Here is a 112874-nt window from a genome sequence, read left to right as displayed (position 1 = left end):
ATGTAGCTTTGGCGGCCTCAAGCGGGCAGGGGGGCGAAAGCTGAAATGACGGGAGGCATGGCCGGGGTTTCCTTTGGCTTCGGCCGACTTCCGGCATTCCCTGACGGCGTGCATCGCGGAGGTTGCCGGTGTCCGGCAGGCTCGTTCCGCGCGCAGGCATGTTTAGGCTTTCGTTAAGAAATTTGGCCCTTTCCACGAAACGAGATTGACCCGTCATGAGTCGCATCTAGAGTTACGGCCACGTTTGCGCTGGCCTCGAGGCGAGAGGGGTGGCGCGGAATGCCCGTGCGCCGCCTGGACCTGCGATGACCACGCTCACGCTCAATCTCACGTCGACGCTTCAAGGAACGCTCACCAGTGGAACGCCGAATGGCGTCTGGGCCTACGCGGTCTATTTCGACACGAGCGGCGCGGCGCATTTCACGGATCTGGTGGAAAACGGAGCGCTTCAGGGCGGGACCGGCACATTCAGCATCGACCTGCCTCAGATGGGAGGCGGTAAGGTCTATTTTCTGATCCAGAGCCAGGATGCCGGGAACAGCAACGACCTTTCCTCGCTCATCACCTCGGAAGCCGACATCAGCTGGCAAAACGCGGCGAGCTGGAATTTCCGTTACGACAGTTTCGAGTTCTCCCTGCTGAACAGCAGCGGGGATGCCGGCAACCTCACCTCGGTGAACGGCTTCGGCCTGCCGATGCAGGTGAGCGTCGCCTATCCGGTGAGCGGCAACGCCACCCAGAGCGTCAGCTATGCCGTCAGCGGCGCGGAGATGTTCTCGAAGCTCGGGGCGGCTGCAAGCGGCGTTCTCTATACCTATACGGACCCCGCCGGCGCGCTCCATGGTGATGACCGCATGGCCATCGCTCCGGCCACGTCCGTGGTGAGCGGAGCGACCGCCTTCCAGGCCTCGGACTGGAACGCCTATGTCCAGAGCCTTGAGGTGGCGAACCCGGGCATCACCATCTCCGGCTTCTTCAATGGTGCGCCGGACGGGAACAACGTCTATCACAACGCCGCTTACTACGCTTACACGCTGAGCTGGGACGCCACCCACCAGAATATCGACGGCACCACCGGCACCTTCTGGCTTTCTCCGACCGCGGACAGTCAGGTCAAGGGCTACATCCAGATCTCGCCGGCACAACTCGCCAACAGCATTTATTCGACCCTTGGCGATGCCTACGTCTATTCTAGCCCGGATGCGCAGACGCCTTATACCATCCTGCATTCCGGCTCCGAGGCGATGAACACCGGCGCCAACAATCAGTGGGGAACGGTCTTTACCCAGTTTCTTACTGGATTTTCCGCCGGCTATTATAATGTTGAAGGTGCGTCGCCGAATAGCGCGGTCACGACGCCGGTCAATCTCAACACCAACATCAATTGGGATCCCACCTACGCTTTCGGTCGCTCCCTGGCAGGGGGCGGAACCCCGCTGTATATGGATCATTATTCTGAAGTTTTCTTCCTGAATTCAAATTCATATGGATCGAATTATTCCGACAATCTGATGAGCCACTACAGCCAGGGCGGGCCCCTGGTGTCGCTTTATGACGGCTCCGGCAATGTCGGGAACATCAATCTCACCATCTATGGCGATAGCGAGACGCCCAGCGGCTACACCACGCCGAGCATCGCGAACTATATTTCAGGGGCGACGTTCTCCCCCGTGGTGGCGAACACCAACGGCCTGAACATCGCCCTTTCTTTCGCCAATCAGACCATGGTGCTGGACGAGACGGAAGCGAGCATCACCTTCCGCTTCCAGACCGCGACCGGCGTGTGGTCGGAGGTGGAACTCTCGGCTGCGAACAACACCGTGAACGGCTCGCTCTGGGATGTGTGGACCATCACGCAGAACGGTGACGGCACCTATTCAGCGAGCGCGGCCGGCGCCGACAAGCCGGCCGGCACGGTGGTGATCAACAACATGCCGACGCCGGCATCTGGAACCGCATGGTACCAGCTGGTGGTGCATGATGTGAACGATCCCACCGGCACCGCCGCCTCGGCCAAGACCTACAATCTCTATACCACCACCACCGAGACGGGGAGCGGCGCGCAGTTCGTGAACCCCGACAGCAGCGCCGGCGCCCTGGCGGTGGACGGCCTCGCGCTTATCGGCGTTCCCACCGGCGAGGGCGCGACCCTGCCGACCTTCTCGCTCTCCTTCCTCTACAGCGGCACGTCCACGGTCGATCCCTCGCTGCTGACCACGAATGTCTCCTCCTCGCTGCTGCAGGGCGCGGCGCAGCCCTCGTCTCCCCTGGTCGGAGACATGTCCACGGGGGTGTTCTCGCTATTGAGCGGCCAGAACACCACGACGAACGTTTCCGCGACCGCCACCGCCTCCGGGGTGCTGGCCTTCGGGTGGACCGGCGAGAATCCCGCCTTCTGGTGGTCCTCGTCGGACAACTCGGCGCACGGCGGCCCGCCGCCCATCGCGAGCTACACCAACAAGATCGGCGCCGAGAACATCGCGCGCATCTTCATTTCCGGCACCGGCGGCTCGAATATCGCCCCCGTCAACGCGACCGCGGATATCGACGGCCAATGGGTGACGCCCAACGTGCAACTGGGGAACGGCACCTACACCGTCACCATGCAGGAGTTCCTGGCGGGAGACAGCAGCTACGCCAATCCGCTGACGCCCCTTTCCAGCACGCTCACTCTCAACGTGGCCCTGCCTTCCCTGGGGCTCGGCGCTAGCGGGGGGAACGCGCTGGTTCTCGACAATTCGAGCCACCCGGACGCGCAGGGCAATTGGATCCGCTTCCAGGCCGCCGGCGGTCAATCCGCACTGCCGAATGATGCGACGCTGCTGCTCTACGCCACCGATGCCTCCGGCAACCTTGTGGCCCGCGATGGCCACACGGGTGCCGATGTCACCCTCACCGATGCGACGCTCGGCAAGATCGGCTCCATCTACAGCGATGCCGGCGCGAATTTGCTGGACGGCGTGCAGCAGGTCTACCTGGGCAACGGGCTGCAGCTCCATTTCGCGGTGCTGAGCGGCTCCGGCGCCATCAATATGTCTCCCGACGTGCAGGTGAGCGCGGGCGCCTCCGGTGCTGCCTCGGTCTCGATCGGGGGCTTCTCGCTCACGGCGGAGACCGACAACAACCTCTCCCTCGCCGCGCAGCTCGCGGGCACCCAGAGGGCGACCGATCAGCCGCTGCTTTATCTCAACCACGGGGAGGCGATGACCCTCGACATCACCGGGAGCGGCGCCAACACCAACACCCTCGGCTTCGTGCACGTGAACGTGGATCCCGCCGGCAACTGGAGTGTCGGCGGCGTGGCCTATGGCGACACGACGGAGTTCCGCGCGGCGCTGGTGGCCAACCTCGACAGCGGCGTCACCGTCGTGCGCGGCGGCAACAATTCGTTCGAGACCAATTGGACCGTCCAGGGCAGTGATGGCTATTACGCGCCCGTGCTCCTGACTCAGAATGGCGACGTTCTGTTCATCGGGGACAGCAACCCTGGCGGGTATGAATATATCCGCATGTACGGCGAGAACACCTTCGCCTTCGAGGACCTCACCTACGCGCAGCACTCGGACTTCGACTACAACGACATGGTGATGAAGATCACGCCGAGTGGTCTCGTCTAGCGCCGGCGCCTCGTACGGGCTTTCGGGGCCGCTCAGAGGAGCGGCCTCAGCAACAGGTCCGCGCCCAGCGCCAGCAGGCAGGCCAGGAAGCCGCGCCGGAAAGCCCGTGGGCTGAGGACGCGTCGCAGGGCCTGGCCGGCCCACATTCCGGCCAGCGCGGGGAGCACCGCGAGCGCCGACGGGGCGAGGTGTTCCAGGGGAAAGGCGCCGCGCAGCCCGAGGCCCAGGGCCAGGGCGAGGGTGGAGACGGTGAACGACAGCCCCAGCGCCTGCACGAGGTCGTCCTTTTCAAGGGCCAGCGCCTGCAGATAAGGCACCGCGGGCAGGACGAACACGCCGGTGGCGCCAGCCACGAGGCCCGTCAGCAAACCTATGAGCGGCGACAGCCACGGCTCGGCCCGGCGGGGCACATGGAGCTGGCGCGCGAGGAGCGTATAGGCGGAATAGGCGATCAGCGCCGCGCCGAGGGCGGCGGAGGCCGTTCCGGCGCGGGCCTCCGCGAGCCAGGACGACCCCAGCAGCGTTCCGAGAATGATTGTCGCCATCATCGGCCACAGCCGGCGCAGAAGCGGACGCAGCGCGGGGCCCGCGGAAAGCTGCCAGACGTTGGTGATGAACGAGGGCACGATCAGCAGGCTCGCGGCTGCGAGCGGCGAGATCAGGGCGCCGAGGATGCCCATCGCCATGGTCGGCAGGCCCATGCCGGTGATGCCCTTGACGATGCCGGCGGCGAAGAAGGTTCCGGCGACCGCCGGGATGAGGGATATCGGGAGTTCCATCATGTCTCCTGTCTAGGCGCGCGCTGGCGGGGGACAATGCGGATATTCCGCCATTTGCCTTCGGCTGGCCCGAAGGCTGATGAGCCGCTATGCTGCTCTCATGCGGTTCGATCTCACGGATTTGCGCCTGTTCCTCGCCGTGGTGGAGGCCGGCAGCATCACGCACGGCGCGGCGGAGGCGGGCCTCTCGCTGCCCGCCGCGAGCGAGCGGCTGCGCGAGATGGAGGCCGCGGGTGAGGTCTTGCTGCTCACGCGCGGCCGGCGGGGCGTGGCGCCCACGGCGGCGGGCGAGGCACTCGCCCACCATGCGCGCGCGGTGCTCGACCAGATGGCGCGCCTGCGCGGGGAGCTTGGGGAATATGCCAGGGGCCTGCGCGCCACCATCCGCCTGCTGGCCAACACCGCCTCCGTCACGGAGCTGCTGCCGGAGCGCCTCGCGCCCTGGCTGGCCGCGCACCCGCAGGCGGATGTGGAGCTGAAGGAGCGGCAAAGCGGGGAGATCGCGCGGAGCATCGCCGCCGGGCATGCGGAGATCGGCATTCTCTCCGATGCCGTGGAGGCGCGCGGGCTCGATCTGCGCCCCTTCGCCGTGGACCGCCTGGTGGTGGTGACGGCGCGCGCTCATCCGCAGGCGGAGCAGGCGCGCACGGGGTTTGTCGATCTGCTGGATCAGCACTTCATCGGCCTCTCCGGCGGTGCGCTGCAGGACCATCTGGACATGCAGGCCGCGCGTCTCGGCCGCCGGCTCAAGATGCGGGTGAAAGTGCGTACCTTCGAGGGCATCTGCCGGATGGCCGGCGCGGGTGTGGGAATCGGCATCGTGCCGGAGACGGCGGCGCGCCGCTGCCGGCGCACCGCGCAGGTTGCGGTTCTCGGGCTCAGCGACGCCTGGGCAACGCGCAAGCTGTCCGTATGCGTACGTGAGGACGGCGATCTTTCGGCGCCGGCCCGCGGCCTGTTTCGGCATCTGGCGGCGGGGCCGGTGGCTGGCGGGCGTGAGGGCGGCGGCGCGGGGCTTCGGTGAATCGACGGGATGTCCTATCTCTGGAGCGGACCTTCGCGATGACAGGATGATCGCCGATGCGCAAGACAGTTCAGCTTCCCGGCGGCGAGGCCGTCGGCGCCCTGGGGCAGGGCACCTGGTACATGGGCGAGCGGGCTGACCAGCGTGCCGCCGAGGTCGCGGCCCTGCGCGCGGGGCTCGACCTCGGCATCGATCTCATCGACACCGCCGAGATGTATGGCGAGGGCGGCGCGGAGGAGGTGGTGGGCGAGGCCATCACCGGCCGGCGGAACGGCGTGTTCCTGGTGAGCAAGGTGTATCCGCACAACGCGAGCCGCGCGGGTGTCGTGGCGGCTTGTGAGCGCAGCCTGAGGCGCCTGCGCACCGACCGCATCGATCTCTATCTCCTGCACTGGCGCGGCGAGCACCCGCTGGAAGAGACCATCGCCGGCTTCGAGGCATTGCAGCATGCAGGCAAAATCCGCCACTGGGGCGTGAGCAATTTCGACGTGGCCGACATGGAGGAGCTGCGCACAGCGGGCGGCGGCGCCTGCGCGGCCAATCAGGTTCTCTACAATCCCAGCCGGCGCGGGCCGGAGTTCGATCTCCTGCCCTGGCTGTCGGACGCCGGCATCCCGGCCATGGCCTACAGCCCCATCGAGCAGGGGCGCCTGCCGCGCGAGGGCGCGCTCGGCCGGATCGCCCGCAAGCACGGCGTGGACCCCTTCCAGGTCGCCCTTGCCTGGGTGATGCGGCGGCCGGATGTCATCGCCATTCCCAAGGCGACCCGCATCGCCCATGTGGAGGCGAACGCCCGCGCGCGCGACATCGTGCTCGACGCGGAAGATCTCGCCGAGATCGACCGCGACTTCCCCCCGCCTGCCCGCAAGGCGGAGCTGGAGATGATCTGACGCCCGTGTGGCGCCCCGCTGCGCTCAGGGCGCGCGGGCGCCGCGCATGATGAGCCGGCTGCCGCGGAACTCGAAGGCTTCGAGGCGGGACAGGAAGGTCATGCCCAGCAGAGAGCTGCGGAGCGCGCCGGCGGGGGAGACCAGCGCCGGCACCCGCCGCTCCACGATGCCGCCCACGATGATGTTGTCGATCAGCACCGAGGCGGCCTTCACCCGGCCGTTGGCGGTGTCCACCGGCACGTCGTAGGTGAGAAACTCGATGGGCAGGCCGGCGGCGCGAGCCGCCTCCTGCGTCAGCACCACCGAAGAAGCGCCGGTGTCCACCAGCATGGCGGTGCTCGCGCCATTCACGCTCGCGGAGACGGAGAAGTCGCCGCCGGCGCTGCGCTCGATCTCCACCGTCACCTCGCCGCTGCTCCGCACCGTCAGGGCGTGGCCCGGCATGAGCTGGGACATGAGGCGCTGGCCGAAGGCGCTCAGCGGCTCGCGATAAGTGTAGACCCCGCCCAGCAGCACCGCCACCAGCAGCCAGAACATGGCCGCGAGCACCGCCTCGGCAAACCCGCCGTGGAAGCGCGACAGCAGGCCCCAGCCGATCCAGATGCCGATGGAGCCGAGCGCCACCAGGGCGCCGAACTGGTCGAGCCCCAGGCCCGCCACCTCGCCCTGGTCGTGATGGGCCACCAGCACCACCAGGCCGATGAGGAGGATGACCAGGAGAACCCAGAGCAGGCGGTCGCTGCGATTGGCCATGGCGGCTCCCATTCTCGGCACGCCGTCACCGCGGCGGTGCGGGCGCGGCGCGTGCAGGCTCCCTGTGTGAGCTGCTCCGGCCCTGGAAGAGAGGGAAGACCAGGAGGCGTTCCCGTTCAAGCGGCGGGCGAGGTCCGTGCACAGCCGGCGCGCGGCTGCCCTCAGCCCCGCGCGAAGAGGAGCACCGCCAGGAGAAAGGCGATCTCGCAGGCCTGCTGGGTCGCGCCCGCCACGTCCCCGGTCTGCCCACCCAACAGCCGGGCCGAGAGCCAGCCCAGTGCGGCGAGCGCAAGCAACGGTGCGATGAGACCGGCGAAAGCCGCGCCTACACCGAACGCGGGCACCAGGACCACGACGACCACCAGCGCCGCGACCAGCCCGCAGGTGAGCGCGGCTTTCGGTGTGGGTTGCCCCACGGAAGCGGATGCGCCGTCTGCGCGTGCGGAGGGCAGGGCGCGCAGAAGCAGAATGCCGGCAGCGCGTGAGGCCGCCGCGGCCGCCGCGAACGCGAGGGCCGCCCGTAGCGCGCCACTGGTCTCGATCAGCGCCAGCAGGGCGCCCACGCGCAGCATCAACGCCAGGACGAGCGCCGTGGCACCGAAGGAGCCGACCCGGCTGTCGCGCATGATGGCGAGGCGGTGCGCGCGGTCGCGCCCGCCGCCGAAACCGTCCGCGGTGTCCGCGAGGCCGTCCTCCTGCAAAGCGCCGGAGATCAGCACAAGCACCGTCACCGCAAGGGTAGCGACGAGATAGGGCGGCAGGCGCAGGCCCGTGGCGGCCAGCAGCACCAGCCCGCCGATGGCGCCGAGCACCAGCCCCGCCAGGGGCACGGCATAGGCCAGCCGGTTCATGTCGGGGGCCGCGTGGGGCGCGGCGCCCCATTCCGGCAGCGGCAGGCGCGAGTAGAAGCGCAGCGCGGCGACGAGATCCTCTGCGATCGGCTTCAACGCCATCTGCGGGCCACATCCTTGGATGGGGGCGGGGCAGGGGCGCCGCCCGGAACAGGGGGAATGTGGGAGCCTGATTTGGCCTTCGGGTCAAGGCCCGGCCACCACCTGTGTCGAATCTGCAACGTGACCGGAAATCCGTGCAAAGCCGCGCTGACGCAGGGGCGGCTTAAGTCCGCATTTACGCCTGGGGCCTCTAATGGGCGACAGTTCTGTTGCGTGCGAGTACGGTCACATGCGTAATTTCAGCGAGACCAAGGGGCGCCGCGTCGTCGCGCGACTGGCCGTGATCGGGCTCATGTCCGGTACTGTTGCCGGTTGCAGTTCGGATTCGACGCGCTTCGCCGGCTTGCCTGACTTCAATTTCGGCAACACCCAGCCTCAGGGCGCCGCTCCGGACGTCACGGGTTCCCTGCGTCCGGCACCCACCGGACGGGTGGATTCGGCGGCGCTGCCGCCCCCCGCGCCGGCGGGCATGCCCAATTCCTACGCGGCCTCGGCTCCGGCTCAGCCTTACGGCGCCGAGGGCTACGCCACCGGCGGCAGCTATGTGGCGCCGGGCTATACGCCGCCGTCCGCTCCCGCGGCGCCGCGCGTGGCCGGCGGTACCCATGTGGTGCAGGGTGGCGAAACGCTCGCTTCGGTGGCGCGCCTCTACAATGTGACGCCGGCGGCTCTCGGCGCCGCCAACAATATCGCTCCGGGCATGACGGTGCGCACGGGCCAGTCCCTCGTGATCCCGGCGGGTGCCGCCGCCGCCACGGTGGCGCGTGCGCCGGTGCCCGCGGCTCCGGCCGGCGGCACGCTCGGAACCATGCCGGCACCGGCGCCGGTCGTGGCCTCCGCGCGTCCTGTCCCGCCGGCCGCCGCTGCCAAGTCGGCTCCGGCTCCGACCCTCGTGGCAGCGGCTCCGGTGCCCTCCACGATGGCGCCGATGAAGACCGCTGCCGCCGCCCCCGCGCCGGCCGTGCCTGCGCCGGCCAAGGCGGTTGCCGCAGTCGCCGAGCCGAAGATCGAGACCGCCGCCAAGGTGACCGCCGTGGCGGATGCCGGGGCCGATGATGCGCCTCGCGCCGCCGGCAGCGGCCCGCAGTTCCGCGCCCCGGTGCGCGGGCGGGTGGTTTCCTCCTTCGGTCCGAAGCCGGGCGGCGCCCGCAACGACGGCGTGAATTTCGCCGTTCCGGAGGGCACCTCCGTGCGTGCCGCCGAGGATGGCGTGGTGGCCTATGCCGGCAACGAGCTGAAGGGCTACGGCAACCTCGTGCTCATCAAGCACGCCGACGGCTACGTGACGGCCTATGCCCACGCCAGCGAGCTGGACGTCAAGCGCGGTGATACCGTGCGGCGCGGCCAGATCATCGCCAAGGCAGGCCAGAGCGGCAGCGTGCAGAGCCCCCAGCTTCACTTTGAGATCCGCAAGGGTTCGACAGCGGTCGATCCGGCGCGATACGTGGCCGGGCTCTGAGCCGGTCCGCAACAGAACCACCTCGGCCGGGCTCGTCCCGGCCTTTTTATTTGGGGCTCCCTCGCCTTGACGGGCGGCGAGGCCGCTTATAGGGGCAGATCATGTCGTCACGGGCCTTCATCGCCGGCTGCGCCGGCCTTCGCCTCTCCCCTGAGGAGCGGCGCTTCTTTTCCTCGGCCGCGCCCTGGGGCTTCATTCTGTTCGCCCGCAACGTGGATAGCCCGGACCAGGTGCGCACCCTGGTGGCCGAGATGCGGGACGCCGCCGGATGGGCGGCCCCGGTGCTGATCGACCAGGAGGGCGGGCGCGTGCAGCGCCTGAGGCCCCCGCACTGGGCGGAATATCCCCCCGCGGAGGCGTTCGGCGCGCTCTACCTGCGTGCGCCGGCGGTGGCGCTGGAGGCCACGCGGCTGAACTCGCGCGCCATCGCGGCGGATCTTTCCGACCTCGGGATCGACGTGGACTGCCTGCCGGTGGTGGACCTGCGGCATCCGGATGGGCACGGCATCATCGGCAACCGGGCCTACGGTACGGAGCCGGGGGCGGTAGCGGCTCTCGCCCGCGCGGCGGCGGACGGTCTGCTGGATGGCGGCGTGCTGCCGGTGCTGAAGCACATTCCCGGCCACGGGCGCGCCCCGGTGGACAGCCACGAGCGCCTGCCGGTCGTCCACGCTCCGCGCGCGGAGCTTGAAGGCGCGGACTTCGCCGCCTTCCGTGCGCTCAGGGATATCCCCCTGGGTATGACCGCCCACGTGGTCTACGCGGACATCGACGCCGCGCGGCCCGCCACCACCTCGCCGGTGGTGATGACGGAGGTGATCCGCGGCACCATCGGCTTTGAGGGCGCGCTCATGAGCGATGATCTTTCCATGGGCGCCCTCGCCGGAACGCTGGAGCAGCGCGCGGTCGATGCCGCCGCCGCCGGCTGCGACCTGCTGCTGCACTGCAACGGCAAGATGGAGGAGATGGTGGAGGTGGCCGCGGCCGCGCCCGTGCTTCAGGGGCAGGCGGCGGAGCGCGCCGGACGGGCGCTCGCCCTGCGCCGGCCGGGTGTGCTCCACGATGCGGTCGCGCTGCGGGCCGAGGTGGCCCGGCTGATCGCCGCCGCCTGATATGGCGGCGGACGACTTCCCCGAAGGCGGCGATGAACGCCCCGAGGCCGGGGAAGACGGCTTCGTGGTCGATCTCGACGGCTTCGAGGGGCCGCTCGATCTTCTGCTGGCGCTGGCGCGCACGCAAAAGGTGGACCTGACGCGTATTTCCATCCTTGCCCTCGCGAACCAGTATCTGGCCTTCATCGAGGAGGCCCGGCGCGGACGGCTGGAGCTGGCGGCGGACTATCTGGTGATGGCGGCCTGGCTCGCCTACCTCAAGTCGCGCCTGCTCCTGCCCGCGCCGCCGCAGGAGGAAGGGCCGAGCGCGGAGGAGCTCGCGGCGGCGTTCGCCCGGCGCCTCAGGCACCTGGAGCGCATCCGCAAGGCGGCCGAGCAACTGATGGCACGCCCGCGGATGGACCGTGACATGTTCGCCCGTGCCGAGCCCGACCCCGCCGACATGCCCCGCCGGCCGGTCGCCTACACGGCGACGCTTTATGATCTCCTTTCCGCCTACGCCCGCCAGCGACAGACCCAGGTGCTTTCTACAGTCACGCTGAAGATGCGGGCGGTGTGGTCCCTGGCCGAGGCGCGCGAGCGGCTTGAGCGGCTGCTGGGCCGGGAACTCCTCTCCGACTGGATGCGGCTCGACGAGTTCCTGGTAGAATACCTTACCCGGCCGGATCAGCGGGCGACGGCCCTCGCCTCCAGCTTTTCCGCGACCCTGGAGATGGTGCGGGAGGGGCTTATCGACATCCGGCAGGAGCGGCCGTTCGCGCCCCTGTGGCTGCGCGCCAGGGACGGTGTGGGGCGGCCGGGCGGAACGCGGGAGAACGAAGGGGACGCATGAAGAAGCCCGCGCCGCGCATCGACCTCTTCGACGTGCGCCCCGACGACGAGCGCGCGGCCGCCTTCGTGCGGGACCTGAGGGTGATCGAGGCGATGCTGTTCACGTCTTCGGCACCGCTGGATGCGCGCGCCCTGCGCCCGCGCCTTTCGGGGGGGGCTGACCTCGATGCGCTGATGGAGGCCCTTTCGGGCGACTACGCGCGGCGCGGGGTGAACCTCGCGAAGGTGGCGGGCGGCTGGATGCTCCGCACGGCGCCGGACCTCGCGCCCGAGCTGGCCGATCTCGCGCCGGAACAGCGCAGGCTGTCGCGGGCGGCGGTGGAGGTGCTGGCGATCATTGCCTACCACCAGCCGGTGACGCGCGCGGAGATCGAGGAAATTCGCGGGGTCTCCACCTCCAAGGGCACGCTGGACGTGCTGCTGGAGACCGGCTGGATCAGGCTGCGCGGCCGGCGCAAGGCGCCCGGCCGCCCGGTGACTTACGGCACCACGCCCGCCTTCCTGGTCCAGTTCGGCCTCGATGCGGTCTCCGACCTGCCGGGCATGGACGAGCTGAAGGGCGCCGGGCTGCTCGACGGGCGCATCCCCGGCGGCTTCGCCATCCCCCTGCCATCGGACGATCCGGACCTGAGGGAGGACGAGGAGCCGCTGGAGCCGGAGCCGCTCGATTTCACCCTGTCGCCGCCGCCCTCCGACGAGGAGTGAGCGGCTTCGGCCTGTGGATGCCGGGGGCCTCCTTGTTTTCGCCGCGGGCGGGGCCTAGTGTCGGCGCCCGAGTACCCCGAGGCCGTCGCCGCCGGGGTCTTTGACCTTTCGGAGGATGACCGGAATGGGTTCGATGAGCATCTGGCACTGGATCGTGGTGCTGGCCGTGGTGCTCCTGTTGTTCGGCCGGGGCAAGATCTCCGACCTCATGGGTGACGTGGCGAAGGGCATCAAGTCCTTCAAGAAGGGCATGGCCGAGGACGACGAGCCGGCGAAGCCGGCGGCTTCCGAGGCGCCGCGCCCGCTGCCCGGCCAGACCACCAGCGCCACCGCCGAGGGTGAGAAGAAGGCCGTCTGACGGCCTCTTCCCACCATCCGCTTTGAGAAGGGCGGCCGCGCGGCCGCGGGCGTGAGGCGTTCATGTTCGAGATCGGCTGGTCCGAGCTGATGCTGATCGGCATTGTGGCGCTGATCGTCATCGGCCCCAAGGAGCTGCCTTCGGTGCTGCGCACCGTAGGGCGCACCGTGGGGAAGCTGCGCCGCATGGCCGGCGAATTCCAGGGGCAGTTCCAGGAGGCCCTGCGCGAGGCGGATATCGCCGAGATGCGCAAGGAAATCTCCGACGTCACCGACACCGCCCGCTCCTCGTTCACGAGCGTCGGCGCCGGGCAGGCCTTCGATCCGCTGAAGTCCATCCGCGACGAGATCCGCGCCACCGTGGAGAGTGCCGCCACGCCCAAGGCGGAGGCTCCTGCCACTCCGGTGGTGCCTGCGGCAGGCGAGGGGGCGACGCCGGTCGATGCTCTGATCCCGCCGCCGCCTGACGAACCGCTTCCGCCGCCCGTCTTCCCCATCGAGAGCGCGCCGGCCCCGGCGCTGCCGGCGTCCTCCGCACAGAACGCCGCGCCCGGACAGGCGCAGGCGCCCACGACGAGCCAGCAATGAGCGACGAGGACGATATCGAGGCGTCGAAGGCCCCGTTGATCGAGCACCTGATCGAGCTGCGCGCGCGGCTCATCAAGTCGCTCGTCGGGTTCCTGGTGGCGTTCTTCGTGTGCTTCACCTTCGCCAAGCAGATCTACAATATCCTGCTTTGGCCCTATGAGTTCGCCTCAGGCTTCGCGCCGGGCATCAAGCTCATCTACACCGCGCCGCAGGAATTCCTCTTCACCCAGATCAAGCTCGGCATGTTCGGTGCGGCCTTCCTGTCGTTTCCGCTGGTGGCCGCGCAGGTCTATGCGTTCGTCGCGCCGGGGCTCTACAAGCACGAGAAGGCCGCGTTCCGGCCCTATCTCATCGCTACCCCCATCTGCTTCCTCATCGGCGCGGCATTCGTCTATTTCATCGCCATGCCGCTGGCGATGACCTACTTCCTGAACATGCAGCAGGCGGGCGGCGACGGGCGCGCGGAAATCTCACTGCTGCCGCGGGTCTCCGAATATCTCTCGCTCATCACCACGCTGATCCTGGCGTTCGGCATCTGCTTCCAGCTTCCCGTCATCCTCACTTTGCTCGCCCGCATCGGCGTGGTCACACAGGACATGCTGCGGAAGGCGCGGCGCTATGCCATCGTCGGCGTGTTCATCCTCGCCGCGGTGCTCACGCCGCCGGATGTGATCTCGCAGCTCTCCCTTGCCCTGCCGACGCTGCTTCTCTACGAGGTGTCCGTCTATCTGGTGGGCGCCGTCGAGAAGCGGCGGGCGGCGGACGAGGCGGCGCGCGACGCGGCCGATTCCGCAGCCGGCTGAGTCGGGCGGGCGTCCTCCCCATCTTCGGAATTTTCCAGGAGCGCGACGGGTCGGCCCGCTGCGTCACGGCCGGGTTGGCCCGGCCATCCATGAGAGCGGCGCCAAGGGGTGGCGCGGCGTGGGTATCCGGTTTCGGGCCGGGTGTGATGGCAGTCACGGGGCCGAGGCGTGCGTGCTCTCCCCGCCGCGGAGCCTCGCCATGCACGACATCAAGTGGATTCGGGAACAGCCGGAGGGCCTCGTGGGCGCCCTCGCCCGGCGCGGCGGCGACACGCAGGAGGCGCGCCTCGCCGCCGACCTGCTGGTGAAGAAGCTCATCGGCCTCGATGAGCAGCGCCGCACCGCCCTCACCGGGCTGGAGGCGCTGCTGGCGCGGCGCAATGCCGCGTCCAAGGAGATCGGCCAGGCCAAGGCGCAGAAGGACGAGCCCCGCGCCCAGGCGCTCATGGCCGAGGTGGCCAGGATCAAGGAGGATGTGCCGGCGCTCGAGGCCGAGGTGAAGGCCGTGGAGCAGGAGCTCGAAGGCGAGCTCGCGGCCATCCCCAACGCGCCCCAGCCGGATGTGCCCCTCGGCAAGGACGAGCACGAGAATGTGGAGCGCCATCGTCATGGTGCCCCGCGCGGCTATGCCTTCACGCCGAAGCAGCACTTCGAGGTGGGCGAGGCCCTGGGCCAGATGGATTTCGAAACCGCCGCCAAGCTTTCCGGCGCGCGCTTCGTGGTCAACAAGGGCCCGCTGGCGCGGATGGAGCGCGCGCTCGGCCAGTTCTTCCTCGACACCCACACCGGCGAGCACGGCTACACGGAAGTGAACCCGCCCATCCTGGTGCGGGACGAGGCCATGTACGGCACCGCCCAGCTTCCGAAGTTCGAGGACGACCAGTTCTCCACCACCCGCGCCGCGGACTTCGCGGCCGCCATCGCTGACGCGCAGGCCGCCGCCGCCCAGGAGATCGCCGCGCTCCTCGCCTCCGGCCTCGATGCCCCGAGCGCGCTCGACCGGGTGAACCTTGCGGCCCACATCCGCAAGGTGCAGGTGGCGAACCGCCTGTGGCTGGTGCCCACCGCCGAGGTGCCGCTGACCAATCTGGTGCGCGAGAGCATCCTGGCTGAGGAAGAGCTGCCGCTGCGCCTGACCGCGCTCACCCCCTGCTTCCGCGCCGAGGCGGGCGCGGCCGGGCGCGACACCCGCGGCATGATCCGCCAGCACCAGTTCAGCAAGGTGGAGCTGGTCTCCGTCACTGCGCCCGAGAAATCGGGCGAGGAGCACGAGCGCATGCTCGCCTGCGCCGAGGCGGTGCTGCAGAAGCTGGACCTGCATTATCGCGTGGTGACGCTCTGCACCGGTGACATGGGCTTCGGCTCGCGCAAGACCTACGACATCGAGGTGTGGCTGCCGGGGCAGGGGGCGTTCCGCGAGATTTCCTCCTGCTCGGTGTGCGGCGATTTCCAGGCGCGGCGCATGAATGCCCGCTACCGTCCGGCGGATGGCAAGGACGGCAAGGCCGCCCCGCGCTTCGTGCACACGCTGAACGGCTCGGGCGTCGCTGTGGGCCGCGCCCTGGTGGCGGTGCTGGAAACCTACCAGCAGGAAAACGGCGCCGTGGCGGTGCCGGATGCGCTCGCCCCCTACATGGGCGGGCTGAAGCTGATCGAGAAGCTGAAGTAGGGAACGAGCGGCCCTCCCTCTCCACGGCAGGGAGAGGGAGGGGAGGCAGCGGCGGAGCGAGGCGAATTCATGCGTATCCTGGTGACCAACGACGACGGCATCCACGCCCCCGGCCTCGATGCCTGCGCCCGCATCGCGCGCACCTTCTCCGATGACGTGTGGGTGGTGGCACCGGAGTTCGACCAGTCGGGCGTCGCCCATTCCCTGTCGCTCTCGGACCCGCTGCGCCTGCGGCAGATCGAGGAGCGCCGCTTCGCCGTGAAGGGCACGCCCACCGACTGCGTCATCATGGCGGTGCGGCACATCCTGGCCGACAGGCCGCCGGACCTCGTGCTCTCGGGCATCAACCGGGGCCAGAACATCGCCGAGGACGTGAGCTATTCCGGCACAGTGGCGGGCGCCATCGAGGGCACCATCCTCGGCATTCCCTCCGTCGCGCTGTCGCAGGCGTTCGGCATCAAGAGCCGGGAGAACCCCAGCTACATCACCGCCGAGACGCATGGGCCCAGGATCATCCGCACGCTGCTGGAGGAGGGGATTCCGCCCGGCATCGTCATGAACGTGAATTTCCCCGACCGCGCGCCGGAGGAAATCACGGGCATCGCCGCCACCGCCCAGGGCAAGCGCGACCAGAAGCTCATGCGCATCGAGGCGCGGCGCGACGGGCGCAACAACCCTTATTACTGGATCGCATTCGAGCGCCGCATCTTCGAGACCGCGCCGGGCTCGGACCTCAGGGCGCTGGACGAAGGCCGCATCTCGGTGACCCCGCTGCGCCTGGACATGACCGATGAGCCGCTGATGACGCGGCTCGCCCTGTTGTTCGAGGGCAAGTGAGCGTCGAGGGCAAGTGAGCGTCGAGGGCGCGAAGGCGGGCGCGGCATCGCCGCTGGCCAAGGCCCGGCCATTGCCTCTATAAGCGGCGGCGCAAGACAGCGGACGCATCTTCCGGGGTGCGGCCGGTCGCGTCGTTTCATCCCGAGAGGTTTCGTCATGTCGGGCACCCAGCGTTCCAGCGCCGATCTCGATCCGCGCCGCCGGCGCCTCCTTTATCGCGCCTGGCACCGGGGCATGCGCGAGATGGACCTCATCATGGGCAAGTTCGCCGATGCCGAGATCGCCAGCTTCTCTGACGCCGAGCTCGATGATTTCGAGGCGCTCATCGACGCCCAGGACCACGACATGTTCTCGTGGATTTCCGAGACGAATCCCGTGCCGGCCGAATACGACACGCCGCTGTTCGCCCGCATGAAGGCGTTCCATGTGGAAGGGCGCGGCCTGCCCGAATAGGCTCCGCGCCCTCTCGTTCGTTCACGTGCACCCGTTCTGCTGGAGTTTCCTGAAGTGAAGCGTCCCCGCCTGCTCGCCGATGCGCTGGTGCAAGGCCGGCCCCTGACCCTTTCCCGCGTCGCGGAGGGTATGGAAGGCCTGGTGGTGGGTGATCTCGCCCGCGCCGTTGCAGCGGAGAAGAACGCGCCGTGGCCGAGCCTCACGGTGGTCTGCCGCGACGGCCAGCGCATGGCGGCGCTGGAGCGGGGCCTCGCCTTCTTCGCGCCGGAACTGGACGTCCACAGCTTCCCCTCCTGGGATTGCCTGCCCTACGATCGCGCCTCGCCCAACGCCTCCATCGTGGCGCGGCGCATGGCGACGCTCGCGCGCCTCGCCCGCGTGAAGGGCGGCAATGCGAGCGTGCTCCTCACCACGGTGAATGCCACCGTGCAGAGGGTGCCGGCCAAGGCGCTGGTGGCGGCCCAGTCGCTCTCCGCGGCGCCGGGCAATGCCATCGCCCTCGACGGCATCGTGGAATGGGCCGAGCAGAACGGCTTCCTGCGTACCCCCACCGTGCGCGACACCGGTGAATATGCGGTGCGCGGCGGGCTCATCGACCTTTATCCGCCGGGCCTCGACGCGCCCATCCGCCTCGACTTCTTCGGCGATACGCTGGAGAGCATCCGCGCGTTCGATCCTGAAACCCAGCGCACCACCGGGCAGTTGCGCTCCCTGGACCTCGTGCCCATGGCTGAGTTCCAGCTCACCACCGCCACCATGAAGCGCTTCCGCATGGCCTATGTGGCGGAGTTCGGCGCGGCGCAGAAGGGCGACACGCTCTACGAGGCCGTGAGCGAGGGCCGCCGCCACGCCGGCATGGAGCATTGGCTGCCGCTGTTCCATGAGCACATGGACACGCTGTTCGATTACGTCGCGGCGAGCCCCGTGGTGCTCGATCCGCTGGTGGAGGAAGCGGCCGGCGAGCGCATCGCGCAGATCGGCGACTATTACGCCGCCCGCAAGGAGGCGCTGGAATTGCCGTCCGGCGGCTCCATCTACAATCCGCTGCCCACCAACCGTCTCTATCTCACGGGTCCGGAATGGACCGCCCGCATCGGCGCCGCGCGGCTCGCGCATCTGTCGCCGTTCGCGGTGCCGGAGGGGGCCGCGAAGGGCGAGGTGATCGACGTGGGCGGCGTGAAGGGCCGCTCCTTCGCCGCCGAGCGCGCGGACCCCGAGGGCAATGTCTTCGACGCCGCCGTCGCCCATGTGCGGGAGCTGCAGAAGGACAAGAAGGTCATCCTCGCCGGCTGGTCGGAAGGCTCGCGCGAGCGGCTCGGCACGGTGCTGGCGGACCACGACCTCACCGGCGCGGCGTCCATCTCCCGCTTCGAGAGCCTCGCCGCGCTGCCCAAGACGCAGGCCGCGCTTGCCGTTTACGGCGTGGAGGCGGGCTTCGAGACGCCGGATTTCGCCCTCATCGGCGAGCAGGACATCCTGGGCGACCGCCTGGTGCGCCCCAAGCGGAAAGCCCGAAAGCCCCAGGATGTCATCTCCGAGCTGACGGCGCTGACGCCCGGCGATCTCGTGGTTCACGTGGACTACGGCATCGGCCGCTTCGTGGGGTTGCAGACGGTGGACACCGCCGGCACCAGCCACGATTACCTGGAAATCCACTATGCCGAGAGCGCCAAGCTGCTCCTGCCGGTGGAGAACCTGGAGCTGCTGAGCCGCTACGGCTCCGAGGAGACGGAAGCCCAGCTCGACCGGTTGGGCGGCGGCGCCTGGCAGGCCCGCAAGGCGCGGATGAAGAAGCGCATCCGCGAGATGGCTGCCCAGCTCATCAAGATCGCGGCCCAGCGCCAGCTCGGCGAGGCGCCGAAGCTCACCGTCGCCACCGGGGTCTATGACGAGTTCCGCGCCCGCTTCCCCTATGAGGAGACCGACGACCAGGAAGCCGCTATCGATGCGGTGATCGACGATCTCGGCTCCGGCCACCCCATGGACCGGCTGGTGTGCGGCGACGTGGGCTTCGGCAAGACCGAGGTGGCGCTGCGCGCGGCCTTCGTGGCGTCGCTCTCGGGCAAGCAGGTGGCGGTGGTGGTGCCCACGACCCTGCTGGCGCGCCAGCACTTCAAGACCTTCTCCGAGCGCTTCAAGGGCCTGCCCGTGAACATCGCCCAGGCCTCCCGCATGGTCACGGGCAAGGCGCTGACGGCAGTGAAGAAGGGCCTCTCCGACGGCACGGTGGACATCGTGGTGGGCACCCACGCCCTGCTCGGCAAAGCCATCCAGTTCAAGGACCTGGGCCTCGTCATCGTGGACGAGGAGCAGCATTTCGGCGTCGGCCACAAGGAGCGGCTGAAGCAGCTGCGGGCCGAGGTGCATGTGCTGACCCTGACCGCGACCCCCATTCCGCGCACGCTCCAGCTCGCCATGACGGGGGTGCGCGAACTCTCCATCATCGCGACGCCGCCGGTGGACCGGCTCGCGGTGCGTACCTTCGTGACGCCGTTCGATCCGCTGATCGTGCGCGAGGCGCTGCTGCGCGAGCGTTATCGCGGCGGCCAGAGCTTCTATGTGGTGCCGCGCATCGAAAACCTTGCGGAAGTGCAGGAGTTCCTTTCCACCTCGGTGCCCGAGGTGAAGGTGGCGGTGGCCCATGGCCAGATGGCGGCCGGCGCCCTTGAAGACATCATGACCGCCTTCTACGACGGGCAGTATGATGTTCTGCTTTCCACCACCATCGTGGAATCCGGCCTCGATGTGCCCAATGCCAACACGCTCATCGTGCATCGGGCGGACATGTTCGGCCTCGCCCAGCTCTACCAGCTCCGCGGCCGTGTGGGGCGCGCCAAGGCGCGGGCCTATGCCATCTTCACGGTGCCGGCTGCGCGGGCGGTGACGGCGCAGGCCGATCGGCGGCTCAAGGTGCTGCAATCTCTGGAGACGCTCGGCGCGGGCTTCCAGCTCGCGAGCCACGACCTCGACATCCGCGGCGCCGGCAACCTGCTCGGCGACGAGCAGTCGGGCCACATCAAGGAAGTGGGCTACGAGCTGTACCAGGAGATGCTCCACGAGGCGATCGCCCACATCAAGGCGGGCATCACCGATTACGTGGACGACAAGTGGTCGCCCAACATCACCATCGGCACGCCGGTGCTCATTCCCGAGGACTATGTGGCGGACCTGCACGTGCGGCTCGCGCTTTACCGGCGGCTGGCCGACCTGCAGGAGGACCAGGAGATCGACGGCTTCGGCGCCGAGCTCACGGACCGCTTCGGCTCGGCGCCCGCCGAGGTGGGGCACCTGCTCCAGCTCGCCAAGATCAAGGCGCTGGCCCGCGCGGCCAATGTGGAGAAGGTGGACGCCGGGCCCAAGGGCGTGGTGCTCGGCTTCCGCGGAAACGAGTTCGCGGACCCCTCCGGCCTCGTGAAGCTGATCGCGCAGGAAGGCGCGCAGGCCAAGGTGCGGCCGGACTTCAAGGTGGTGTTCCTGCGTGAGTGGCCGAGCGCGGAAGCGCGGCTGAAGGGCACGCTGGCGGTGCTCAAGAAGCTCGCCGCCCTGGCGCAGAAGAAAGGCCTGTAGGGGTAGGGCGCCGCGGCGCGGTTCAGCCAACCGCGAAGGGGCGCCCTGCCTGTGCCTTACATGGCGGCTTCGGCCAGGGGGCGCGTCGCTGCTTCGGCGGGGCCGTCGAGGCGGCAGCGGGGCTTTACGCGATATCCATGCACCAACGAAAAGCGCCGGTCCGCCCTTTGATGGAGCCGGCCGGCGCTGCTTGCTCGGGGGCCGGGACGGAAGGTCCACCGGCCCTTGGGGGCTCACTTCTTGCCGTCGACGCCCAGCACGCCACCGACGGTGCCGCCCACGGCACCCACGGCACCGCCCACGACCGCGCCCACGGGGCCCGCCGCTTTTTCGCCGGCCTTCACGCCCTGCTGCGCGCCTTCGCCGGCGCCCTTGACGCCGCCGACCACGCCACCGGCCACGCCGCCGCCGACCGCGCCCACGGTGCCGCCCACCGCGCCGCCCACGGGACCCGCCGCCTTGTCGCCGGTCGCCACGCCCTGGTTCGCGCCCTGCTGGGCCCCCTGGACGACGCCCTGCGCCGAAGCCGTGCCGGAGGCCAGGGCCAGAGCCAAGAGCGCGGCTCCTGCTGCAATGCTCGTCTTCATGGCTGATCCTTTCCCGTTCCTCGTTTCGGGCGCCTGGGCACCAGTGGCGATCTCACGCCGACGGGAGAGGCGCTCCGTGGCGGCTCATTGATCTACCGCCCGACGATACACATAGCCCCGCTTGTCCCCAGCCGCCACCTCACACCAGGACTTGCAGGAAAAAACGGTCACCTTGGTGCCGGCTTCCAGGGTGGCGAGCACGGACGCGCCGCGTTGCGGAGCGGAGCGCAGGTTGATGGCCGTGGTGATGCGCCCGCTTTTGCCGGCTGTGACACTCTCTCCGTCCTGCGTGGAAGCCTCGGCCTTCGCGCTATCGGCCGAAGCGCTCGCTTCCGGAACGGGATCGTCGGCCGCGTCGGCATCGGCCTTGTCCGCCGCGGGTGGCTCAAGGAAGGCGGGGCGGTTGAAATCCGCGGGGGTCGGGGCGGGCGCAGCCGGCGCCGGCTCCACGGCTTCAGTCACCGCCGCAGCGGCCGCCGGGGCGGATGCCACCGGAGCCGCCGCCGTGGTGGGAATGATCCCGGCTGCTGCCGGCGTGCCGGCGGAAGGCAACTCCGCCGCTTCCTCGGAGCGTCCGAGGCCGAGCCCGTGAAGCAGGAAGAACCCGCCCAGCACGAAAGCGGCCACCGCGCAGGAGACGAGGAGCGCGCGCAGCATGACGCCGCGGTCGATCTTGGTGCTGCTGCGGCGCCTCGTCCGGCCGGGCCCTTGGCCGATCCGCGGACGCACCGCCTGCACCGGGGTGGAGCGACGCTGGGGGGAGCTGGATTGGGGGGGCACGGGAATCCGTTCGGATGCAGGCGCTTCGGAAGCACGTCGAGGGTCGGCCATCACTCCCCTCCTCGGTCGCGGGCGCATGGGCTGTGCCGGCTACCGGGTGATGTTCGCTCAAGCCCGCGAGCCTGTGCGAATGAAGGATCTACCTTGGGCATCCATTGCGGCCGATCTGTGCCGGAGGGCGGTGCCATGGTGCGCGTCATGCGCGCATGGTCAACGGCCCGGCACGCGCCACCATGTCTCGGCCAGGGTGCCATAGAGGGAGGCGCGCTCGGGCCGCGCGATGCGGGTCCAGCGGGCAAGCCATTGGCCCGGCGTGTGGAAGAGGGGGACGCCGTAGGCGCCGGAGATGAGCGCCCGGTCGAGAGCCCGCGCGGCCGCGATGTAATCCTCCTCCTCGCGGGCGGCGATGAGGGCCGCGATCGCGGCATCGATCGCCGGATTCTTCGCGCCCATGTAGTTGCGCGTGCCGGGCGTGTCGGCGGCGGCCGAGCCGAAGTAGAAGGCCTGCTCGTTGCCCGGCGAGAGGGACTGGCCCCAGATGAAGGGCACCATGTCGAACTCATAGGCGTTGCGGCGCGCATCGAACTGCACCGCGTCCACGAAGCGCACGTTGGCGGTGATGCCGGCACGCTTGAGCTGGGCGGCGTAGGCGAGGGCGAGGCGTTCCTGATCGCGGGTGGCGACCATGATCTCAAAGGCGAAGGCGGCACCTTCGGCATTCACCAACACCCCCTGGCGCAGCTGCCAGCCCGCTCCGCCGAGCAGGGCGAGCGCCGCCCGCAGCCGCTCGCGGTCGCGCCCGGTGCCGTCCGAGACCGGAGGGCGATAGGTTCCGGCGAGGACATTTGGAACCACGGCTTCCGGATAGGGCGCGAGGATGGCCTCCTCCCGCGCGTCGGCGGGGTGGCCGAGGGCGGACAGCTCGGAGCCCTGGAAGAAGCTCGCCGTGCGCTGGAACAGGCCGTGATAGAAATTGCGGTCAAGCCACTCGAAATCGAACAGCTCGATGAGCGCCTGCCGCACCCTCTTGTCCGCGAAAAGCGGCCGGCGGGTGTTGAACACCAGCGCCGAATAGGGCTTCGGCGTACCGGTGGGGATCAGCTCCTTCACCACCTCGCCGGCGCGGGCGGCGGGAAAGTCGTAGCCGGTCTCCCAGCGGGCGGGATCGCCCTCGAAGCGAGCGTCGATCAGCCCCTTCTTGAATGCCTCGAACTCGGTGTTCGCATCGCGGAAATAGGTGAAGCGCAGCTCGTCGAAATTGTAGAGCCCCCGGTTCACGGGAAGGTTGAGGCCCCAGTAGCGGGGATCGCGCACCAGCGTTACGGCGGCGCCCGCATCCACGGCACCCACGGTGTAGGGCCCGGAGCCGACCGGGGGCGTGAGGCTCGTCTCCTCGAAGTGGGTGGGGTCGGTGCTGCCGCGCGCCAGCACGGGCATGAGGCCCATGATGAGGGGCAGCTCGCGGTCCGGCCCCGCGAAGGTGAAGCGCACGGTGCGGATGTCGCGCGCCTCCGCCCTGGCGATCTTTCCATAATAAAGGCGATGGTTCGGCCGCCCCATGTCCCGCAGCAGGGCGAAGGAGAACAGCACGTCATCGGCCGTCACCGGCGCGCCGTTGGAGAAGCGGGCGCGCGGGTCGAGCGTGAACTCCACATAGGTGCGCTCGGCATCCGTAGAGAGAGCGCGCGCCAGCAGCGGGTAGAGCGTGAAGGGCTCGTCGAAGGAGCGCGCCATCAGCGGCTCGACCACGTAATTGCGGATGAAGCCGGGTGCGGAGCCCTTCACGATGAAGGGGTTCAGGCTGTCGAACGTGCCAAGCTGGGAGAGCGTGAGCCGCCCGCCCTTGGGGGCGTCCGGGTTGGCATAGGGCAGGGCCTTGAAGTCGGGCGGCAGGTCCGGCGTCCCGCGCATGGCGATGGCTGGCATCTGCACCGGGGCGGGCGGCGCCTGATTCTCCTGTGCCGCGGCATGGCCGGGCGCGAGCCAGAGCGCAAGGCAGGCCACCACGAATGCCGCTGCGGTCCTGTTCTGCGTCGATTCGCGTGCCATGGCCTCTCCTCTTGCGGGTTTCTGCGTGCTCGCGGCTTGTTTCCGTTGAGGTCGGTCGTGTATTGGCCTTATTCGTCGGCAAGGTAGCACGCAAAGTCGAGCCCAGCAGGCACAGTTCGGGGCCCGCCACCATCTTGCCTCAATTGGCCCGGAGAGAGCGCGGGTCATGAAGCAGGTGCGGGCCAGCCGTCGTGCGCAAAGGCGGACGATCGGCAGGCAGCACAGGAAAGGCCACAATGACCAAGACCCATTCCATCGCGCGGCTCACGGCGGGTGTCGCCGCAACGCTGCTCTCCGTGGCGTTGGCCGGCCCGGCGTTCTCCCAGGCGCAGCCCGCGAAGCCCGCTGCCCCCGCTCAGTCCGCCCAGCCCGCGCCGGGTGGCGCGGCTGCAGAGCCGGAAGTGAAGTTCTCCGCCTCTCCGTGGCAGAAGATCTGCCAGGAGAACCCGGAGAACAAGAAGCAGGTCTGCGTGCTCACCCAGATCCTGGGTGTCGAGAACCAGGCCATCGCCAAGATCGACATCGTGGAGATGAAGGACGAGGCGAAGAAGCGGCTCAACGTTTCCGTGCCGCTCGGCATGCGCCTGCAGCCCGGCATGCGCCTGACCCTCGACAAGGACCCGGTTTCGGTTCCCTTCGTCATCTGCAACCCGATCCAGGGTGGCGGCGCCACCTGCATCGGCGACGTGGAAGTGGACGCGAGCTTCATCGCCAAGCTGAAGAAGGCCAACGCGGTCTATCTGCAGATGGTGAACGGCGTCGGCCGCACCCTCAGCCTGCCGGTCTCCAATGCCGACTTCGGCAAGACCTATGATGGCCCTGGCGTCGACGCCAAGGTCGCCATGGAGCAGGAGCGCAAGCGCATGGAAGAAGCGCGCGTGAAGGCCCAGGCCCAGGAAGAGCAGAACAAGGCCGCTCTGCTGAAGAAGGGCCAGGAGCTGGAGAAGGCCAACGCCCAGGCCCCGGCCGGCAAGTGACCCTTCGGGGCCCCGTCCCAGCGCTGTGCGCGGGAGGGGCCCTGCGGTTCGCGAACGACCTAAACGTGCGGCACGCCTTCCGGAAGGGGCGTGCCGTTTGCGTTTTGAGGGTGAGTTGCAGTGTCCGCGCCGAACTGGCGATAGGGGCGGGACGAGGACTGCCGCAGGCGCCAGCCAAGGCGCTCGACGCGGCCCTTGTGGGGCTTCTCACAAGGAGGTCGTGGCGGGACAAATCCCGGAGGAGCCGGAGCCGGCTCGACATCTCGCTCCAGCAACCAGACGCCGGCGACCAGCCCTGACAGCGGCACCGCGCCGGCCGCAAGCGGAAGGCCAAACCTGCCGGGCGACCTACGCCATTAACTTCGGGCGCTCGAACACCGCCCCGAGCCGCCCAAGCCGATGTCAGTTCAGCAGCCGGGGAAGCACCCGCCAGCGGCCGTCCGCGTCCTCCAGCAGCATCTCGTTGACGCGCGGGTGGCGCAGCGGCTCGTCGGAACCGTCGAGCTCCAGATTCTGCTCCGAGACATAGGCCACGTATTCGCTGTCCGCATTCTCGGCGAACAGGTGGTAGAAAGGCTGGTCCTTGTCCGGACGAATGTCCTCGGGGATCGAGAGCCACCATTCATCGGTATTGTCGAATACGGGGTCCACGTCGAACACCACGCCCCGGAAGGGGAAGTGCTTGTGACGCACCACCTCGCCGATCCGGAACTTCGCCATCCGCATCTGCGGGGCCTCGACGTCCGCCGCGACCTCCACCGGCGGGGGCAGAGCCCCCACCATCTCCACAGTGCCAACGGCGGAGGGAGAGCGCGTCTTCTCCTGAGTGCTCATCTTCCGCCTCCTCATGCTTTGCCGGATTATCTCACAAACCGTAAGCCTTGCCCATTTCCGGGTCCTTGGCCGCGACGATCCGGGCGAGATCGACGATCACCTTGGCCTGCTTCCAAGTGGCGTCGTCCTGCATCTTGCCGTCGATCATCACGGCGCCGGTGCCGTCCGGCATGGCTTCCACGATCTTGAGCGCGAACGCCACCTCACCCGGATCGGGCGAGAACACGCGCTTGGCGATGTCGATCTGGGTCGGGTGCAGAGACCAGGCGCCCACGCAGCCCTGGAGGAAGGCGTTGCGGAACTGGCTCTCGCAGGCCGCGAGATCGGAGAAGTCACCGAACGGGCCGTAGAAGGGCTTGATGCCGTTGGCGGCACAGGCATCCACCATCTTGGCGATGGTGTAGTGCCACAGGTCCTGCTGGTAGCCCACGCGCGGCTTGTCGCCGTCGGCATCGGCCAGCACCTTGTAGTCCGGATGGCCGCCGCCCACGCGGGTGGTCTTCATGGCGCGGGAGGCCGCGAGATCGGCCGGGCCGAGGCTCATGCCATGCATGCGCGGAGAGGCGGCCGCGATCTCCTCCACGTTCTTCACGCCCTCGGCCGTCTCCAGGATGGCGTGGATGAGGATGGGCTTGCGCACCGCGTGCTTGGCTTCGAGCTGCGCCAGGAGCTGGTCGAGGTAGTGGATGTCCCACGCCCCCTCCACTTTCGGCAGCATGATGACATCGAGCTTGTTGCCGATGGCCGAGACGATCTCGACGATATCGTCGAGCACCCAGGGGCTGTTGAGGCAGTTGATGCGGGTCCACAGGCCGGTGGAGCCGAAATCGGTGGCCTGGGCCATCTCGATGAAGCCCTTGCGCGCGGCTTCCTTCGCGTCGCTCGGGATGGCGTCCTCGAGGTTGCCGAGCACGACATCGACCTGCCTGGCGATGTCCGGCACCTTGGCGCGCATCTTTTCCAGGTGCGGCGGCACGAAGTGGATCATGCGCTCCAGACGCACCGGCAGCTCACGGTAGGGCGCGGGCGCGCCGATGGCGAGCGGCTTGAAGAACTGACGCGGAAGCTTCATCTCATCCCCCTGGCGCCGGACGGAGGGATGGCTCCCCCACTGGCCGGACGCATTTCGAGCGGCACTGCACCATAGCTTGCACCGCTCCGCAACGCCGCTCACGCCGCGGCCGGCGGTCTTGCCCACAGTAGGCGGGTTTTCCCGGCTCAGCCCACCTTGCGGAGGGTGAAGGTCAGCCGCCCCGCGTCCACCACCCGGCCCTCAAGAACGGCGCCGGTCTCCTGGGCCACGTGCGGAATGTCGATCACCGCCATGGGGTCCGTGCAGGTCACCACCAGCCGGGCCCCCGGCGGCAGCGCCGCGAGGGCCTTGCGCGTTTTCAGTGCCGGCAGCGGGCATTTCAACCCCATCAGGTCCAGCGCCACCGGTTCGCCCTCGGGCGCCGGCCTGCGCAGGCGGATCATCGCGCCTGGTCCTTCAGCCGCGCGAGGCTTTCATCGCGGCCGAGCACGGCGAGCACGTCGAAGACGGGGGGAGAAGTGGTCTTGCCGGTGAGGGCGGCGCGCAGGGGCTGCGCCACCGCGCCGAGCTTGACGCCCGCCTGCTCGGCATAGGCCCGCACCACCGCCTCGGTGGCGGCCGCGCTCCACTCGGCGGCCTCCAGCAGCGGCACGAGACGGCCGAGGTGCGCGCGGCCCTCCTCGGTGAGCAGGGCGCCCGCCTTCTCCTCCATGGGCAGCGGGCGCTCGGCGAAGATGAACTCGGCGTTGTCGAGCAGCTCCACCAGCGTCTTCGCGCGCTCCTTCAGGCCCGGCATGGCAGCCGCGAGCTGGGCGCGGCGCTCCGGCGTCATGCGGGCGAGGCGGCGGGCGGCGTCCGGCAGGTGCGGCACCAGCGCCTCGACCGCGGCGAGCAGCTCGGCTTCGGAGGAGGCGCGCATATACTGGCCGTTGAGGCTCTCCAGCTTCTGGAAATCGAACCGGGCGGCGGAGCGGCCCACCTTGTCGAGGTCGAAGTAGCGGACCATCTCCTCGGTGGAGAACACTTCCTGGTCGCCGTGGCTCCAGCCCAGGCGCACCAGATAGTTGCGCAGCGCCGCCGGCAGGTAGCCCATGTCGCGGTAGGCATCCACGCCGAGCGCGCCGTGGCGCTTGGAGAGCTTGGCGCCGTCCGGCCCGTGGATGAGCGGGATATGCGCCATGCGCGGCACCTCCCAGCCGAGCGCGCGGTAGATCTGGGTCTGGCGGGCGGCGTTGGTCAGGTGGTCGTCGCCGCGGATGATGTTGGTCACGCCCATGTCGTGGTCGTCCACCACCACCGCGAGCATATAGGTGGGCGTGCCGTCCGAGCGCAGCAGCACGAGGTCGTCCAGGTCCTTGTTGGGGAAGGTGACGGTGCCCTGCACCATGTCCTCGATCACCGTCTCGCCCTCGCGCGGGGCCTTCAGGCGGATGACGGGGGCGCGGTCCTTCGGCGCCTCGGAAGGATCGCGGTCGCGCCAGCGGCCATCGTAGCGCGGCGGGCGGCCCTCGTTGCGGGCGAGCTCTCGCATCTCCTCCAGCTCCTCGGCGGAGGCATAGCAGCGATAGGCGTTGCCCTGCGCCAGCATGTCCTCCACCGCCTGGCGGTGCCGCTCGGCGCGGGCGAACTGGTAGATGGGGTCTCCGTCCCAGGTGATGCCGAGCCAGGAAAGCCCTTCCAGGATGGCGTCGATGGCCTCCTTGGTGGAGCGCTGGCGGTCGGTGTCCTCGATGCGCAGCAGCATCCGGCCGCCCTTGGCCTTGGCGTAAAGCCAGTTGAACAGCGCCGTGCGGGCGCCGCCGATATGCAGGAAGCCGGTGGGGGAGGGGGCGAAGCGGGTGACGATTTCGGACATGGCGCACTCGAACCTGGGGCAGCCGCCGTCCGGTCGCGCCCCATGGGGCGCGGGCGGCGGAAACGGGCAGGGCGCGCCGCAGGCTCCGCGACGAGACTGACATGGCGCGCGCGAGGCGCCCGTGTAGCATAGGCGCACCGCACAAGGAACACGGGCGCGAGGCGGGCGGATCAATGCAGGCGAGGCCGGGGAAAAGCGATGGTGGAGAAGGCGGCCTGCCGCCTCGCGCCCCCGCGCGCGCCCTCGCCGTGCCCATGGGTGCGCGCGCCGCCGGAGTGCGTGTCGCGCCGCTGTGGCATGCCCTTGTCGCGCGGCTCCGTGCCGATCTCGCGGCCGAGGCCGAATCCGGCCGCATCGTCCTGTGGCTTCCGGTGGCCTTCACCGCCGGCATCCTCGCCTATTTCGGAGCGGCCCACGAGCCGTCGCTCACCGCCGCCGCGGCGTTGACGCTCGCGCTGGCCGCCGGGACATGGGCCGCGCGGCGGCAGGCCGTGCTCTGCGGCATCCTCGCCGGCTTGTGTGCCTTCGCCGCCGGGTTTTCGGCCGGCTGCGTGCGCACCACTCTCGTGATGCACGAGGCGCTGGCAAGCCCGCCGGCTTTCCCGGTTCGGCTTTCCGGTTACGTGGAGCGCGTGGAACGGCGGGTCGGCAGCGATCGCATCCTGCTGCGGCTCGATCCGGGACCGGTCCGTGGTATTGACGGCACGCCGCGCCTGGTGCGCCTGTCGCTGAAGCGCGGCGCCGCGCCGGAGGTGGGCGCGCACATCACGCAGCTCACCCGCCTGCTGCTGCCTCTTGGTCCGGCCATGGCCGGGGCGCACGATTTCGGTCGCGGAACATGGTTCCAGGGCATCGACGCCGTGGGCTTCGGCCTCGGGCCGCCGAAGCTCACCCCGGCGCCGGCGGAAGTCCCCTTGCGGGTCCGGCTCTCGGCGCTGGTGGGCGACGTCCGCGCGGCCCTCGGCGCGCGCATCCGCGCGGTGCTCCACGGCACTCCGGCGGAGATCGCCGTGGCGCTGGTGGCCGGTGACCGCTCTGCGATTCTCCCCCAGGTGGAGGAGAGCATGCGCGTGTCGGGCCTCACGCACATCCTCTCCATCTCGGGCCTCCACATGGCGCTGGTGGCCGGCACCCTGTTCGCGCTGGCGCGCGGTGCGCTCGCACTGGTGCCGGCCCTGGCGCTGGGCTGGCCTATCAAGGCCACGGCGGCGCTGCTCGCGATCAGCGGCAGCGCCTTCTATCTCGTACTCTCGGGAAACGACGTGCCGGCGCAGCGCTCGTTCGTAATGACGGGGCTGGTGCTGGCGGGCGTCCTCGCCGGGCGAAGGGCGCTCACCTTGAGGACCATCGCCACGGCTGCGGTCGTGGTGCTGGGCCTCACGCCCGAGGCGGCGCTGGATCCGGGGCCGCAGATGTCCTTCGCCGCCACGCTGGCGCTGGTGGCCGCCTATGAGCGGTTGCAGCCGCTGCGCGCCCTGCCGCGGCCGGAGGGCCTGCCGGCGCGCATCCTCATGCTTCCTCTCGCATTCATCGCCGGCACCGTGGTGACGGCGCTGGTGGCCGGCTTCGCGAGCGGGCCCTATGGCGCCTTCCACTTCCAGCGCTTCGCGCCCTACGGTGTGCTCGCCAATCTCGTCGCGATGCCGGCGGTGTCGCTGCTCGTCATGCCCTTCGGCCTTCTCGGCGTGCTGCTCATGCCGTTCGGATGGGACGGGCTCGCGTGGCCGGTGATGGGGATCGGCATCGAGATCATGGTGGCGGTGTCCGATTGGGTGGCGGCGCTGCCCGGCGCCGATACGCGAATCTACACCGTGAATACGGCTGCCCTCCTCTGGTTCACCGTGGCGCTGCTCGCGCTCTGCCTGCTGCGGGGGCTGCCGAGCCTCCTTGCGGTGCCAGCGCTGGCGGTTGCGATCCTGGTGTCGGGCGCACCACGTCCACCGGATATCCTGGTGGCGCCAAACGCCGCAGCCGTGGCCGTGCGCGGCCCCGACGGGCACCTGTCGGTCATCGGTGCCAAGGGCCAGAAAATGATGGTGGAGCAGTGGCTCGCGCGGGAGGGTGCGCGGCGCGCCGTAAGCGGGGTCGCCCTCGAAGCCGGATTCACCTGCGATCCCCTGGGCTGCGTGGCCCCTCTGCCGGGTGGCGGCACCCTCGCAGTCTCGCGCAAGGCCGAGGGCCTGGCGGCGGATTGCCTGAACGCGAAGATCATCGTGACGCAGGAGACGCCGCCCCGCGGCTGCCCGGCCCGCGTGCTGACACCGAAGGAGCTGGAGCGCACCGGTACGCTCGCCTTCTTTCTGGAGCGCGGCGCCCTGCGCGAGCAGCCCGCCCGCGATCCGGCCATCCGCCGGCCCTGGATGCCGCTACCGCCGGCTCCTCTCCGAAAGCCGGAAGGGGCGGGTCCGGGCTCAGAGGTCGAGGACGCCGCCAGCGAGTGAGGCATCTCCCACGCTTTGGCTATGCGTCATGCACCTCCGCGAGCCTCAGCCCGCCTTTGCATTCCATCCGGCCACACCGCTGCATAAGGCCGGAAGCACGCCCATGAACGCATGGGGGTTCCGAACTCAATACCGCCGCATGAGCCCTATGAGCCGGCCCTGGATGCGCACGCGGTCCGGCCCGAAGATGCGTGTTTCATAAGCGGGATTCGCGGCTTCCAACGCGATGGAGGCCCCCTTCTTGCGTAGGCGCTTCAAGGTGGCCTCTTCCTCGTCCACCAGCGCCACCACGATGTCGCCCGTGTCCGCGCTGTCGCACTTGCGGATCAGCACCGTGTCGCCGTCCAGGATGCCGGCCTCGATCATGCTGTCGCCGCGCACCTCCAAGGCGAAGTGCTCGCCCTGGCCCAGCATTTCCGGCGGCACGTTCAAGGTGGCGCTGCGGCTCTGAATCGCGGAGATGGGCGTTCCAGCCGCGATGCGCCCCATGACCGGCACCACGACGCTGTGGCCGGTTTCCTCCTCGTCTTCAGCGACCGGGCGTACCTTGCCGAGGCTCCCCTCGATGACGGAGGGGGAGAAGCCGCGCCCGCCACTGCGCTGCGTGGCGAGGCCGGGGGCGACGCTCTCCGGCAGCCGCACCACCTCCAGCGCACGTGCCCGGTTAGGCAGGCGACGGATGAAGCCACGCTCCTCCAAGGCCGTGATGAGACGGTGGATGCCGGACTTGGAGCGCAGGTCCAGTGCCTCCTTCATCTCGTCGAAGGAGGGCGGAACACCGGTCTCCTTCAGCCGCTCATGGATGAAGCGAAGCAGGTCGTATTGCTTGCGCGTCAGCATCTCACCCCCCGTTCCCGGTGCTGCCGGCCATCCACGGCGCTGATTCTCCACCCTCCAGGAGGAAGGAGATCGCGTGCGGCAGCGTCGCAAAGAATGCGAAACAAATCATGAACAGCTTCTATCTGTTCCTTTTGTGTTCCGCAAGGGTGAAGATGGAATTAACGGTAGCCTAATCGTGGAACGGAATGATCTCGCATGGATCTCCCGCCTTGGCGGCTGCGGCGAAAGGCGCGCGCACCAGCAGGCAGTCGGCGGCGGAGAGTATGCTCAGCATGGCGCTGTCCTGTGAGGTGGCCGGCGTCACGCGCACGGAGCCGTCGGCATCACGCTCCATATGGGCGCGCATGAAATCGCGCCTCTGGTCGTTGGTGGGCACGTCCACGGCGAGGCGCGCCGGCGCGGTGCGCACCCCGGCGGCGGCATCGCCCTGCAGGGCGCGGACCAGCGGCTCGAGGAACAGCAGCGCGCAGACGTGGGAAGATACCGGATTGCCGGGCAGGCCGAGCACGCGCACGGCGCCACGGCTGCCGTACATCAGCGGCTTGCCGGGCCGCAGCGCGATCTTGTGCACGTAGAGATCCACGCCCTCGGCGCGCAGGGCCGGCGCCATGAGGTCATGGTCCCCCACGGAGGCGCCGCCGGACGACACCACGAGATCGAAGGCGCCGCTGAGCGCGCGGGCGACGATGGCGCGAATGTCGGCAAGGTCGTCGCCCACGAGGCCGAGATCGGTCACCTCGGCTCCGGCCTGAGTGGCAAGGGCGGCGAGCCCGAAGGCGTTGGAGACCACGATCTCACCCGGCGCGCCGGTGCCGCGGCCTGGAAGCACCAGCTCGTCGCCGGTCTGGATGAGTGCGACGCGCGGCCGGCGCGCCACCGGCAGGAAGGCATGGTCCATGGCGGCGGCGAGCATGATGTCGCGGCTGGTGAGGCGCCGGCCGGCCGTGAGGCCCGGCGCGCCCTCCAGGAAATCGCAGCCGCGCTTGCGCACGTTGCGCAGGGCGGCGGTGGCGGCCGTGGTGGTCACGCGGTCACCCTCGCGCGTGGTGTTCTCCTGGATCACCACCGTGTCGGCACCCTCGGGCACGACCGCGCCGGTGAAGATACGCACGGCCTCGCGGGCACCCACGCCGCCCTCGAAGGGACGGCCGGCGGCCGATTCGCCGATGACGGTGAGGGACGCGGGCGTCTGCGCGATGTCGGCGGCGCGCACGGCGTAGCCGTCCATGGCCGACATGTCGGCCGGCGGCTGCGTGCGGCGGGCGATGAGATCCGCGGCCAGGACACGGCCGGCGGCCACCTCCACCGGCACCTCCTCCACTCCCAGGGGGGTGACCTCATGGGTCACGCGGCTCATGGCCTCCTCAACGCTCATCAGCGCCATGGCGCGCTTCCTCTTTTCTGCATGGGCGGGTTCAGCCTTCAGCCTGCCACAGGCCGCTGCGGCCGCCGGATTTCTCCAACAGCCGCATGCCTTCGATGCGCATGCCGCGATCCACGGCCTTGGCCATGTCATAGACGGTGAGGCAGGCGACCGACACGGCGGTGAGCGCCTCCATCTCCACGCCGGTCTGGCCGGAGGTCTTCACCCGCGCGGTGATGACGAGGCCGGGCAGGGCGGGATCGGGCGCGATCTCCACCTCGACCTTCGAGAGCATCAGCGGATGGCAGAGGGGAACCAGCTCGTGGGTGCGCTTGGCGGCCATGATGCCGGCGATGCGGGCGACACCCATCACGTCGCCTTTCTTCGCATTGCCGGCGAGAATCATGTCGAGCGTGGCGGCGGCCATGGCGACGCGTCCCTCGGCCACGGCCTCGCGGGCGGTGACCGCCTTTTCGGACACGTCCACCATGCGCGCCGCGCCCTGGTCGTCGAGATGCGTCAGGCTCGCCATCGGGGCGCCGCTCTCCGGAATCGCTTTCGGTTGCGGAAAGATGGCGCCGGCGGCCGGGCGTGTCCACCTCTCGCGCGCCGGAAGGCTCCTCCCTCGGCGGGAGGAGCCTGGCCGTGTCTCAGCGCAGGCGGGTCCAGGTCTGCGTCTTGCAGAGCGGCGCCATCACGCAGCCCTTCAGCTTCAGCGTGTTGTCGCCGTCGAGGACGATGGTGCCGGAATAGGTCTTGCCGTCCTCGGCATTGTAGATGCTGCCGCCGGTCCATTCGGTGGGACCGCCGGAGAAGCCGGTGAGGATGGTGACGCCCTTCAGCGCGCGACCGCGCAGGCTGGTGTCGCTGTTGTGCACATCCTTAAGGGTGGGGTCCGCCTTCAGCCCCTCGGAGGCGACGAGGCGACCGCAGAGGCTCGCCCCGCACTTGGAGATCTCCACCTGGCCGCCGCGCGTGGGCGTCTGCCACAGGCCCGTGGGGTCGGCGGCGAGCGCCGGAAGGGAAACGAGGCAGGCGGCGCCCAGCACGGCCGCGGCAAGAGCTGATTTCATCACGATCCTCCCATATGCGCCGGCCTCTTCAGGGGCCGGTGCGCACATTAAGGCCGAAAGTGACGTATAGGGCAAGCTCAGGACGCAAGCAGCAGGGATGTGGCGCTTGCGACATCATTCTGGCGCATGAGACTTTCGCCCACCAGGATCGAGCGGATGCCCACCTTGGCGAGCCGCGCCACGTCGGCAGCCGTGAAGATGCCGCTCTCGCCGATGACCAGCCGGTCCTCCGGCACCTGCGGCGCGAGGCGCTCGCAGGTGGCGAGGGTGGTCTCGAAGGTGCGCAGGTCGCGATTGTTGATGCCGATCAGGCGGCTCGGGAGCTTGAGCGCGCGCTCAAGCTCGTCGTCGTCGTGCACCTCGAAGATGGCGTCCATGCCGTAGGCGACGGATGCGGCGGCGAGGTCGCCGGCCAGGGCATCGTCCACCCCGGCCATGATGATGAGGATGCAGTCCGCGCCCCAGGCGCGGGCCTCCGCCACCTGATAGGTGTCGTACATGAAATCCTTGCGCAGCACCGGCAGCTTCACCGCCGCGCGCGCGGTCTTCAGAAATTCCGGCGCCCCCTGGAAGGAGGGCGTGTCGGTGAGCACGGAGAGGCAGGTGGCGCCGCCGCGCTCATAGGCGCGGGCGAGGGCGGGCGGATCGAAATCCGGGCGGATCAGGCCTTTGGAGGGGCTCGCCTTCTTGATCTCGGCAATGAGCGCGGTCTGCCCGTCCGCGATGGCGCGGGCGAGGGCTTCGGCGAACGGGCGCACGCGCGGCGCCGCCTTGGCCGCGGCCTCGATCTCGGCCAGCGGATGGGCGCGCTTCGCCGCGGCGATTTCCTCGCGCTTGTAGGTCTCGATGCGGGTGAGGATGTTGCTCATCACACCGCCTCCGACACATGAGCGGAAATCGCGACGAGCTGTTCCAGCTTCGCCTTCGCCGCGCCGGAATCGAGGCTCGCGCTCGCCATCTCCACGCCTTCGCGCAGGTCCTTGACGCGGCCGGCCACCACCAGGGTGGCGGCGGCATTGAAGAGGGCCACGTCGCGATAGGCGTTGCGGGCACCGTCCAGCACGGCGGTGAGGGCGGCCGCGTTCATCTTGGCGTCGCCGCCCTTCAGGGCTTCGGCGGGCGCGCGGGCAAGGCCCACGTCTTCCGGCGTCACCTGGAAGGTGTGGATGCGTCCGTCTTCCAGCACCGCGATGTCGGTGGTGCCGGAGATGGTGATCTCGTCAAGGCCATCGGAGCCGTGCACCACGAAGGCGCGCTCGGAGCCGAGCGTCTTGAGCACCTCGGCCAGCGGCACAATCCAGGACTTGGCGAACACGCCCACCATCTGGCGCGTCACGCCGGCCGGATTGGAGAGCGGGCCGATGAGATTGAAGATGGTGCGGGTACCAAGCTCCACGCGGGTGGGGCCCACATGCTTCATGGCCGGATGGTGCGAGGGCGCGAACATGAAGCCGATGCCGGCTTCCGCAAGGCAGCGGGAGATGCCCGCGGGCGTGAGATCGATGCGCACGCCGAGCGCGGCCAGCACGTCCGCGGCGCCGGACTTGGAGGAGAGCGCGCGGTTGCCGTGCTTGGCCACCGGCACGCCCGCGCCGGCCACGATGAAGGAGGCGCAGGTGGAGATGTTGTAGGAGCCGGAAGCATCGCCGCCCGTGCCCACCACGTCCACGGCGCCTGCGGGCGCGGAGACGGGCAGCATCTTCGCCCGCATCACCGAGACCGCGCCGGCGATCTCATCCACCGTCTCGCCGCGCACGCGCAGGCCCATGAGCAGCGCGCCCATCTGCGAGGGGGTGGCCTCGCCGGACATCATCTTGTCGAACACGATCGCCGCTTCGTCGCGGGTGAGGCTGGCGCCGGTGGCGACCTTGCCGAGCAGCGGCTTGAACTCGTCCGTCATGTCTGGTCCTCAGCCTTTGGCCGGTGTCGCGTTGGCTTTGGCCGCGTTGAAGGCGGTCGCGATCTCCAGGAAGTTGCGCAGGAGCGCGTGGCCGTTCTCCGAAGCGATGCTCTCAGGATGGAACTGGACGCCGTGGATGGGGAAGGTCTTGTGGGCGAGGCCCATGATGAGCCCGTCCGCCGTGTGGGCGGTCACCTCCAGGGTGTCGGGCAGGGTGTCGCGCTTCACGATCAGCGAATGGTAGCGCGTGGCCTGGAAGGAGTGGTTGAGGCCGCGGAACACGCTCCTGCCCTCGTGCAGGATCTCTGAGAGCTTGCCGTGCATGGGGGTCGGCGCGCGCACCACGTCGCCGCCGAACACCTGGCCGATGGCCTGATGGCCCAGGCACACCCCGAACATGGGCACGCTCGCCCCCGCCTCAGCGATGAGATCGCAGCAGATGCCGGCTTCCGAGGGCGTGCAGGGGCCGGGCGACAGCACGATGGCCTCCGGCTTCTCGGCCAGCACATCGGCGATGGAGACGGCGTCGTTGCGATGAACGGTGACGGTGGCGCCGAGCTCACCCAGATAGTGCACGAGATTGTAGGTGAAGCTGTCGTAATTATCGATCAGCGTGACGGCAGTCATGATGGCTCCCTGGCGGCCCAGGCCCGATGCGTCGGGAAATTGCGGCCGGTTAAAGCGATCCGGGCGGATGGGGTCAAGCGAAGGCGGCAAGCCCGCTCAGCGCGCGCCGCACCATCGGGCGGACGCCTGACCAGCGCCGGACGCAGGCGGCGGGAGCCGTCCACTGCAGAGTTCGAACGAGAAAGGCATCACGGTCATAGGTCGTCCCATCGCGCCATGGCCGGTGGGCCACGGTGCGGTTCCGCGCGGAAGATTACGCCGCGGGTGCGGCCAAGGGAAGCGCGCCGTGGCGGCCCGGCGATCCCGCCTCAAAGAAGAACGGCCGGGACGAGCCCGGCCGTTTGCATCTCAAGTGGTGAAGCCCTCACAGCATGGCGGGCAGCACGCGATCCGGCGGGCGGTGGCCATCCATGAAGGTCTTGATGTTCACGATGACCTTCTCGCCCATGTCGATGCGCCCTTCGAGAGTGGCCGAGCCGAGGTGCGGCAGCAGCACCACCTTGCCCTGCCGGGCGAGGCGCACGAGCTTGGGGTTCACCGCCGGCTCCTGCTCGAACACATCGAGGCCGGCGCCCGCCAGCTCTCCGGCCTCCAGGAGGCGGGTGAGGGCGTTCTCGTCGATCACCTCGCCGCGCGCGGTGTTCACCACGTAGGCGTCGTTCTTCAGCAGCTTCAAGCGGCGCGCCGAGAGCAGGTGATAGGTGGCCGGCGTGTGCGGGCAGTTCACCGAGATGATATCCATGCGGGCCAGCATCTGGTCCAGGCTGTCCCAATAGGTGGCGTCCAGCATCTCCTCGATGCCGGAGGGCAGCCGGTGGCGGTTGTGGTAGTGGATCTGCAGGCCGAAGGCCTTGGCGCGCCGCGCCACCGCCTGGCCGATGCGGCCCATGCCGATGATGCCGAGGCGCTTGCCCCAGATGCGCCGGCCGAGCATCCACGTGGGCGACCAGCCCGGCCACTCGTCCTTCTCGGAGATCATCACCTGCGCGCCCTCGGCAAGCCGCCGCGGCACGGCGAGGATGAGCGCCATGGTCATGTCGGCGGTGTCCTCGGTGAGGACGCCGGGGGTGTTGGTGACGGTGATGCCGCGGTTGAGCGCGCTCGCCACGTCGATGTGGTCGACGCCGTTCGAGAAAGAGGCGATCAGCCGCAGGTTCTCACCCGCCTGCGAGAGTAGAGCGGAATCGATCCGGTCGGTGACGGTGGGAACCAGCACGTCGGCTGTCTTCACCGCCTCGATCAGCGCCGCCTGGTCCATGGGCGTATCGTCCACGTTCAGGCGGGCGTCGAACAGCTCCCGCATGCGGGTCTCGACCGATTCGGGCAACTTGCGGGTGACGACGACCAGCGGTTTGCGGCGCACGATGGGCACTTCCCGTTCCCCATTTCTTAACCGTTCTCGTTCCGTCTATCAGACAGGCGGGGAAACACAAGGCGTCCGGCGTGGCGCGCGCTTGACGATATCCCCGCGCGGGCGCACTGCCTCTGCCCCGAAACCCCGACTGCGAAAGGACCGGCCGATGCTGTCGATGGCGCGAGCGCTTCCCTCGAAAGCCCCCCTGCGGAACCTTGTGGCCCTGGCTGTGGCCGCCATGGTGACGCTCGGCGCGGCAGGGACGGCAGGCGCCGCCGAGGATGGCACCTCGGGCCTGCCGGTGCCGCGCTTCGTCTCGCTGAAGGCGGACAAGGTGAACGTGCGCAACGGGCCCAACAAGGACCAGGACGTCGCCTGGGTGTTCTCCCGCGCCGGCCTGCCGGTGGAGGTGACCGCCGAGTTCGAGACCTGGCGGCGCATCCGCGATGCCGACGGGGCCGAAGGGTGGGTCTACCACTCCATGCTCTCGCTGCGCCGCACCGCCCTGGTGGCGCCCTGGCTCAAGAACGAGACCGTGGTGCTGCGCGCCGAACCGAACGCCGACGCCAAGGTGGTGGCGCGCCTGGAGCCCGGCGTGCTCGGCACGGTGAAGAAGTGCGACGGCAAGTTCTGCCGCCTCGTGGGCGAGGGCTTCGACGGCTACGTGCAGCAATCCCAGCTGTTCGGTGTCTACCCCGACGAGAAGGTCGAGTAGGGCGCGCGCCGATTCGAAGCGCACGAGGCGATTTGCCTGTTTCGCCGCGCCCCTGAAACGCTCTAGCCTCACGGAGGCTGCTGCGGGGGCAGGGAATGGGCACGATCGAGCGCTTCTTCAGGCTGAAGGAGAACGGAACCTCCGTCTCTGTCGAGGTGACGGCGGGCCTCACCACGTTTCTCACCATGAGCTACATCATCGTGGTGAACCCGCAGATCCTCGCGGCAGCGGGCATCGACCAGGGAGCAGCCTTCGTCGCCACCTGCCTTGCGGCGGCGCTGGGTAGCCTCGCCATGGGGCTCATCGCCAACTATCCCATCGCGCTCGCGCCGGGCATGGGCATCAATGCCTATTTCGCCTTCACCGTGGTGGGCGCCCTGGGCGTGCCGTGGCAGACGGCGCTGGGCGCGGTCTTCCTTTCGGGGTGCCTCTTCCTCGCGATCAGCCTGCTGCGCATCCGCGAGTGGCTGGTGAATTCCATTCCCTTCTCCCTGAAGCTCGGCATCGGCGCGGGCATTGGCCTGTTCCTCGGCCTTCTGGGGCTGCACGGCATGGGCGTGGTGGTGGCCAAGCCCGCGACGCTGGTGGGGCTCGGATCGATCGGAACACCCTCCACCTTGTTCGCATGCCTGGGCTTCGTGCTCATGGCGGGGCTCGCGGCGCGGCGGGTGCCGGGCGCCATCCTGGTCGCCATCGGCGTCATCACGCTTGCCGCGGTTCCGCTGGGGCTCGTGACCTTTCACGGCGTGGTGGCGCCGCCGCCCCCACTTTCGCCCACCCTCCTGCAACTCGATATCGCGGGGGCGCTGAAGCTCTCCCTCGTGTCGGTGGTGCTGGCCTTTTTCCTGGTGGACCTGCTGGATAACATGGGCACCCTCATCGCCACCCTGCACCGGGCCGGGCTGATGCGGGCCGATGGCACGGTGCCTCGCCTCGGGCGGGTGCTGCTGGCGGATTCGGGCGGCGCCATCGTCAGCAGCCTTTTGGGCACCTCGCCCACGGTGTCCTACATCGAGAGCGCATCCGGCATTGCGGCGGGCGGGCGCACGGGCTTGGCGGCGGTGACGGCCGCGGGGCTGTTTGCGCTCAGCCTCCTGTGCGCGCCACTGGCATTGGCGGTTCCCGCTTTCGCGACGGCACCGGCGCTGCTGTTCGTCGCCTGCTCCATGCTCGGCGCGCTGCGTGACCTCGAATGGGGGGATGCGACAGAGGCGCTGCCGGCGGCGGTGACGGCGCTGGGAATCGTCTTCACCTTCTCCATCGCGACCGGAATTGGCCTGGGCTTCATCGCCTATGTCGGTGTGAAGCTCATTGCCGGGCGCTGGCGCGACATTGGAGGCGCGGTCTGGCTGATCGCCACGGCCTCGGCGCTCATGCTGGCCATTGAATGATCGAGGGGCGCCCCGAGCCCCTCGCGACCTGGCCGCCCTCAGCTGAGCTCGATGCGCTGCGTCTTGGTGCCGTCCTCGGAATAGACGGTCTTGATGGCGACCCCGCTGCCGTCGTGGCTCCACACCGCGCCGGTCGACCCGTTGGGCAGGGTGACCACGATGGTGAACTGGCCGAAGCTGAAGGAGCCGTCCGAGTTCCGGGTATAAATCGTCCCCGTCACGTTGCGGGTGCGCTGCAGCTCCGAAAGCCCGTCGGCGACGGCGCCCGGAGCGTTGGCGATGACTGAATGGGCGTTCTTGATCTCGTTGGTCACGGCTGCGATGACCCGGCTGAGATAGGCCACCATCTGATCGTCGCCGGCAGAACTGAGCTGCGACTGATAGCCTTCCAGCTGCTGCTGCAGGGAGGGCAGGCTCCGTAGGCTCTGGTTGTAGGTAATCATCGCGCTGATGAGCATGTCCTCGCTCGCGACGGCGAGTTTCCGCGATCGCGTCGGGCCGGATGATGACGCGCTGTCGAGGCCGCCGGAGAACTTCGATTCGCCGACCTCGGGAATGCCGGAGGTCTTCTCCGCCTGGCCCGTTTCAGAGGCGCCTGCAATCCAGGCGTTGGTGGCGAGGCTCGTGCCGCGCATCCAGGCCGCGCTGGCCTTGGCCGCAATCTGGTCGCCGAGAGTCTGAAGGGCGTCGGTCGCCGCGTCTGCCGCGGCGGTCGTAAGGTCCGGTGCCGCTTGACGCGCGGAAATGAGGCTCATGGAAGCATCGACACTCGTCACCATGCGCCCCTCCAAGGAGGCCGGGGAGCCACAGGGCACTTCATGTGCGCGTGGGTCCGAAAACCAGTGCCGACCTCATGTCGGCAGACGAAAATGCGAGCACTATTTTGCAACGAAGTGGTACTTTACCACAGCTTCGCGCGTGTCCACAGCCTGGATTGTTCCGAAAGTCAAGATTTTCACGGCTTTCAGGGCCACTTCCGGCTCCCGGCGGCGGCTGGGAGGGGGCCTGCGGGGCGCGCGGGCCTTCCCTCGCGCCCCGTGTTCGTGTAGATGACCCGGCAACTGGCGTGCCCGGCCCTTCGGCCGTGGCGCGAACATGATGGATTCCATGCAAACGGTTCTGATCGTCATTCACCTGCTGGTGGTGCTTGCTCTCATCGGCGTCGTGCTGATCCAGCGCTCCGAGGGCGGCGGGCTCGGCATCGGGGGCGGTGGCGGAGGTGGCGGCTTCTTCACCGCCCGTGGCACCGCCAACGTGCTGACGCGCGCGACGGCCATCCTGGCGCTGCTGTTCTTCATCACTTCGCTCGCGCTCACCATCGTCGCGGGCTGGGGGCGCGGTCCGCGTTCCATCCTGGCTCCGGCGGGCCAGACCCAGAGCGCTCCGGGAGTTCCGCAGAGCGGCGGCAGCATTCTCGATCAGATTCGCCCGCAGGGCGGTGCTGGCGGGGAGGCTCCGGCCCCCGCGACGACGCCGGCTCCCGCCGCGCCGACGGGTCCGCAGGTTCCGCAGTCTCATTGAGTGTGTCGCCGCGGCCATTCCGCGGCGCCGTTCCTTCTTCACGGGCGAGGCGAGGCCGGATACGGCTTCGCCCTCGCCGAACCGCGTTTGCACGAGGTAAGGTCGAAGCCCATGGCGCGCTATATCTTCATCACCGGCGGCGTCGTGTCTTCCCTGGGTAAGGGGCTCGCCTCCGCAGCCCTCGGCGCGTTGCTCCAGGCGCGCGGCTACACGGTGCGGCTGCGCAAGCTCGACCCGTATCTGAACGTCGATCCGGGCACCATGAGCCCGTACCAGCACGGCGAGGTGTTCGTCACCGACGACGGCGCCGAGACGGACCTCGACCTCGGCCACTACGAGCGCTTCACCGGCCACCCCGCCACCAGGCAGGACAACATCACCACCGGCCGCATCTATCAGGACATCCTGACCAAGGAGCGCCGCGGCGACTATCTGGGCGCCACCATCCAGGTGATTCCCCACGTCACCAACGCCATCAAGGACTTCGTCCTCGAAGGCAACGAGGGCTTCGATTTCGTTCTGGTGGAGATCGGCGGCACCGTCGGCGACATCGAGGGCCTGCCCTTCTTCGAGGCCACCCGCCAGCTCAAGAACGAGCTGCCGCGCGGCCACGCCATCTTCATCCACCTCACCCTGCTGCCCTACATTCCCTCGGCGGGCGAGGTGAAGACCAAGCCCACCCAGCACTCTGTGAAGGAGCTGCGCTCCATCGGCATCCAGCCGGACATCCTGCTGTGCCGCACGGACCGCGAGATCCCGCGCGAGGAGCGGCGCAAGCTTTCGCTGTTCTGCAATGTGCGCGAGAGCGCGGTGATCGAGGCGCGGGATGTGGACAACATCTATGCCGTGCCCTCGGCCTACCACGCGGAGGGACTCGACAAGGAGGTGCTGGCCGCCTTCAACATCGAGCCGGCGCCCGCGCCGAACTTGAAGCGCTGGACCGATATCGAGAAGCGCGTGCGCAACCCCGAGGGCGAGGTCACCATCGCCATCGTGGGCAAGTACACGGGGCTGAAGGACGCCTACAAGTCGCTCATCGAGGCGCTGGCCCACGGCGGCATTGCCAATCAGGTGAAGGTGAACCTCGACTGGATCGAGAGCGAGACCTTCGAGCGCGAGGACCCCACGCCCTTCCTGGAGCATGTGCACGGCATTCTGGTGCCCGGCGGCTTCGGCCAGCGCGGCGCAGAAGGCAAGATTCGCGCGGCCCAGTTCGCGCGTGAGCGGCAGGTGCCCTATCTCGGCATCTGCTTCGGCATGCAGATGGCGGTGATCGAGGCGGCGCGGAACCTCGCCGGCATCGAGAAGGCCAATTCCACCGAATTCGGCCCCACGCCCGAGCCGGTGGTGGGTCTGCTCACGGAGTGGCTGAGGGGCAACGAGCTCCAGCGGCGCACGGAAGCGGGAGACCTCGGGGGCACCATGCGCCTCGGCGCCTATGCGGCCCACCTCGAGCCCGGCAGCAAGGCCGAATCGATCTACGGCAAGCGCAACATCTTCGAGCGCCACCGCCATCGCTACGAGGTGAACACCGCCTATCGCGAGCGGCTGGAGCAGTACGGCCTGAAATTCTCCGGCATGTCGCCGGATGGTCTGCTGCCGGAGATCGTGGAGCACCAGAATCACCGCTGGTTCGTGGGCGTGCAGTTCCATCCGGAGCTGAAGTCGCGGCCGTTCGAGCCGCACCCTCTGTTCGCCTCCTTCATCGGTGCCGCTATCGAGCAGAGCCGCCTCGTCTGAGGACGGGGTGGCGCAGGCCGTTGGCGCATGGGCGAATCTCGCTCGGCGTGACGGTGCGTCAAGGGTAAGGTGATGGCATCATGATGCCGTCACCTTTGGTGCGGCGCCGCATTTTCATTTCCCAAACAGCATCTCCAGCCGCTAAGCTCGGGGCAGGAAGGCATGCGCTGATGCGCAGGGGCACGGTCACGGGCCGTCGTCCGCCTTTCGGCCGCGCCGGTGGCGCGCGCAGCGGCGCGCGTGGGCATGGACCGTTCGCGGCCTTCGCGGGCAATGCGCCCGACGCCTTGAAACCTGCGTTCGCGGTTCGACCTCCCGTCTCCAGCCCGGTCGTGCGCCTAAGGAACCCGGACGCCTTCAATACAGGAGATGCCATGCGACGCGGCCTCGATCACGTGGTTCACCTCGTTCGTGACATCGATGCGGCAGGCGAGACCTATGACCTGCTCGGCTTTACCGTCGGCGCGCGGAACGTGCACCCCTGGGGCACGGAGAACCGCATCGTCCAGACCCCCGGCTTCTTCATCGAGCTCCTGCAGATCACCGATCCCCAGAAGATCCCGGCGCCGGAGCCGGGCCGTTTCTCCTTTGGTGCCTTCAATGCCGATTTTCTCGCCACCTGCGGCGAGGGTCTCCCCATGGTGGTCTTCGAGGGATCGGACGCCCAGGCGGAGAAAGAGGTGCTCGATCTGGCGGGTTTCGGAGGATTCGATGTGCTCGATTTCTCCCGAAAGGCCCGGCGTCAGGATGGGCAGGAGGTGGAGGTGAGCTTCTCCCTCGCCTTTGCCCAGGACCCCGCCTCGCCGCACTTTTCGGCGTTCACCTGCACGCAGCACCACCCCGAGAACTTCTGGTCGGCGGATCTTCAGCGCCACGCCAACATGGTTTCCGGCCTGAAGGGCGTGGTGCTGGTGGCGGATACGCCGGCCGAGCACCGGCGCTTTCTCGAAACCCTGGCCGACGTGCCGCTGCTCCGGGCGCTCGATGACTGGCTCGTGGCCCAGACCCCGCGCGGTGAGATCGACGTGATGAGCCGCGCTCTTTTCACCGAGCGCTATGGCGTGGCGGCGCCGAAGGGGCCGGGCCTGCGTGTGGCGGCCGTGCGCTTCTCCACCCCCGGCGCTGAGGAGCTTCGTCGCTCCCTGGCGGCACGGCGCATGGTGGAGGAGACGATCGCCGGTGTGGTCGTCGTGCCCCCGCGCGCCGCCGCGGGGGCAACCCTGGTGTTCGAGGTGGAAGCGGACAAGAGCGAATAGTGCTGCACATTTGTGCAGCATTCCGTCTGGCCGTCGGCGCCGGATCGGGTAAAGGGAAAGGGTGGGGGCAGCCGGCCCCCGCCGGGCGCGGACGGCCGCACCCATTTGCATCGCGCGGCGGGGACGACCCCGCCTCCCGGATATTCACCCCATGGCATGGGCATATCTGTTCGCCGCGGGCCTCACCGAGATCGCGTGGGCCCTCGGCATGAAGCACACGGAAGGCTTTACGCGGCTCTGGCCGAGCGTGTTCACCATCGGCGGCATCGGCATCAGCCTGCTGCTGCTGTCACTGGCGCTGCGGGGCATTCCCATCGGCACGGCCTATGCCGTGTGGGCGGGCATCGGCACGGTGGGCACCGCCATTGCGGGCATCGTGTTCTATGCGGAGAGCGCAGATATCCTGCGTCTCGTCTGCATCGCCATGGTGGCGGCCGGCATCGTGGGCCTGAAGTTCGTGGCCCCCTGAGAAACGGGGCGGCTGCGGCCGCCTCAGTTGGGCGCGAGCAGCTCGCGGCGGGTGCGGTCGTAGCGCCACATGGCGCCGGGCATCACCCTGAAGCCGCCCATGGCGCGCTCCACGGTATTCTCGCACGCATGGTCGAACTGCCCCTTCAGCGCGGCGGCGCCAGCCTTGGTGAGCTGGATCTCCGCCGCCGCATAGGCGCGGTAGCTGCGCTCGGCCGGGCTGTCGTCGCCGGGGGAGAAGGAGAGCGGGCCGCATTCGCTGGTGGGGAAGGGCAGGCCGGCGATGAGCGGCTCGTGCGCGAAGGCAAGGCCGTCGAGCCGCAGGAAGAAGGGCAGGTCGGCCAGGAACTGCGCCTCGTCCATGGAGTGCACGGCGGCGAACAGGTGCGCCACCTTGCGCGGGCCGTCGGCCAGTTGCTCCAGGATGCGCTGCTCGGTGAGGGAGAGGCCCGAGCGCGGGGCCGGCAGCTCCGCCAGCAGGCGTCGCAGCGCCGGCACGAGATAGGGCAGGGCCTCGTGCTCGTGGGCGGCGAAGGCTGCGAGGGCCGTGGGTGTCGCGGCCGTGAAGGCCTTCCAGGCCTCGCGCGCGGTCTCGATCTGCAGGGTGGTGACGGCGGTGCGGCTGTGCGCGAGCGCCTGAACCTCCCGCCCCTCCATCACGCCGATGTAGTGACCAGCCTGTACCAGGAAGAGGCCCATGCGCTCGGGCTCATGGGAAAAATAGTGCAGGAGCTGGATCAGCTGGAGCTGGTCGTAGAGGTCGTGCTCAAACCACAGCTCCACCTCGCCATAGGCGGAATGCACGTCGAGCTGCGCGTCGCGATGGGCGAAATCCGCGCGCACGCTGTCGAGGGGCAGGCCGAGGGCGGTGGAAAGGAAATCCGCCCTGGCGTCCGAGACGTCGTCGAGGATGTCGCCGCTGGGCACCGGGCCGTCGTGCAGCATGTCCTGCCAGGGCAGCAGGTGGCCGGCGACGTGCGCCGCCTTCAGCCGCTCCACGGCCGCGTCGCCATTGGTGACGATGAGCTTCGGCATGAACCTCTCCTCCTGCGGTCGGAGCCCGGTGTGGCCCATGGCCGCTCAGCCGCGGCCGCGGTAGGGCGCGACGCCCGTTTCCGGTAACCACGCGCCCGCCGGAAGGGTTCCCGTCTGCCAGAAAACGTCGATGGGAATGCCCCCGCGCGGATACCAATAGCCGGCGATGCGGAAAAAGCGCGGCCCCAGAAGCTCCACTAGCCGCTTGCCGATGGCCACGGTGCAGTCTTCATGGAAGGCGCCGTGGTTGCGGAAGCTGGCGAGGTAGAGCTTCAGCGACTTTGACTCCACCAGATACCGATCCGGCACATAATCGATCACGATGTGGGCGAAGTCCGGCTGCCCGGTCACCGGGCACAGGGATGTGAACTCCGGGCAGGTAAAGCGGGCCACGTAATCGGTGTCGGGGTGGGGATTGGGGACCCGGTCGAGCACCGCGGCCTCGGGGGAGGGGGGCATCTCGGTCTTGGTGCCGAGCTGCAGATGGTCGGTCATGGAGCGTCCTTGGTGTGGCGGGCGTGGCGTCCCGCGCCTTCGCGCCTGTTTTAGAGCAGGACGACGCGGGGCCCAAGTTTCCGCGTCCGCTACCGAAAAATGAAGAAGCCCAGGGCAGCCGAAGCGGCGATCAAAGGCACCGGGTTCATCCGTGTCGCCAGCAGGATGCCGAACACGCCCGCCGCCAGCATTCCCGCCTCCCAGCCGGTGACGGTGCTCCTGGCGATGCTGATGGCGCCGGCCAGCAGCAGGCCGATGGAGACGGGCGCGAGCCCGCGCTGGATGGACGCGCGCCAGGGCCAGTGGTCCAGCCGCGTCCACAGCCGGCCCACCCACAGGGTGAAGAGCCCGGTGGGCAGGAAGAAGGCAAGCACCACCGCCAGCGCGCCCACGGGACCGGCCACCCATTGCCCGATGCCGGCGATCATCATCATGTTGGGGCCGGGCGCCATCTGCCCGACGGAATACATGTGCACGAGCTGGGGAACGCTCATCCAATGGAAGGTGTTCACCACCAGCGTCTCCATCTCCGGAAACGCGGCCATGCCGCCGCCCACCGTGAGCAGGGAGAGGTAGGCGAAAACGGCGATGAGGGCGGGAATCTGGTTCACGGCCGCCGCCCCTCCGCCGCCGGAAGGTGGCCCGGCCGGTACCAGAAGATGGCGAACGCGCCTACCACGAGCAGCACCGTCAGCACCGAAAGGTGCAGCACGTTCACGCCAATCACCACCAGTCCCACGAAGAGGAAATCCGCCCAACGGGCCAGCATCTTGCGGCCGAGCTGGAAGGTTACCGAGAGCACCAGCCCCACGGCGGCGGCCGAGATGCCGTGCAGGGCGGCGCCGATGCCCGCGTGGGTGCCCTGCGAGGCCGCATAGGCGATGGCTGCCACCGTCATCATCAGCCCGCCCGGCAGGCAGATGCCGGCGAGCGCCACCGCCGCCCCCGCCGTGCCGCGCAGGCGGTCGCCCACCAGGATCGCCATGTTCGAGGCGTTGAGCCCCGGCAGGGTCTGGCAGATGGAGAGCAGCTCGACGAAGGTCTCGTCCGCGATCCATTTGCGGCGCCCCACGAGCCCCGAACGCAGATAGGCCACCACGCCCCCGCCGAAGCTGGTGGCGCCGATGACGAGGAAGCCGAGGAAAATCTCGCGCAGCGTCACCGCCGGCACCGCCGTGGCCTCCTGCGGGGCGGCGGTGGCCGCGTCCGGCTGGATCTCACTCATGGCTTTGCGGCGGGTTGCCCTTGAGGCGATAGACCGCCGCCGTCTTGGTGGTGCCGAGCAGGATCCAGTCCCTGGCCTCGTCCTGCAGCGCGCGGAAGAAGGCGTCGCTGCGCTGGAGCGCCTTCGCGCTCAGGTCCTCGCGGCGCAGGTAGTGGACCTGGTAGGCGAACTCCCCGACGAGCTGGAACTGCTCGCCCCGCGTGCGCCACACCGAGACATTGCAGGGCGCGATCATGCCCTTGCCGAAATCCAGCGTGCCGAGCTGCTGAAGCACCTCTTCCACCGCAGTGTGGTTCACCAGCTCGACATGCTCGCCGGAACCGCCCAGCAGCTGCTGAAGGGCCGGGAACACGCGGGTGAGGGTTTCGGGCGCCGTGGGGTCGGCCACGCCGCGCGGATGGTAGGGGAACTCCACGTTATGCGAGAACAGCGCGCGCACACCGCCCAGGCGGTTCTTGAGGGGGAGGATCTCCTCCTTGAACTTGATGCGGTAATTGCCAGGAACCTGTGGTCGCACGTCGAGCGCGGCGGCGGTGTCGCGGTCTGGATGGCGGAACTTGAAGACGATCTCCGGATCGCCTACGGGAAAGCCGTCCTCGTAGGTGAAGCGCCGGCGCAGGATGAAGGCGTTGTTGTAGAGGCTGAAGTTCTTCGTATCGAGGAACAGCACCTCGCGAATTTGCGGCCTCAAGCCCTTGGCGGGGCGGGGATCGAAATCCACACCCTGCTGCTTGGCCACGCGCGCGACGATCTTCGCGAAATCGAAGAAGCTCTGCAGCGAGGTGAAGCGCAGGCCCTGGAGGATGATCTTCGCTTCGAGGTAATGCACATCGTCGAACGGATGCCCGTCCGCATAAAGGCGCTCGGAGGCGTCCGTCCCCTCGCTCATGGTCTCGTCGCTGCTCACCGTCGCCTCCCCGCCAGCGTTTCCGCCGCTTCACACGTGCTTATCAACCTGAGCGCGCAGGGTTCAAGCGGATTGTGTGATGTCCGGCCCGCCGCCCCAGCTGCTGTGTCCGCGCGGCCTCAATCCCCCTGCGGGAGGTGTCCTCGGGCGCGCAGCGCGGCATCTTCCCCAGGCCGCCACGGACCTCGGGGGGCGGCGGCATTTTGGCGATACAAAGACGCGAGGAAATGATCTAGAAGCGGCGCGCCCGGCGCCTGCACGAAAATTTCGCTCAGGCGCCGCGCGGAGTGGATCAGCGGCGGATCGGTCGCGCGAAGGCGGAACGGCCGCCTTCCGGCATCCGGCGCATGCACGAGATGAGGGAAGGACCGTTCATGACCGCCATCGTCGACATCATCGGCCGGGAAATCCTGGACAGCCGGGGCAACCCGACGGTCGAGGTGGATGTGGTGCTGGAAGACGGCTCCATCGGCCGCGCCGCGGTGCCCTCGGGCGCCTCCACCGGCGCCCATGAGGCGGTGGAGCTGCGTGACGGCGACAAGGGCCGCTACCTGGGCAAGGGCGTGCTGCAGGCCGTGGACGCCGTCAACGGCGAGATCTACGACGCCATCGGCGGCTTCGAGGTCGAGGATCAGGCGAAGATCGACGCCACCCTGCTCGCCCTCGACGGCACGCCGAACAAGGCGCGCATCGGCGCGAACGCCATCCTGGGCGTTTCCCTTGCGGTCGCCAAGGCCGGCGCGCTCGCCAACAACCTGCCGCTCTATCGCTATGTGGGCGGCGTGAACGCCCGCACCCTGCCGGTGCCGATGATGAACATCGTCAACGGCGGCGCCCACGCGGACAACCCGATCGACTTCCAGGAATTCATGATCCTGCCGGCGGGTGCCGAGTCGTTCGCGGAAGGCCTGCGCTGGGGCGCCGAGATCTTCCACACCCTGAAGAAGGGCCTGAAGGATGCCGGCCACAACACCAATGTGGGCGACGAGGGCGGCTTCGCTCCCAACCTCGCCTCCGCCGAGGCGGCGCTGGACTTTGTGCTCAAGGCCATCGAGAAGGCCGGATTCAAGCCCGGCGAGGACGTCTATCTCGGCCTCGACTGTGCCTCCACCGAGTTCTTCAAGGACGGTGCCTACCGCTACGAGGGCGAGGGCAAGGTGCGCGACATCGAGGCCCAGGTGAAGTATCTGGCGGATCTCGTCGCCGCCTATCCCATCGTCTCCATCGAGGACGGCATGGCCGAGGACGACTGGGCGGGCTGGAAGCTGCTCACCGACACCATCGGCTCCAAGTGCCAGCTCGTGGGCGACGACCTGTTCGTGACCAACGTGGAGCGCCTCTCGCGCGGCATCAAGGCCGGCGTCGGCAACGCCATCCTGGTCAAGGTGAACCAGATCGGCTCCCTCACCGAGACCCTGGACGCGGTGGAGCTCGCCCACAAGAACGCCTACCGCGCCGTGATGTCCCACCGCTCGGGCGAGACGGAGGATTCCACCATCGCCGATCTCGCGGTGGCCACCAACTGCGGGCAGATCAAGACCGGCTCGCTCGCCCGCTCGGACCGCACCGCCAAATACAACCAGCTGCTGCGCATCGAGCAGGAGCTGGGCGACACCGCCCGCTACGCTGGCAAGGCCGCGCTGAAGGCGCTGGCCTGATCGTCCCCGTGCGCCCCGGCCCGCATGGCGGGGGCGCCTGGCGGTGTGAATGGAAGGGGGCTTCGGCCCCCTTTTTCTTTGGGCGCGGACCGTCAGGCCGCCGCCCGCAGGTTGATGATCAGCTCGTGCAGGCCGAGCCAGACGATCTGAAGCCCGATGGCCAGCAGGATGAAGGCGAACAGGCGGATGAGCACGCTGGTGCCCGTGCGCCCCAGCACCCGCTCGATGGTGGGCGCCTCGCGAAAGCAGAAATAGACCGTGAGGGAGATGGCGAAGAGGCCCGCCAGGGCGCCGAGAATCTGGCCCATGATGTCCGGCAGGTCGTGGGCCGCGATGCTCGCCGGCCCCGCCGACAGGGCGATGGCGGTGGCGATGGCGCCCGGCCCCACGGTGAGCGGGAGCGTGAGCGGATAGAAGGCCTGGTCCAACGCGTCGCTGTCGTCGAGCGCGTCTTCGGCGGCCTGGCTGGCGGGCTTGTCCTGCTGGTGCAGCATGCTCCAGCCCACCGATGCCACCACGATGCCGCCCGCCACCCGCAGCACCGGCAGCGTCACCCCGAAGAACAGCAGCACCTTGGCCCCGATCGCCATGGTGGCCACCAGCAGCAGGAAGCCGAAGATGGCCACCTTGCGCGCCACCAGCTCACGCGTCTTCGGCGAGCAGCGCTGCACGAAGGTGAGGAAGATCGGCGCGCTTCCCAGCGGATTGACGATGGGAAACAGGGCCGCGTACACCGCGACGAAGACGTTAAAGAACGTGGTCATGCGCCCTTCATACCTCAGCTTCGGGCGGCGCAGCCGCCGGAGCACGCCTCACCCGTCCACGCGCTCCCAGCCGCTGGGCGACAGACGCTCCTGGGGCAGGAAGCGGCGCTTGTAGTCCATCTTGTGGGAGCCCTGCACCCAGTATCCGAGATAGACGTAGGGAAGGCCAAGCTCCTTCGCCCGCGTCACATGGTCAAGGATGAGGAAAGTGCCCAGCGAGCGGTGCGGCACCTGCGGGTTGTAGAAGGAATAGACCATCGACAGCCCGTCGGAGAGAACGTCCGTCAGCGCCACCGCCATGAGGTCCCCGGTGCCGCGGCCGAGGAAACGCGAATCGACGTTGCGGTTTCGGTATTCCACGAGGCGGGTGTCCACGTGGGTGTCCTCCACCATCATGGCGTAGTCGAGCACGCTCATGTCGGCCATGCCGCCGTCGCCGTGGCGGGTGGTCACGTAGGCGCGGAACAGGCTGTACTGCTCGGAGGTGGGGGAGGGCGGGCGCACCGCGCCGATGAGGTCCGCATTGGTGGCCCGCACGCGCCGGAAGCTGCGCGTCTCGTGGAAATCCTCCACGCGGATGCGCACGGAGACGCAGGCACGGCACCCCTCGCACGCCGGCCGGTAGGCGATGGACTGGCTGCGGCGGAAGCCACCCTGGGTGAGCACGTCGTTCAGCACGGACGCGCGCTCGCCCACAAGGTGCGTGAACACCTTCCGCTCCTCCCGGTCGGGGAGGTAGGGGCAGGCAGAGGGCGCCGTCAGATAGAATTGCGGCGTGTCGCGGGGGTGCTCGCTCACGGTCCTCGATCCTAGCGAAGGGACAGGATCGCGTGAGCGCGACAGCACGTCAAAGGCGAAATGGCCGCCAGCGCCGATTTCATTGGACGCGCCGCAGCATGCGGGCCCGCGCCGGCGCGTTCACCACCACTGTGCCGGCCACGAAATCATGCAGCAGCCGGCGGCGGTCGTTGAAGAGGGCCACCACCAGCACCAGCGGCGTCAGCGCGCTCAGCGACACCCAGAACAGCACCGCGTGCACCGCGCCGAGCAGCGAATAGCAGGGCGCGCCGTACCAGGTGCGCATTTCGATATCCATCAGCCGCATGCCCAGGGTGGCCGAGGCCGGCGAGCCGAGGGTGATGGCATTGTAGGCGACGGCCCAGATGACGAACGCCGGGCCCAGCAGCGGGAACAGCATCCAGCCCAGGCTGAGCGTGACGATGCCGAACACGAAGATGAAGATGGCGAGACCCACGATGGGGCCGAGAATCATCACCACGTCCACGCAGAAGGCGATGAGCCGGCGCGAGAGCACGCCCTCGAAATATTCCGGCTGGGTCACCGGATCATAGGCATGGGGCTTCGCCCCGCCGGCGCCGATATAGGGGTCGCGGTACGGGTCACGTTCGGCGTCGCTGGAATTGCTCATGGGGCGGCGGCTCCTTCTGCCATCAACGTGGGGCGTGGAGCCGGCCGCCGCAAGGGATGGCGCGCCTCACCAGTCGGCGCCGCCGGCCCCCAGCCGCTGCACCGGCAGTCCTTCGGCCTCCAGCGCCTTCTGGATCGCCTCGGCATGGGCCTGGTCGCGCGTTTCCACCGTGAGGTCGAGCCGTGTGCCCTTGGCGGGAACATCCAGGAAGGTGCGGCGGTGGTGCACTTCCAGGATGTTGGCGCCGAGCTTGCCGAGCAGGGTGGAGATGCGCCCGAGCATGCCCGGCCGGTCGAGGATGGTGAGGCGGAAGGAGACGATGCGGCACTCCCGCTCCAGCTCGCGCAGCAGGATGCCGGCGATCATGCGCGGATCGATGTTGCCGCCGCACAGCACGAGGCCTACCGTCTTGCCCCGGAAGCGCTCCGGCTCCGTGAGCAGGGCGGCGAGGCCGGCGGCGCCGGCGCCCTCGGCCAGGGTCTTCTGGTGCATCAGGAAGGCGTTCACCGCCTGCTCCAGCGCCGCTTCCTCCACCAGCACGATGTTCGGCACCAGCGCGCGTATGATCCGCGAGGTCATGGCCCCGACGTTCCGCACCGCGATGCCCTCCGCCAGGGTAGGGCCGCCGCAGGGGCGGGCGATGCCGGTGAGCGCGGTCCACATGGCCGGGTAGAGCGCGGCCTCCACGCCGACGATCTCGGTGCCCGGCGAGCGCCCGGCAAAGGCCACCGCCATGCCCGCCATCATGCCGCCGCCGCCGATGGGCACGACGACAGCATCCAGCTCCGGGCCGTCCTCCATCATCTCCAGCGCGATGGAGCCCTGGCCGGCGATCACGTCCCTGTCGTCATAGGGATGGACGAAGACCCGGCCCTCCGCCTGCGCGATACGCTCGGCCTCGGCCTGCGCGTCCGCCACCGTGTCGCCGAAGAGGATGACACGGGCGCCGAAGGCCTGGGTAGCGCTCACCTTCACCTGGGGCGTGGTTTCCGGCATCACGATGGTGGTGGAGATGCCGAGCCGGGCGCCGTGATAGGCCACCGCCTGCGCGTGGTTGCCGGCCGACATGGCCACCACCCCGCGCTCGGCCTCTTCCGGCGAAAGGCGGGAGAGCTTCACCAGGGCGCCGCGCTCCTTGAAGGAGGCGGTGACCTGGAAGTTCTCGTATTTCACCCACACCTCGGCGCCGGTGAGCGCGGAAAGGCGCGGCGCGCGCAGGGTGGGCGTGCGCAGGATGGCGCCGGCCAGCAGCGGGCGTGCGGCCTCCACGTCGGCGAGGGTTACGGGCAGGTCGCCGGGAAGAGGGGCGGGCTGGGGCATCTGGCGTTCCTCCTCCGCCGCGCTGGTGGCGGCGGTTGCGTCGGCCCCGCGAGACTCGGGGCGCGCGGGGCTCGTGCCCGTTTTGCCGGCTCGCCGCGGCGCTGTCCACCGCGGCGCTGGGCATGCCCGGAAGGCTCAGCCCTGGGCGAGGCGCTCCGCCATGCGGGGGGCGAAATAGGTGAGGATGCCGTCCGCCCCCGCCCGCTTGAAGGCGGTGAGGCTCTCCAGCACGATACGCTCGCCGTCCACCCAGCCGTTGCGAATGGCGCCCTCGATCATCGCGTACTCGCCGGAGACCTGATAGGCGAAGGTGGGCAGGCCGAAGGCCTCCTTCAGCCGCCACACGATGTCGAGATAGGGCAGGCCGGGCTTCACCATGAGCATGTCGGCGCCCTCCTCCACATCAAGCGCGGCCTCGCGCAGCGCCTCCAGCCCGTTGCCGGGGTCCATCTGGTAGGTGCGCTTGTCGCCGGAGAGGGTCTTGGCGGTGCCGATGGCATCGCGGAACGGGCCGTAGAAGGCGGAGGCGTATTTCGCCGCGTAGGACATGATCTGCACGTCGGTGAAGCCGGCGCCGTCCAGCCCGGCGCGGATGGCGCCCACGCGGCCGTCCATCATGTCGGAGGGCGCGATCACGTCGGCGCCGGCCTCCGCCTGCACCAGCGCCTGGCGCACCAGGATATCCACTGTCTCGTCATTGAGGATGCGCCCCTCCTCCAGGAGGCCGTCATGGCCGTGGCTGGTGAAGGGGTCGAGGGCGACGTCGGTGATGAGGCCGATCTCGGGCACCTCGGCCTTGATGGCGCGCAGGGCCTGGCACACGAGGTTGTTCGCGTTCAGCGCCTCGCTGCCCACGGGGTCGCGCAGGTTCGGGTCGACATAGGGAAAGAGAGCGAGCGCAGGAATCTTCAGCTTGGCCGCGCGCTCGGCGGCGCGCACCGCCTCGTCCACGGTGAGGCGCTCCACGCCGGGCATGGAGGCGATGGGGGTGCGGGTGGCCTTCCCCTCCATCACGAAGATGGGCCAGATCAGGTCATCGACGGAGAGGCTCGTCTCGCGCACCAGCCGGCGGGCCCAGTCGCTCTTGCGGTTGCGGCGGGGGCGCTGCACCAGGTCGAGCCGCGGGGCGGACGCGGGTTCCGGGGCCGAATGGATGCGGGGCGAGGTGAAGGCCATGGCTCAGCTCTGTGTTGCTGCGGCTGCGTCCTTGGCGGCGCACGCGTCGCCGCAGCCGGGGGTATGGATGGCGAACCTTATAGCGCCGGGCCCCCTGGCCGGCGAGCCGCGCGACGCGTCGCGATGTCTCACGATCCCGCGCGGGTCCGCTTCCGCGTGCCCGGCGGGTGGCTCGGGGCGGCGTTGACGCTGGCCCCCGCCGCGTCTAACCCTCGCACACCCGCGTGTGGGCGGTTTCGAGAAGAGGCACGCATGGAAACCCGGCCGGAACCCGAAGTCATCCTGGAGCGGAAGGGCGAGGCTGGCGTCATCACGCTCAACCGGCCGAAGGCGCTCAACGCCCTCAACCTGCCCATGGTCCGCGAGATCCTGCCGCGCCTGCGCGAGTGGGCGAAGGACCCCGCCGTCACCCGCGTCATCATCAAGGGCACGGGCGAGAAGGCGTTCTGCGCCGGCGGCGACGTGCGCACGCTCTATGATCTCGGCCGCGCCGGCCGCACCGTCGAGGCGCTCAACTTCTGGCGCGAGGAATACGTGCTGAATCATTATATCGGCACCTTCCCCAAGCCCTATGTCGCGCTGGTGGACGGCATCTGCATGGGCGGCGGCTTCGGCCTCTCGGCCCACGGCCCGCATCAGGTGGTGGGCGAACGCTATCTCTTCGCCATGCCCGAGGTGAACATCGGCCTGTTCCCGGATGTGGGCGGCACCCATGTGCTGCCGCGCCTTCCCGGCGCGTTCGGCGTGTTCCTGGCGCTGACGGGCACCCGCATCCGCGCGCCGGAGGCCGTCGCCTGCGGCCTTGCCACCGCATTCGTGCCGTCCGGCGCCTTCTCCGCGCTGGAGGAGGCCCTGTGTGCCGGGGAAAACGTCGAAGCCGCCATCGAGACCTACAAGGCCGAGCCGGCGCCGAGCGCCTTCGCCGACCGGGCTGAGATCATCTCCGACCTCTTTTCGCGCGGCAGCCTCGATGCGATTCTCTCCGCCCTGGAGGAAACCGCGGCCGCCGGCGGCCCCTTCGCCGCGTTCGCGGAGGCCATGGCGAAGGATATGCGCACGAAGTCGCCCACCAGCCTTTCCATCGCCATGGAACAGATGCGGCGCGGCCCTGCGCTCGACCTCGGCGAATGCCTGAAGGCGGAGTTCCGGGTGGTGACGCGCGTTGCCGCCGGGCATGACTTTTATGAAGGCGTGCGTGCCGTTCTGGTGGATCGCGACAACGCGCCCCGCTGGCAGCCCGCCACCCTCGCCGAGGTCGACCCGCGCGCCATCGCGGCGCATTTCGATCCCATCCCCGACGAACTCCAGCTCCTGGCGCCCGGCGCATGAGCCATTACGACCCCATCGATGCCAGCGCCCGCGCCCATTGGGAGAGGCTCTCGCCCTGGCGGCGCCGGCTGTTCCTGTTCCTGCGCGGGGTCGCTGTCTTCCTGCTGATCGAGGGCGTGACGCACTGGGTGGTGATTCTCGGCATCGGCGAGGGTGTGCCGTCCTGGTTCGAGCAGCTTCCCGTCGCCGCCCAGGGGGCGGTGATCTGGGCGGCCATCATCGATCCCATCGCCGGGGTGGGGCTGTGGCTGCGGGCCGGCTGGGCCGTCGTGCTGTGGCTGATCGCGACCCTGACGCAGGCGGTGCTCGCGGCCTGGGCGCCTTCGGGCATGACGCCCCTGCTCCTGTTCACACTGGTGGAGCTAGGGCTGGTGGTGGCCTACGCGGTGCTCTCCATCCGCGCCGCGCGGGAAAGTGACGAGACCTGATGGCATGGCGGGAGGCGGGATCAAGATGAGCGCGCAGGAACAGGCCGCGTGGAGCGCCGTCGACGACTATCTCACGAGCCGCGTGCTGCGGCCTGATCCGGTGCTGGACGCCGCGCTGGAGGCGAGCGCCGCCGCCGGCCTGCCCGCCATCGCGGTTTCCGCGGCGCAGGGCCAGCTCCTCCACCTGTTCGCGCTCATGGTGGGCGCCCGCCGCATCCTGGAGATCGGCACGCTGGGCGGCTACAGCAGCATCTTCCTGGCGCGCGCCCTGCCGGCCGACGGGCGGCTCGTGACCCTGGAGGCGGTTCCGCGCCACGCGGAGGTGGCGGCCGCCAATTTCGAGCGCGCGGGGCTCTCCCATCTCATCGACCTGCGCGTGGGGCCGGCCCTGGAGACGCTGCCGAAGCTGGAGGCGGAGGGCGCTGGCCCGTTCGACCTCGTCTTCATCGACGCCGACAAGCCGAGCAACACCGAATATCTGCGGTGGTCGCTGCGCCTCACGCGGCCGGGCAGCATCATCATATGCGACAATGTGGTGCGCAACGGCGCGGTGGTGGAAGCGGAAAGCTCCGATGCCTCGGTGCAGGGCGTTCGCCGCTTCCTGGATGCCCTGGCCGAAGAAAAGGGCCTGACGGCCACCGCCATCCAGACGGTGGGCGCCAAGGGCTACGACGGCTTCGCGCTGATCCGCGTGGGCACCGGCGCCTGAAGGTTCAGGACCAGCTGCCGAGATAGGCCAGCACCGCCACGATGAGGATGATGGCCACCACGATGTAGTGCCGCGCCGCGATGTTGTGGAGAATCATGGGTCCGTCCGCTGTAATGGGCTGCCAGCAAAGCACAGGCGTGACCGAAGGGCACCCGCTTTCGGCGCGTCCTGCCGGGTTCGCGCGGTATCTGGCTCAATCGTCGTTGGAGGCGTTGAGCTGATCGGTGCGCAGGCCTTCCTCCAGGGGCACGAGCTGCACGCCGGGCGCGCCGCCGGTGGTGAAGACCATGCCTTCCTTCTCCAGCGCCTCTGCAAGCTGCGCACGGGTGGGGGCGAGGGCGGCGAGCTGGGCCTTGTCCGTCTCCACCACCTTCACCGTCTCGGCGGTGACGCCTGCGCGGCCGGCGAGATCCTTGCGGGTCCACCCCAGGATGGCGCGCGCCGCCTTGATGTGCCTGCCGGAAAGCGTATCGTACATGGCGCGTCTCCTCCTTCTTCCATTTTCCGCTGCATGATGGTGTCGGCCGTCGAGCCGCTGTCAACCATTGCGCGGAAAGGTAGCGCGTAAACGGCGATTGCCATCTTTATGCAATAGGCGCCGTCTAGTATTGTGCGGTGCAGTATTCTCCGGCGGCCCCGGCTGGAGAACGGCCGAACCGGAACACGCCGCCTTGCGGCGGGGAGGACCGCTTGAACGCTCAGCTCTCGCCCTCGAAGTTCACGAACCCGTTCTTCGCCAAAGTGACGGACGGCAACGCCTGGACCGCGCGCCAGCGCGCCCTGGCGCTCACGGCGCAGCTCTCGGAGCTGTCCACCATGAGCCAGCTTACCTCGAAGGCGGCCGGCCGCCACTTCATGAACATCTCGGCCACCCACGGCGAGCGCCTGCGGGAGACCTTCAACGAGCTGACCGCGCTGGTGGGCACCATCACCAATGCCGAGCGCTCGCCCTCCGATCGCCTGAAGGACGCTCAGGCCTACTTCATCGATCGCGCCCAGCGCGCGGTGCTGACCTTCGACACCCTGCGCCAGCGTGGCGACAACTTCTTCGAGCACGAGGCCGCCGGCTGCCCGCCCGTGCTCATTTATGACTACGACGTCGTGATGGACGGGCGCTCCCTGCCGCGTCCGTGCAACTACGCGCTGCTGCGGATCAAGCCGCCGGCTGGCGTGGAAGTCTATCCGTGGAAGCGCCCCTACGTGATCATCGATCCGCGGGCGGGCCATGGCGCCGGCATCGGCGGCTTCAAGTCCGACAGCCAGGTGGGCGTGGCGCTGAAGGCCGGTCATCCGGTGTATTTCGTCAGCTTCAGCCGCAATCCCGAGCCGGGGCAGACCCTGGCGGACGTGTCGCGCGCCGAAGCCACCTTCGTGCGCTACGTGCAGGAACAGCACCCCGAGGCGCCGAAGCCGGTGGTGATCGGCAACTGCCAGGGCGGCTGGGCCACCCTCATCCTCGGCGCCGCCAATCCGGACATCACCGGTCCGCTGGTGCTGAACGGCGCGCCGGTGGAGACCTGGTCCGGCGACGTGGGCCAGAACCCCATGCGCTATAACGCCGGTCTGCTCGGCGGCCAGATCAATCCCATGCTCTTTTCCGATTATGGCGACGGCGTCTTCGACGGCGCTTGGCTGGTGCTGAACTTCGAGATGCTGAATCCGGGCCGCACCTGGTTCCGCAAGTATTACGACCTGTTCGAGAAGGTGGACACAGAGAGCGAGCGCTTCCTGGAGTTCGAGCGCTGGTGGAGCGGCTTCTTCCTGCTGAATGAGCCGGAGATCACCTGGATCGTGCGCGAGCTGTTCGTGGGCAACAGGCTTGCCCGCAACGAGGCGCGCCTGGAACACGGCCGCGTGCTGGACGTGAAGCAGATCCGCTCGCCCATCATCGTTTTCGCCAGCCACGGCGATAACATCACGCCCGTGAAGCAGGCGATCAACTGGATCATCGACACCTATACCGACGAGACCGAGATCCGCATCCGCGGTCAGCGCATCGTCTACATGGTGCATGACAAGGTGGGCCACCTCGGCATCTTCGTGTCGGCCTCCATCGCCAAGCGCGAGCACACCCAGGTTTCCTCGGTGCTGAAGACCATCGAGGCGCTGGCGCCCGGCCTCTACGAGATGACCATCGACGACATCCGCGGCGAGGGCCAGGACGCGCAGTTCACCGTCTCCTTCGCCGAGCGGAAGATGAGCGAGCTGCCGGGCTACGGCGACGGCCGCGAGGACGAGGTGCCCTTCGCCGCCGTGCAGCACATCTCCGAGCTGCAGGGCGAGCTCTACGACGTGTTCATGCGTCCGGCCGTGCAGGCGTCGGTGACGCGCGCCAGCGCCGAGGTCGGCCGCATGCTGCACCCGCTCCGCGTGCAGCGCGCCGCCCTCTCCTCGCGCAATCCCGCCGTGCTGCCCCTCGATGGCATGGCCAAGGTGGTGCGCGAAAGCCGCAAGCCCGTGGCGAAGGACAATCCCTTCGTGCTGGCCGAGAGGCTGATGGCCGATGCGTTCGAGCAGACCATCGACATCGTCCGCGATATCCGCGACGCCTGGTACGAAGTGACGTTCTACTCGATCTACACCACGCCCTTCATGCGGTGGTTCGGCCGGAACTACAATTTCGAGCGGACCCGCAAGACCAAGGAAGAGCTGGTGGGCCTGCCGGAGGTGCGCTCGGCGCTGCTGCACGTCAATTCGGGCGGCTTCGTCGAGGCGGTGATCCGCATGCTGATCCTGCTGGCGGAAGCGCGTGGCAACGTGCGGCGCGACCGCCTGGAGCGCTCGGCCAAGGTGCTCACGAAGGACGAGCCCTTCGTGTCGCTGCCGGTGGAGCGCAAGGCGGAGATCATCCACGAGCAGAGCCTGATCGTGGAATATGCCCGCGACGCGGCCATCGAGGGCCTCGCCGAGATGCTGCGCACGCCGGAGGAGCGCCGCAAGGCGGCCGAGGTGGTGCAGTTCGTGCCCGGCCCCATCAACGAGATGGAGCCGCGTACCCTCGCCATGCTGCAGCGCATCCGGCAGGCGCTCGGCCTTGAGCCCGCCACCACGGACGTGGTGCTCGATCCTCTGGAGATCACGGCCCAGGCCGCGCAGTGAGGCGGTTGGCGCGGCTTTAACCGCGCCTCTCCCCTTGGCAGATCGGGGAAACACTCCGCTGAAGTAGGAATGGCCCTGCGTGTGAGCACAGGGCCATTCCTTTTTGTCGGTCCCAAAGGCGGAGGCAGCGCCCCGAGGGCCTCAGAACTTCTCGACCCACGGGCGCAGGTCCACCTCGAAGCTCCAGGCGGAGCGATGCTGGCGGTGGATGGCGAGATAGGTCTCCGCGATGGCCTCCGGCGCCAGCCATTTGTCGGCGGGACCAGGCTCGCCCGGCGTCGCCCAGGAGGAGGAGATGCCGCCGTCGATGATGAAATGCGCCACATGGATGTTGCGCGGGCCGAGCTCGCGGGCGAGGCTCTGCGCAAGGCCGCGCAGGGCGAATTTCTGCATGGCGAAGGGGATGGAGTGGGGCATCCCCTTGATGCTGGCGGTCGCGCCGGTGAAGAAGATGGAGCCGGTGCCACGGGCCAGCATGCGCCGCGCGGCGGCCTGCGCGGTGAGAAAGCCGCCGAACGCACCGACGGCATAGGCATCGAGCACCTCGCCGGGGTCCAGCTCCTCGACAGCGCCGCGATAGCGCGCGGCGGCGTTGAACACCACGAGGCCGGGCGTGCCGAGGCTGCGGTCCACCGCGGCGAACACCGCCTCGACATCCTGCGGGTTCTGCACGTCGCCCGCCAGGGCGAGCGCGCCGGTCTCGGCCGCGAGCGGCGCGAGTTTCTCCACGTTGCGGGCGACGAGGGCGATGCGGAACCCCTCGCGGTGCAGGCGCCGGGCAAGCGCGGCGCTGAGGCCCTTGCCGGCCCCGACGATGACTGCGATGTCTTCGGTCACGGTGCTTCTCCCAAGCCGCAAGGGGTGCCTCAAGGGGCGGCGAACAGGGGCGAGACCCCTTCGGTGTCGATGTAGACGATGCCTTCCATCACCTTCACTGGATACTCAGCGAGCGCGCTTTCCTGCGGCTCGACGGGGGCGCCGGAGGAAAGATCCCAGGTCCAGTTGTGGACAGGGCAGGTGAGCATCCGCCCGTCGAAGGCGGCGTCGGAAAGCGGCATGTTGGTATGGGGGCAGACACCCTGAAACGCCTTCAGCTCGCCGTCGTCCGGCCAGGCGAGGACGATGAGCTGGCTGTCGGCGATGACGAGCCGCATCCCGCCCTCGGGGACGGTCTCGGCCTTGCAGACCCGTGTAAACATCTGAAAAATCTCACGTGAGGCAAAGAATACGGCTTCATATTGACGCCGATCACGGGCGCTGAAAAGCCCGCCGATGCGGAAGGGCTGGCATGCGCTGCTGGTCAAGCGGCGCGAAATCTGTGACGCTTCCCCGCGGCGCAGCATTTTTTCGAAGGCTTCCGCCAGCCCACCCCTTTCGGACATTTCATCCATGCCATTGCCGGAAAACAGCCGCCTCAAGCCCTTTCTCCTCCAGCGCAAGGAGCAGCTCACCAAGGCCAAGGCCCGCCGCTCGCTCGGCCAGATGCAGGGCAAGATCGGCGAGATGCCGCTGACCCTGGGCTTCCAGGGAGCGCTCACCGCGAGATTCAAGGAAGCCGGCGCGCCGGTGGTCATCGCTGAGCTGAAGGGCGGCTCGCCATTCGATCCCGCCCTGCGCCTCATGGTTCCCTACAAGGCGCTGGCCGAGGATTTCGAGGCGGTCGGCGCGGGCGCCCTCTCGGTGGCGGTGGAGCGCCAGTCGTTCCGCGGCTCGGCCTCGGACCTCGCGACGATCCGCGGCGCCGTGGGCCTGCCCGTGATGGCGCAGGACATCATCTTCGACGTTTACCAGATCCTGGAAGCGCGCCTTGCGGGGGCGGATGCCGTGACGCTCTCCGCGGCCCTGCTCGGGGACAGGCTGGCGGCATTCCGCGAGCGCGCGGCGGCCATCGCGCTTGACGTGCTGGTGCAGGTCCACACGCGGGAGGAGCTGGAACTGGCCCTGGCAGCCGGCGCGGACTTCATCTGCGTCACCAGCCGTGACATTCACACCTTCGAGCTTGAGCCCGGCACGTTCGAGGCGCTGCTGCCGCTGGTGCCGCCGGAGAAGGCGTTCGCGGTCGCGGAGGGGGGCCTTGCAAGCGCCGAGGAGCGCGCGCGTCTGGGGGCCCTTGGCGCCAAGGCCATGATCGTCGGCAGCGCCCTGATGCGCGACGAGGACCCCGCCGGGGTGCTGGAGAAAATCCTGGGTGTCGAGGCTCCCTCGGCCTGAGGGAAGCGCGCGCGGCCGGGCGTGTCCCGCCTCGGCCGCCGCAGGCACGACCATTGCTTGGGGGAGGGCGGACCGCAGCGCGGAAGGAGCCAGGCCATGCCCCTGAAGGAAGAGGATATTCAACCCGGCAAGTGCTACAAGACGAAGGGGGCGGAGAACTACAAGGTCATCTCCATCACGCGAGGCATTGTCACCTATCAGACATGGACCTCGCCCCTGCGCATCAACACCGGCATCAAGCCTTTCGCGGACGCCGTCTACAAGATCGTGCCCTGCCCGAACTCCTAGGCGCGCGGGGCCGTGATGACCATGATCGCCGAAGGGCCGAAGATCGCCGCCTTGTCATGCGGGAAGCCCGTGTACCTGGTCGTGCTGCTGCACGGGGAGGGGAGCACGGGAAGCGCCATCCTGGACCATGCCCTCAATTGGGCGCCGGCCATGCCCAAGGCGGATTTCCTTGCGGCGGAGGCTCCGGTTCCGGGGCTTGAGGGCACGGGGCGGCAATGGTTCGCCGCCTCCGATTTCCTCGGTGCGGAGGCGGGAGCCGCCATGGAGGCTTCGGCCGCGGCCCTGAACGCCTTCCTCGACGCGGCACTGGCGGCGCGCCGCCTGCCGGATTCCCATCTCGCCCTTGTGGGCTTCTCGCAGGGGGCAATGGTGGCGCTGTGCGCGGCGCTGCTGCGGCCGAAGCCGGTGGCCGCAGTGGTCTGCTTCGGCGGGGCGTTGCCCACCGATGTCCCTGCGGAGGTGCGGGCGCGCCCCCAGGTTCTGATGATCCACGGCGAAGACGACCCCCTCGTTCCCTTCGCCGCCATGAGCGCCACCAAGGAACGCCTGAAGGGGGCTGGCGTGCCGGTAAGGAGCCTGCGCCGGCATGGCCTCGGTCACGTCATGGACGACGACGGCGTCCTCGCCGCGGGCCATTTCCTTGCAACCGAGGTGGTTCACAGGCTCGCACCCTCGGAGGAGCACGATCATGACCAGCACTGACCGCGGGGAGACGCGCACGGCTGCTCGGGTGCCGGAAGCGCTGCGGCGCTTCATCTGGGATATCCAGTCCATGGTGGAGCTGGCAGAGGACCCGCGCGAGATTCTCTTCATCGGGCGGGACCTGATGCTACGTCTGGTGTCAGAGGAAGGATGGCTGCCGGAGCCTTTCGGCACCGCCGGGGAGGAGCCTCGCCTCTATGAACTCTACCGTGACGGCATGGAGCGCTTCTGCATCGCAGCCTCAGTGCTCGGCCCCGGCCAGGGTGAGCCGAGCTTCTGCGACGGTGTATGGGAGATCAGCGGCGTGCTGAAGGGGGAGGTGCTGCGGTGCGAGCAGGCAGACGGAGCGGGCGGCGCCATGCCGATCGAGCGCCGGCTGTCGCGTGGGGCGGTGGCCGTCGCACCGAGCACCGCTTCCGTGCGCATGGTCAATGCCAGCTTGGAGGCCGGTGCCGTCATCATCCTCGTCCTTGGCGGCGACATCGGGCGCATGAAGCGCCAGCGGGTGACGGCTGGGGGGAGCGTTCAGGACATGGCAAGCGGCTACGACAACCCGCCGGAAGCGCCAGCCTACGACATTCTCTCCATCCAGGCGGAGGTGGCGGACTGAGGGCGGCTCGCGCCCACGTGGACGACGCGTTCGCTCCACCCGGTGGACGGTCGGGTTTCGGACATTCAACAGGCTGTTTGGCCGCTTCCGACGTGGGGGCGGAGTTGAGACCTCCCGGACATCGCGCGGGGGGGAGGGGCGGACGGGCGCGCCCGTCCGCCGAAAGGATCAGGCGTGCAAGCTTATTTCTTGACCTTGCGCAGCATCATCTCGATGGCCGTCACCGATTCCGAGACGTTGAGCCAATTTTCCGCCTGCTCATCATTCTTGAACTCACGCCCCAGGTTGATGGGCTCGTCATGACCGTCCACATGGAGGAAGCAGGCCCATTTTCCAGTGGGGAGCTGGTCCACCGTCACCTTGTAATCTGCCATAGTCAGATCCTTCGCCTTTGCTGTTCTGCCCCATGGGGGCGAACATCTGGTTTGGCGCCTCTCCGCGCGCGCGGCCCCGATGCAAGTCGGTTGCCAGACACGCGGAAAGAGGTGGATTTGGAGGCAGATCGGGGAGGGGCTGTTCGCGTCCGTCACTTCGAGCGCTGCTCGAAAACCCTGTCGGGGAGCGCCGCATGGCGGCTATGGCAGCACGCTTCGGGGGAAGGCCGCCTGCGCGGGCCCATTCGCCAGCCTCATGGCGCGGCACCTGTGCGCCGCGCGACGGCTTCAGTGCAGGAGCCAAGCGATGCTCACGCCGCAAAGAAGCGTCGTGATCGCGGCAGTGCGGACGACTTCCGCCGGGGACAAGGTAGACATGGACTTCTCACTGACGCGCAGGTTGCAAGGGGCATTAACCATAAGCCAGCAACACGCCCGCGCCTACCGTGTTCGGCAAGCACGCGCGATTTTCTGCAGCTGGTAGGTAGAATGCTGGGCGATCTTCTCTTAACGCCGCTTTAAAGACAGGTTTTTTCCACTGGCGCGGCCTCAGGGCAGGGCGCGTTCCACGAGCCGCACCCAGAAGGAGGAGCCGAAGGCGATGGCGTCATCCGCGAAATCATAGGCCGGGTGATGCAGGCCCGCAGAGGGCCCGTTGCCGAGAAACAGATAGGCTCCGGGCTTCTGTTCCAGCATGAAGGCGAAGTCCTCCGCCGCCATCAACGGGTCCGTGGCCGCGTTCACAGCGCGGTCGCCGCAGACCTCGCGGGCCACATCGGCGGCGAAGGCGGCCTGGGCCGCGTGATTCTGGGTGACAGGATAGCCTTCGAGGAAGCGCACGCGCGCCTGTGCGCCATAGGCGGCAGCCACGCCTTCGGCGATGGCGCGCACGCGCTCCTTCACCTGGAGGCGCACATCGGGCGCGAGGGTGCGCGCCGTGCCGATGAGCCGCGCCAGCGGCGGCAGCACATTGTCCACCTCACCCGCCTGGAAGACGCTGATGGAGACCACGGCCGACTTGAGCGGGTCCACATTGCGCGCCGCCACCTGCTGCAGGGCCGTCACCACGGCGGCGCCGGTGAGCACCACGTCCACCCCCTCGTTGGGCCGCCCCGCATGGGCGCCGGAACCGAGGATGTCGATCTCGATGCGGTCGGCCGAGGCCATGATGGGGCCCTCGCGCACCGCCATGCTGCCCACCGGCAGCCCCGGCAGATTGTGAAGGCTGTAGACCTCGTCCACGGGAAAGCGGCGGAACAGTCCGTCGTCGATCATCGCCTTCGCGCCGGCGCCGGCCTCTTCCGCCGGCTGGAAGATAAGCACGGCGGTGCCCGCGAAGGCGCGGGATTCCGCGAGCTGCCGGGCCGCGCCCAGCAACATCGCCGTGTGGCCGTCGTGGCCGCAGGCGTGCATGCGGCCCGGTGCGAGGGAGGCGTGCTCGGCCCCGGTCTCCTCCGTCACGGGCAAGGCATCCATGTCGGCGCGCAGGCCGATCATGCGCCCGCCTTCGCCCCGGCCACGGATGACGGCGACGACCCCGGTCCCGCCGATGCCCGTCACCACCTCGTCGCAGCCGAACGCCCGCAGCTTCTCCGCCACGAAGCGGCTGGTCTGCGGCAGGTCGTATTCGAGCTCCGGATGGCGATGGAGATGCCGGCGCCATTGAACGATGTCTTCAACGCGGGCGGCGATGGAGTTATTGAGCGGCATGCCGATCCCTGGCCGGAGGGGTTTGGCCGCCATGGTGCGCAAGCGGTTGCCCACGGTCAACGCCGCACATGATGTTCACAGCCCCGGCCTTGACCCTGAGGCGCCGCCGGCCTAACCACTGCCTGGAGTGAGCCCGTAGCTCAGCCGGTAGAGCACGTGACTTTTAATCATGGGGTCTCGGGTTCGAATCCCGACGGGCTCACCATTCTTCTTGACAATTAAAAAATACATTAAACGCCAATATGTTATAGGTGGCATTCTCGCCTGTGGGACCCCACGCAGGACCCCAGCCGGGACCCCGCGTGCTTCAGTCCCCGGTGAATCGCTTCCGGGCAGCGGCCTCGAATGGACTCGGTCCGTGGTTCGCGAATTGGACGTGCATGTGTTCGCGAGCGATAGACGCGGTGATCTAGGCACGGAGAGGCGCGCGGTAGGTGCCGAGGTGGGGGTGTTGTTTTTGCGAAAAAACAGATGGGGAAAAGCGCTAACGGACGCAAAACTAATTTTCCCCGCAGGCAACACGCATCCCCTTCAGCCGCCGGTCCCATGCCCTGCGCCCGAAGCTCCTTGATCCGGGCTTCCGTGTCGGCGCCCACCGTGGGCCGCCCCAGCTTCTTGCCCTCACGCCGCCTCCTCCCGCTACGCCTCCGCCCCCTGCAAGCACCGATAAACGCTCGCACGGCCGATGCCGAGGCGCCCGGCAATCTCCGTAGGGCTCACGCCCTCACCCTTCAGCCGCCGCACCTCCTCCGCCTTGGCCCGTGCCGTGGGCTTCCTGCCCCGGTACTTGCCCTCAGCCTTGGCCTTGGCAATGCCGGCCCGTTGCCGCTCCAGGAGCAATTCCCGCTCGAAGGCGGCCACGGCGCCGAAGACCGAGAGCATGAGCCGCCCCGAGGCGCTCGACGTGTTTAGCTTCTCCCCGCCCAGGTTGAGGATGACCAGCCCCACGCCCTTCGCGTCGAGGGCCTCCACGATGGACCAAAGGTGCTGCACCGACCGCGCGAGGCGGTCCAGCTTGGTCACCACCAGCGTGTCGCCCTCCCGCAGGAACTCCACGGCCCGCTCCAGTTCCGGCCGGGAGGCAGCAACGGCGCTGACGTGCTCCTGAAAGAGCTTCTCGCACCCGGCCTCCCGGAGGTCGTCAAGCTGGCTCTGGAAGCCCGCGTCCTGCCCGTCCGTGCTCACCCGCGCATATCCCACCAGCACCGTCGTTCCCCTGTCCCACTGCCCGCCTTGGCGGGTCCCACTGAACACCTCCCCTGCGAGACGGTGTGGAGGGCGTCCGATAGAGTCCATTCCGGAGTTTCGGACGCCTCGTCTCACAGGGCTTAGGGCGTCACTGAGACGCCCCCGCCCTTCCCCGCCTCAGGCAGCCTCGCCAGCCACACAGGGCATCGCCTCAGCGGCTTCGACGGCGGCACGGGTGATGGGGCTGGCGCCATCGAACCAAGCGCCCCAGGCGGCTTCAGCGGCCTTCAGCGCGTCCCAAGCCTCCCGCAGAGGGCTCCCAGGCTCTCCCATGGCCTCCAGAGTGCCGAGGACGGCGAGGCGTCCCATGTGGCCGTAGCGGCGGGTGAGCTGCCCATGCCACGCCTGACGGGCTTTGTTGGCAGCCTCAAAGAGTTCGTAACCCGACATCTCAGTTCTCCGCATGTTGTGGTGGAATGTTCGTGGGCCAATCGCTGCTCAGAACGTGAGAAAGCCTGATTCGTCTCACTGAAACTGTCAAGCACAATTCTGAGATTTTATCGAGTTTTCTCGGAAGTGATTGAGGTTCAATGCGGATTTTGACTGATCTAAAACTTATGACAGAAGCGGAATAACGCAGGCATGGGGCGCGTGTACATGCGTTGCGGGCGCCTGTGCTTGCGTGGGTGCTGGCGCGACTTGCCGTTCACGCCGGATACGGCACAACGGGCGCGTAACGCGCGGGCGGTGTCCTGCCCAGGTGCGAAGGGGGTACGGGGGGTGCCGCGCGGGCTTTATTCTATCGAGGGGGCTTCGGAAATTTCCGGCAAATATCGCCAAGCTGCCCCCACCGCCCCTGCAATAGAGGCGGTGGGGGCAGCTATTGGGTCTATTGCCGCTCTTCTAGCGACGCCGGCCGCGAATGTTCGTTCCGGTCTTACGCTCCGGATAGAAGGGCTTAAGTGCCCACTGGGCCAACTCCTCCGGCAAGGGCTGGCCTTGGAACGCTTCTTGAGCACCCGGTGGGAGAGTGAACAGCGGAGCCAATCCCGACAGCAGACCTCCGGGAGCGGCTGACGGCTGCCAGCCCTCAGGGCGGCGTGTCCCCGGAATGCTTCCGAGGGATTTGTTGTGGGCATCAATCCGCTGCTTCTCCTGAAGCAGTTGGGCGTTGGCCGCCAAGGACATGACCTTCTCGGTGGCCCGGAGGTCCCTGTCGGTTAGGGCGAGCTTGCCCCCGTTGACGGAATAGAGGGGCACCCCGTTCGCGGCGTTGACGATGCGGTAGGCATCATTCTCGAAGCGCACGGACAGGTCCGAGGAACCGTTGATGCCTTGGGCCTTCAGCTCGTTGGGGAACTGCCGGTAGACCTGATCGAGCGCCTCCTGGACCACGGGCTCCTTGCCGAGGGTGAGGAATGAGGAGCGATTGAACTGCGCCTGCCCGTTGATGACCGGGACGTCCTCCTGGACGCTCGCGGCAGCGGCGGCGACGGCATCCTTGGCGCCGATGCCCTGGGTTCGCACCAGGAGCTGGGCGCGGCGGGTAATCTCCGTCTGGGCGGAGCCAAGGTTGGCGATCTTTCCGTTCCAGCCCCAGGGCTTGAGCCATGATTCCTGAGGATCGCGGAGCTTCCCGACCTCTTCGTCGATCTTCTGGTACTGCACCTTGACCTGATCGCCATTGGCGCTCTCGGGGTCGAGGGTCCGGCCGGCGCCTTCAACGGCTTCCTGCCCGGTCCTCCCCATCTTCCGCAGGAGGTGATAGGTCTCGTAGAAGTCCCGGTCCTTGCCGTCGAGGAGGTTGTTGACGTAGGCAGGGGAGCGGGTGCGCAGCGCCTCGTAGAGGTTGACGGCCTGCTCCATGCGCTGCCGACCTTCAGGGGTCGTGAGCGAGGTGGTGTCGCCGGCCGCCTGGATGGAGGAGTGCAGGAACCCTTTCCACTCCGGGTTATCGACACCGGAAGGGACGAACATCTCCGCCTGGGCAGCGAAGACCTGCCCGTTGATGGCGCCCGGCGGCTGGCCCTGGAGCTGCTGCCTCACGCGGCCACGGATCGCCTGGGCCTGGGCGGTGACGGCGCTGTCCTTGATCTCCTTGGCGCCGAAGGTCTTCATGTTCCCCGTGAAGGGGTTCTTGGCAACAACATCCTGCACGGCATCGAAGGACCCATCCCCACGGGCAAGCGCCTCCTGGGCCTGCTTGAAGAGGCCGTCCTTCTGCTGTGTCTCCCACTCCTTTCCGAAGGTCTCGTTGGCCTTGGCCCGGAGCTGGTTGACGTCGTCCGCGAAGCGGGGATTGGCCCCGAGGCCCGGCCCGTCCTTCATCGGCGCGTCGAGCACCTTCAGGACGTTCCGAGCCTGCTGCGGCGTCAGGTTGGGCGCCTGCATGGCCGTCTTCAGGGTGCCCATGGCGAGGTCGTCGAGGTCGTTCCACTTGACGTTGGCGGCGCCAGGGAGCCTCTTCATCTCCCCGTAGATGGCCCCCATGCGCTCTCCGACCTGTTCCGGGGTCATGGAGGCGATGTCCCCGCCGAGGATCGAACGCATTCCGGTGGACATGACGTAGCCGTTGCGCTTGGCGGAGAAGCCCGCGACCTGCTCCTGCTGGCGCTTCAGGAGCATCTCACGGGTGCCCTCGACGCTCCGGTAGAGGGCCTCGTTGCCGTGGAGGTCGCCGGGGCCGGTGACGGAGAACAGCCGGTCGCTGTAGGGCTTCGAGCGGTCGGCGAGGAACTTGTCGATGGGGAGGGGGCGGCCTTCCTCGTCCACGAGGGAAAGGGTGCCGTCCGGCCCCAGGTCGCGCTCCAGGTCGGCCCGGTACTGCGCCCCGATGTTCTGCCCGACAGCCGAGCTGTAGATGCCCTTGGCGGCGGGGTTGTCGATGGCGGGAACGGTGCCGCTGGCGACGCCCTTGTTCAGCTCCTCCTGGGAGGCGGAGGTGACATAGCGGTACGCCTGGGCCTTGTCGTACTCGTCCTGCTGCTTCTTGAGTTCGGCAGCGCGGCGGCGGGCCTCCGCCATCGTCTCGGCATCGGTGCGCTGGGCGAGGTGAGCGAAGCCGCTAGAGAAGGACGACAGAGCTTCCGACCAGCGGGCCATGTCATTGTCCTGGACGGGGCGTTCGGGGGAGACGTAGGTGTCCCCGCTGTCACGGGAGACCTGGAGCGGCGCGGGGCCGGAGAGGTCACGGGTTTCAACGCGGCGGGTCGCCATGCTGGGGAGGCTCCTCAGTTCAGCAGCCGGGAGCGCTGCGCCGGCTCCAGCAGTTCAATGCGGGCAGAGGCTACCGTGAACGCTTCGATGATGACGTCGAAGGCGGAACCGGCGGCCTGGAGGTCTCGCCGGAGGCGGTCGTTCTCCTCGGCAAGCCGGGCGTTTTCCTTTCGGAGTTCGGTGACGGTGTCGGAACGCATGGTCTTCACTCCTGGGGCTTCAGATGGTCGGGCCATGTGCGGCCGAACGGGGCTGGTGGTCGTGGTCAACGCGGCTTCGATGCCGCCTGCGGCGACGGCTTCGTGCCCCCCACACGGGTGCTGGGCATGGAGCTGCCCATCCGCGCGAAGGTGGCCGTCATGCTCTCCATGGCCTCGACAGCCTGTGAGGGCGTCTCGAAACCGCCGAGGAACACCGGGCGCCCATGGGGGTCGTCCAACGTCACCTCAAACAGGCGCGACACGGGCGACCACACGAGGCCGGGGATGTGCCGGGGGCCTTTGCCGTCGCTGAGGTCCACCAGGGCCATGGCCTGGAGGCTGGGCAAGGTCAGATGCCTCCCCCGCACATGCCTTCGCCCATGCCGTGCTTGGCGGCATGACGGGCGCGGGCGGCCTCCCTGGCCTCCCTGGAGCGCTCCACGTCGGCAAGGTAGGCGTCACGGTCGGCGCGGCCGTCCTCGGTGCTCACATCGAACAGGGGGCGAGGTGAGGCGCCGTCTTCGCGCAGGGTGGTCGGAGACAGGGCGTAGAGGCCGGCGGCGACCATGGGGACCGGGATCCGGCTGCGGGACGTGGTGCCGTAAACGGCGTGGCCCGGAACATCGGCAGGGATGGCGGGGATGGTGGTCATGAGGAGATGTCCTTTCAGGGGGATGTGGTGGTCGTAGTGAAAAAACGGGGGCTCAGGCGGCGGATGCCGGAGCCGCCAAGAGGGTCTGGGAGGTGGCCATGGCCGGCGGGGGCAGAGCCGCCATCCGCTCGGCCGCCCACGCATCGGCCTCGGCCTGGGCAAGGCCCGCCAGCTCGGCCATTTCGTCGTCATCGGTGACGGCGACCAGCGACACGCGCAGGTCGGAAAAGGCCGAAGCCGCGTCCAGCATGGCCGCCCGTGCCTCGACGGCCGCGATGGGGGTGCTCCGGGAGGGCGTCCAGGCCGGATGGGACAGGGCGTCGAAGGCGGCCCTGGAGACCAGCGTGAGGGTGGCGGGGACGGCCGGGTCTGCGGCCTGAAGGGCCGTCATCACGGCGAGCATGGCGGCTTCAGCCACGCCGGGAGAGCCGGCCAGGGGCGCGACCACCTCTTCGCCGTCGCGGTCGGAGGCATGGAGCCGGTACGCCATGGCGGCGGCGCCCGGCAGCGGGCGGGCGGACACGCGGGAAGCCACCAAGAGGGCCTGGGAGGCCGTGCCGTGGGCATGGCGGGGCATCGGAATGTTCCTTTCGGGAGGGGGTGGACGGGCGCAGCGTGACCGCGTGCCTCACCCCCGGCCGCACGGAGGCGGCGAAGGGCAAGGGTTGCGGGTCCTTGGAAGGACGCGAGGTGCCCACCGGGCCGGCGAGGCGGTCCAGGGGGCGGCTGGGAGGGAGGCGGCCGAGGCCGGCTAGTCGCCGTCTTCAGCAAGGATGCCGGCCGCGCGAAGGGCCGCCAGCAAGGCGTTGAACCGCGCCACCACGTCGGCGGCGCTCGTGGCGTCCGCGACGGCTTCGGCGGGCTTCATGTCGGGGTGGTAGAAGCTGCCGGAGACCGGGCGGTCATCGGGCATTACGCCACGGCGCCGGTGGCCAGTTCGATGGCGCAATCCGCGCGGAGCACGTCGTGTCCGCAGAGGTACTTCGCGATGAAGAAGTTGCCCTGACGGCGGATTTCGTACTCGCTCTCCACCGACAGGTCGAGGAGCTGCACGGTGCCCGCCGCGTACTTGTTGAAGACGAGACCGGCGGTGGTGCGGAAGTCGCCCTGGTACTTGGCGGGGCCGGTCGTCACGTTGGTGGAGGGGACGTGGTTCGACTTCACGATGGGCAGGCCGGCGATGGTCTGCACGACACCGGAGGCAACGTCACCCTTGGCGCCAAGGTTGGTGTCCACCAGCCGGTCGCGCTGGGCGAGAAGGTAGAACTGCGCCGGGCGGAACACGGCGTAGCGGTCGGCCTGCCCCACGTTCTTCTCGTCCAGGGTCTGGGTGGCGGTGAACAGGGCCGCTTCCAGGCGGGCGGGATCGGTCCTCATGTCCGCGTGGGCGATGCGGGAACCGCCGGCCCGGCCGGTGATGGGCGAGGAGGCGCGAGCGGCAAGCGCCAGCACGGCGCCGAGGTGGGTGTCGTACTGGTAGGCCAGCTCCTGCCCCAGCTCGGCGCTGTAGATGCTGCGCACGTCGTAGTGGTTCATCGCCTCGTCCACCTCCGCGATGAACGTGTTGGACTGGAGAAGCTCATCGACGGTGATGGTCTTCTCCGCGTGGTCGATGGCGCTGCCGTCGATCCAGGTGCCGGGCGTGTGGTAGGCGGAAGAAGCGCGGCCCACCATCGGGAACTGCGCAGTCTTGCCCGTCTTGATCTGGCGAACGTAGGTCAGTTCCTTGAAGACGTTGTTCCGCTCGAACTCGGTCATGACCTCGCCGCCGAAGACCTTGAGGAAGAGGGCGTCAACGGCGCCGGCCTGATTGACTTGGCCGAGGCGGGAGGTGGTCGTATTGGTCACTTGAAGGATTTTCCTTGGGGTGTGTGAGAGAAGTTGAAGACTGGCATTCCGGTCTTGCGTGGTCCCGAACAGGCGGGGAGAACGCGGGCTTCCTGGGGTGGGGACCACAGGGCCGGGTTCTCAGTGCCCGCACGGCTGCCGCCTGGAGAGGCGTGGAGCTGCGTGGGCTGCGCTGGGCAGCATCGGGGGAGAGGGGGAGGAAGGTGGGGCCGGCGGCGCGTCGGGGTGGGACCGAACGCGGGTCGCATGGGTGCCACGGGCGCACGGAACCACCCTCCCCCGAGGGGAGAGGGCCGGACGATACGCCAGGGGAAACGAAGAGGTGCCAGCCCCTCCCGCCCGCCGCGTGGGCGCGGTGAAAGGGAAAGCCCGCATGCACGGAGGCGAACGGGAGGGGCTGGCAGGGGACCCGGCATTGCCGGGGGAGGCGCTGCAACGGCCAAGGCTGCACAATTGGCCGGAGCGCGAACGGGGAAGTTCATGGGTCTTGGAGGGGGTGCCCCCATGCCGGCATCTACCGCCGACACAGGGGCATCTCTCACACCAGGGCAGTGGGACCAGACTGCCCTTCAGGAAAATGTAGGGGGCTCTACTCGCGGTGAAGCGCGGATGGCGCAGCGGTCGGCGGGATGATCTCGACAGGGCCGGAAAGGCCCTCAAGCCGGTGCATCCGCAGGCGGACCTTGCTGCCGTCCTCGCGCTTCTCCAAGCGGGTGGCGAACGGCGCCTTGCCCGTGGCGGCGATGACATGCCAGTTGTGGCCTTCCACCAGGGGAGCGTCGGCGGCGGGAAGGCGGGCCGTGTAGCCCATGCTCAGGGGCACGAAGGCGAAGTCGCCATCGACCACCACGGGACGCACAATGCGCCCCTGGGAGGCGTCCTTGCCCGCGTCACGGGCGCGTTGCTCGCGCTGGCCCTGCGTCTTCCGGCCCCTCTTCTCGGCCTTCCGCGCGGCCTCCTGTTCGGACGGGGGCAGGAACAGCCGGCGGCGCCACGCGGCGAGGCTCTCGAAGTCGGGCACCCCCGGCCGGATGATCCAGCCCGCCCAGTCGTCAAGCCCGCCGGTGGCGGCGATCTGCGCCAGCACAACGGCCTCCGCTCGCCAGATGCGGAAGATATGGAGCATGGCGGAGTGGCCGGAGCCGACCACCGGGGGCCATCCCGCCCACGGCAGGAAGCATTGCGGGTAGCCCTTCGCGGGGTAGACGGGGCTGATGTCGGTCGGCCCATAGGGCGTGCTCTCAGCCCAGGCGTTCAGCTCGGCTTCATCCGCCCATAGGTGGCGGACATGCAGGCTTTCCACGTCCCGCCCCAGGGTCATGCAGCGGAAGGAGCCGTCGAGGTGGGACCAGATGTCATCCACGCCTGCATGGAGCCGGGCAACGTGCGCTTCGCGCTCCCGGTGGGCTCGGTAAGCGACGACATGGGCGTTGTGGGGCTCGCCCTGCTCCGGCTCCTCCGCGCTGGCGGCATCGTCCCCTTCGTCGAGCGGCGGCAGCTCCAGGCCATCCCACAGGCTGGCGGAAGCGAAGGGGTCTTCGTTCGGGAGGCAGGCGTCTTGGGCTACAACATGGGGTTCCAACAACATCGGTGATCTTCCTGCACAGTGCGGCGCATGGGCCGGGGGAACGACCACGAGCCCTTACGGGCGTCCTTGAGAGGGCGGTCGGGGCCACGAAGGGTGGCGAGGGGGCGGGCATGGCCCACGGCGGGAGGGCGAATGTGGACACAAAAAAGCGCAGCAGGACGCTGCGCATTGGTGGTCGGAGTTAGGCCCTCGTGCAACCTAAGTCATGGCATTGAAATACCGTGGATTTTCCGCTTCGTCGGCCCAGGTTCTTGGCGGCGGCGCCGAGGGTGAACAGGCCGTCCGCCGTGGCGATGGCGTCGAGGGCCTCGGCCTTGGGCGCCAGCTCGGCCACCTCCTGCTGGGCGAGGAGCTTCTGTTCCGCGTCGTCGGCCCAGGCGCGGGCGGCGGCGATGGGGTTGGAGAAGTCGGGGAGCTGGAAGGCCGGCTGTTCGTCCCGCGCCTTCAGCTCGGCTTCCATCGCGTTGAACTCGGCGATGTAGGCCATCTTGAACTGGAGCGCCTTGGGGCCGGTGAAGCCCATGGCGAGGAGCGTGAAGCCGTCCCGGTCCATGAGGTAGGCGGGGTCCTTGCGGGTTCCGAAGCCGACCTTCACGTCCAGCTCAATGCGGGAAAAATTCCCCTCAATGGCCGGAGCCTCGGAAAGCAAGGCCCGGATGGCCTTCAGCACGTCGTTATGGGGCTTCCCAAAGTACCGGGCCACGTCCCGCGAGCTGGTGACGGGCTTGCCGCCGGCCCCCTTGGTGACGGTGGGGCGGATAGTGATGGTGACGCCGTTGGTGGAGGTGTAAACAGGGTATGCGTTCATTTGGTGTGTTCCAAATTCCTTGAGGAGGACGCACCTCCCCCGTCCCCGGCAGCGGGTAGAACACCGCCAGGGCGAGGGAGACCGGATTGTGGAGGAGGCGTCAGGCCAGGGCGGCGAATGTGGACACAAAAAAGCGCAGCATGACGCTGCGCATTGGCGGTTGGAGTTAGGCTCCCGTGGGACAAAACCCGGAAGGCTCAACAATGACGTGCTCCGCGTCGGTGCGGGCGGAGGCTTCGGCTTCCGCCTTGTCCAGCTCGATCTGGTCGGAGGTCTTCCCCGAGTTCGGGAGGAGGTCTTGGGCCTTCCCCACAAGCGCTTCAGCCGTGTAGGCCTGCCCGCTCTGCGGGTCCCTGAACCCCTTCGCGAAGGCTTCCAGCTTCCGCCGGGCCACGTCACGCTCCCCTTCGGTGGCGCCACGCTCGACGAGAGCCTGAAGCTTCAGGGCGTGGGACGCGTCGTCCTGGGAGAGGTCGGTGGGGGTGGGGTGCGGGGTTTTGGGCTTGTCGTATCCCAGGAAGGCTTCGATGCCGGCATCCAGGTCCGCTTCAAAAGTCTTGTCGCCAAGATTTTTCGCCACCTTCATGTAGCGAGCGGCCTGGGAATAGGTGCAAGCGCAGTTCTTCTCGATCCACGGCTTGAACTCGCCGTGCTGGAGCATCCCCTTCACGGCGATGAGCCCCCTTCCGGCATCCGCCGCGTAGACCAGCATGGACTTGCCGTGATCGACCACTTGCTGGTGGGCGTAATTGATCGCACGGGCGAGGTAGGCGGGGTCTTCGACGAGGACGACTGCGTTCACTTCACACCCCACTTGCTCTTGAACTTTTCGATGATGCCGTGCGCCTTGCTGTCGGAGTGGTCCTTCCGGCGGCCCGGCCACATGAGGAGAAGGGCTTGCTCGACTTCGGCGAGGTCGAAGCAGGGCGTCGGCCAAGGGGAGCGCTTCTTCAGGTCCGTCCGGCCGTAGTAGCTGGGAAGGGCTTGGAGCCGCTTGACCATTCCGGCCCAGCGGCTTTCGGGGACCAGGAAGCCCATCGCATCCTGGAGGGCGAACAGGCTGGTGGGGAGCACTGCCACAGTCCCGCCGTAAATCTCACCGGTGAGATTTTTGATTTTCGGGAGGTTCACTCCGAGGCCAAAGGCGTCGGAGGCGACGCTCCCGGCAATTTGCACGTAACGCTTGGCTGGCGGGAGCCGCACTGCTATAGCAGGAAAATTCTACCTGGGATTGTAAGAATGCATATGCTCGTTCGCGAAGAGGTGCGCACCGCTGCCATCACGACGACCCTATGCGCTTTTGCTTTGTGGTGGCTCCTCGGCTGAGCCGTCTCCCCCTCTCTTCGAAGCCTTGGCAGGCCCCCCATCCCCTCCACTGAGGAGAGGGTCTGATAGAGGTCTTATACAGGGGGTACTTCGTACACCCCTGCTACGGAAGAAACTGAAGGGCAACCTATGAAAATCTTACAGGTCCCTTCAAGCTATCTTCAAGAGCACATGAAGAGTCTCTTTAAGATAAGCATTAAGTAATCTTACCCAGGGCATTAGGCTCCCGTGGGACAAAACCCAGCAGGCGCTCCAATGGCCTGGGAGCCCGCCAGAGTCGCGCCAGCGCCACGCGGCTGGCAACGTAGCCGAGCGGCACGAATGGGCCCCAGGCGAACTCCCAGGCGATCCTAGGCCATGGCGGAGAAAATGCCGCCACTCAATCGAAGATCGCCCGCAAGATGGGGTCGGGGAACAGCAGCACCGTGGTGATGCCCAACTCCGCGTGCATCCGGTGCGGCGCCGGCCATTCGATGGGCGCCATGCCCTCCTGCCTCATGAGTTCCAGTGCCTTGCCCTGCTCCTGCCCGTCGAATTTGGCGGAGCCCCCGGCAGCAACGCCACCCGGCAGGCCGATCCATTCGCTTATGACCTCCGGCATACCGGCGCAAAAGGTATCGAAGATGCGCCATTCCGTTAGGGCCGCCCAGTGCGGGATGGAATACCAGCCGGGGGGCGGGGCGCGATCGAGGCCGTCAGGCCGGTCGAGGTTGAGGCAGTCCCGAGGCGACCACCCATCCCAGGTCATGAGGGGGCGGCCATTTTCCAGGTGGGTGGGGATGTCTTCCACGCGGCATCCGTAGGGGTGGAGTGGGATGGGAGAGGGGAAGCGGGCGGGCATGGCAGCATTCATTTTGTGTTTCCCATGATATTCTGTTTGTTGAATACGCCCTTCTTCACCGCAGGCCATCGCAGCGTCCAACGACATTTTGGAATCAATTAGGGATAGATCGATTCACGTTTGTGATGCATGCACGGAAGCGCTTCAGGAGGCGCTGGGAGTCGATCCAGCAGCCGAGGCTGGGGATGTAGCCCGAGGGGGTCTGGCGGGCCTCCAAGGAGTCCGCAAGCGGCTGGATGGGCATCGCAGGGAACAGGCGTATCCCGCCCCATCGTCATCGCCTCCTCCGGCGGCAAGCTCGTCACCAGCTCGCGGGACGTGGCCCGGTATTTCGGGAAGGAGCACTACAACGTTATTCGGGACATCAACGCCTTGATTTCACAGGCTCCGGGGGCATCCCTCAATTTTGAGGCATGCCCCTATCAGGCCGTTCCTGGCGGTCGCGAGTACCCCGCCTACCAGATGGACCGGGACGGCTTCACGCTCCTCGCCATGGGCTTCACCCCCAGCCGCTACGCGGCCATGGCCCAAGGCACTCCTTGCGTCAGCAAGCTGGCAGTTCGAGATAGCCACGACGTGCGCGTGATGATGCTCCGAGGCTCCGGCGAGGCCGGAGTTGACGGCGCCCCGTGGTGGGTGGCGTCGGACGTGTGCCGAGCCCTCGGCGTCTACGTCTATGGCGGCAAGGTCAATGTGACGGAGGCCATGAAGAAGCTCCAGGCCGACGAGGTTTGGTTCGATCGGATCGAACTGACGGCCGGCTACCCGCGAAAGCACGCGCTCGTCTCCGAGAGCGGGCTCTACAAGCTCATCATGCGCTCCGACAAGCCCGAGGCGTGGGCGTTCCAAGGGTGGGTGACGCGCGTGGTGCTCCCCGCCATCCGCAAGGACGGCGCCTACGATGGACGTGCTCGCACGTGACGGTCAAGTTGCATCCCCTCACAGCCCACACGTCGCCGCACAGCCCATGCTCAGGAGAGGGAGGGCTGCTACGCACATTCTTCCTTCTTATGTCCTATCATGCTGAAATAGAGGAACGGGAGGCGAGCCACGCCCCAACAGTGGATGCTTCCGTTGAACTTAAAGCCCAGCCAGCGGAGCCACTGGATGGCCTTCGTATTCCGGGCGTCCACATGGTTACTGATATGGCCGTGCCTGTCCGCCATCTCCCGAACCCACTTCCGGCCGGCGCGAAGAAACTCAGTCTGGTGCTTCTCCAGGACCGGAGTCCCGAGCATCCACACCTGCGGCTTGAAGGCGTCTGGGGTGTTGTAGCGGAACACCCCGCACATACCGGCGAACTCTCCGCTGTCCGCGTACATGGCGAAAGCCTCCTGCGGGAGGTGATGGTAGGGGCCGAGCATTGCCAGGATGGCCGGCTTCCACAGCTTCTCGTCACCAAGGAGCGCCTCAAGCTCCGCCCGGTCAGCGGGCCGCAGGTTCTTGAGGAGAAGGTCAACGTGCTCTTCAGTTGCGGGGATGAAATGGGCCATGGCTATTCCTTCGCCTCTGCCTTGGGAAGTTGCACCGCTAGGACACACGCACGCTTCGCCTCCATCCCCGCCGCGCCAGGATAGCGCCCCATGGTCATGGGCAACGGTCCGGCCTCCTTGGAGTGGCCGACCACATCCGCCAGGGTCCAGGCTGTGAAGCCTGTGGCGCCCTGTTCAAGAGCCTCGACAGCCTTGCGGATGAACCAGCGGCGCCAGGAGTGGAAACCGGTGCGAGCTTGGCGGTGGCCGGGCAGCTTGTCTTCCAGTTTCAGTTCGCGGAGGAGGCGGGTGAAGGTCTGCGACATTGCCGTGCCGCGTGAGCGCTGCTGACTACGCTGTTCCGGCAGCTCGTGGAAGAGAAACGCATTTTCCTTCTTCCCTTTGCAGCGGAGGGACACCAGGGGCCGCAAGTCTGGGTGCAGGGGGACGGCGCGGCTTGCGGCATCCGTTTTACCCTCGACCACCTGAAGGAACGGGCTTCCCGCGCCCTCCAAGTGCACGTCCGCGACCTTGATGCCGGCGATCTCGCTGAGGCGCATCCCCGTCAGAGCCGCGACCCGGCACATATCGCCAAGCGTTCCGTTGGCTCCTACGAGGATGGCCGACACCTCCTTGTCGGTGAATGGACGTGTCGCGCCGCCGCCATCAGGAGCCTTGACCTTCTTTGCCCTGAGGCCCTGACCAATCCAGGGGTTTGCTTCGGCGCCGTGCCCTCGCTTGATCGCCCACGCCCACAGGGCGGAGAGGCCGGACACAAGCTTGTTCGCTGTCGCAGGGTCCGCGCCCGGTGTCACGAAGACCTCTTGGATATACCGCCCGGCGGCCCTCCGGTCCACGGCCTCGACGATGGGCGAGATAGACGATTTTTCAGCCCATTCGAGGAACTTCGCAACGGCTTGGCGGTAGGCCGCTTCCGTGCGGCCCGCATATTGCGCCTCTGCCAGCCAGGGTGCGAGCAGCGTTGCAATGGGCGTAGCCTTGCCCTTCGCCACATTGACGAACGCCTTCGCCGCCTCAGCGCCGTGCTTCTGCTCGATCTCCTCCGCTCGTTCGGGAAGGAGGATGTCAGCGGCTATTTCGTCACCCTGGGCAAGGGCCTCCCGCCATTCCATCGCCTCGACCACCACCGGATTGCCGCCTGCTGCCTTGGCTTCAGCAGTGCGTCTTGCTGCATCAATCTCTGCCTTCAGGCGGGCGACCACAGGCCATTTGAGCATGTTGGCCTTGACGAGGCTGTCCGTATGCAGAGGCACCTTGAGGTGAGCCTTGCCGAGCACCGGTCTGGCATCCGCAGGGACCTTCACCTTGACGCGGTATTGGTTGCCGTGAAGCTCAAGGAAACGCGTGTCGTGACGCATGCAGGGACCCCAGTAGGACCCCAAATCGGTACCCCATGGAATAAGGTAAAATCAAGAAAAATCAACGGCTACAAGGGCTCTCGGCCCGCCTGTGAAACCATCCCGACGGGCTCACCACCTCCCGCGAAAATGTTGGCGCGTTCGATTGCGGCTTTGCGCCGTCACGCTCCGTGTCGATTTCCAGATGGAAAATCCGTCGCTTCGTGCCACGAGAGGTTTATACGCTGCGCGCTCTCTCATCGGCGCGAGAGCGTTCTCACGCGAAGTGGATACCGCTTCGCGTGAGGAAAATGCGATGGGCACGCCATCCGTTGACGAGCGGCCCTGTCCTCCTCACGCGTGACTGGAGCCGAAGGCATCTTTCAGCACGTTCTGGCGTGACAAGACCTCATAGAGGGCCGCGCAGACCGTCCTTATGGAGTCATCGTCCAGATCGAGGATGTCTCGCCAATCGTAGTGGTCGAGAAGCCTCAAGGCTGTCTTGAAGCACACGTGCTGCGCGCGGATGAGACCGAGTGTCGCCGCGTCGCGCGAATCGGGAGCGAAAACCGGAACGGCGAAGTCGCCGATCAGGCGCACCTCCGCGAATTTGCCGTGATCTGAGTAATTGCACATCTCGATCGCGGAGCAATCCAAACCGGCGGCGCCCGGCGGAACGACGCTATGCACAACGCAGGTTCCGGGCGACGCGGAATTGATCTCACGGGCAGCGATCGGCGCGTGCTGGTGAAAGAGGAAAAGGGGCATCTCTTCCCGGCCCAGCTCCTGCGCCAGGTGAGCCCAGGACGAGCCGGAGCCGCAGAGATCGACGACGATAGCGTCTTCGTCGATGAGCTGGCGCGCATAGCGGAGGTCGCCCGGCGAAGTGTGAGTTCGGGCGCTGCGGCTGGTGTAGAAAGAGCTCGACGCGCGCTGCGCGCCTTTGCGCCGTGCCATCTCGTCGAACAGCAGGCGCCACATGTCGCAATTGCCGCCGGAGAACAGCACGGACCGTTTTCCGAGCTGCTCGCCGAGCCGCAGCAGGGAGACGCTGGAGAGCAGCAAGATGGGAAGATTCAAGCTTGCCTGCACGAGCTGGAGCTTGCGAGCCTGCTGATCCGGCGACCAGGTTACGAGGCGGGTTTCCCGGCACAGCTCCGCGAGCGGTCGCAGGCCGAGGGATTTCAGGACTTCCTCCACAGTGCTCAGCTCGGAAAGCGCGGTGTGGCGGGTTTGAATGTGGAGGGAGGCGGGCACCGAGACATCCGCATGCGCATCGGCGCCCAGATGCTCCTTGATCTCGATGGCGCTCGTCACGAGCCGCCAGATCTCGCCTGAGCTCTTGCCGGTGCTGGTCGCAATCAGGCCGACCTGCTGGTCAGCGCCAACTTTATCGAGGAGCCGCCGGATGATGGGCGCGCTCAGATGGGTGTCGCAGATCAGAATATCGCCATGACGCACTTCCGCGAGATTTTCCGCGATCGGCAGGGCCTGCTCAAGCTCGACCTCGATTTCGATCGCCTTGATCTCCTGCACCCGAGCGGCGTCGAGATGGAGAGCCTGGGCGAGCTCGTCGTAGATGGCGTCGATATCCCCGGCACTTCCGGCGACCGCCGCTTCGGCCTTCTTCCGCGCATCCGGGAAATCGGGCATGCCGATGCGTTGAGCGACCAGCTCGAAGATCGCGGATGGCTCGATGCAGCGCCGGGCGATCAGCGTGTCGAAGACGCCAAAAGTCCGCACGCGGGGCTTGCCCGTCTCGAGGGCGGCAAGGGCCGCCGCCGTACCATCCCCCGTCGGCGCTCCAATCCTAAAGGAGGAGATATCGAGCTTGGCTGTCTTTGCAGGAGAAGCGGTCATGGTCGGTGTTCCGATTGTGGCCGGTGTCCTGGCCGGATAGGAGGGCGCGGCGGGCTTGTCGGCCTTGGCGAAGGAAGTGGCCGCGGCGGGTGCCCCCGCCGTCGCTCCTGCCTGGGGCGGATCACGCCGCTCTCCGGGAATCGTGTTCCCCCCTTGGCCGCCAAGGCCGATGAGGCGAAGGATGTTCCGGCGGCGCGCCGGCGGCTGCGACATGAGCCACGCGTGCATGGCTTCGGGGTCGGCGAAGGGGCGCGCGCCCGGCGGGGGCGTCTCTCCCAGCCTCTCATATGTGGGGGCCCACATGCAGAGATAATCGACCGTCTGCTCGTTCAGACGCCCGCTGACCAGGCCGGAATTCTTCAGCACCTGATGGAAGACCTGGTCGCCAGCCAGGGCGATCTCCCGCGGTTGCGTGGCGAAATGGTGCAGCAGGTGGAATGAACCACGCAGGAAGAAGAAGCAGTTGGTGTCGATGTCGCGTTCGTCACCGCGGATGGGCATGAGTGACCAGTCCGGCCGGCGATAGAAGCGCAGCCCCAGGAGCCAGTCGCAATCTGGACCGATCTCCTGCGCCCGCGCCAAGCAGGCCTCCACATGGTGCGGCTGATACTGGTTGTCCGCATCAAGAAAGCAGAGCGCGTCCCAATCCTCGGCAAGGGCAAGCAGAGCACCCACGCCGCGCGGCGTGTTGCCGTAGTCGCCGTGTGCCCGGTCCAGCTTGATGTGCCGCAGCCCGGTTCCGTCGATCCAATCCTGCGGGAAGCCATCGGCCACCAGCATGTGGCCGATGGTGGCGAGCCCCTTCGCCGCCGCCGTCTGCGCCGCGACAGAGGCCACGCAAGCCTCCAGCATGGCCCGGTCTTCCTTGTAATAGGCGCTGACGACCAGCACGCGCGGTGTCCGCGGCCGGGCGGAGGAGGGCTCCGCCATGCCTGGCCGGCGCGGGAAGGAAAAACCGGTGAGGCGGGCGACGATGGTGCGCTCGCGGTCAGTGAGGGTGTCGAGCCAACGGTCGACCTGCGACGAATCCACATTGGGCTTGGCGCCTTCCGGCGGCCTTTCCCCAACGGCGCGGTAGATCGATTCCCACATGCATTGGTAGGCCACCGTGGGCTGCTGGACGACAGCCATCTTGAGCTTCGCCGCCTTTAGCGAAGCGTAGAAGATCCGGTCCCCGATGGAAGACATCGGGCGCGGCATGGAAGCGAAGCGGTGGAGCCAGGGAAAGGACGAGGGCAGGAAGAAGAAGCAGTTGGTATCGACGTGGTGCTCGATGGGCTCGTCGGCCACCGGAAGCACGCTGCCGTCGGGCCGGCGCATGGTGCGCTGGGCAACCACATAGTCGACGTTGTCGCCGTACTTTGCTGCCAGTGCGAGACACGCCGCGATGTGGTCCGGCTCGAACCAATTGTCGGCGTCGCAATAGCAGATGGCGTCGTAGTCCTCGACGACGCCGAGAAGCGTGCCCACTCCGCGCGGGGTATTGCCATAGTCGGCATGGGCAAGGTCCAGACGGATGTGGCGCACGGCCTCGCCGTCGATCCAGTCCTGGGGGAAGCCATCGGCGATCAGCATGTGATCGATAGCCGCGCCGGTCGCGGCCGCGGTCTGGTTGGCCACCGAGCGGATCGTCCGCTCGATGAGGGCCCGCTCCTCCTTGTGGTAGCTTGTCACCACAAGGACGCGCGGCTTCTTCCCCGTCTCGCTCACTGCATGCTCTCCCGGACGAAATTTGGCTGCAGGCGATGGGCTTGCAACGCGGCGCGAGCGGGTGCGGCTCTACCTCCGTTCGCGAAGCTGCGCGTACCTGCCGACGTCAGCAGGCTTTGCCGGAGGGAGCGGCCGCGAGGGCGCAATCCCGGTCTCCAAGAGCTCGCGCCGCGCGTCCGCATAGGCTATCCGCGATGTAAGAGGTGCTTCGTGGCGGGACCAGAACAGACGTTGATTGCGCCAGGCTGACCAGCGCTGGAGCGGCAGCTGGGAAGGGATGAGCGGCATCCTTAAGATTGCAGCCCTCCGTCAGTGAGGGAGGACTGCCGCAGGCCTATCCCGAGTTTGGAGAGGCGCCGCATCGCCTCTCCGCAAGGCCGCATCGCCGGGGCAAACGCCCCGGTCGCGGATACCCCTGGGTTCAATGTCCCCGCTCTGATTGCCGGTGATATCTGCTTCCCACTCTCGCGCACTTGAAGTCATTTTCTGGCAAAAATGCTCCAGAATGACCTCCGAGGGCACTACGAGAGAGGGACTTTAGATCTCGATCCTTGAGAAATTTTCGAGCACGCGATCGATGCGCGCGCGCGGTACCGTTTCACGTGCTGCACTTACCTGCGCAGCGCCTGCCAGTACACTGTGCAATCCATAGAAGCGGGGATCGCCAAGGAGGTTCGCGTGCACGAATTTCACTTTCGTTCCCATGGCACGGCAGGGCAACACGCAGTGCAGGCGCGTTGTGACCACAAGATCGGCGCTGCCGTAAAGCTCCAGCAATGCCTTCGCAAGACCCAGGCGTCGCCCGATATCATCTCGATCGGCACCTGCCGGCAGGTCATGGCGCAGTCGAACGAAGTCCTTGATCTCCTCATCGGCAACTGCAACCGGAGGGATATAAGAGCAGGTATTGATATCTACCGCAAATCGACCGGATGTTTTCTTTTCAACCGGATCGAACCCCAGTGTGAGGCAGCCGGTGAAATAGGCCGGAATCCCGTGCTTGCGGAACATGTTCACGGTCGACTCGTCACGGCATCCAATGGGGGCGTGACGAAGAAAATAATTCTTATTCTGAACGATTAGACGTTCATCCGAGCAGTGAAAGCTGATGAATATGGGAATGATCGGTGGAGGCGGGGGGAATTTCGAGATATTGTGCATAAACCAGCCGTTCATGATTACGAACAGCGGCCCGCCCTTATAATCCGACAACATTTCACGGTTGATGCATTCAACCGTTTGAACGCCGCGCTTGCTCAGGAAATGCATTGCGGCAAGCGTTTGAATGTCATCACCGATATTCTCGGTGTTGGCCCATATCACACCATATCGGCGCTCAAGGTTGGAGAGCTTTCGGTAGACCGTCGTTTCATGCACGCCGATGAAAGGAGTGAAATCCCGGTGATATTTTTTTACGAAACCACTGTCTCGATGATCGATCTCGACCGCCTCGTAATGATCCCGAAGCAGCGTTTCTTCGAGAAAGAACTGACCATTATATACAACGAGAAGCCCCCCCGGCTTCAGGCGCCGATCTATGCTAAGAAGTGTTCTGTGAAAGGTCTCGAAATAATATAAATCTTGTCCATCCGGCCATCTGCAGAGCACGGACATGCAAAAAATCAGATCGTAATCAGAGTCAAGATCCGCCGGATCTACAAAATATTCAATATCAGGGTCTGGGTTATTTCGCTGATTGCTCTCTATAATCTCGCGATCGATATCTATTCCGTGGATGGTGCTGCTAGGGAAATATTTATCTCGAAGCGTGCGCACCTCTTCGCCAGTAGAGCAGCCGAAACTCAGGATTTTCGGTGAAGGTCCGAGCGCGGCGACCTCGCGAAATATCTCCGGCGTCCTATCGTATTTCGTCCAATTGCTTTCTTGGTTCTGTAGATTCATCGATGCCGCCTGCGAGTTTATGAAATTTCAAAGATAGGTGCCGGCGAGGGCATGCATGATGCTGCCCTTCGGAAACTCGACGTCATTCTTGTCGATACCCGCCCGGCGCCACATCTCGTTGTAGAGGTGCAGGAAGGCGGAGCTTTCAGGAAGGCTCTCGCCGGGACTCATCAGGGCAGAAGGGCAGCGCCACCAATCTACCGGATTTGCGAACTCCGGCGGCATGATCTGAAATCCGTGCTTCGGATATATGGACACGATGGCGGTAAGCAGCGCAGGACCGATTTCGGACCAGATGACGTCCGATTTCGGGAACCGGTGCGTATAGGCGAGTGCGAGGTCGATAACGTTGCCGGCGTGGGGTTGGGGGTTCGACAGCACGTTTCCATTGATGCCCAGAGGCCCGGCCTGTCCTTGCTGCCCCTGCGTGCGCTCTGTCACCATGAAGGGTCCCTGCGGCATCGCGGACGGGGGGCGCAGGGCAATTACGTCGGTATCAGTGTACAATCCACCGAAGCGATTCAAGACGGCATAGCGGAAGTAATCGGAGAAGCCGGCATATGAGCCGCGTGAGTTCAGAAACACCCGCGATTCCGGAAGCACGTCGCGTGCATCGCGAACGGCGGCGCCAGCCGGAGCGTTCTGCACTCCGCCATAAGTCCAGATCGTCAGATCCCAGCCCTGCGCGACGAACGAGCGCGCGCAAAGCGTCTCCAGGCGCGACAAGTCTCCATACGCCCAGAACATATGGGCTGCACGACTTCTCGGAGCTTCCGATAAGGACGTCATGAAGCAGGCTACTCCAGTCTAGAGATGATTTTTACCAGGCCAATCTTGCTTCGATATCAGCGGACGTCGACACATTTCTCCAAATCAATGAATTGATACACCTATGATATTTGACCATTTTTTGAAGCTAGCGCCAGCGCGTGCGCGGGGCAAGGGGCCGATGGTCTCATCCCCAAATTACAACGAGTGGCAGCGGTGGAATATGAACGCGATATATATTTGCACATATGATTGTGCGTAAGTTTTGTTGTGAACTGAATGCAATTTGAATGCGGAATTAGTTCATTGATACGTAAATAACTCTGCGGTGTTGATGGTTGTGCAATGGGGCTCATGGCTTGCCATATTTAGCCGACTTCGTAAAATGGCTCTCCGGGGTCACGACGTTTTTGCGGCCGCCTAGCTCATAGAGGGGCACGCGTGGTTCGTGGGTGCTGCAAGGGCCTTTGCGAATGTCCAAGGTAACCATATGTATTCCGGTATACCGGGCCAGTTCTTTTCTGCATCAGACTTTGAGCCATCTCCTGAAGCAGACATACCGCGACATCCGGATCGATCTCGCCATTGAGCCTGAAGGCGAAGATGAGGCGCGAATATGTGAGCGATTTTCTGACGATGGTCGCGTTCACTACCGGGTCAATGATCGCGTCCTTGGCTGGGCTGAGAATATCGCCGCGATGCTGAGGCGGGTTTCAAGCCCATTCTTCCTCGTGCTGCCCCACGACGATTTTCTGCATCCGCGCTACGTGGAATGGCTGCTGCCTGTGGTGGAGGCTGATCCGCGCGTGGTGTCGGCCTACGGTGATATTCAATTCTTGAACGCCGCGCGGCCGACACGCCGCAGTCAAATTCTCGATGAGGGGCCTGTTGCGGAGCGGTTGATTTCCTTTCTTGCGGCAGGAGGCGAAGCGCCGCCGTGGCGTGGGCTCACCCGTAGCGAGGTTCTCACCGCCAGCGCCTTTCCGGTCGATGCTTTCCGGGGGTTTCTGGTGGAATGCGAATGGGCCTTCCATCTGCTCACGCAGGGCATTGCCCGACACGTGCCGCGGACCCTTTATTTCAAGCGCCTTCACGCGGATGGCCGGGTCACCGCCTCTGTCGCACGAAATCGGGTGGACCTATCGGTCCAGCGCGCGGGGTTGGAGGACCACAGGCTGCGGCTGCGCCGTCGCGCCGCCGCGGCATTGCCCGTGTCGCCGCAGCTGCAGCTCGTCGAAGCCGGTATCGATGCGGTCGCAGCGCTCCGTTTCCTGTCAGGACGCTTGGGGCCGGGGGAGGTCGTTGAGGAACAATTGCGGCGAGCGCTGGCAATCTGCGATCATCACTCGGAGGTTTCAGGCGCCATTCGCATACGCAGCCTCGCGCATGTGGCCCTTGCACATTTCCATGCTCAGAATGGGCGGGATCCGAAGGCCGCGCTGGAAGCGGCGGAGCGTGCTGTAGCGGCAGATCCCGGCAGCCCGCTGGCGCTCCAGGTGCTGGCGCGCCAGCGTCTCGATGCTGGCGACGCATTCGGGGCCCTGGTGGCCAATGCCGCCCTGGGGGATGTCGCCCCATGGTTCATGGACAGTGACGCGCTCCAAGCCGCAGCGGAGGCCGCCTTCCAGCAGACATTGAGCGGGCCTGCGGAAGGAGGGCGGCTGTGATCGCGATTATCGGAGCGGGTTTGCAGGGCGCGTGCCTGGCCCTGGAACTGGCGGCGCTGGGTCAGGCGGTCACGCTGATCGACGCCGCCCCCGAGCCGATGAGCGAAGCCAGCCGATGGAACGAAGGCAAACTGCACCTGGGCTTCGTTTACGCCAATGACCCTTCGCGGCGCAGCTCGGATGCGATGATCCAGGCTTCTCTGGAATTCCTGCCCAATCTGGAACGTTTGCTGGGCCGAGACCTCTCGCATGTGGTGGCGCCCCATCGTTTCGTTTATGGCGTGCCGAATGATTCCCTGGTGACGGTGGCGCAGGTTGGGGAACATTTCGAGGGCATCGCCCGGCGTCTCGCCGGGCATGCGGGGCGCTGGCCGCGGATATTCGGAGGGCAGGCCTGGCAGCCTCCCGTGGAGGTGGCCGTCGACGGGGTCTTTGCCGGGGATCACGTGCCGGCGGCCTTCGCCACGCCTGAGATCGCGGTGGATACGCATGCGCTCGCCGATCTGGTGGCGGCGCGGCTGCGCGAGGAGCCGCTGGTACGGCTCGTGACTGGCATGGAAGTCGTGTCCGTGAACCGGCGGGAGGGCATGTTCCGCCTGGATTTCGCCGACGGAAGTTCCGAGCGCGGGTTTCGGTCGGTCGTGAACGCGTCCTGGCGCTCGCTCATGCGGCTCGACGCAACCGCCGGCTGCCATCCCGGCCGCCCCTGGCTATACCGCTACAAGACGGCAATACATATCCGCGGTTCTGCTGCGGCCATCCCCTCCTGCACATTCATCGTCGGTCCTTACGGTGATATCGTCAATTTTGGTGACGGGCGTTTCTATCTCTCCTGGTATCCGACCTGTCGCCTGGCGATGTCGGATCAAGCGGATCTGCCTCATATGGCCGATTTGGATTCCGGCCAAAGGGCCACGATCGCGGCCCAGAGCCTGCAGGGGCTGGCAAAGCTGATCCCGGGCGCTTCGGGCATCGTCCTTGATGAAGCGCCAGATGTGCAGGGGGGCTGGATCTTCGCCTGGGGCGGCAGCGACATCTCCGATCGCCGCAGCGAATTGCACCAGCGCCACGATGTCGGAGCCTTTGTCGACAAGGGCTATATCTCCGTCAACACAGGTAAATACTGCATGGCACCTTTCAACGCCTTGCGCTTGGCGCGGCGGATCGTTGAACAGGGATAGGCGAGGGGCCGGGCTGGTCCTCGATAACGGGCCGATGTCCACCTCGTCGACAGAGGTCTGGTTGTTGAGCGCGAACGCCATTCTCGCCTGGGCGGACGCGACAAGTGATGCGTGTTGCTCGTGCGTTGAAGGCGTCTGGCGTCCGCGTGCGGGAAACGGCAGCAACGGCGAGATTTTCGGAAGGGTCGCGCCGCCTATGGTCCGATCGCGACATAAAGGGCCCGGCTGAGGTCGGCGGAGAAGCGGCCGCCGTTCGACATGCCTTCGAGCGCGGTGTTGGTGAAGGCCACCAGCGTCAGGCCTTTGCCGGGATCGACGAACCAGCTATGGCCATAGGCACCACCCCACCGCCATGTGCCCGGAGACTCGGACACGCCGGCCGCGGTCGCATCGCGCAAGATCGAGAAGCCGAGGCCATAGCCCCAGCCGGGTGAGCCTTCGATATCGAGTTCGCCAATGTGATCTCGCGCCATTTCAGCCGCGGGTTCGGGAGAAATCACCGGCCCGCCGCCCGATCGCAGCGCTTCTAGAAGTTCCATCGTGTCGCTGGCGCTGCCGATCATGCCGGCGCCTCCGGACGGGAAGGCCTCCGGGTCGAAGGCGCGTGACGGGTCCATGCGCAGGCCGGGGAAACCGGGAAGAAACGGCACCAAGTCGGGCTCACGCATCCGGCGCGGATGCGGGGTGTCGTCGGCGTAGGCGGCAGCCAGCCGGGCCGGGTCCGCAATCGAGAAGCCGGTGTCGTTCAGCCCGAGCGGTTCGGTCACAAGCATCCGCACCGCCTGCGGCAATGCCTGTCCCGTCGCGGCCTCGATCAGTGCTCCGACGACATCGATGGCGAGCGAATAGCAGAACCGCGTGCCCGGTCGAAATAGCAGTGGCACTCCGGAGAGCCGGCGCAGGTTCTCAGCGAGCGTGATGCCGGTTCGGTCCATGCCGTCCGAGACACCGGCGCGATGCAGCGGCCCGTCTTCCGGCTCCAGAAAGCCGTAGCCGAGACCGGACGTGTGGGTGAGGAGGTGGCGCAGTGAGATGGCGGCTGGCTCGCCACCGAAACGCGGCGCGAAATGCGGGAGCCACTTGGTGATCGGCCGATCGAGATCGAGCTCGCCTTGCCCGACCAACGCCATGGCCGCCGCCGCGACGAAGAGTTTGGACACTGAAGCGAGGCGGAACAGCGCATCATCGCGCATCGGGGCACCGGCCTCGCGATCCGCCAGGCCAGCGGCACGGGCGTAGACCGGCTGGCCGTTCCGGCGCACCAGGACGACGGCGCCGACGATGCGCTCGGCGGCAATCGCACCGTCGATGACGGCATCGAGCCGCCTGGAGAGCGAGGTGGAAGACGTCTGAAGGGGGCGTTCGAGCATGAGAGTTCCGTTTCGGATCAAGGGGCGAACGAGACGGGAAATCCGTGCCGGCAAGCGCGGTGTGCGGCGATGAAGGCCGCGGCCAGGAGCAAGAGCGCGACGGGCGCAAAGGCACCGGCTCCAAAATGATCGAGCAGCATGCCGCCGATGATGCCGCCGCCGGCGATGGCCGCGTTCCAGGCGGTGACGAGCATGGACTGGGCGAGGTCGTGCATGTCCCCGGCGGCCTTGGCGAGGGCGGTCTGAAACAGCGTGGCGACGCCGCCGAAGGCGAGGCCCCAGAGCGCCGTGGCGCTCAAGGCGACGGTCGGTGCGTATCCGGCGACACCCAGCGCGAGCGCCGCAAGGGCGAACAACGCGATGCTGACCAAGGTGAGAGGGCGCAGATGACGGTCGATCAGAACGCCGACGATCCAGATCCCGGCCAACGCAGCCATCCCGAAGATGAGCAGAGCGAGATCGGTCCTGGTCGCCCCGCCTGCGCTGCCCAGCAATGGCGCGATGTAGGTGTAGAGGATGTTGTGGGCGAGCACGAAGGTCAGCGTGACGAACAGGACGGGCCGGATGCCGGGCAAGGCGAAGACGTGGCGGAGCGGAAGCCGTTTGTCCTCTGCCTGTCCAGCGAAGTCGGGGACCTTCATCGCCACCCAGGCGATCAGGATCAGGGTCAGGCCGCTCATGAGCCCGAACGAAGCCCGCCACCCGATGATCGAGCCGAGGTAAGTGCCTGCCGGGATGCCGAGTGACAGTGCCAGCGGTGTGCCGATCATCGCGACGGCGATGGCGCGCCCCTTCGATCCCTCCGGCACCATCCGTGCGGCGTAGCCGGCGATCAGCGCCCAGAGGAGGCCAGCGGAAACACCGGCGACGAACCGGGCGGCGAGCGTCAGTTCATAGCTATCCGAGAGCGCGGTCGCCGTGTTCGCCACCGCAAATCCAGAGATGGCGAGGAGAAGCAGCGGTCGCCGCCGCATGCCTTGGGTCGCGGTGGTCAGGGGAATGGCCGCGGCGAGCGAACCGATGGCGTAGAGCGTGACGAGCTGCCCGGCGAGCGCTTCGGAAACGCTCAGGCTCGCGCCGATCTGCGGCAACAGACCCGCCGGAAGCGCCTCGGTCAGGATGGTGATGAACCCGGCCATCGCAAGCGCCAAAAGGCTGGACCATGGGAAGGGAGCCGAGGTCGGCTGGACGTGGCCGGTCACGTCGTGGGAGCATGTCTCTGTCATGCCCATGAGATTAGGGCTATCGCTGGCGCGGAATAATAAGGCTAGAATTCCGTTTATTTCGGACACATGAGTCCGTAATCGGAAAGCTGCCATGGAACACCTCGGCGCGCTCAATGCCTTCGTTCAGACAGCCGAGGCCGGCAGTTTCGCTGCCGCCGCGATCAAGCTCGGCATTTCGGCCTCCGCCGTGGGCAAGGCGGTGGCCCGGCTCGAGGAGCGGCTTGGTGTCCGGCTGTTTCACCGCTCGACCCGGTCGCTGACCCTCACGTCGGAGGGCGAGCTCTTCCGCGATCGCTGCCGTCGCATCTTCTGCGAGATCGAGGCGGCGGAACTCGAACTGTCGCAGACCCGCACGGCGCCGCGTGGAAAGCTCCGCGTGAGCCTGCCGCTCATCGGCATGCTGATGATGCCGGCGGTGATGGCCTTCATGCGCGCCTATCCCGAGATCGAGCTAGACCTCGATTTCACCGACCGGCTGGTGGATGTGATCGACGAAGGCTTCGACGCGGTGATCCGCACCGGTGAAGCGCGCGACAGCCGGCTGATGATGCGCCGCGTCGGCGCCTTCTCCCACCGCATCGTCGGGGCGCCGGAGTATTTCGCCATGCGCGGTGTGCCGCAGGTGCCGGAAGACCTCGCCACCCACGCCTGCCTTCATCACAAATATCCCTCGACGGGCAAATTGGAGCGCTGGCCACTCGTGCGCGACGGAGCGGATCTTGAGATGGTTCCGCCGGTCACACTGGTTGCGAGCACGCTGGAACCCCAGATCTGCTTGGCCGAGGAAGGCTTCGGCCTTGCCTGCCTGCCGCAGTTCGCAGTGCGCGCTCAGCTCTTACGCGGCACGCTCGTCAGCGTGCTCGACGAATTCATCCGTGATGTGGGCGCGTTCCATATCTTGTGGCCGGCAAGCCGCCACCCATCGCCGAAACTCTCCGCCTTCGTCTCGTTCATGGCCGAGAACCTCTTGCGCTATCCACAACCGTTGCCCTGCAAAGCCGAAGCACAGTGAGCCAGAGACACGGGTCCGTTTGCGGGGAGCGCTTCGTCGTGTCCGGGTCGTTTTTTCCTTCTTAACGAGCTTCGATAACGCTGGCCGCCGCCGCAGCGCGGTCAAGCCCGGCCCGCACCGAACGAACTCAAGGCTGGATAAAAGGTGGGGCAACGTCAGGCTTCACGTCATCCGGAGAGTGCGCGCAGATCAGTCCTGCGGACGCCAACTCAATGGGAGTGAAAGACGGACGAGAACGGCAATCAAGCGAAGGCGAAAACCACCGCCGAAACTACGCTATTGCCGCCGATTCCCCTCATTCCCACTCGATGGTCAACTGGTTTGAGTTCGCGTTGTATAGATTGGGTTTTCTGATCATGCTCCGAACTGATACCAACCGCGATACCACCAAGTTCGCGGACCGCCACTGGCCCGCTTCCTCCTAAAGGCAACTGGTGACAACGATTGGGATGGCAACGAGGCTCAGCGCTTAGCCGCATAGATTGTGATGTCGGGTTACCCGATCACGGTATGCGTCGCAAGCTCCCTCGCCGCTCGGGCGACGTCAGCATCCTCAACAGCTTCAACCTTTGCGACGGCTTCATCGATGTAGTCTTGCGGAAGGCCGTGCTCCCGTCCGCCAGCCAAGACATGTTCCTTATACCAACTGTAGGGCTTGAGGCTTTCGTCGATTGCTTCACTCGAGGCGATATACGTCAGAACCTTTCGCCTACGACCCTTATCATTGACGACCGTCACCATCGTGGCGTCATAACCCTTGCCGGCTCCCTCAGCGGCGTCGAGCTTTCGACGTTCTGCGGGATCAAAACTGAATAGAACACCGATGACGGCTCTCTCATCGTCATCGGTCGCGAACGCATTGCACTTACCCGACCCGTCTTTGCTGCGCTTGTGAAACCGCAGCTCATGGCCTGACAGTGTGGCAACTCCCAACGGCTTGGCGCTCGGCATTCGTTCACGCAGCCGCGCAGTCGCCATGTTTGACCCGTAGGCGAAATACTCAGCCGGCTCGGGCGGCCCCGTCTCGGGGCCACGCAGGGCTTCGACTGGCGGATCGCCGGGCTTGCGGATGGCGCGCAGCGGCACAGTCATGATGCTGTGGTCATGTGTCTCCTCGCCCTCCCGGGTTATGAGCGGCCGCCCATTCTCGGAATCAAGGATCGGAACGGGCCTGCCGGCCCATCCACACTCAGTGCATCTTGGTCGTTCCCAGAGAATGCCCGGCGCCGCAGTGTTTTCACCCTGTTCGGGCACAAGATCGGGTGATCCGCATTCCGGGCAAGCCTCCGGCACCCCGCGGAGCTCACGAAGGATCAGTGACGTGGCCATGCCGATTGCATGCTGAATCAGTGTATGTGCCATATCGGCGTCGAGCCAGGTGGCCGACTTCGCGTGCGTGAGCCAATTGGAGAACGTCCAAGCGCTATCGAGCGCGCCTTTCAAGGCGCCGCGCCGCTCCCGATTGCTACTGCCAGGCACGACGGCATTACAGATGATTTCCGACCATTCGCGGAAGTTGGCGCGCTGCGGTGGTGTCTCCGTCCAAACCGCCGCGTCCTGGGCGACACCGATCAATTCAAGCAAGGTCTCTCGGCAACGAACCCCGACGGCCTGGTAGTCCGCGAGATTGTGGGCCTGGTTAACCGCGTCGCCAGCCTCCTCCATCTTCTCGAAGACCGGCCCGAACGGGAGGAGCCGCATGTCGTCTCGTTGCTGCTGCTCCGTGCGCGGAATGCGCAGAATGAGGCCGATGTGGAAGGTCAGCGCAAGATCCATGTTCGGAAATTGCTGCTGGGAGTAGAGGTTGGTGCCCCCAGTGATGACCCACCATCGGTCCTTATTGGTGTGGATGTCCCACACGTCATGATGGGTGTTCAATACCGCTTCGGAGTAGACCTTTTGCAGAAAGGTCACCGTTAGGTCAGGGGCCTGCCACTCGAAGTATTCTCGAATGGACTCAATTTCCTCTTCACTGGCCTTCAGCATTTCGCATCCACCTTGGGGTCCGCCTCCATCGGGCCAAACACCGGCCCTCAACGACGCGCGCCTACAACATCAAATCTACCGTTCGAGTCTCACACGCAGCCGGCGCGCTCGTTCCTGAAATGCGCCCTCGCCACCCTCAAGGATGTCGCACACCGCTTTCCGGATCTCCGCGTTCTCCAGCCCTCCGGATTTATAGGTGATCGGCGGAAGTGCCCCCTGCGGATGCGGCCCCGACTCAGCGATGATGATCTGATCGGCGTCGGTGTTGATCACCAGGTTCGCGTTGTGCGTGACCATGATGACCTGCCGATGGGCCTTCGCCTCGATGAAGAGATGGACCAGCTCATCGAACACCGACTTGGGGTCCAGGTTCTCCTCCGGCTGATCGATCACGAGCGGACGATTGTCGCTGTCATCCAGGGCCAGATAGAGCAGCAGCAGCACGATGCCGCGCGTGCCCGGCGAGAGCTTCCTGATATCGACGCCGTCATAGTCGATCCCGTAACGGATCGAGATGTGGTCAGTGCTAAACAGCCACTGTGCAAACCGCTTCGACCAGGCCCGGAACTCGACCTGATCGGCGTGCGCCACCGGCGAGTGATCCAGCAGCTCCTTTTGATAAAGCCGCCGAAACTCGGCCATCGCGGTCCGCACCGCGGCCGCGTCGCCAGTCTCCCAAGCCGCCTTGAGGACTTCGTTCGCCTTCTGCAGCAGCGTGCCCTTGCCGCGGAAGGCACCCGCCTTGCGGAGGTCGATGAGCCCGTCTTCCGCTTCCGATGCCCACTGCTCGACGTTGGCCACGCGCGCGACCGAAAACGACAGCTTCCTCAGGGTGCCGGACGCCTTCGACAGCCGTTCCATCAACGGCGCATAGAGCGCTTCCAATACGGATTGCTCGGCGACCAGCGCGTCGAACGCACGCCCGTAGGCCTCTTCGCGATCGCGCTGCAGGTCCTTGGCCCGATCCTTGGCGCCTTGGGCGTCCTTCAACTTCTCGTTCAGTGTTTGCAGCGCCGCGGTCTCGGTCGCGATATTGCCGGAGAGCGCCGTATAGCGGCGCTGGGTTTCCTTGTCGGCACTGACCAGCTTCTCCAGCCGCGACATCTCCGCGTCGAGCATAGCCTGCGACAGCTTGCTCAGATCGGTGTCGTCCGGGAAGTACGGCTTGTTCGGATCGCCCGGTACGAGGGGTGTGCCCTTCAGCTCGGCGATCTTCCCGTCGGCCCATTTCACATAGCCTTCGAGATTGGCGTCGACCGGCCCGGTATAGTCCAGCAGGAAGGCCGACCACTGCTCGTCCGACATACCGCTGTTCGAGTGACGGGACTGCGCCTGCCGGAGGCTCTCCGGAGCCTGATTGCGCCGCTGATCCTTCACCTCGTCCTGCATCGCAAGGAAGGTCTGCCGTTGCCCCGTGAACCGGCGCAGCGTCGCGCGCAGGGTGTTCGCCGCTCCGGCCAGCTCGGTATGGCGTTCGGCGCGCTTCTCGCTTCCCGCCGAGACCAGCTTGGCTCGATCGGCCGTGTAGGCGTCGACCAGCTTCTTTTTCTGCGCCGCCTGCGACTCATAGGTCGCGGCCATCTTCTCCTTCTCCAGCTCGGTGCTGATGCGGTCGGAGATCTGGGCGACGGCCTCGGCCTCGCGCTCGCGCGCAAGCCGGTGCCGCGTCGCGCGCTGTTCGAGCAGCTCCGCGAAATTCAGCGCGCCATCCCGCTCGTCATCGGGATGGGCCTCGAAGATAACCCGCTCGATCTCGCGGAGCAGGCCGTCCGTCAGGCCGTTCGACGAACAAAGCTCCTCGACGAACTGCTGCGACAGGTAACGGACCCGCTCATAGGCGAAGGGTCCGTTGGCGTCAGAGCCATCCAGCGCGCGAACGCTCGGCTCGCCTGCGGACCAACTGACCTTGACCTTGCCTGCGCCAATCAGCGGTCGGGCCCGGACGAGGAACGACGGGTTGGCCCATTCGTCGGCGTTCCAGGCTTCATCGGTGATAGAGTCACAACCCGCAGCGATGATGTCCGCCAACGCGGTCTTGCCCGAACCACGCGCGCCGATGATGGCGACAAGCCCTGGGTTCAGCGGAATCATCGGCGTCGCCGCCCACGGCGAGTCGAGGATCTCGATCTTCGAGATCACCTGCGACGGCGTTGCCGAGGCTGGCGGCTCGGCGCCGACATAGGCGCGGCCGGCCGGGTCGATGCAGGCCTGGCGCAAGGCGTCGAACTCGAGGCCGCCCTTGATCCACGAGAAGCGGTCCCCGAACGGCGTAGCAACGTCTTCCAGTTTGTGCGCGTCGCTGCCGTGGAGACAGGGCTTGAGCCCGCCGTACCTCGCGCGCACTTCCGCCGGACTGAGATCGCGATCGCCAAGCCAGAACTCGCGCTGCGCGACGCTGCCGGCGAAGATGACGTGGGCGAAGCCTTCGATTTCGCGTCGGATGGTTTGGTCGGCGGCTTCGCGCACGCCAGACGTGCCGTCGGTCGCTCCGCCGGCGACCGCGATGAGGATGTTCTTCTTTGCCCAGCCACTCTCCGAAAACACCTCGCGCAGCTTCTGGAAATTCACCTTGAACTGGTTGGCCCCGTAGGCAAGCGCGGCGCCATCGTTGGTGATGGTCGGATCGGCCTTCTTGCCCAACCGGATAAGATCGGCACGGGTGCAGTCGAAGCGATCCTGCATGACGTTGAACTGGAGCCGCGAAAGCAGCCGCTGCAGTTCCTCGATGTGCTTCGGATCTTCCGGACTGACAAACAGGTGGAGATTGACGAAACCGCCCTTGCCGGTCGCCACGTCAAGCCGCAGTTCGACATTCGGGAAGATCAACGCGGCCTTGGGCAAGCGGCCGAGCGCCTTGTGCCGAAGCACCTCTTCGTAGGTGTCGGTCACATAATAGTCGGTCACAGCGATCGCCTCGATCGTCGGCGTCGCCTTCTCTAGCGCGGCCAAGTAATCGTCCCACGCCGTCGGGCCGCTGAACTGATTGTTCATCGCCGTACCCGGTGCATGAATGTGCGGCTCCCACCGGCGCCACTCGGAACCCCTGTTCAGCATTTCCCCGCTGCCCCTTTCTTCTTATCGTCGGTTTGTCCCGGCAGTTCCGCACCGTCCAGCCCCGGCGCGACGTCGACGACCTCCCCGCGGCTTCCGACCAGCGCGATAGTAATCCCGGCCAGGGCACAGCGCGGGGCGAGACGCTCGGCAAGCCGGACGGTGGCATCAGTCTTCGGCACGACGGCAACCTGGCGTCCCGGCGACGGCGTCGCCATCAGCATGCCGACTGTCTCGCAAAGACCTTTGTAGAGCCGCGACACCTGGCCCGAATGGCGCGTGTTGATGATACCGCCTTTGCACTCGGCCGAGATGACCTGGCCGCCGGCCTCGGCGACGACATCACCGAGCCCAGACCTCGGGTTGACCGTGATCGTCTGTCCGTCCGCATTCCGATAGAGGCCGCCATAGGACGTCGTGCCGAGCGTCGACACCATCGTGAAGCCTCGACGCGCCAGCCAGCTCGCGAAATCGAACTGCTTGCCGTGCTCGCCGTCGGGATGGATGCGGACATCGCGCGCGCCCTCGGTGCACAGCAGGTGCATGGCATAGGCGACCATCACCGCGCCCTCATAGAGGTGGTGCTCATGCTCGCCATCCGCCTTTCCGACACGGTTCGGCGGCGGCGCAAGCGCGGTTACAAGATCGTCGAAGTCCAAATCGGCCTCCCCGTCGCAATGCCGCTCGGCCCGTCGCCAATGACATTGACAAGCTCTTATAACCGGCCATATTTACCCGGTAAAGGAGGGCCTCTCATGTTTACCTACAGCCCCGACAAATTTGCCTCGCTCTATGCGACGGATCTCGGTCAACGCATCTGGTCGTTCCTGACGACGCCAGAGAATGTCGCGCGCCTGGAAACGGCTTCGGAGCTGAGCAAGCCGGCCGTTGAAGGTATCGAAGAGCAACTCCTCGCCGAGTTTCGCGAAGAGGTGCTGGCCGACCGCGTGAAGCAGATGGTCGGCCATATGGTCCGACAGATTCTTGAGCAGCGCGATTGGGTGCTCGACCAAAGCGACGTAAAGGTCCAGTCGGTCCCGTTCAGCAAGGCGGCGCGCTATCGTCGCGCCGACTGGATCACCTTCCACGCCTTCCGCAACACCAGCGATCCGCGCGACGTGGTTCTCACCGACCGCCGCCAGAACGCCGCGCTCCCCGCTGACGCCCGCTGGTCCTACTACGCGACGTTCGCCAGCCCTTTGAAGGCCGCCGTCGCTTTTGGCGTGCGCGACATCCGCCAGCTTCGTCAGCATGTGCATGCGCACGGCTACCAGCGCGTGCGTATCGAAAGAGTGTTGCGGCGAGCATGATGCCGATGATCCACCACTCGCATACCCTACGCCCAGTCAGGAAGTCTCGCGCCGATATACCGCAGGCGAGCTTCCGGTCCTGGGCGAGAAGCGTACTATGTGAAAAGCGTACTATGTGAACAGTCACGCGTTGATCGGCCCGGAGCTAGGGTCCAGACTCGTTCAGAGCCAGAAGGCCAGAGCAGTGGCGAGGGCAACGCCGGACAGGAAGTTGATGGCGAGCTTGTCGTAGCGGGTAGCGACGCGACGGAAGTCCTTTAGTCGGCCAAAGGCGTTCTCGATCAGGTGGCGTTCCCGATAGCGCTCGTGGTCGTAGCGGATACGGGGCTTTCGGCTCGCCCGGCCGGGGATGACGGGCACGGTGCCGACCTGACGCAGCGAGCGGCGCAATGCATCGGCGTCGTACCCTTTGTCAGCCAGCAGGTAGCGAGCGCCTCGGGCACGGGCGAGCAGTTCAGGCGCTGCGGTCACATCGGCGACGTTACCCGGCGTGAGGATCAGCGCGTAGGGGCGGCCGATGACATCGGTGAGCGCGTGGACCTTGGTGGTCTGGCCGCCGCGCGACCGACCGATCGCTTGCGCTTGCGCCCCCCTTTTCCTCCGAAGGCTGATCGCTGCGCCTTCACGTAAGTACTATCGATCGCGGTGCTTTTGGTCACCGCACCAGCCTCCACCAGTGCGTCAAGCAACCTGAGCCAGAACCCTCGGCGCGACCACCGGTTGAAGCGATTGTAGATCGTTGTGGCGGGACCATAGGCAGCCGGGCAATCAACCCACCGACAGCCACTCTTCAGCACGTGGAAAATCCCCGAGATCACCCGGCGATCGTCCACCCGCCTGGCTCCGGGCTGGTTATGCGGTAGATGCGGCTCGATCGAGGCCCATGCCTCGTCAGTCAACCAGAACAGCGACGCCATCATCACCTCAGTCGCCCCCGCAATGGAATGAATCACCAAACTCCAACCGTATCAATCCGGTGATTGGGTTCTGAGCCTAATACTTGCGCTTGAACCGGTCTTCGACCGTGGGAAGCGTCTGGCTCGCGATAAGCCGTTTGCTTCGGCGCCGCTTCATGCGCCGCCGCTCTTCCCAATGCATACCGAGGCAGAGGTAGATAAGCGCTGCGCGCACCAGCTTCAGCAGCCTGAGGGTACGGGCCTCAAGGTCCGAGCGCGAGATCGAATATGCCAGCGTGTCGACGAACAAATCGCCTGCCGCGTCCCGGCGCCCCGCCGGGCCAACCATCAGCTCGTGAACCTTCACGTAGCGGTGCTCGAGGTGGATACGCAGCTCGTGAAGGGCGCGCGCGTCCGGATCGGCCACGTCAACAAAAGCCTCTTCGAAAAGGTCCTTGCTGACCCAGTAAAGGCCGCGGAAGGACAGATTTTTCGATGCGGCAAGCGCGGCGAGGATCCCGCGCGGCCCCTTCCCCTTCTTTGGGCGCCACACTGCACGAAAGGAGACGTCCTGATCGGCGTGTCCGAGCGCCATGTATTGATTTAGGAAGAAAGCTATCTTGTCGAACAACGAATACGCGGTTCGATATGCCGTTCGAATCTTTTCGACACTGAGCCCATAGCTCGGATAGTCGAGCGTGTTGACCAAGAGGACGCCGTTGTCCGATAGGTGCGCAGGGCCGTCCTGGATGCCCTCGAAGAACGACCACCGCGCCGATACGAATTCCTGTTTTAGCTGATTGAAATAGCCGATCAGCACTGGCGGCCCCCCGAGTTTCGTTACGAATGACGGCAGAACCAGTGGATCATGTGCCGCCACGGTGTCGGGGCCGAGCTCGTTGAGGAGGTTCAGGAACAAGTCGTGACGCAGACACCACAAACGATACTGGCGCTCCCGTTTCGACCGGCCGATTGCGTAGCCGCCCGGTTCGAAATTCTCCGCGACGGTGGATAGGTCGACGTTGGCCTCGATATCGCGGCGTTGCTGGTCGAAGTAAGCGCGCGCTTCGGGAGAGCCAAAAATCGGATACTTCTCAGCGTCCCCCAGGGCGCGCACGAGTTCCTTGTGCGCGGACAGGAGCATGACAGCACCTTGGTTGCGGTCGTAGTGAAGCCGACCAAGGCGCATCAGGCCTGATCCGAGATTGCCGCGGGCCATCCAAAATTCGGGATCAACTTCCAGGGCTCGTCGCCAGATCTCCAGCGCTTCAATCGAGCGCCCGAGATGGCTGAGCAGATTTCCGAGATTGGTTAGGCGGTGTGGACGGATTTGGCGGGGTCGAAGCGGGGGGATTCCCTTCCGGCTGTTTCGGTGATTCATAGAGGGTCGGCTTTTGGCGAGGTCGACCATGCTGACGCGGATGACGGACGAGGATTGGGCGGTGGCGCTGGATGTGTTCCACGCCTGCCGCTCGCGGCGGGGCGACAAGGGGCGAGACGACCGCAAGTTCCTCGAAGCCATGCACTATTTCACCGTGCACAACATCTCCTGGCGGGCGCTGCCGGCGGAGTTCGGGTCCTGGAACAGCGTCTGGAAACGGTTCTGGCGGCTGCGCCAGGCCGGCGTGTTCGAGCTGTTCTTCGAAACGCTGGCTTCGCTCAGCCGCACCGCGCATCTGGTTCAGATGTTCGATTCCACCGTGGTGCGTGCCCACGTCTCCGCCGCCGGGGCAAAAGGGGGCAGCAAGGCCACGCCCTCGGGCGCTCACGCGGCGGCTTCTCCACTAAGATCCACCTCAAGAGTGACTTCGAGGGCCACCCGATCGCCTTCCACCTGACCGGCGGCGAGGCCGGCGACAGCCCGCTGTTCAAGCTGCTGCTGGATCTTGGTCCCGATGTGAAGCCCCGCGCGGCGCTCGCCGACAAGGGCTATGACGCCAAGGCCAACCGGGCGCTGGCCCGAGCGCGCGGCATCGCGCCCGCCATCCCGTTCAAATCCAACGCGAAGGATCGTCCCGCCTTCTTCCCGAAGGCGCTCTACAAGGGCCGGGCCCGCATCGAGCAGTGCTTCGGAAAGCTCAAGCGTTTCAAGCGCGTCGCCCTGCGCTGCGAGAAGACAGAGCGCGGCTTCGCCGCAATCGTCGCGCTCGCCTTCTCATTCATCCTCATCAAATCCGTCCACACCGCCTAGGATCTCGCATCGACGATAGTGCTCGACAGCAGAGAAGCTTTCGGCGCTGACGGCGCGGCGCAGGAAGAAAATTTCCTGCTGAAGTGCCGGCTGGTCCCATAACCAGACGTCGCTGCTCCGGCGTCGTGGCCGACGGGTGTTCCAGGCGTTGGCTCGGAAGTAGTCCAGTTGGCCGCGCTCGGCTGGGCTTAGGTCTCGGGCCTCCAACTCGTCACACCAAGCAAGCGCCCTTGCAATTCCAGCCTTGCGCCGCGGCGCCGCGCACATGTCGATAAGAATTCCGGTGCGGAGGAACGCTTCGTCTGTCGAAAGCCCACCGATCCCAGCACTGGCCATCAGGCTCCTATAAGTTGGTGGGCGCTTCATGAGCCAACTCCGCGCTGGCCATACTCTTCGTCCGGCAGCGCCGCATTCGAGGGCTGCTGGTGGAAGAGCCAGAGCGGAAGTTGGCTGCGTTTGAAGTCCCTGGCGGCGAGTGGTGCAAACCATTCAGGGACTGGCGCGCCATTGAGTTGGATGACTTGGTCGCCGTCCACCGTCCGGGTCGCGAAATACCGCGTGAAGATCCGGCTTGCCCAACCAATCCCGTCAAAACCCTGATCGGAAGGCTCTTCCGGGGCGGCCACGAATTCGACCCCTCCGATGCCGTCATCCCCCATGACGGCTAACGGCCCCTCCGTCGGCCATTCGCCGTAGAAGAAGAGTATCTCGGCAAGGCGGCGATCCCGTGGATCGGTCAATTCGGTGTCGCCGCTATAGACCCGCGCCGATCCAATGATGAATTCTGCTAATCCCTCGGCGCTGAGCTTTCGAGGCTTATCGGTCGCGGCGTCAAGGACGAGCCGCAGTGGCGGCTTTGTCCAAATCGACACGTCGCCCAAACGGCCAAACTCATTGGCGATGACCGCTTCCATCATCGTGACACGAAGGCCGCCGTCAGGCCGGCGGAAACGATCTGGTGCAATGACAGTCCACAGGTTCCAGCGGGACCAGTAAAGGGCGAGCCGCAACGGAGCGCCTACTGCGTCAGCATAGGCTTGCAGCGAAGCGAGATATGCGGCGGACATTGTCGTTCGCTGCTTCTGCGGATTTTCGCAGCGCACGTTCTTGACCTCGACGAGCCACTGCTCGCCGTCGTCCAGGACGACCCGATAGTCCGCAGCACGGAAGGTCGTCGCGGCGTGGACCCGCCCAACATCCTCGGTCTTGAACAGTCGGAAGCGACCAAGGCTGAGGACCGTTGCCTCGAACATACGCTCAGTTCGCGCGCCATGAAGAAGAGTTGGATCGGCAAGCGCGGCCTTCAGGCGATCAGCCGCGTCGGCGAGAAATCGCTCGACCAGAGCGGGATCGTTGAGGTCTAGCCCATGCCGCTGAGCAAAGGCCGCAGCCAAAGCCAGCAGGTCGAAGGCCTTCTCAGGCGGATTGCTATGCTTTGGTGGCCGCGTCATGCGACATCTCCGTTCATCAATTTCGCGCCCTGGCTCCCCCAGAGCCCGGGCGCCCGGCTTCAGTCCTTTGCGATTTTGTCGTCGAGCCAACTCCACACGGCCTTACGAATGCGAATATGGCCAAGATCGTCGAGCACTGCTTTCGGCAATCGTTCGTCATCGCCCAGATCGAGCAGCCGCCGCGCGGGGTGATCTGATCCGAGCAACGCCAGCAGCCTGAGCGCGGCTGGTCGGTCGCGGGCGGCTAGGCGACAGGCGCCAAGGAGCAACAGCGCGCGCCGCTTGGTCGAATATGCAACCCGCTCCATCGCGTCGACCACGGCCTCGACCCGACCGTGAGTCGCGAGCAACACGCAGGCGGAAGCGGCCAAGGGCGGCGCTAATCGTAGGAGGAGTTTGGCGGTGATCGCGTCGAGAATCTCGCTTTCGACTACATCGGCCTGACTCAGTGCATCTATGGCGTCGACCCTGACCCAGCGGGCTTGGTCGATGAAGGAAAGAGCCCAGATCTTCTTGCGTATGGCGGGACTGCCGCATTGCGCGGCGGTCTCTAACGCCACCATGCCAAGCGAGCGGTCGTCTGTGCGTTCAGCCCTAAACAATAAGGCCTCACCAATGTCGTCCGAAAGGCTGCCGTAGGCGGCCAGCCCGGCCACCGCCTCACGCGCGATGGGATAGGACGGCTCATCGTTGTGGAACGCTTCAGCATCCGACCAATCATCATCGATTAGTTTGCGGAGCACGCTCTGATGCTCGGCGCACCGCCGCGTCGCAAGAATGCTGAGCAGGGCGCGCCGGACCCGGCTACCTGGATCGGACGAGAAATCCAGGAGGCGCGGGGGCAGCGGGTCTGGCAGTCGCGCGGCAAGATACGGAAGGGCAGCCTCACGGGCGTCCGCTCGACTATGATCGAGCGCGAGCCATACCAGCGCGTCGTCCTTGATGAGGATCGCAGCTTCGGCAGCGGCCTTGGCGAGTCGATGGTCCGTGGCTTCAACAAGCCAACGTCGGATGGCCGCTGACGGGATGCCGCTGTTGGCGATCATTATCGGCACGATCTCGTCGAGTACTGACGGCGTCGCTGCTTGTGCCGCTTGGTCCAGCAGGGACAGGGCCTCTCGGCCGACAGCCGATGCGGCTTTGTTATTCACGGATAGGGCCTGAAATATCTCGACGGCCACACCCGGAAGCATCGCAAGGAGAGATCGTATCCGCCGCGCCCGCGTCTTGCTCGAAATGCGGCGCTGCGCCGCATGCGTGTCCACAAGCAGATGCACAAACGATGTGGGTGTTGCGGCCAATCGCTCGAAGCACTGCGCAAGCGCGGCCGGCGCTTTGATCAAGGCGCAATAGGCGAGCGCACCGCGCAAGCTCTCATCGCTCGGATTGGAAAGAATCCGCTGTTGAAGGTCTGAGATGAGCGGAGCTTGCCAGTGCTTGCGCGCTGCCTCCCAGGCACGATCTTCGTCATTGTTGTTTGCTGCGACGGAGATGACGGCCCGAATTTCTTCAAGCGAAACCGAACCGCTTTCTCGAGCAACCTCGTCCGCCCAGGCGCGGCACAGCTCGGATATCCGCGGATGCTCTGTCAGGCTCCGCCACCGTCCGAGCGATCTCACCTGCCTTACATAGGCATCAACGAAAATGCCGGCTGCATAGCCATCGTCCTCATGTTGGGACTGATAGCCTTCCTCAACAGCCGCGTCGCATTCCCCGTCTTCGATGGCACGCCATTGTTCCTTGCCCTCTCGCTCATAGGAACGGCGAAGCCTCGCCAGCTCATCGAGCGCCGCCTCGAGCACCTCTTCATAGCGGTCGAGATCTCGCACGGCGCCAGCCGCCACCGCGCCGACATTTCTGTCGAAGCCGGAGCCAACCAATTTGCGCGCTGCCGCGAGAAAGGCCGGCGTGAGGCCAGTCGCGATCCGATCGAGCTTGTGCGGAAAGTTATCGCCGAAGCCGTCCCGATCCTCAGGCAATTGCTCGCAGACAAACCGATCCGCGATCACGAACGATCGAGGATCGGCCGAGACGCGCTCATACCAAGCGTCGTCGAAGCTCGGCGGCTGCCATCTGTCGAGGAAGAACTGCCCGCCGCGCCGTATACCCTTAATGAACCAGCGCGCGAGTTCCGACGGGGTGGAGTTCTGCGTGCCGACGTCGGACGCCAGTTGCAGCACGGGCCGGAAATCGGCTCGCGGATCGACCAAGCTCTCTTCCAGCCAAGCGTCGATCCTAGCCCGACTGGCGCTATGAGCCTCAAACTCCATGTCGAGATTTTCGGCGGCCGCGACCAGATCGGCGATCGCCTTGAGTGAACGCGCCGCGGTCTCGAGCGCCCAGTCTCGCTGCGAACCGCCCAACTGGGTTAGGGCGGAGATCATCGACGTCAATGCCGTTTCGCTTCGCGCCCAATTCTCCTTGATGAAGATCTCGAAACCAGCGCGAACGCTCGGGTGTGAGAAGCTCACGGTCTGGCCGGGCTGGCGCAGATGGCGCGTCACGACGAGCCGATTCACCAGCTTCTCCAGCCCATCGAGAAGAGTCGGGTCCGTGATCCGCAGTTGTCGGCTAAGCCCGATCAACTGGCCGCGGTCAAATTGCGTTCTGGACGTCAGCAGCGCCCAGATGATTGCCGACCAGCCGGTCTGATCACTCGCATTCAGATAAGAAACGACCACGCCTTCCACGGCATCGCGATGGGCCAGCGCGAGAATCCGCCGAAAGAAGGCGGGGTCGACCTCGTCCGGCTCAGGGCCGTCGGCCATGTACGTAAAGAACAGGTCGATCTCGAATGGTGTTTCAAGCGCTTCCAAGGCGTCCGTCCGGAAATCCAGGGCCTTGGCCTGCAGTTCGGTCGCCAGGAACTCTAAGCGTTTGTCGTAGATATTTGCGAGCTCGCCATCCCGGTACTGGTCGGCGTCTAGCACCCCTGTCCAACGTTTGAGACTCTCGTCGGCCTTGGCTTGGCCGAGCATGTCGCTACGCGAGGTGATAACGTACTGATGCCCGGCGTGCGCCTCGCGCAGCAGCCTCGGTAGCTGCTCGGTCCAGACGTCGGCGCCACCCCGCAAGCTATACTGCCCCCACGGATCCTCGACATAGAAGAGCTTCGGACCGGTGTCGGTCAGCGTCCGCATGCTTGAGGGGCCGTTGTTGACGTTGACCTGAATGATTTCAGGCGCGGAAGGCCGCTGCCGCGCCTGATCAACCAGCGCCAGCGCCGTCCAGGTCTTGCCGGTCCCCGAAGGCCCAGTGATGACGAGGCCATTCCGCCGTTCGAGCAAATCGCTCAGGGCCCGGTAGTTTGCCGGTGGCACGAATGCCTCGAGTTGGGGAGCGCTCGCCAAATAGCCGCCACAGCCGCGGACAACGCTCAGTAAGTCCTCGCGCGTCCACACACCCGGACTCGTCCCGCGCATTCGCCGCCGAGCCTCGTCGCGTAGCCGTGTGCGACACTCTGCTTGTCGGCCTTGCGGCACCCGCAAAAGAGAGCCGAGGATGTCGCTGATCTCCAAGTCCAAGAGACGCTCGGTGAGAACGCCCCAGATAGCGATCCGACCTTCCGGTGCATGGGGTAGCGTCCCAGATAGGCTGGCCGGGAAAGTCTGCTCTTCCGGCCACTCCTCCAGGCCCTGCACCAAGAGGTCACGCGCCACGCCGCTCGCGTCGGCGTTAGTGATCAGAAGATAGCGCGTGCCAGGATCGTCGAGATGATGTTTGGCCGGTCGACGGGTCGTGCCGCGTTTGAGCAACGATTCGAAATCGGTGATTGACCAGGGGCCGCTGTTGCGGAGCTTCACTTGCACGACGAGCTTGTAGCCGTCTGCCAGGTTCGCGCTAGGTTGGACGCGGCCAGGCGTTGCGGGTTCGAGGTCCGACTCCAGATCTTCCTCGTTGGCGGGTTCGAGCGTGATCCGGCTTGCCGACTTGGTGATCAGCAGCAACCGTAGAGCGGCCAACACCGAGACGCCGAGCTGATACTCGTAGCCGTCGAGCGCAGCCTTGGCTCCGCCTGCTGCGGATGGTGGAGAGGGCGCGCTCAAACCTCGACACTCATCGAAGGCGATCCTCTCCGCATTGATGTTGCTGGAGATGATTCATTTCCATTTCTCCCCATGCCCATTGGCGTCATCCCCATAGTGATGACAGCGGCGCGGCCGCTAGTTTGTCGCCGAAGGGCACAAGATCAGTGCTGTCATAGAGCACGACGCCGAAGGCAAATCGGTCCTTGCATGCCTCGGCTAACGTGCGCAGGCCGGCGAAGTCGCTGGATTTCACCGTGGCCGCCGCTTTCACTTCGATGCCGACGATCATGCCGTCATCGCGCTCCAGGACGATATCCACCTCGTGCATCTGCTGATCGCGGAAATGATACGGCGTCAGCCGCAACTCCGAACCCGTCATGAGCTTCATGACCTCGGAGAACACGAAGCTCTCCAGCAGTGCGCCGAAGTCGCCGCGGTTTGCCTTCAGCCGGTCGAAGCTCAATCCGCGCGTGGTTGCGAGCAGACCGGAATCGAGGAAATGCAGCTTGGGCGTCTTGGCAATCCGCTTCAGCGCGTTCGTGTACCAGGGCTGCAACGTCGCGACGAGGAACACCTGTTCGAGGAGCGTCACATAGCGCTGCCCGGTCTTGTGGCTGACATTGATGCTCCCACCGAACTGCGAGTAGTTTACCAACTGCCCCGAGTGCTCCGCCAAGAGGCGGACGAACTTCGGCAGCTCCGTCAGCTTCTCGATGTCAGCGATGTCCCTCAAGTCGCGAGTGAGGACCGAGGTCAAATAGGATCGCGCCCAATCTTGGCGCCGCCGTTCGCTGTCGCGGCTGATCGCCTCGGGAAAACCGCCGACGAGCACTAGCTTGACAAGATCGTCGCCGATAATCGCCGCCGGATCGCCCCGCAGCTTGCCGTCAAACAGGCGTTCCAGAAATTGCGGCGTTTTGCCCGTCACCTCGGCTTGGGCCAACGGCAGCATGTGGATGGTCTCGATCCGCCCGGCCAGGCTATCGGCGACGCGCGGCAATGTGAGGACGTTCGCGGAACCGGTCAGCAGAAAACGGCCCGGGCGATAGTCTTCGTCCACTGTCTTCTTGATCGCCAGTAGCAGGTCGGGCACGCGCTGGATCTCATCGATGATCGCCTGATCCAAACCGCGAATGAAGCCCACCGGGTCGGACCGTGCGGCGTCAAGCGTCGTTTGATCATCGAGGGTGATGTAAGTCCGCCCGGCGTCACCCATCTTGCGCACCAGGGTGGTCTTGCCGGCGCGGCGCGGGCCGACGATCAGCACCACCGGTGTGTCCGAAAGGGCTTCCTCTGTCCGGTGTTCCACAAGCCGCTGATACATGCCGATTCCATGACCCCGAAAATTGGAACTATGGGCCATGATAATTGGAAGTCAATGGTATGTTGATTGGGATCAAGGCAGCCGCCCAATCGAAGGAGCCTCGCCGGCGGGAGGGGCCTGCTGGCCGGACCCAGCGGCTAGCCTATAGCCAGGGCAATTCCGAAGGGTCCCTTGAAGGAGAGCGCGACCCGGCATTCTCATGATCGACAAGGTGCGCGGGAATTTCACTGCACTCGCGGACCCGCTAAACTGTCGTGAGCGTCCTTCTTCCGCTATGATATCCGGCGGAGGCGAAGCGATATGCCTACAATCACGCTGTCAGCCACGCCCAAGGGCAACGGCTATCAAGCGACGGTGACGTTCTCAGACGGCGTTTCGATGAGTTCGGCGGAAACCTATCCGACGATCGCCGAAGCGATGACCGCCGCTGCCCTGAAGCTGCTCGATATGCGCGAGCGCCTAGAAGCGCTCGACCATCTCCAGGCGTCACCGACGCCATGAAGGTTAGCGCGCAGACGCTTTCTTAGCTCTCTTCCTTCCCTGTTCAATTCGCGTGCTGACGGGCCCGCGCCGAACGATCGCACCTGCCGTAAATATCGTCCTTGTCACCGTTTGGCGCTGCTGGGGATTTCTCACCATGGCCAGCACCACAGGGAATAGGAGTCTGGCCCATCCAATAGCCAGCCGCGTGAACAATGCTCGGTTCGCCGCATGCTGTTCGGGCGACGCCGCCGCATCCGCGCGATCGAGCAGACCGATCACCACCCGCATTATCCGGCGCGCACGGGCCCAATCATGTGGCTGAGCGTGGGTGATAGCGTCCTGCTGGCGTTGCAGCGATGCGGTCTCGCTGATCCAGGTCACGACTTCTTCGACCGTCTCCGCTCGCACGGAAGGAGCCATCTCCACGCCGCTGAGCGGCGCCAGGAACTCGAGCTGAGAGAACATCTCGGTCGCCGTATCAGCAGCCCACTGTCGAGAATCCGCCCCCTCGGGGACCCCGTCACCGACTCCGTACAACAGCTCCAACAGCTCTCCGGTCAAAGCATAGAGCGCGATGCTTTCGTCATCCTCGCCCGAGCCGCCTCGAACCCGCGCATTCTGTCTGACAAACCGGCCGACGCCCTCCCAAAGCCCTGTTTCAAGCCCGTCGCGTGACCGACCGCGACCACGCCGGAAATGTCCTGCGACCTGACGCGCGAACGCTTGGCGGACGACCTTGATCGGCGCCGGGAAACCAACCAACCAAAGGCCAGCTGCCGCGCCCTCCAAGCTGACCCCTCGGCCCAAAAGATCATGCGCGATCTGCGCCTGTACCAACACCCGGCGATCGCGCCAAAAGCTGACCGTCCCGACGCCTTGGCCAAGGCCGGTACGAGCCGGGCGAGGCAGGAGGCCGATCGACCACCAGTTCCTCGCCGTCCGTGGTGTGAGGCGGCGGCCAGATCCGTCCATGGCGGTTATCAGTTCGGCGACCGTGAGCATGCATCATTTACAAGCGCCATCGAAATCAGAAGTCCAGCATTTTCGCCCTGATATCGAAGGGGACTACCAACCCAAGGAGGTCTTCAAATGCACGCCACGTCCATCCCCCTGGCCCAGCTCGTCGTCTCGAACCTGAATGTCCGCAAGGCGCTCGACGCTGGCCAAGAAGACTCGACCGTCGAAGAACTTGCGGCGAGCATCCGCGAGAAAGGCCTTTTGTCACCGCTGACTGTCCGCCCGCTCGCGGACGGACGGTTCGAAATCCTCGTCGGCCAAAGACGCTATCTCGCCTGCAAGCTCGTCCCGCTTGACCCTGTGCCATGTTTCGTCCGGCAAGGGTTGAGCGACGCCGATGCGATCAGCCTTTCGCTGATCGAGAACGTCCATCGCGCGGACATGCACCCGATCGACAAAGCAAAGGCCCTTCAGGCGCTCTATGCGAAACACGGCTCATATGAGGGTGTCGCCAAGGAGTCGGCGTGCTCGATCGCCACGATCCGTCGATACCTGAAGCTCCTGGAGCTCCCGCCTGTCTTGCAAGATCGCATTGGCACGGCCGAGGGCCCTTCAGGCATCAGCGCCCTTTCGCGCCTTGCTTCGACCTTTTCGGGCGACGAGGCGGTCTCGGCCTATAACGAGATTTCTGGCTTCACCCAGCGCGTTCAGGAAGAAATCCTCAAGCGCTGCAACGGAGACCTGGAACGCCTCGATGAGTTGGTCGAGGAGGCTCAGGAGGGCGTCTTCGATATTCGGCGTTGCGGAGCGACGGGTGGATGCCAACTGGTCCGCGACATCGTCCAGGGCCGGCTATCTGAGGCCGAATTCAGCAGCATGATTAAGGTAGCGACGTCTGAGACGATCGGGGCGGCAACGATACTGCGAGACGCGGCGACCAGCTTCTGGCGTGCGCTCGCCCGCGTAGATGCCTGATGCGGCCTCGACACCGACAAAGAGAGGGCTCGTGAAGGGGAATGCCTTCCCCCTGGCCGGCGCCACAGTCGCCGGCACACCCCCTTCTGCGGGGAGATCCCCCCGCAACGCCCCCTATAGAGTGAGAGGGCGGACGGCTTTGCCGTGACGGGTTTAGGATCGGAGGAGAGGCCTCCGGTGCCCGTCATGGAGATTCGTCCCATGAACATGCAGGTTCTCGACGCGCGCCGCGACACGAGCGGCGGCTATAAGGTGGATGTGAGCCGCGGCGAGCGGGTCGGACGCGTATCATCGGAATGGTTCTCGCGGCCTGACGACGAGCGCTATCTGTCGCTGTCCGATCTCGCGCGCACCGTCCG

Annotated in this window: 105 protein-coding genes, 1 tRNA gene and 1 pseudogene (1 of these 107 only partly in view); 42 read left to right on the top strand and 65 right to left on the bottom strand. The window is 66.7% G+C overall.

What is annotated here, in order from left to right:
- Positions 1-305 precede the first annotated feature (305 nt).
- A complete protein-coding gene (locus V5F75_RS14740) occupies positions 306-3617 on the top strand; it encodes a hypothetical protein (RefSeq protein ID WP_394036821.1) in 3312 nt (1103 codons plus the stop codon).
- A gap of 32 nt (positions 3618-3649) precedes the next feature.
- Here the strand turns inward: V5F75_RS14740 and V5F75_RS14735 are convergent, their stop codons facing one another.
- Entirely contained in the window at positions 3650-4399 is a 750-nt protein-coding gene (locus tag V5F75_RS14735; protein ID WP_394036819.1) for a sulfite exporter TauE/SafE family protein, read from the bottom strand.
- 97 nt (positions 4400-4496) lie between these two features.
- Between V5F75_RS14735 and V5F75_RS14730 the strand changes: the two genes are divergently transcribed.
- Both V5F75_RS14730 and V5F75_RS14725 read left to right on the top strand, forming a co-directional pair.
- On the top strand, positions 4497-5420 hold the full coding sequence (locus V5F75_RS14730; RefSeq protein WP_394036835.1) for a LysR family transcriptional regulator: 924 nt from the start codon (positions 4497-4499) through the stop codon (positions 5418-5420).
- A gap of 56 nt (positions 5421-5476) precedes the next feature.
- On the top strand, positions 5477-6310 hold the full coding sequence (locus tag V5F75_RS14725) for an aldo/keto reductase (protein WP_394036817.1): 834 nt from the start codon (positions 5477-5479) through the stop codon (positions 6308-6310).
- Between the two features lie 24 nt (positions 6311-6334).
- On the opposite strand, the gene V5F75_RS14720 is transcribed toward V5F75_RS14725, so the two are convergent.
- Together V5F75_RS14720 and V5F75_RS14715 are read right to left on the bottom strand one after the other, a co-directional pair.
- Positions 6335-7063 (bottom strand): retropepsin-like aspartic protease family protein, encoded by a 729-nt coding sequence (locus V5F75_RS14720; protein WP_394036815.1) that lies wholly within the window; start codon positions 7061-7063, stop codon positions 6335-6337.
- 161 nt (positions 7064-7224) lie between these two features.
- On the bottom strand, positions 7225-8016 hold the full coding sequence (locus tag V5F75_RS14715; protein WP_394036813.1) for an adenosylcobinamide-GDP ribazoletransferase: 792 nt from the start codon (positions 8014-8016) through the stop codon (positions 7225-7227).
- Positions 8017-8245: 229 nt separating this feature from the next.
- Here V5F75_RS14715 and V5F75_RS14710 point away from each other — a divergent pair, with 229 nt between their 5' ends.
- The 11 genes from V5F75_RS14710 to mfd all read left to right on the top strand — a co-directional run bounded on the left by V5F75_RS14710 (position 8246) and on the right by mfd (position 20397).
- The gene (locus tag V5F75_RS14710; RefSeq protein ID WP_394036811.1) at positions 8246-9475 is read left to right on the top strand and encodes a peptidoglycan DD-metalloendopeptidase family protein; all 1230 of its coding nucleotides are present in this window, start codon (positions 8246-8248) and stop codon (positions 9473-9475) included.
- Positions 9476-9576: 101 nt separating this feature from the next.
- Positions 9577-10587, top strand: coding sequence for a beta-N-acetylhexosaminidase (nagZ, locus tag V5F75_RS14705; protein WP_394036809.1), 1011 nt, complete (start codon positions 9577-9579; stop codon positions 10585-10587).
- Position 10588: 1 nt separating this feature from the next.
- Complete coding sequence (locus tag V5F75_RS14700) at positions 10589-11419, top strand: segregation and condensation protein A (RefSeq protein ID WP_394036807.1); 831 nt, start codon at positions 10589-10591, stop codon at positions 11417-11419.
- Complete coding sequence (scpB, locus tag V5F75_RS14695; RefSeq protein ID WP_394036805.1) at positions 11416-12123, top strand: SMC-Scp complex subunit ScpB; 708 nt, start codon at positions 11416-11418, stop codon at positions 12121-12123. Before V5F75_RS14700 ends, scpB begins: the two co-directional genes overlap by 4 nt.
- A gap of 124 nt (positions 12124-12247) precedes the next feature.
- Positions 12248-12481 carry a twin-arginine translocase TatA/TatE family subunit gene (locus V5F75_RS14690; RefSeq protein WP_394036803.1) on the top strand — a complete coding sequence of 78 codons (234 nt, stop codon included), beginning with the start codon at positions 12248-12250 and terminating at the stop codon, positions 12479-12481.
- Positions 12482-12543: 62 nt separating this feature from the next.
- On the top strand, positions 12544-13068 hold the full coding sequence (gene tatB / locus V5F75_RS14685; RefSeq protein WP_394036801.1) for a Sec-independent protein translocase protein TatB: 525 nt from the start codon (positions 12544-12546) through the stop codon (positions 13066-13068).
- Positions 13065-13871: a twin-arginine translocase subunit TatC gene (gene tatC, locus V5F75_RS14680; RefSeq protein ID WP_394036799.1), complete on the top strand. Its 807-nt coding sequence runs from the start codon at positions 13065-13067 to the stop codon at positions 13869-13871. The genes tatB and tatC overlap by 4 nt, the downstream gene beginning before the upstream one ends.
- Before the next feature lie 199 nt (positions 13872-14070).
- Entirely contained in the window at positions 14071-15540 is a 1470-nt protein-coding gene (gene serS, locus V5F75_RS14675; protein ID WP_394036797.1) for a serine--tRNA ligase, read from the top strand.
- A 69-nt stretch (positions 15541-15609) separates the two neighbouring features.
- Entirely contained in the window at positions 15610-16377 is a 768-nt protein-coding gene (gene surE, locus V5F75_RS14670) for a 5'/3'-nucleotidase SurE (protein ID WP_394036795.1), read from the top strand.
- A 156-nt stretch (positions 16378-16533) separates the two neighbouring features.
- Complete coding sequence (locus tag V5F75_RS14665) at positions 16534-16830, top strand: FAD assembly factor SdhE (protein WP_394036793.1); 297 nt, start codon at positions 16534-16536, stop codon at positions 16828-16830.
- A 54-nt stretch (positions 16831-16884) separates the two neighbouring features.
- Positions 16885-20397, top strand: coding sequence for a transcription-repair coupling factor (gene mfd, locus V5F75_RS14660; protein WP_394036791.1), 3513 nt, complete (start codon positions 16885-16887; stop codon positions 20395-20397).
- A gap of 233 nt (positions 20398-20630) precedes the next feature.
- Here the strand turns inward: mfd and V5F75_RS14655 are convergent, their stop codons facing one another.
- From V5F75_RS14655 to V5F75_RS14645, 3 genes are all read right to left on the bottom strand, one after another.
- The gene (locus V5F75_RS14655) at positions 20631-20984 is read right to left on the bottom strand and encodes a hypothetical protein (protein WP_394036789.1); all 354 of its coding nucleotides are present in this window, start codon (positions 20982-20984) and stop codon (positions 20631-20633) included.
- Positions 20985-21068: 84 nt separating this feature from the next.
- Positions 21069-21815, bottom strand: coding sequence for an SH3 domain-containing protein (locus tag V5F75_RS14650; protein ID WP_394036787.1), 747 nt, complete (start codon positions 21813-21815; stop codon positions 21069-21071).
- A gap of 159 nt (positions 21816-21974) precedes the next feature.
- On the bottom strand, positions 21975-23813 hold the full coding sequence (locus tag V5F75_RS14645; protein ID WP_394036785.1) for an extracellular solute-binding protein: 1839 nt from the start codon (positions 23811-23813) through the stop codon (positions 21975-21977).
- Between the two features lie 236 nt (positions 23814-24049).
- On the opposite strand from V5F75_RS14645, the gene V5F75_RS14640 reads away from it, so the two are divergent.
- On the top strand, positions 24050-24790 hold the full coding sequence (locus V5F75_RS14640) for an invasion associated locus B family protein (protein ID WP_394036783.1): 741 nt from the start codon (positions 24050-24052) through the stop codon (positions 24788-24790).
- A 402-nt stretch (positions 24791-25192) separates the two neighbouring features.
- Here V5F75_RS14640 and hspQ read toward each other — a convergent pair whose 3' ends face one another.
- From hspQ to gltX, 4 genes are all read right to left on the bottom strand, one after another.
- Entirely contained in the window at positions 25193-25516 is a 324-nt protein-coding gene (hspQ, locus tag V5F75_RS14635; protein ID WP_394036833.1) for a heat shock protein HspQ, read from the bottom strand.
- Positions 25517-25655: 139 nt separating this feature from the next.
- A complete protein-coding gene (locus tag V5F75_RS14630; protein ID WP_394036781.1) occupies positions 25656-26696 on the bottom strand; it encodes an HpcH/HpaI aldolase/citrate lyase family protein in 1041 nt (346 codons plus the stop codon).
- A gap of 146 nt (positions 26697-26842) precedes the next feature.
- A complete protein-coding gene (locus tag V5F75_RS14625; protein WP_394036779.1) occupies positions 26843-27100 on the bottom strand; it encodes a sulfurtransferase TusA family protein in 258 nt (85 codons plus the stop codon).
- The gene (gltX, locus tag V5F75_RS14620) at positions 27097-28512 is read right to left on the bottom strand and encodes a glutamate--tRNA ligase (RefSeq protein WP_394036777.1); all 1416 of its coding nucleotides are present in this window, start codon (positions 28510-28512) and stop codon (positions 27097-27099) included. Before gltX ends, V5F75_RS14625 begins: the two co-directional genes overlap by 4 nt.
- A 254-nt stretch (positions 28513-28766) precedes the next feature.
- On the opposite strand from gltX, the gene V5F75_RS14615 reads away from it, so the two are divergent.
- Positions 28767-30953 carry a ComEC/Rec2 family competence protein gene (locus V5F75_RS14615; protein WP_394036775.1) on the top strand — a complete coding sequence of 729 codons (2187 nt, stop codon included), beginning with the start codon at positions 28767-28769 and terminating at the stop codon, positions 30951-30953.
- 126 nt (positions 30954-31079) lie between these two features.
- On the opposite strand, the gene lexA is transcribed toward V5F75_RS14615, so the two are convergent.
- The 8 genes from lexA to V5F75_RS14575 all read right to left on the bottom strand — a co-directional run bounded on the left by lexA (position 31080) and on the right by V5F75_RS14575 (position 38122).
- Entirely contained in the window at positions 31080-31793 is a 714-nt protein-coding gene (gene lexA / locus V5F75_RS14610) for a transcriptional repressor LexA (protein ID WP_394036773.1), read from the bottom strand.
- Between the two features lie 169 nt (positions 31794-31962).
- Positions 31963-33177: a molybdopterin molybdotransferase MoeA gene (locus V5F75_RS14605; RefSeq protein WP_394036771.1), complete on the bottom strand. Its 1215-nt coding sequence runs from the start codon at positions 33175-33177 to the stop codon at positions 31963-31965.
- Between the two features lie 31 nt (positions 33178-33208).
- Complete coding sequence (moaC, locus tag V5F75_RS14600) at positions 33209-33688, bottom strand: cyclic pyranopterin monophosphate synthase MoaC (RefSeq protein WP_394036769.1); 480 nt, start codon at positions 33686-33688, stop codon at positions 33209-33211.
- Positions 33689-33806: 118 nt separating this feature from the next.
- Positions 33807-34229 carry a DUF2147 domain-containing protein gene (locus V5F75_RS14595; protein ID WP_394036767.1) on the bottom strand — a complete coding sequence of 141 codons (423 nt, stop codon included), beginning with the start codon at positions 34227-34229 and terminating at the stop codon, positions 33807-33809.
- Positions 34230-34306: 77 nt separating this feature from the next.
- Positions 34307-35098 (bottom strand): indole-3-glycerol phosphate synthase TrpC, encoded by a 792-nt coding sequence (gene trpC, locus V5F75_RS14590; RefSeq protein WP_394036765.1) that lies wholly within the window; start codon positions 35096-35098, stop codon positions 34307-34309.
- Positions 35098-36129, bottom strand: a complete 1032-nt coding sequence (gene trpD, locus V5F75_RS14585; RefSeq protein ID WP_394036763.1) for an anthranilate phosphoribosyltransferase — start codon at positions 36127-36129, stop codon at positions 35098-35100. Before trpD ends, trpC begins: the two co-directional genes overlap by 1 nt.
- Before the next feature lie 9 nt (positions 36130-36138).
- Positions 36139-36756: an anthranilate synthase component II gene (locus V5F75_RS14580; RefSeq protein WP_394036761.1), complete on the bottom strand. Its 618-nt coding sequence runs from the start codon at positions 36754-36756 to the stop codon at positions 36139-36141.
- A gap of 364 nt (positions 36757-37120) precedes the next feature.
- The gene (locus tag V5F75_RS14575; protein WP_394036831.1) at positions 37121-38122 is read right to left on the bottom strand and encodes a 2-hydroxyacid dehydrogenase; all 1002 of its coding nucleotides are present in this window, start codon (positions 38120-38122) and stop codon (positions 37121-37123) included.
- A gap of 226 nt (positions 38123-38348) precedes the next feature.
- Between V5F75_RS14575 and V5F75_RS14570 the strand changes: the two genes are divergently transcribed.
- Complete coding sequence (locus tag V5F75_RS14570) at positions 38349-38825, top strand: SH3 domain-containing protein (RefSeq protein WP_394036829.1); 477 nt, start codon at positions 38349-38351, stop codon at positions 38823-38825.
- 95 nt (positions 38826-38920) lie between these two features.
- The gene (locus V5F75_RS14565) at positions 38921-40216 is read left to right on the top strand and encodes an NCS2 family permease (protein ID WP_394036759.1); all 1296 of its coding nucleotides are present in this window, start codon (positions 38921-38923) and stop codon (positions 40214-40216) included.
- 38 nt (positions 40217-40254) lie between these two features.
- On the opposite strand, the gene V5F75_RS14560 is transcribed toward V5F75_RS14565, so the two are convergent.
- Positions 40255-40995, bottom strand: coding sequence for a flagellin family protein (locus tag V5F75_RS14560; RefSeq protein ID WP_394036757.1), 741 nt, complete (start codon positions 40993-40995; stop codon positions 40255-40257).
- A gap of 328 nt (positions 40996-41323) precedes the next feature.
- Between V5F75_RS14560 and secG the strand changes: the two genes are divergently transcribed.
- The 4 genes from secG (at position 41324) to V5F75_RS14540 (ending at position 45202) form a co-directional block, all read left to right on the top strand.
- A complete protein-coding gene (secG, locus tag V5F75_RS14555; RefSeq protein WP_394036827.1) occupies positions 41324-41737 on the top strand; it encodes a preprotein translocase subunit SecG in 414 nt (137 codons plus the stop codon).
- Between the two features lie 111 nt (positions 41738-41848).
- Positions 41849-43477, top strand: coding sequence for a CTP synthase (pyrG, locus tag V5F75_RS14550; protein WP_394036755.1), 1629 nt, complete (start codon positions 41849-41851; stop codon positions 43475-43477).
- Between the two features lie 374 nt (positions 43478-43851).
- Positions 43852-44733 carry a VOC family protein gene (locus V5F75_RS14545; RefSeq protein WP_394036753.1) on the top strand — a complete coding sequence of 294 codons (882 nt, stop codon included), beginning with the start codon at positions 43852-43854 and terminating at the stop codon, positions 44731-44733.
- 151 nt (positions 44734-44884) lie between these two features.
- Positions 44885-45202, top strand: coding sequence for a DMT family transporter (locus V5F75_RS14540; protein WP_394036751.1), 318 nt, complete (start codon positions 44885-44887; stop codon positions 45200-45202).
- A gap of 23 nt (positions 45203-45225) precedes the next feature.
- On the opposite strand, the gene V5F75_RS14535 is transcribed toward V5F75_RS14540, so the two are convergent.
- The 5 genes from V5F75_RS14535 to V5F75_RS14515 form a co-directional block, all read right to left on the bottom strand.
- Positions 45226-46236: a hypothetical protein gene (locus V5F75_RS14535; RefSeq protein ID WP_394036749.1), complete on the bottom strand. Its 1011-nt coding sequence runs from the start codon at positions 46234-46236 to the stop codon at positions 45226-45228.
- A 45-nt stretch (positions 46237-46281) separates the two neighbouring features.
- Positions 46282-46731, bottom strand: coding sequence for a preQ(1) synthase (gene queF / locus V5F75_RS14530; protein WP_394036747.1), 450 nt, complete (start codon positions 46729-46731; stop codon positions 46282-46284).
- 89 nt (positions 46732-46820) lie between these two features.
- Complete coding sequence (locus V5F75_RS14525; protein WP_394036745.1) at positions 46821-47342, bottom strand: chromate transporter; 522 nt, start codon at positions 47340-47342, stop codon at positions 46821-46823.
- Positions 47339-47956, bottom strand: a complete 618-nt coding sequence (locus V5F75_RS14520) for a chromate transporter (protein WP_394036743.1) — start codon at positions 47954-47956, stop codon at positions 47339-47341. Before V5F75_RS14520 ends, V5F75_RS14525 begins: the two co-directional genes overlap by 4 nt.
- Positions 47949-48863, bottom strand: coding sequence for a hypothetical protein (locus V5F75_RS14515; RefSeq protein WP_394036741.1), 915 nt, complete (start codon positions 48861-48863; stop codon positions 47949-47951). Before V5F75_RS14515 ends, V5F75_RS14520 begins: the two co-directional genes overlap by 8 nt.
- A gap of 374 nt (positions 48864-49237) precedes the next feature.
- Here V5F75_RS14515 and eno point away from each other — a divergent pair, with 374 nt between their 5' ends.
- Entirely contained in the window at positions 49238-50521 is a 1284-nt protein-coding gene (gene eno / locus V5F75_RS14510; RefSeq protein WP_394036739.1) for a phosphopyruvate hydratase, read from the top strand.
- A gap of 92 nt (positions 50522-50613) precedes the next feature.
- Here eno and V5F75_RS14505 read toward each other — a convergent pair whose 3' ends face one another.
- The 5 genes from V5F75_RS14505 to hemB all read right to left on the bottom strand — a co-directional run bounded on the left by V5F75_RS14505 (position 50614) and on the right by hemB (position 55210).
- The gene (locus V5F75_RS14505; protein ID WP_394036737.1) at positions 50614-51285 is read right to left on the bottom strand and encodes a MarC family protein; all 672 of its coding nucleotides are present in this window, start codon (positions 51283-51285) and stop codon (positions 50614-50616) included.
- Between the two features lie 48 nt (positions 51286-51333).
- Positions 51334-52083 (bottom strand): arginyltransferase, encoded by a 750-nt coding sequence (locus V5F75_RS14500; RefSeq protein ID WP_394036735.1) that lies wholly within the window; start codon positions 52081-52083, stop codon positions 51334-51336.
- A gap of 79 nt (positions 52084-52162) precedes the next feature.
- The gene (locus tag V5F75_RS14495; RefSeq protein ID WP_394036734.1) at positions 52163-52714 is read right to left on the bottom strand and encodes an RDD family protein; all 552 of its coding nucleotides are present in this window, start codon (positions 52712-52714) and stop codon (positions 52163-52165) included.
- A gap of 66 nt (positions 52715-52780) precedes the next feature.
- Positions 52781-54034 (bottom strand): threonine ammonia-lyase, encoded by a 1254-nt coding sequence (locus V5F75_RS14490; RefSeq protein WP_394036733.1) that lies wholly within the window; start codon positions 54032-54034, stop codon positions 52781-52783.
- Between the two features lie 135 nt (positions 54035-54169).
- Positions 54170-55210 carry a porphobilinogen synthase gene (hemB, locus tag V5F75_RS14485; RefSeq protein ID WP_394036731.1) on the bottom strand — a complete coding sequence of 347 codons (1041 nt, stop codon included), beginning with the start codon at positions 55208-55210 and terminating at the stop codon, positions 54170-54172.
- A 252-nt stretch (positions 55211-55462) separates the two neighbouring features.
- Here hemB and V5F75_RS14480 point away from each other — a divergent pair, with 252 nt between their 5' ends.
- From V5F75_RS14480 to V5F75_RS14470, 3 genes are read left to right on the top strand one after another with little or no spacing between them, the layout of a single operon-like run.
- A complete protein-coding gene (locus tag V5F75_RS14480) occupies positions 55463-56539 on the top strand; it encodes an enoyl-CoA hydratase/isomerase family protein (RefSeq protein WP_394036729.1) in 1077 nt (358 codons plus the stop codon).
- Positions 56536-56967 carry a DUF6163 family protein gene (locus V5F75_RS14475; protein ID WP_394036727.1) on the top strand — a complete coding sequence of 144 codons (432 nt, stop codon included), beginning with the start codon at positions 56536-56538 and terminating at the stop codon, positions 56965-56967. The genes V5F75_RS14480 and V5F75_RS14475 overlap by 4 nt, the downstream gene beginning before the upstream one ends.
- Positions 56968-56992: 25 nt before the next feature.
- Positions 56993-57676, top strand: a complete 684-nt coding sequence (locus V5F75_RS14470; protein ID WP_394036725.1) for an O-methyltransferase — start codon at positions 56993-56995, stop codon at positions 57674-57676.
- 193 nt (positions 57677-57869) lie between these two features.
- Here V5F75_RS14470 and V5F75_RS14465 read toward each other — a convergent pair whose 3' ends face one another.
- A complete protein-coding gene (locus V5F75_RS14465) occupies positions 57870-58154 on the bottom strand; it encodes a helix-turn-helix domain-containing protein (protein WP_394036723.1) in 285 nt (94 codons plus the stop codon).
- Positions 58155-58366: 212 nt separating this feature from the next.
- Between V5F75_RS14465 and V5F75_RS14460 the strand changes: the two genes are divergently transcribed.
- Entirely contained in the window at positions 58367-60775 is a 2409-nt protein-coding gene (locus V5F75_RS14460) for a DUF3141 domain-containing protein (RefSeq protein WP_394036721.1), read from the top strand.
- 141 nt (positions 60776-60916) lie between these two features.
- On the opposite strand, the gene V5F75_RS14455 is transcribed toward V5F75_RS14460, so the two are convergent.
- Positions 60917-61612, bottom strand: a complete 696-nt coding sequence (locus tag V5F75_RS14455; RefSeq protein WP_394036719.1) for an SDR family NAD(P)-dependent oxidoreductase — start codon at positions 61610-61612, stop codon at positions 60917-60919.
- A gap of 29 nt (positions 61613-61641) precedes the next feature.
- The gene (locus V5F75_RS14450) at positions 61642-62193 is read right to left on the bottom strand and encodes a monooxygenase system ferredoxin subunit (protein WP_394036717.1); all 552 of its coding nucleotides are present in this window, start codon (positions 62191-62193) and stop codon (positions 61642-61644) included.
- Here V5F75_RS14450 and V5F75_RS14445 point away from each other — a divergent pair.
- The 4 genes from V5F75_RS14445 (at position 62165) to V5F75_RS14430 (ending at position 64586) form a co-directional block, all read left to right on the top strand.
- Positions 62165-62986, top strand: coding sequence for an indole-3-glycerol phosphate synthase TrpC (locus V5F75_RS14445; protein ID WP_394036715.1), 822 nt, complete (start codon positions 62165-62167; stop codon positions 62984-62986). The genes V5F75_RS14450 and V5F75_RS14445 overlap by 29 nt on opposite strands.
- Positions 62987-63082: 96 nt before the next feature.
- Positions 63083-63274 carry a hypothetical protein gene (locus V5F75_RS14440; protein ID WP_393988373.1) on the top strand — a complete coding sequence of 64 codons (192 nt, stop codon included), beginning with the start codon at positions 63083-63085 and terminating at the stop codon, positions 63272-63274.
- Positions 63275-63289: 15 nt separating this feature from the next.
- The gene (locus V5F75_RS14435; RefSeq protein ID WP_394036713.1) at positions 63290-63976 is read left to right on the top strand and encodes an alpha/beta hydrolase; all 687 of its coding nucleotides are present in this window, start codon (positions 63290-63292) and stop codon (positions 63974-63976) included.
- On the top strand, positions 63963-64586 hold the full coding sequence (locus V5F75_RS14430; protein ID WP_394036711.1) for a cysteine dioxygenase family protein: 624 nt from the start codon (positions 63963-63965) through the stop codon (positions 64584-64586). Before V5F75_RS14435 ends, V5F75_RS14430 begins: the two co-directional genes overlap by 14 nt.
- Before the next feature lie 182 nt (positions 64587-64768).
- Here the strand turns inward: V5F75_RS14430 and V5F75_RS14425 are convergent, their stop codons facing one another.
- Positions 64769-64960, bottom strand: coding sequence for a hypothetical protein (locus V5F75_RS14425; protein ID WP_234050439.1), 192 nt, complete (start codon positions 64958-64960; stop codon positions 64769-64771).
- Between the two features lie 549 nt (positions 64961-65509).
- Complete coding sequence (locus V5F75_RS14420) at positions 65510-66670, bottom strand: M20 aminoacylase family protein (RefSeq protein WP_394036709.1); 1161 nt, start codon at positions 66668-66670, stop codon at positions 65510-65512.
- Between the two features lie 129 nt (positions 66671-66799).
- Here V5F75_RS14420 and V5F75_RS14415 point away from each other — a divergent pair.
- Positions 66800-66875: transfer RNA gene (locus tag V5F75_RS14415), tRNA-Lys, on the top strand.
- 434 nt (positions 66876-67309) lie between these two features.
- Here the strand turns inward: V5F75_RS14415 and V5F75_RS14410 are convergent.
- The 14 genes from V5F75_RS14410 to V5F75_RS14345 all read right to left on the bottom strand — a co-directional run bounded on the left by V5F75_RS14410 (position 67310) and on the right by V5F75_RS14345 (position 78286).
- Entirely contained in the window at positions 67310-67876 is a 567-nt protein-coding gene (locus V5F75_RS14410; protein WP_509212089.1) for a recombinase family protein, read from the bottom strand.
- 159 nt (positions 67877-68035) lie between these two features.
- Positions 68036-68308: a hypothetical protein gene (locus V5F75_RS14405; RefSeq protein WP_509212088.1), complete on the bottom strand. Its 273-nt coding sequence runs from the start codon at positions 68306-68308 to the stop codon at positions 68036-68038.
- Positions 68309-68761: 453 nt separating this feature from the next.
- On the bottom strand, positions 68762-71074 hold the full coding sequence (locus tag V5F75_RS14400) for a hypothetical protein (protein ID WP_509212087.1): 2313 nt from the start codon (positions 71072-71074) through the stop codon (positions 68762-68764).
- 14 nt (positions 71075-71088) lie between these two features.
- On the bottom strand, positions 71089-71274 hold the full coding sequence (locus V5F75_RS14395; RefSeq protein WP_394034877.1) for a hypothetical protein: 186 nt from the start codon (positions 71272-71274) through the stop codon (positions 71089-71091).
- Between the two features lie 65 nt (positions 71275-71339).
- A complete protein-coding gene (locus tag V5F75_RS14390) occupies positions 71340-71621 on the bottom strand; it encodes a hypothetical protein (protein ID WP_394038131.1) in 282 nt (93 codons plus the stop codon).
- 2 nt (positions 71622-71623) lie between these two features.
- Positions 71624-71926: a hypothetical protein gene (locus V5F75_RS14385; RefSeq protein ID WP_394038133.1), complete on the bottom strand. Its 303-nt coding sequence runs from the start codon at positions 71924-71926 to the stop codon at positions 71624-71626.
- Between the two features lie 52 nt (positions 71927-71978).
- Complete coding sequence (locus tag V5F75_RS14380; protein WP_394038135.1) at positions 71979-72503, bottom strand: hypothetical protein; 525 nt, start codon at positions 72501-72503, stop codon at positions 71979-71981.
- A gap of 174 nt (positions 72504-72677) precedes the next feature.
- A complete protein-coding gene (locus tag V5F75_RS14375; RefSeq protein WP_394038137.1) occupies positions 72678-72839 on the bottom strand; it encodes a hypothetical protein in 162 nt (53 codons plus the stop codon).
- Positions 72839-73774, bottom strand: coding sequence for a major capsid protein (locus V5F75_RS14370; protein ID WP_394038139.1), 936 nt, complete (start codon positions 73772-73774; stop codon positions 72839-72841). Before V5F75_RS14370 ends, V5F75_RS14375 begins: the two co-directional genes overlap by 1 nt.
- A gap of 589 nt (positions 73775-74363) precedes the next feature.
- Positions 74364-75362 (bottom strand): hypothetical protein, encoded by a 999-nt coding sequence (locus V5F75_RS14365; protein WP_509212086.1) that lies wholly within the window; start codon positions 75360-75362, stop codon positions 74364-74366.
- Between the two features lie 181 nt (positions 75363-75543).
- A complete protein-coding gene (locus V5F75_RS14360) occupies positions 75544-76170 on the bottom strand; it encodes a Rha family transcriptional regulator (RefSeq protein WP_394037856.1) in 627 nt (208 codons plus the stop codon).
- 166 nt (positions 76171-76336) lie between these two features.
- A complete protein-coding gene (locus V5F75_RS14355) occupies positions 76337-76972 on the bottom strand; it encodes a DUF3102 domain-containing protein (RefSeq protein WP_394037854.1) in 636 nt (211 codons plus the stop codon).
- Positions 76969-77346 (bottom strand): hypothetical protein, encoded by a 378-nt coding sequence (locus V5F75_RS14350; protein WP_394037852.1) that lies wholly within the window; start codon positions 77344-77346, stop codon positions 76969-76971. The genes V5F75_RS14355 and V5F75_RS14350 overlap by 4 nt, the downstream gene beginning before the upstream one ends.
- Positions 77347-77875: 529 nt before the next feature.
- The gene (locus tag V5F75_RS14345) at positions 77876-78286 is read right to left on the bottom strand and encodes a hypothetical protein (RefSeq protein WP_394037850.1); all 411 of its coding nucleotides are present in this window, start codon (positions 78284-78286) and stop codon (positions 77876-77878) included.
- Between the two features lie 369 nt (positions 78287-78655).
- On the opposite strand from V5F75_RS14345, the gene V5F75_RS14340 reads away from it, so the two are divergent.
- The gene (locus V5F75_RS14340) at positions 78656-79258 is read left to right on the top strand and encodes a BRO family protein (protein WP_509212085.1); all 603 of its coding nucleotides are present in this window, start codon (positions 78656-78658) and stop codon (positions 79256-79258) included.
- A gap of 68 nt (positions 79259-79326) precedes the next feature.
- On the opposite strand, the gene V5F75_RS14335 is transcribed toward V5F75_RS14340, so the two are convergent.
- The 5 genes from V5F75_RS14335 to V5F75_RS14315 form a co-directional block, all read right to left on the bottom strand.
- Entirely contained in the window at positions 79327-79830 is a 504-nt protein-coding gene (locus tag V5F75_RS14335; RefSeq protein WP_394037846.1) for a hypothetical protein, read from the bottom strand.
- A gap of 2 nt (positions 79831-79832) precedes the next feature.
- On the bottom strand, positions 79833-81188 hold the full coding sequence (locus V5F75_RS14330; protein ID WP_394037844.1) for a DUF6538 domain-containing protein: 1356 nt from the start codon (positions 81186-81188) through the stop codon (positions 79833-79835).
- 333 nt (positions 81189-81521) lie between these two features.
- On the bottom strand, positions 81522-84737 hold the full coding sequence (locus V5F75_RS14325) for a hypothetical protein (protein ID WP_394037842.1): 3216 nt from the start codon (positions 84735-84737) through the stop codon (positions 81522-81524).
- A gap of 537 nt (positions 84738-85274) precedes the next feature.
- Positions 85275-86639 carry a polysaccharide pyruvyl transferase family protein gene (locus V5F75_RS14320; protein ID WP_394037840.1) on the bottom strand — a complete coding sequence of 455 codons (1365 nt, stop codon included), beginning with the start codon at positions 86637-86639 and terminating at the stop codon, positions 85275-85277.
- A gap of 27 nt (positions 86640-86666) precedes the next feature.
- Positions 86667-87428 carry a glycosyltransferase gene (locus V5F75_RS14315; protein ID WP_509212084.1) on the bottom strand — a complete coding sequence of 254 codons (762 nt, stop codon included), beginning with the start codon at positions 87426-87428 and terminating at the stop codon, positions 86667-86669.
- A 452-nt stretch (positions 87429-87880) separates the two neighbouring features.
- Between V5F75_RS14315 and V5F75_RS14310 the strand changes: the two genes are divergently transcribed.
- The gene (locus V5F75_RS14310; RefSeq protein ID WP_394037836.1) at positions 87881-89074 is read left to right on the top strand and encodes a glycosyltransferase family 2 protein; all 1194 of its coding nucleotides are present in this window, start codon (positions 87881-87883) and stop codon (positions 89072-89074) included.
- Positions 89071-90255, top strand: coding sequence for an FAD-dependent oxidoreductase (locus tag V5F75_RS14305; protein WP_394037835.1), 1185 nt, complete (start codon positions 89071-89073; stop codon positions 90253-90255). The genes V5F75_RS14310 and V5F75_RS14305 overlap by 4 nt, the downstream gene beginning before the upstream one ends.
- Positions 90256-90449: 194 nt before the next feature.
- Here the strand turns inward: V5F75_RS14305 and V5F75_RS14300 are convergent, their stop codons facing one another.
- Positions 90450-91625, bottom strand: a complete 1176-nt coding sequence (locus tag V5F75_RS14300) for a serine hydrolase domain-containing protein (protein ID WP_394037834.1) — start codon at positions 91623-91625, stop codon at positions 90450-90452.
- A gap of 17 nt (positions 91626-91642) precedes the next feature.
- The gene (locus V5F75_RS14295; RefSeq protein ID WP_394037832.1) at positions 91643-92764 is read right to left on the bottom strand and encodes an MFS transporter; all 1122 of its coding nucleotides are present in this window, start codon (positions 92762-92764) and stop codon (positions 91643-91645) included.
- A gap of 178 nt (positions 92765-92942) precedes the next feature.
- Here V5F75_RS14295 and V5F75_RS14290 point away from each other — a divergent pair, with 178 nt between their 5' ends.
- Positions 92943-93863 (top strand): LysR family transcriptional regulator, encoded by a 921-nt coding sequence (locus V5F75_RS14290; RefSeq protein WP_394037830.1) that lies wholly within the window; start codon positions 92943-92945, stop codon positions 93861-93863.
- A gap of 495 nt (positions 93864-94358) precedes the next feature.
- Here V5F75_RS14290 and V5F75_RS14285 read toward each other — a convergent pair whose 3' ends face one another.
- The 3 genes from V5F75_RS14285 to V5F75_RS14275 all read right to left on the bottom strand — a co-directional run bounded on the left by V5F75_RS14285 (position 94359) and on the right by V5F75_RS14275 (position 99559).
- Positions 94359-95849, bottom strand: a complete 1491-nt coding sequence (locus V5F75_RS14285; RefSeq protein ID WP_394037828.1) for a gamma-glutamylcyclotransferase — start codon at positions 95847-95849, stop codon at positions 94359-94361.
- 75 nt (positions 95850-95924) lie between these two features.
- Positions 95925-98903: a TrlF family AAA-like ATPase gene (locus tag V5F75_RS14280; protein WP_394037826.1), complete on the bottom strand. Its 2979-nt coding sequence runs from the start codon at positions 98901-98903 to the stop codon at positions 95925-95927.
- Entirely contained in the window at positions 98897-99559 is a 663-nt protein-coding gene (locus V5F75_RS14275; RefSeq protein ID WP_394037824.1) for a hypothetical protein, read from the bottom strand. The genes V5F75_RS14280 and V5F75_RS14275 overlap by 7 nt, the downstream gene beginning before the upstream one ends.
- A 96-nt stretch (positions 99560-99655) precedes the next feature.
- On the opposite strand from V5F75_RS14275, the gene V5F75_RS14270 reads away from it, so the two are divergent.
- Positions 99656-100210: a hypothetical protein gene (locus tag V5F75_RS14270; protein WP_394037822.1), complete on the top strand. Its 555-nt coding sequence runs from the start codon at positions 99656-99658 to the stop codon at positions 100208-100210.
- 162 nt (positions 100211-100372) lie between these two features.
- Here the strand turns inward: V5F75_RS14270 and V5F75_RS14265 are convergent.
- Together V5F75_RS14265 and V5F75_RS14260 are read right to left on the bottom strand one after the other, a co-directional pair.
- Positions 100373-101127 (bottom strand): IS5 family transposase gene (locus V5F75_RS14265; RefSeq protein ID WP_509212173.1). Its coding sequence is split into 2 segments (ribosomal slippage): positions 100373-100815 and positions 100815-101127, totalling 756 coding nucleotides; the frame shifts between segments, so codons are not numbered across the junction.
- A gap of 76 nt (positions 101128-101203) precedes the next feature.
- Positions 101204-102517, bottom strand: coding sequence for an LA2681 family HEPN domain-containing protein (locus V5F75_RS14260; protein ID WP_509212083.1), 1314 nt, complete (start codon positions 102515-102517; stop codon positions 101204-101206).
- Here V5F75_RS14260 and V5F75_RS14255 point away from each other — a divergent pair.
- Both V5F75_RS14255 and V5F75_RS14250 read left to right on the top strand, forming a co-directional pair.
- Positions 102516-102683 (top strand): annotated as a pseudogene (locus tag V5F75_RS14255) (transposase); the annotation flags it as partial. The gene V5F75_RS14260 and the pseudogene V5F75_RS14255 overlap by 2 nt on opposite strands.
- Positions 102656-103297, top strand: a complete 642-nt coding sequence (locus V5F75_RS14250; protein WP_509212177.1) for an IS5 family transposase — start codon at positions 102656-102658, stop codon at positions 103295-103297. The pseudogene V5F75_RS14255 and the gene V5F75_RS14250, both read left to right, overlap by 28 nt.
- Here V5F75_RS14250 and V5F75_RS14245 read toward each other — a convergent pair.
- The 4 genes from V5F75_RS14245 to V5F75_RS14230 form a co-directional block, all read right to left on the bottom strand.
- Positions 103262-103663 (bottom strand): hypothetical protein, encoded by a 402-nt coding sequence (locus V5F75_RS14245; RefSeq protein ID WP_509212082.1) that lies wholly within the window; start codon positions 103661-103663, stop codon positions 103262-103264. The two genes, V5F75_RS14250 and V5F75_RS14245, sit on opposite strands and share 36 nt — an antisense overlap.
- Positions 103660-104748 carry a hypothetical protein gene (locus tag V5F75_RS14240; RefSeq protein ID WP_394038039.1) on the bottom strand — a complete coding sequence of 363 codons (1089 nt, stop codon included), beginning with the start codon at positions 104746-104748 and terminating at the stop codon, positions 103660-103662. Before V5F75_RS14240 ends, V5F75_RS14245 begins: the two co-directional genes overlap by 4 nt.
- Before the next feature lie 59 nt (positions 104749-104807).
- Positions 104808-108794: an nSTAND3 domain-containing NTPase gene (locus V5F75_RS14235; RefSeq protein WP_394038041.1), complete on the bottom strand. Its 3987-nt coding sequence runs from the start codon at positions 108792-108794 to the stop codon at positions 104808-104810.
- A gap of 85 nt (positions 108795-108879) precedes the next feature.
- Positions 108880-110100, bottom strand: coding sequence for an ATP-binding protein (locus V5F75_RS14230; protein WP_394038043.1), 1221 nt, complete (start codon positions 110098-110100; stop codon positions 108880-108882).
- 300 nt (positions 110101-110400) lie between these two features.
- Here V5F75_RS14230 and V5F75_RS14225 point away from each other — a divergent pair, with 300 nt between their 5' ends.
- A complete protein-coding gene (locus V5F75_RS14225) occupies positions 110401-110601 on the top strand; it encodes a hypothetical protein (RefSeq protein WP_394038045.1) in 201 nt (66 codons plus the stop codon).
- Between the two features lie 3 nt (positions 110602-110604).
- Here the strand turns inward: V5F75_RS14225 and V5F75_RS14220 are convergent, their stop codons facing one another.
- Positions 110605-111585 carry a hypothetical protein gene (locus V5F75_RS14220; RefSeq protein ID WP_394038047.1) on the bottom strand — a complete coding sequence of 327 codons (981 nt, stop codon included), beginning with the start codon at positions 111583-111585 and terminating at the stop codon, positions 110605-110607.
- An 87-nt stretch (positions 111586-111672) separates the two neighbouring features.
- Between V5F75_RS14220 and V5F75_RS14215 the strand changes: the two genes are divergently transcribed.
- Both V5F75_RS14215 and V5F75_RS14210 read left to right on the top strand, forming a co-directional pair.
- Entirely contained in the window at positions 111673-112515 is an 843-nt protein-coding gene (locus V5F75_RS14215; protein WP_394038049.1) for a ParB/RepB/Spo0J family partition protein, read from the top strand.
- 201 nt (positions 112516-112716) lie between these two features.
- Positions 112717-112874 carry the beginning of a DUF932 domain-containing protein gene (locus tag V5F75_RS14210; protein ID WP_394038051.1) on the top strand. The gene runs 1036 nt beyond the window's last position, so only the first 158 of its 1194 coding nucleotides appear in the window; the start codon lies at positions 112717-112719; the stop codon falls past the right edge of the window.

The organism is Xanthobacter albus (assembly GCF_043194895.2).
In the GTDB taxonomy this organism is placed as follows: domain Bacteria; phylum Pseudomonadota; class Alphaproteobacteria; order Rhizobiales; family Xanthobacteraceae; genus Xanthobacter.
This window is presented reverse-complemented; position numbering and strand designations above follow the sequence as displayed.

What these genes read in the sequence shown, in the direction of transcription:
- hspQ (WP_394036833.1), bottom strand. Translation starts at nt 25,516, where the DNA reads ATGCGGATGGCGAAGTTCCGGATCGGCGAGGTGGTGCGTCACAAGCAC.
- V5F75_RS14405 (WP_509212088.1), bottom strand. Translation starts at nt 68,308, where the DNA reads ATGTCGGGTTACGAACTCTTTGAGGCTGCCAACAAAGCCCGTCAGGCG.
- serS (WP_394036797.1), top strand. Translation starts at nt 14,071, where the DNA reads ATGCACGACATCAAGTGGATTCGGGAACAGCCGGAGGGCCTCGTGGGC.
- V5F75_RS14580 (WP_394036761.1), bottom strand. Translation starts at nt 36,756, where the DNA reads ATGACTGCCGTCACGCTGATCGATAATTACGACAGCTTCACCTACAAT.
- V5F75_RS14640 (WP_394036783.1), top strand. Translation starts at nt 24,050, where the DNA reads ATGACCAAGACCCATTCCATCGCGCGGCTCACGGCGGGTGTCGCCGCA.
- secG (WP_394036827.1), top strand. Translation starts at nt 41,324, where the DNA reads ATGCAAACGGTTCTGATCGTCATTCACCTGCTGGTGGTGCTTGCTCTC.
- surE (WP_394036795.1), top strand. Translation starts at nt 15,610, where the DNA reads ATGCGTATCCTGGTGACCAACGACGACGGCATCCACGCCCCCGGCCTC.
- V5F75_RS14220 (WP_394038047.1), bottom strand. Translation starts at nt 111,585, where the DNA reads ATGCTCACGGTCGCCGAACTGATAACCGCCATGGACGGATCTGGCCGC.
- tatC (WP_394036799.1), top strand. Translation starts at nt 13,065, where the DNA reads ATGAGCGACGAGGACGATATCGAGGCGTCGAAGGCCCCGTTGATCGAG.
- V5F75_RS14540 (WP_394036751.1), top strand. Translation starts at nt 44,885, where the DNA reads ATGGCATGGGCATATCTGTTCGCCGCGGGCCTCACCGAGATCGCGTGG.
- V5F75_RS14310 (WP_394037836.1), top strand. Translation starts at nt 87,881, where the DNA reads ATGTCCAAGGTAACCATATGTATTCCGGTATACCGGGCCAGTTCTTTT.
- moaC (WP_394036769.1), bottom strand. Translation starts at nt 33,688, where the DNA reads ATGGCGAGCCTGACGCATCTCGACGACCAGGGCGCGGCGCGCATGGTG.
- V5F75_RS14215 (WP_394038049.1), top strand. Translation starts at nt 111,673, where the DNA reads ATGCACGCCACGTCCATCCCCCTGGCCCAGCTCGTCGTCTCGAACCTG.
- V5F75_RS14280 (WP_394037826.1), bottom strand. Translation starts at nt 98,903, where the DNA reads ATGCTGAACAGGGGTTCCGAGTGGCGCCGGTGGGAGCCGCACATTCAT.
- V5F75_RS14630 (WP_394036781.1), bottom strand. Translation starts at nt 26,696, where the DNA reads ATGAAGCTTCCGCGTCAGTTCTTCAAGCCGCTCGCCATCGGCGCGCCC.
- pyrG (WP_394036755.1), top strand. Translation starts at nt 41,849, where the DNA reads ATGGCGCGCTATATCTTCATCACCGGCGGCGTCGTGTCTTCCCTGGGT.
- V5F75_RS14225 (WP_394038045.1), top strand. Translation starts at nt 110,401, where the DNA reads ATGCCTACAATCACGCTGTCAGCCACGCCCAAGGGCAACGGCTATCAA.
- V5F75_RS14520 (WP_394036743.1), bottom strand. Translation starts at nt 47,956, where the DNA reads ATGAGTGAGATCCAGCCGGACGCGGCCACCGCCGCCCCGCAGGAGGCC.
- V5F75_RS14720 (WP_394036815.1), bottom strand. Translation starts at nt 7,063, where the DNA reads ATGGCCAATCGCAGCGACCGCCTGCTCTGGGTTCTCCTGGTCATCCTC.
- queF (WP_394036747.1), bottom strand. Translation starts at nt 46,731, where the DNA reads ATGACCGACCATCTGCAGCTCGGCACCAAGACCGAGATGCCCCCCTCC.
- V5F75_RS14380 (WP_394038135.1), bottom strand. Translation starts at nt 72,503, where the DNA reads ATGCCCCGCCATGCCCACGGCACGGCCTCCCAGGCCCTCTTGGTGGCT.
- V5F75_RS14295 (WP_394037832.1), bottom strand. Translation starts at nt 92,764, where the DNA reads ATGGCCGGGTTCATCACCATCCTGACCGAGGCGCTTCCGGCGGGTCTG.
- V5F75_RS14335 (WP_394037846.1), bottom strand. Translation starts at nt 79,830, where the DNA reads ATGGCCCATTTCATCCCCGCAACTGAAGAGCACGTTGACCTTCTCCTC.
- V5F75_RS14445 (WP_394036715.1), top strand. Translation starts at nt 62,165, where the DNA reads ATGCCATTGCCGGAAAACAGCCGCCTCAAGCCCTTTCTCCTCCAGCGC.
- V5F75_RS14480 (WP_394036729.1), top strand. Translation starts at nt 55,463, where the DNA reads ATGGAAACCCGGCCGGAACCCGAAGTCATCCTGGAGCGGAAGGGCGAG.
- V5F75_RS14400 (WP_509212087.1), bottom strand. Translation starts at nt 71,074, where the DNA reads ATGGCGACCCGCCGCGTTGAAACCCGTGACCTCTCCGGCCCCGCGCCG.
- V5F75_RS14570 (WP_394036829.1), top strand. Translation starts at nt 38,349, where the DNA reads ATGGTGACGCTCGGCGCGGCAGGGACGGCAGGCGCCGCCGAGGATGGC.
- V5F75_RS14270 (WP_394037822.1), top strand. Translation starts at nt 99,656, where the DNA reads ATGTTTACCTACAGCCCCGACAAATTTGCCTCGCTCTATGCGACGGAT.
- scpB (WP_394036805.1), top strand. Translation starts at nt 11,416, where the DNA reads ATGAAGAAGCCCGCGCCGCGCATCGACCTCTTCGACGTGCGCCCCGAC.
- V5F75_RS14435 (WP_394036713.1), top strand. Translation starts at nt 63,290, where the DNA reads ATGACCATGATCGCCGAAGGGCCGAAGATCGCCGCCTTGTCATGCGGG.
- V5F75_RS14650 (WP_394036787.1), bottom strand. Translation starts at nt 21,815, where the DNA reads ATGGCCGACCCTCGACGTGCTTCCGAAGCGCCTGCATCCGAACGGATT.
- V5F75_RS14285 (WP_394037828.1), bottom strand. Translation starts at nt 95,849, where the DNA reads ATGCTGAAGGCCAGTGAAGAGGAAATTGAGTCCATTCGAGAATACTTC.
- V5F75_RS14560 (WP_394036757.1), bottom strand. Translation starts at nt 40,995, where the DNA reads ATGGTGACGAGTGTCGATGCTTCCATGAGCCTCATTTCCGCGCGTCAA.
- nagZ (WP_394036809.1), top strand. Translation starts at nt 9,577, where the DNA reads ATGTCGTCACGGGCCTTCATCGCCGGCTGCGCCGGCCTTCGCCTCTCC.
- V5F75_RS14740 (WP_394036821.1), top strand. Translation starts at nt 306, where the DNA reads ATGACCACGCTCACGCTCAATCTCACGTCGACGCTTCAAGGAACGCTC.
- V5F75_RS14655 (WP_394036789.1), bottom strand. Translation starts at nt 20,984, where the DNA reads ATGAAGACGAGCATTGCAGCAGGAGCCGCGCTCTTGGCTCTGGCCCTG.
- V5F75_RS14420 (WP_394036709.1), bottom strand. Translation starts at nt 66,670, where the DNA reads ATGCCGCTCAATAACTCCATCGCCGCCCGCGTTGAAGACATCGTTCAA.
- V5F75_RS14605 (WP_394036771.1), bottom strand. Translation starts at nt 33,177, where the DNA reads ATGGCGCTGATGAGCGTTGAGGAGGCCATGAGCCGCGTGACCCATGAG.
- V5F75_RS14385 (WP_394038133.1), bottom strand. Translation starts at nt 71,926, where the DNA reads ATGACCACCATCCCCGCCATCCCTGCCGATGTTCCGGGCCACGCCGTT.
- V5F75_RS14690 (WP_394036803.1), top strand. Translation starts at nt 12,248, where the DNA reads ATGGGTTCGATGAGCATCTGGCACTGGATCGTGGTGCTGGCCGTGGTG.
- V5F75_RS14535 (WP_394036749.1), bottom strand. Translation starts at nt 46,236, where the DNA reads ATGCCGAAGCTCATCGTCACCAATGGCGACGCGGCCGTGGAGCGGCTG.
- V5F75_RS14300 (WP_394037834.1), bottom strand. Translation starts at nt 91,625, where the DNA reads ATGCTCGAACGCCCCCTTCAGACGTCTTCCACCTCGCTCTCCAGGCGG.
- V5F75_RS14430 (WP_394036711.1), top strand. Translation starts at nt 63,963, where the DNA reads ATGACCAGCACTGACCGCGGGGAGACGCGCACGGCTGCTCGGGTGCCG.
- V5F75_RS14465 (WP_394036723.1), bottom strand. Translation starts at nt 58,154, where the DNA reads ATGTACGATACGCTTTCCGGCAGGCACATCAAGGCGGCGCGCGCCATC.
- V5F75_RS14245 (WP_509212082.1), bottom strand. Translation starts at nt 103,663, where the DNA reads ATGAAGCGCCCACCAACTTATAGGAGCCTGATGGCCAGTGCTGGGATC.
- trpC (WP_394036765.1), bottom strand. Translation starts at nt 35,098, where the DNA reads ATGAGCAACATCCTCACCCGCATCGAGACCTACAAGCGCGAGGAAATC.
- V5F75_RS14365 (WP_509212086.1), bottom strand. Translation starts at nt 75,362, where the DNA reads ATGTTGTTGGAACCCCATGTTGTAGCCCAAGACGCCTGCCTCCCGAAC.
- V5F75_RS14425 (WP_234050439.1), bottom strand. Translation starts at nt 64,960, where the DNA reads ATGGCAGATTACAAGGTGACGGTGGACCAGCTCCCCACTGGAAAATGG.
- V5F75_RS14715 (WP_394036813.1), bottom strand. Translation starts at nt 8,016, where the DNA reads ATGGCGTTGAAGCCGATCGCAGAGGATCTCGTCGCCGCGCTGCGCTTC.
- V5F75_RS14315 (WP_509212084.1), bottom strand. Translation starts at nt 87,428, where the DNA reads ATGACGTCCTTATCGGAAGCTCCGAGAAGTCGTGCAGCCCATATGTTC.
- V5F75_RS14395 (WP_394034877.1), bottom strand. Translation starts at nt 71,274, where the DNA reads ATGCGTTCCGACACCGTCACCGAACTCCGAAAGGAAAACGCCCGGCTT.
- V5F75_RS14735 (WP_394036819.1), bottom strand. Translation starts at nt 4,399, where the DNA reads ATGATGGAACTCCCGATATCCCTCATCCCGGCGGTCGCCGGAACCTTC.
- V5F75_RS14505 (WP_394036737.1), bottom strand. Translation starts at nt 51,285, where the DNA reads ATGACCACGTTCTTTAACGTCTTCGTCGCGGTGTACGCGGCCCTGTTT.
- V5F75_RS14730 (WP_394036835.1), top strand. Translation starts at nt 4,497, where the DNA reads ATGCGGTTCGATCTCACGGATTTGCGCCTGTTCCTCGCCGTGGTGGAG.
- V5F75_RS14375 (WP_394038137.1), bottom strand. Translation starts at nt 72,839, where the DNA reads ATGCCCGATGACCGCCCGGTCTCCGGCAGCTTCTACCACCCCGACATG.
- V5F75_RS14725 (WP_394036817.1), top strand. Translation starts at nt 5,477, where the DNA reads ATGCGCAAGACAGTTCAGCTTCCCGGCGGCGAGGCCGTCGGCGCCCTG.
- V5F75_RS14490 (WP_394036733.1), bottom strand. Translation starts at nt 54,034, where the DNA reads ATGCCCCAGCCCGCCCCTCTTCCCGGCGACCTGCCCGTAACCCTCGCC.
- eno (WP_394036739.1), top strand. Translation starts at nt 49,238, where the DNA reads ATGACCGCCATCGTCGACATCATCGGCCGGGAAATCCTGGACAGCCGG.
- V5F75_RS14700 (WP_394036807.1), top strand. Translation starts at nt 10,589, where the DNA reads ATGGCGGCGGACGACTTCCCCGAAGGCGGCGATGAACGCCCCGAGGCC.
- V5F75_RS14440 (WP_393988373.1), top strand. Translation starts at nt 63,083, where the DNA reads ATGCCCCTGAAGGAAGAGGATATTCAACCCGGCAAGTGCTACAAGACG.
- V5F75_RS14615 (WP_394036775.1), top strand. Translation starts at nt 28,767, where the DNA reads ATGGGTGCGCGCGCCGCCGGAGTGCGTGTCGCGCCGCTGTGGCATGCC.
- V5F75_RS14230 (WP_394038043.1), bottom strand. Translation starts at nt 110,100, where the DNA reads ATGTATCAGCGGCTTGTGGAACACCGGACAGAGGAAGCCCTTTCGGAC.
- V5F75_RS14475 (WP_394036727.1), top strand. Translation starts at nt 56,536, where the DNA reads ATGAGCCATTACGACCCCATCGATGCCAGCGCCCGCGCCCATTGGGAG.
- V5F75_RS14645 (WP_394036785.1), bottom strand. Translation starts at nt 23,813, where the DNA reads ATGGCACGCGAATCGACGCAGAACAGGACCGCAGCGGCATTCGTGGTG.
- lexA (WP_394036773.1), bottom strand. Translation starts at nt 31,793, where the DNA reads ATGCTGACGCGCAAGCAATACGACCTGCTTCGCTTCATCCATGAGCGG.
- hemB (WP_394036731.1), bottom strand. Translation starts at nt 55,210, where the DNA reads ATGGCCTTCACCTCGCCCCGCATCCATTCGGCCCCGGAACCCGCGTCC.
- V5F75_RS14710 (WP_394036811.1), top strand. Translation starts at nt 8,246, where the DNA reads ATGCGTAATTTCAGCGAGACCAAGGGGCGCCGCGTCGTCGCGCGACTG.
- V5F75_RS14470 (WP_394036725.1), top strand. Translation starts at nt 56,993, where the DNA reads ATGAGCGCGCAGGAACAGGCCGCGTGGAGCGCCGTCGACGACTATCTC.
- V5F75_RS14320 (WP_394037840.1), bottom strand. Translation starts at nt 86,639, where the DNA reads ATGAATCTACAGAACCAAGAAAGCAATTGGACGAAATACGATAGGACG.
- tatB (WP_394036801.1), top strand. Translation starts at nt 12,544, where the DNA reads ATGTTCGAGATCGGCTGGTCCGAGCTGATGCTGATCGGCATTGTGGCG.
- V5F75_RS14240 (WP_394038039.1), bottom strand. Translation starts at nt 104,748, where the DNA reads ATGACGCGGCCACCAAAGCATAGCAATCCGCCTGAGAAGGCCTTCGAC.
- V5F75_RS14665 (WP_394036793.1), top strand. Translation starts at nt 16,534, where the DNA reads ATGTCGGGCACCCAGCGTTCCAGCGCCGATCTCGATCCGCGCCGCCGG.
- V5F75_RS14625 (WP_394036779.1), bottom strand. Translation starts at nt 27,100, where the DNA reads ATGATCCGCCTGCGCAGGCCGGCGCCCGAGGGCGAACCGGTGGCGCTG.
- trpD (WP_394036763.1), bottom strand. Translation starts at nt 36,129, where the DNA reads ATGACGGACGAGTTCAAGCCGCTGCTCGGCAAGGTCGCCACCGGCGCC.
- V5F75_RS14595 (WP_394036767.1), bottom strand. Translation starts at nt 34,229, where the DNA reads ATGAAATCAGCTCTTGCCGCGGCCGTGCTGGGCGCCGCCTGCCTCGTT.
- V5F75_RS14565 (WP_394036759.1), top strand. Translation starts at nt 38,921, where the DNA reads ATGGGCACGATCGAGCGCTTCTTCAGGCTGAAGGAGAACGGAACCTCC.
- V5F75_RS14360 (WP_394037856.1), bottom strand. Translation starts at nt 76,170, where the DNA reads ATGAACGCATACCCTGTTTACACCTCCACCAACGGCGTCACCATCACT.
- gltX (WP_394036777.1), bottom strand. Translation starts at nt 28,512, where the DNA reads ATGTCCGAAATCGTCACCCGCTTCGCCCCCTCCCCCACCGGCTTCCTG.
- V5F75_RS14330 (WP_394037844.1), bottom strand. Translation starts at nt 81,188, where the DNA reads ATGCGTCACGACACGCGTTTCCTTGAGCTTCACGGCAACCAATACCGC.
- V5F75_RS14290 (WP_394037830.1), top strand. Translation starts at nt 92,943, where the DNA reads ATGGAACACCTCGGCGCGCTCAATGCCTTCGTTCAGACAGCCGAGGCC.
- V5F75_RS14495 (WP_394036734.1), bottom strand. Translation starts at nt 52,714, where the DNA reads ATGAGCAATTCCAGCGACGCCGAACGTGACCCGTACCGCGACCCCTAT.
- V5F75_RS14260 (WP_509212083.1), bottom strand. Translation starts at nt 102,517, where the DNA reads ATGGTCGACCTCGCCAAAAGCCGACCCTCTATGAATCACCGAAACAGC.
- V5F75_RS14545 (WP_394036753.1), top strand. Translation starts at nt 43,852, where the DNA reads ATGCGACGCGGCCTCGATCACGTGGTTCACCTCGTTCGTGACATCGAT.